Consider the following 115,343-nt stretch of genomic DNA (forward strand, 5'->3'; position numbering starts at 1 on the left):
CGCGGCATCAGTGAGCGCGTGCCGCAGGCTGCGCCGAGCGATCCCGGCCTCGAGATCGTCGCCGGGTTCCAGCGCGAGCACCACCGGCTTGCCCGGTGTCACCGCGACCGCGAGCAGCGCCAACCCCACCGCGGCGAGGAGCGCACCCGCACCGAGCACCCACACGCTGTCCCACGACGTGTCGTGCAGCCGGGTGGCAAGGCTGTCGTAGGAAACCCATTCCCGTGACCCGGTGAGCCGCTGGATCAGCGACACCGCGACGAGCACGGCGGCGCCGAGCAGCGCCAGCGCGACGACGACGGCCGGGACGACCCGGCGGGGGCGACGCGTCATCGGACTCTCCTTTCCGGCGGTTCGGGAACCATGGCCGACACCTCGATGTCGACCCGCGGCACGGTCAGACCGGTCAGCGCCTCGGTCCTGGCGATCAGGTGCGCGCGGCACGCGTCGGTGACAAGCGCGACCGGCGACGGATAGCGGACCGGGAGCCGGACGTGCAGGGTGGCGCCGGTCCCGACGACCTCGGCGCGCACCCGCACATCCGGTTCGACCCCGGCCACCTCGGTCGCGGCCCGAGCGGCGATGCGCCGTACGACGCGCTCGTCGATCGTCGTCGCCCCTGGCAGCTCGGTGGCCTCGGGACGCGCGGTGACGCCCGGGAGTTCGGTGGCGGCGCTGGTCACCGCCTGCTCCGATCCTGCGCCGACCGCAGCAGCCCGGACAGATCGACTTCACCGTCGAGCCAGCGCCCGATCAGCAGGCCGAGGCCACCGAAGATCAGCACTACGGCGAACGCGCCGAGCCCGCCGAAAGCAGCGGCGAAGCCGAGGGACAAGCCCATGACGAGGCAGATCGTGGTGGCGTTCATGTCACTGCACCCGGTCGCGGGTCGGCTGCTCGTTGTCGGACTCGTCTTCGATGTAGACGTCGTTGACGTTGATGTTCACCTCGACGACCTCGAGTCCGGTCATCTGCTCGATGGCCGTGATCACGTTGCGGCGCACCGCGCGCGCCAATTCGGCGATGGCGACGCCGTATTCGACGACGAGTTCCAGGTCGACGGCGGCCTGCTTCTCGCCGACCTCGACCGAGACACCCTGGCCGATGCTCGAGGAAGCGCCCGGAATGCGGTCGCGCAGTGCGCCGATCGCGCGGGCGGTGCCACCACCGAGGGCGTACACGCCGCGCACCTCACGTGCCGCGAGCCCGGCGATCTTCTGGACAACGGTATCGGCGATCGTCGTCGTGCCCTGGTCGGTCGCCAGCGCGCCCGTACCCTTGCCCGGTGCGCCGGTCTTCTCGACGGCCTTGCTGTTCTCGGTGCTCGTGCTGGTCATAACTTCCTCCGATGGTGTTGTGCTCCAACATTTCTCGAACTAACACTGGTAAGACACCGTGGTCGGGGTTTCGTCACGGGCGGGGAACGTGATCTGGATCGCTCCCGCCCGCAACGGTTTCGGCGTGCAGGTCGACCACATGGATCCGCAACCCCGCGCCTGCCCACGGGGTGTCGTCGAGCAGCGGGCGAATCGCGGCCTCCAGCTTGTCGATCAGCGGACGCAGCGGCAAACTCGCGGCGACCACACGCAACTGCACCGCCGTCTCATCGAGATCCACCGCCGAGCTGCCCGCGTTCCACGGCAACCAGCGACTGTTCTCCAAGCCCATCGGGACAGCGGGATGCACTCCATCGACGGCATCGATGGCCGCGACGATCCGGTCGATCAATTCCGTCTCACCGCTCACGATCGCCCCGGTTCGATATCGAGTACCCACACCGTCACCTCGTCGACCTCGGCGCCGGTGTCGTCTGTGACCGCTCGCGCGACAGCCTGCTGCACCGCCCGGCCGACCTCGCCGACATGCGCCGACGCCGTCAGCGCCAGATCGACCTGGAGGCTGAGCAACCCGCCGGTGCGCCGCACCCGGACACCGGCCGAAGCGGCGGGTTCCTGTCCGATCCAGAGCCGACGTCCCGTGCGGGCGAGTTGACCGACCAGGCCGAGCACGCCGGGCTCGAGCCGGGCGACCCCGGACACCGAGGCCGCCGCCCGCGCGGCGACCGCGGCGATCACGGCGTCGCCGACGATCAATTCGGTTTCGGGGAGCATGCCGGTCACCGGTCCTCCTCGTAGATGTCGACAACGGTGAGGTCGAGCCTGCCCAGGTGCACGCCGACCCGTGCGGTGGCCGCGGCGCGCACCCGCTCGCGCACCAGCGAGACGACGTCCTCGATGCGCGGCACACCGTGGCGCACGGCGATGGTCATGTCGACGACGATCACCTGCTCGCCGTCCGCGCCGGGCTCGCTGCTCTGCACCCGGCAACCGCGGGCGCGCACGCCGTCGACGGTGTCGGCCGCGAACCGCAGCACAACGGCCACCGCCTGCTCGCTGACCTGGATGGCGCCGGGATGAGGGGTGTCGAGGGTGAGGGTGCGGCCACGGCGCACATCGGCGCGCACGGCCGACATGATGCGCCCGAACAGGTCGGGTGGGGGTGGGTCGGGTTCCTCGATCAGTTCGCGGGTGGCCGTGCGCAGGGTCAGCAGGCTCTCCCTGGCCGCGGCGCACTGCGGGCACGTCGCCTCGTGGCTGTCGGCGTCGGTGTCGTCGAGTCGTTCCCACACCTGTTCGAGACCGCGTCCGCACGGGAGCAGGTAGTCGTTGTCGTTGTGGGTCACCGCCATGGCTTCATCACCTCTGCCAGTTGGGCTCGGGCACGCGCGATCCGTCCGCGCACCGCAGTGCTGTTGGTGCCGACGATCTCGGCGATCTCGTCATAGGAACGGCCGTGCACTTCGCGCAGCAGCCAGCAGGCCCGCTGTTCGGGCGTGAGCAGTTGCAGCGCGTCGGTCAGCGCGGCCATCTGGCTGCTCACCTCGGTGGCGTGATCGGGTCGGGTGTCGGTGCGGGTCGACGCCGTGGTGTCGGGGTCGACCTCGGTGGAGGGGCGGCGCGCGCGGATGACGTTGAGGCACCGGTTGGTCGTCATCCGGTAGAGCCAGCTCGCGAACGCGGCGTCGTCCTGCAGGCGCGTGATCGTCCGCCAGGCCTTGAGGAACACCTCCTGGGTGACGTCCTCGGCCTCGGCGCGGTCGGCCAGCATCTTGGCGGCCAGCCGGAACATCGGTCCTTGATAGCGCAGCACCAGCTGCTCGTATGCGCGGACATCGCCGTCACGCGCCCGACCTGCCAGGGTCGCGTCGTCCAGCTCTGTCTCGGCCGCGGGTGACGTCGTCACACGCCCACCTCCTCCGCTGCTCCTGTGATGGACACCGACGCGCAGGACATCGTCACGGCGAATTATGAGTGATCGTCGTCTCTGTCCCGGTTCCCCGAGGTCCCAGGGGTGTCGCGATCTCAGACAGCGGGGCGGATCGGCAGGTCGAGGACCAGCCGTGCGCCGCCGAGGGAGCTGTTCTCGAAGTAGGCCCGCCCCCCGTGCAGCTGTGCCTGCTGGGCGACCAGAGCGAGGCCGAGGCCGGAGCCGATCTTCGTGGCGTTGGAACCACGGGCGAACCGCTCGAACACCCGGTCGCGTTCGGCGGCGGGAACACCGGTGCCGTTGTCGTCGACCGCGATGACGACGCGGTCGGCGCCCACGCGGTGAGCCGAGACGACGGCCTCGGTCGCGCCGCCGTGCTTCACCGAGTTGGTCAGCGCGTTGTCGACGGCAAGGCGCAGGCCCGCGGGTAGACCGCGGGTGATCAGTTCGGCGTCGGTATCGATGCGCACCGACAGGCCGGGGTTGTGCCGCATGGCGTCGTGCGCGGCCTGGTCGCACAGGTCGGCCACATCGGTGGCGACATGGTCGGCTTCGGCGGTGAGGTCACCACGGGCCAGCCGTTCCAGTGCCGAAAGCGTCGTCTCGACGCGGGTTTCGGTGCGGGCCAGATCGTCGAGGATCTCGCGGCGCTGGGCGTCGGTGAGATCGAGCGTGCGCAGTACCTCGAGGTCGGTGCGCATCGCGGTGAGGGGTGTGCGCAGTTCGTGGGCGGACACGGCGGCGAAATCGCGGGCGGTCTCCAGCGCGGCGGCGGTCTCGGCCTGGGCCTGATCGACGCGGGCGAGCATGGTGTTCACCGCCTCGGCGAGTTTCTCCGCCTCGTCCACACCGGAACCGTCGACCGGTTGGGCAGGATGGTCGGGATCGGGGAAGGCGCTGCGCGCCGAGACCTGCCGGGTGAGCCGCACGATCGGGTCGACAGCCCGACCGGCCAGGAGCCAGCCGAGGGCGGCCGCCGCGGCGACCGCGATCGCGGCGCCCGCGAGTACCCAGCGCTGCTGATCAGCCGTTGCCTTCGCCGCCTCGGTGGTCGGAATGGCAAGCGACACAGTGCGACCCGCCGGCTGGTTCTCGGTGGTGGTGAGCACCCGGTAGGGCTGGTCGTTCACCTCGACGGTCTGCGAGCCGGGCGCGAGGTCCGGCAGCTGGGTGGAGCTGGACGCGGTCACCTGGCCGTTGTCGCGCACGGTGAGCGCCATCGTGTTCTGCAGCCCGGTCAGATTCACGAAACCGGTGGCGAGCACCGGCTCGATCAGCACGATGCGCGAGGCGATTTCGAGTTGCTGATCCGTCTGGGTCACATTGTTGCGTTCGATCGCTTGAAAGCCGACGAACGCGGCAATGCTCACGATGATCACCGCACCCGCCGCCGCGGCCGCCGCGACCCGTGTTCGCAACGAAAACGATTGCCTGCGACGGACTTTCGGCGACCGCACGGTCATTTAGGTTCCCGCAACACGAAACCGACGCCGCGAATAGTGTGCAAAATCCTTGGCGTGTCATCTATTTCGAGTTTGCGCCGAAGGTATCCGACGAACACGTCGACCACATTCGTATCGGCTATGAAATCGTAGCCCCACACCAATTCCAGCAGCCGCTCACGCGTGAGCACCACACCCGCATTGCGCGCCAGGGTGGACAGCAATTCGAATTCCCTTTTGGTGAGCTCGATTTCCCGCCCGTGCAGCAGTGCGCGATAACCCGCGACATCCACCTGCAGCGGGCCGACGGTGATCGCGCCGGGCGCCACCTGATCGGGCGTGTCGGTTCGCCTGCGCAGCAGGGCGCGGATGCGGGCGACCAGCTCGGCCAGCTCGAACGGTTTCACCAGGTAGTCGTCGGCACCCGACTCCAGCCCGGCGATCCGGTCGTCCACCGAGGCGCGGGCGCTGAGCACGCAGATCGGCACGTCGTTGCCCATGGCCCGCAGCGCCGTCACCACCCCGGCGCCGTCGAGGACCGGCATGTTCATATCGAGCACCACCGCGTCGGGCGCGTGCTCGGACACCGCCCGCAACGCGGCGCCACCGTCGCGGGCGACGAGCACCTGGAACCCGGAGAGCCGCAGGCCGCGCTCCACCGAGGCGAGCACGTCTTCGTCGTCGTCGACGACCAGCACAGTAGCGGCAGCGGCGGCACGTTCAGTCACGCTGTGACATTAGCGGCTGGCGCCGCGGTTCTCGGCGCTTGACTCCGCCTCTTCCCTCCCTCCGGGCACTGCTTCGTCGCACCCTCCGGTCGGTCCAGAGGCGGAGGCGCGCCGAGAACAGGGGAAGCCGGGCGGTTCTAGGAGGTAGGGGTTACCTGGTCGCCGTCGGGGGTGGTCGGCCTGCCGAGCGGGGGATTGGCGAGGATGCGGTCGGCCAGGGCGGTGAGGACGGCCGGGTCCTCGATGGTGGCCGGGGGTTCCACGTGTTCACCGGCGGTGAGCTGGCGGATGGTCTTGCGCAGGATCTTGCCCGAGCGGGTCTTGGGTAGGCCGGTGACGACGATCGCGTCGTGCAGGGTGGCGATGGCGCCGATCTGCTCGCGCACCCGTTCCACGAGCTCGTCGCGCAACTGGTCGGGCTCGATGTCGATGCCCTGCTTGAGCACCACATACGCCAGCGGCAGGCTGCCCTTGAGCTCGTCGGGCACGCCGATCACGGCGCACTCGGCGACGGCCTCGTGCCCGGAGATGGCGGCCTCGATACTGCCCGCCGAGAGCCGGTGCCCGGCGATATTGATGACGTCGTCGGAGCGGCCGAGGACGTAGAGGTAGCCGTCTTCGTCGAAGTAGCCGGAGTCGCCGGTGAGGTAGTGGCCGGGGAACGCCGAAAGGTAGGAGCGCACGAACCGCTCCCGGTTGCGCCACAGGCCGCTCAGGCAACCGGGGGGCAGCGGCAGGCCGATGACGATATTGCCCTCGGTGCCGTTGGGTACCGGGTTGCCGCTGGCATCGAGCACCCGCAGGCGGTACCCGGGCACCGGCACCCCGGCGGAACCGGGCTTCACGGGCAGTTCCTGCAGGCCGAGCGGGTCGGCGCAGATGGGCCAGCCGGTCTCGGTCTGCCACCAGTGGTCGACCACCGGAGTGTCGGGATGACCGGCGAGCAGGGTGTCGCTGGCCCACTCGAAGGTGGCCGGGTCGAGCCGCTCGCCCGCGCAGAACAGCGCACGCAGCCGGGACAGGTCGTGGCGATGGGCGGCGGTGGCCTCCGGGTCGGCGCGGCGGATGGCACGCAACGCCGTGGGCGCGGTGAACAGCACACGCACGTCGTGCTCGTCGACGATGCGCCAGAACGCGCCCGCGTCGGGGGTGCCGACGGGTTTGCCCTCGTAGAGCACCGTGGTCGCACCCACGAACAGCGGCGCGTAGACGATGTAGGAGTGGCCGACCACCCAGCCCACATCGGAGGACGCGAAGAACACCTGACCCGGGCCCACGTCGTAGATATTGCGCATCGACCAGGTGAGGGCCACCGCGTGGCCGCCGTTGTCGCGCACCACGCCCTTGGGCTTTCCGGTGGTTCCCGAGGTGTAGAGGATGTAGAGCGGGTCGCAGGCGCCCACGGTCACCGGCTCGGCGGGCTCGGCGTCGGCGACGGTGGCGTCCCAGTCCAGCCAGCGCGCGGCGACGGTCTGATCCGAGGCGGGCAGCACGTCGGTGGCGGGCTGGTCCTGGGCGAACTCGATGGTCGGGAACTGTGGGCGCTGTTTGACGAGCACCGTGCGCACCGAGGTGCTCTCGGCCAGGTCGAGGGCCTGCAGCACGATCGGCGGGTACTCGATGCGGCGGCCCGGCTCGAGCCCGCCCGACGCGGTGACGACGAGCACCGGCTCGGCGTCGTCGATGCGGGCCGCCAGCTCGGGTGCGGCGAACCCGCCGAAGACCACCGAGTGGACCGCGCCGATGCGGGCGCACGCGAGCATGGCGATCACGGCCTCGGGGATCATCGGCAGATAGATCACCACCCGGTTACCGGCGACCACGCCGAGATCACGCATCGCCCCGGCGAAGCGTTCCACCTCGCCGAGCAATTCCGCATACGTATAAGTCGTTGTGGTGTCGGTCATGGCCGACACATAGATCAACGCGGCCTGATCCGAACGTCCACCTTCGGCGAGAGTTCCGCCGCGCACATGCCGGTCGAGGGCGTTCACACAGGTATTGAGCTTGCCGTCGGGATACCAACGGGCCGAACGTTTGTCGGCGGCATCGAGAGTGTGCTCGGGGGCGAGATCCCACTCGATCTCGCGAGCGGCGGCTGACCAGAAGTCGGCTGGATCGACCAGGCTGGTCTGATAGACCGGCCGGTACTCGTGTTCGGTGTCCAAGCCTGTGACTCCTAGCCTCGCTTCGTGCCCGCTCGATAGATCCTGATGATTGTGGCAGACTTCACGCGACACCCGAGGGGGTGCCGCGACCTTTGGTTTTGCCTGTAACGGGCTGGTCATCGCGCGGACCTCTACCGGGAGTCGGCCAAGAAGTTATTGATCCGTTAGAATCTGTTGTCACTTATTCGGGCAGTCGTAGACGCAATTTCTCGGCCAGCCGCAGTTCTCGGCCAGCACCGTCTGGCGAGCCACCATTGCGCCTGTGGAGGTTCGTGATGGCGCACGGTACGAGGCCAGTTTGGAAAGTGAGTGGGAGATGCGTGACGCCGCTAGGTCCGGCAGCAAGCGCTGGGCGCTCGGCAACTGGGACCTGCGTTGGAAGGTTACGGCCGTCTTGGCTGTGCCTCTCGCGGTCGCGGTCGGGCTCGGCGTGTCGAGGATTACCTCCGAGTTCACCGAGGCCAACCGGCTTTCGAGCATCAACGAGCAGGTAGACGCGATTCCGTCGGTCACCTCGCTCAGTGCTGTGACCGCGCGGGTGACCGGTAGCCAGACGGTGCCCGCCGGTCCCGGGGTCACCCTGGTGACCGATCAGGACCTCGTCGACCTCGACGCTGCCATCGCCGAGGGCGAGGCCGAGCTCGGTCGACTCGTCGACCTGCCGAAGGCGCACTCCGCGCTCGAGCGGATGATCGCCCAGGCCAAGAATGTGCGTGCCCAGGGCAAGGGGCTCACGGCCTCGCCCGATACCGCGCTCGCCTCGGTCGAGCAGATGCGCAAGGACAGTGTCTCGATCGTCGAGTCGACGATCGCCCAGGTGAGCAACCCGGTGATGGACACGGCCAAGCTGCGCCTGGTCGACTCGCTCAACACCCGGTCGATCCTCGTCGATCAGCTGGCCGCGATCTCGGAGATGCTGCGCGGATCGCCCGCGGGCCCGCAGAACTACCTCACCGGCGTGGCAACCGAGCGTCACCTGCTCGACGTGCTCGCCAACCGCTTCCCCGACGGCGACCAGGTGCTCGCCGACCTCAAGACCCAGGCCGACATCCGCCAGAACCTGGTGAGCGGGCCCGACGTGGCCGCGGGCAAGCTGCCGATCGGCGAGATGCGTACCTCGCTGGTCACCAGTCTCGTGGCCTACGAAACCGTCGTCGACGAGTCGACCAAGGCCATCGAGACCTCGATGGACGAACTCACCACCTCGGCCGCCACCGGCGCCTGGACCTACACCGCGGTCGTCATCGCGACCATCCTCGCCGCGCTGCTGCTCGCCGTGTTCGTCGCGCGCTCGATGATCGTGCCGCTGCACCGCCTGCGCCTGGCCGCGCTGCGCGTCGCCGAGTCCGATCTGCCCCACGAGGTCGCCCAGCTCCGCAACGGCGCCGCCCCCGAGGACGTGCCGCTCGAGCCGATGCCGGTGCGCTCCGACGAGGAGATCGGTCAGCTGGCCCGCGCCGTCGACGACATCCACGGTCAGGCGCTGCGCCTGGCCAGTGACCAGGCGCAGATGCGTTCGCAGGTCAACGACATGTTCGAGACGCTGGCGCGCCGCTCCAAGTCGCTCGTCGACCATCAGCTCACCCTCATCGAGGCGATGGAGTACGACGAGAAGGACCCGCGCCTGCTCGAGAACCTCTTCCGCCTCGACCACCTCGCCGCGCGTATGCGCCGTAACGGTGACAACCTGCTGATCCTCGCCGGCACCAAGCAGCGGCGTTCCAAGTCGGCCCCGGTCGAGATCGCCGACGTGCTCCGCGCCGCGATCTCCGAGGTCGAGGACTACGAGCGCGTCAAGCTCGGCGCCACCCCGCGCGGTTCGCTCGTCGAACCGGCCGCCTCCGACCTGGCGCACCTGTTCGCCGAGTTGCTCGACAACGCGCTGCGCGCTTCGCCGCCGGAGACCGACGTCAAGTTCACCTTCGCCCAGGCGCACGACCAGGGTCTGCTGATCGAGGTCGCCGACCGCGGCATCGGTATGCCGCCCGCGGAGATGACCGACATCAACCGCAGGCTCGAGCAGGCCGCCGAGCCCGGCCCCGACACCGCCCGCCACATGGGTCTGTTCGTGGTCGGCCGTCTGGCCGAGCGGCACGGTCTCACCGTCCGCCTGCGCCCGACGTTCGACACCGCGCGCGATCCGGGCGTCACCGTCACCGTGCACGTGCCGGTCGGCCTGATCGTCTCGGGTGCGGGTGGCGCGGTCGTGCCGCCGAACCAGCTGCAGAAGCAGCAGCAACCGCCGCAGCCGCAGAAGCCGCAGCCCCAGCAGCCGCAGCAGCCGAGCACCATGCAGACCCGGGCGATCACCCGTACCCCGGGTGGCAACATGATGGTCACCGTCGACCCGGGCGTGAGCCCGCCGCCGACCGGTCCCGGTGGACTGCCGCAGCGTCAGCCGGGCAATGCCATGGCGCAGACGCAGGACGGCAACGAGCAGTCCACGTCGTTGCGCCCGGCCACCCCCGGTCAGGGCAATGTGCCGCAGCGCGGCAAGCTGGCCGCGGCCAACCTGCCCAAGCGCAATCTGGCAGCGGGTGGTCCCGGCGCGCCGCAGCGTCCGCAGCCACCCCAGCCGCCGCAGGGCAAGCCGGGCGAGGTCAAGCCCGCGCCGACGGCCGGTGGCCTGCCGCAGCGTCAGCCGGGAGCCAACGGTGCTCCCGCCCGCGAGCAGGGTCAGCCGCCGCGCGACGCGGCACCCACCCGTGAGGGCGGTCTGCCGCAGCGTGCGCCGGGTGCCAACGGTGCCCCACCGGCCGGTCCGCCGCTGCGTGACCCGTCGAATCGCGCGCCCCAGCGCGATCAGACCGGTGGTCTCCCGCAGCGTGATCCGGCTGCCGGCGCGCCCTCGGGTGGGCTGCCGCAGCGCGCCCCCTCGGGTGGGCTCCCGCCGCGCGAGCCGTCCAACGGTCTGCCGCAGCGCGAGCCGACCGGCGGCCTGCCGCAACGTGATCCGGCCAACGGCCTGCCGCAGCGCGAGCCGACCGGCGGTCTGCCGCAGCGCGCGCAGAACAACCCGCCGACCGGTCTCCCGCAGCGCGGCACCCCCGCCCCGCAGCGTGATTCCGAGCCACTGCAGCGTGATCCGTCGACGGGCCTACCGCAGCGTGGTGGCCCTGCGCCGCAGCGTGATTCCGAGCCGGTGCAGCGCGACCCGTCGACCGGTCTGCCGCAGCGTGGTGGCCTGCCCCAGCGCGAGCCGACCCCGCGTCTGCCGCACCGCGAGCAGTCCGGCGGCCTGCCGCGCCTGGACAACCCAGCAGGCGGTCTGCCGCAACGTGATCCGGCCAACGGGCTGCCGCAGCGCAACCCCGCCGGTGGCCTGCCGCAGCGCACCCCGTCGGAAACGCCCGCCGCCCAGCGGGATCCGGCCGAGGGCGGCCTGCCGCAGCGCGCGCCCGGTCTCCCGCAGCGCGGTGAAGCCGCGCCGGAGCGCCCACTCGGACCGAATGGGCTGCCCCAGCGTGCTCCCGGCGCTACTGTGGTACCGCAGGCGAACGCCGGGCCGGGAGTGGCTCTGCCGCAACGGGATCGGGGTCCTGCGGAGCCGGGGAACGCTGCGTCGGCAGGGCGTGATCCGGGACGGCACAGCTATCGGTCGAATCCGGCCAAGGCCGCGTCGTTCTTCCAGACCAGGTTGCAGCCGGCACCGGAGGGCGATTCCGTGATGGGCGGAACGCCGATCTTCGCGGAGATGATGTCGGCGTGGCTCACGGACGAGAATTCCGACCGGTCCCAGCTGGCCGCCGCCTTCGAATCACCCGGTGACGAAGGTTGGCAGGCCGCGCGACGGGCCGCCGAGGCGCAGGCCGAGGCCCGCACGGCCGCCGGCTTGCCACAACGCAATCCGGGCGGAAGGCTCGTGCCCGGTGGCGTGACCGGTAACGCCGACCGCACACCGAAGCGCGACCCTGAAACCATCAGGTCCAGCTTGAGTCGTCACCAGCAGGGCGTCCGGGATGGCCGCGCAATGAAGGCAATGAACCTAACCGGAGATAAAGGAGACCGATGAACCCCGATCTAGGTGGTACGAACCGTCAGCTGGATTGGCTGGTTTCGAACTTCGCCAACGAGGTTCCTGGCGTAGCCCATGCTGTCCTTGTCTCGGCCGACGGCCTGCTGATGGCCGCCAGTGCCCAGCTACCGGTCGACCGCGCGGAGCAGCTGTCTGCTGTCACCGCCGGTCTGGCCAGCCTGTCCGTCGGCGTGTCGAATCTGTTCGAAGGCGGTACGGTACTGCAGTCCGTCGTCGAGATGGAGCACGGTTACCTGCTGCTGATGGCGGTGGGCGACGGCTCCTATCTCGCGGTCCTGACCAACACCTCGTGTGACATCGGTCAGGTCGGCTACGAGATGGCTCTGTTGGTCGAGCGTGTGGGCCAGACCGTCCAGGCCACGCCACGCGTCACGATGGGTTCCTGATGGTGGGATGGACATAGACGATCACCGCATGGGAAGCGCCGAGCCAAGCCTCGTTCGCCCTTACTCGTTGACTTCCGGCCGTACCCGGCCGGCAGTCGAGTTGGCGTTGGAGGCTCTCGTTGCCTCGCATCCGGTCGCCATGGAGCGGCAGTTCGAACTGAACAACCTCGAAACGTCCATCGTGGAGTTGTGCAGACAATCGCCGTCCGTCGCCGAGATAGCCGCCCAGCTGCGCATCCCCATCGGGGTTGCGCGGGTACTGGTGGCCGACCTCATCGAGGCCGGTCATGTTCGGGTCTCGGCGACTTTGAAAGACGATTCCAGCGACGATGAACGTCGCGAGCTGATCGAAAGGGTTCTCAGTGGACTCCGGCGTATTTGATTCGACGGCGCAGGTCGACACCCGCACGAGCAAGCCGACTTCGGCGAAGATCGTTGTTGCCGGTGGCTTCGGTGTCGGTAAGACCACGTTGGTCGGTGCGGTGTCGGAGATCGTTCCGCTGCGCACCGAGGCGTTGGTGACCAATGCCAGTGCTGGAATCGACAACCTCACCGGCATTCCGCAGAAGTCGACCACCACGGTGGCCATGGACTTCGGCCGGATCAGCCTCGCCGACGACCTGGTCCTGTACCTGTTCGGTACGCCGGGCCAGTACCGGTTCTGGTTCATGTGGGACGACCTCATCCGCGGCGCCATCGGCGCCGTGGTGCTGGTCGACACCCGCAGGCTGGAGGACAGCTTCGCGGCCGTCGACTACTTCGAGGCACGTGGCCTGCCGTTCCTGGTGGCGCTCAACGAGTTCGACGACGCACCGAAGTACCCGCTCGAGGACATCCGCCAGGCCCTTGCGGTCCCCGCGGATGTCCCGATCATGTCGATCGACGCCCGCCGCCGCGAGCCGGCCAAGCAGGCACTGGTCTCGCTCACCGAATACGCGCTGCGCAAGGTGATGCAGGGCTACTGATCGGCGGGTGGGGCTGCGTCGATGAAGGCCGCAGCCCCGGTCTCACCCGTCAGGGTTCCGGTTCGGGATCGGGACGGGTCCAGCCGATGATCATCGCGGGCGCGCAACCGCCCGCCATGATCGCTGCCAGCAGCATGAGTCCCCCCGCGTAGGCGGTGCGATACGCCGTGGCTTCGGGGGCGATAGCGCTTGCCCCGATCAGGAAGAACAGACCCGGCAGGGTCAACGACTGGGTGAGTGCGAGGCCGACCGAGCGGGCTTTGTTGCGCTCGGCGATCTCGAATTCGTCGAGCATCTGTTCCGGCGCGTAATCCTGTCCGCCGCTGGCGATTCGCAGCATGGTCCAGGCGGGCAGGAACAGCAGGAGCGAGATCGTCGCGAGCACGACCGGCACGACCTGCAGGTCGAATGCGCACAGCACGCCCGCGATCGCCACTCCGGCAAGCGCGGTCGCGGTGCCGATCACCAGTAGCCGCCGACGTCGAAGCGGTCGCCAGCTTTTCAGCATGCCCGCCGTGCGCTGTTCCTGCACGAGCCAGCGCCGCACCCGATAGTCCTGATAGCGGTCGATCAAACCGGTCGCGCTGGTCATGACGTGCCTTTCGTTCGTGGATACACCTCGGCCGAGAGCGGGCCGAATTCCGTGCGGGAGAAGACCGCCTCCACCGGCAGGGCGAACACGTCGCAGATGCGCAGCGCCAGGTCGAGGCTGGGGTAGTGGTCGCCGCGCTCGAGCGCGCCGATCGTCTGGACATTGACATTCACCGCGTCGGCCAGGGCCGACCGGCTCATCCGCTGTTCGGCGCGCAGCACCGCGATGCGGTTGTAGATCGGGAGGGTTTCCCCTCGTCTTACTGGGCTCACACAACGTAGTGTTGTAAAAACACAACATTCTGTCAAGGCTATCCGCGATATCGTGATCGCCCGGCTACGCTCTGCTCGTGCAGATGTCGGCGAATGAGGTGATCGCGCGGCTGCTCGACGTGGATTCGTTCGTGAGCTGGGATCGCCCACCGATCGGGCGTGCCGCCTCGCCGCGCTACCGCCAGGAGCTCGTCGACGCGAGCCGCCGGGCGGGCACCGACGAATCGGTGCTCACCGGCGAGGGTCTGCTGCGCGGGCGGCGGGTGGCCGTGATCGCCTGTGAGTTCGGGTTTCTCGCCGGGTCGATCGGAGTGGCGGCGGCCGAGCGGATCGTCGAGGCGGTGGAGCGCGCGACCGAACTCGGGCTACCGCTGATCGCCTCGCCGACCTCGGGTGGCACCCGGATGCAGGAGGGCACAGTCGCTTTCGTGCAGATGGTGAAGATCGCCGGTGCGGTCGCCGTGCACAAGGCGGCCGGTCTCCCGTACCTGGTTTACCTGCGCAATCCGACGATGGGCGGCGTGTTCGCGTCGTGGGGATCGCTGGGTCACATCACCTTCGCCCAGCCGGGTGCACTCATCGGCTTCCTCGGGCCGCGCGTGTACGAAGCCTTGTACGGCAAGCCTTTTCCGCCCGATGTGCAGACCGCTGAGAACCTCTACCGCAACGGTGTGATCGACGGGGTGGTGCCGATCGAGGTCTTCCGCCGGATCGCGCATCGCGCGTTGAGTGTGTGCGCGGGCCTGCCGCTTCCGTTGTCCGCCGAGCCGGGTTGGGCTGCGCCCGTGCGTAATCCGGGCGTCCCGGCGAATCCCGCGGCCACAGCATGGGATTCGGTGCTCAGTACCCGGCGGCCCGGCCGCCCGGGCATTCGTGACCTGCTTCGCCATACCAGCCAACGGGTTCCGCTGTCGGGCACCGGCCAGGGCGAAACCGACCGCACCGTCCTGCTCGCCCTCGCCCGGTTCGGCGGGCAGCCGTGCGTGGTGTTCGGGCACGACCGATCCGGCCGCCTCGAGGAGCAGACCATGAGCCCCGCCGCGCTACGCGAGGCCCGCCGGGCCATGGCGCTGGCGGGGGAGTTGCGGCTGCCGCTGGTCCTGGTGATCGACACCGTCGGCGCCGCGCTGTCCAAGGAGGCGGAGGAACGCGGTCTTGCGGGTGAAATCGCCCGCTGTCTGGCCGATCTCGTCACCCTCGACACCCCGACGGTCTCGGTGCTGCTCGGTCAGGGCACCGGCGGTGGCGCCCTCGCCCTGCTCCCCGCCGACCGGGTGCTCGCCGCGCGGCACGGCTGGCTCGCGCCGCTGCCGCCGGAAGGTGCCAGTGCCATCGTCTTCCGTGATACCGAGCATGCGCCGGAACTCGCCGCGGCCCAACGCATTCGCTCCGCGGATCTGCTCGAGGACGGCGTGGTGGACCGGATCGTGGAGGAGTATCCCGACGCCGCCGACGAGCCGGTCGCCTTCGCCCGCCGCGTCGTCCTGGCGATCGCCGAGGAACTGGCCGCCCTGCGCACCCACCCACCCGAGGAACTGCGCACGCTGCGCCTGGCCCGCTACCGCCGCATCGGCCGGTGACAAAACCGACCCCCGCCCCGGTTCGCACACCTGGGGAAACACGCGAGGTCGCGTCGTTGACGCCACCGGCAACCACTTCTACCCTTCGGTAGGGTGACCTTCCGCAGCGAAAGCAGTCCTGTTCCCACCATCGTGCTGGGCGATGGGAACGTCATACCGCAGCTCGGCTTCGGTGTGTTCCAGGTGCCGGAGGAAGACGTCACCACTGTGGTCGCCGAGGCGTTGAAGGTCGGTTACCGCAGTATCGACACGGCCGCGATCTACGGAAACGAGGAAGGCGTAGGTCGCGCGATCCGTGCCTCGGGGATTCCCCGCGACGAGATCTATGTGACAACCAAGCTGTGGAACTCCGAGCAGGGTTACGACAGCACGCTGCGTGCCTTCGACACCAGCATGCAGCGTCTCGGCCTGGACTATCTCGACCTGTACCTGATCCATTGGCCGGTGCCGAAGGCCGGTCGTTTCGTCGACACGTTCCGCGCGTTCCAGGCCTTGAAGGCGCAGGGCCGGGTGAAATCAATCGGTGTCTCGAACTTCCGGATCCCCGATCTGGAGCAGGTGATCGCCGAGACCGGCGAGATCCCCACCGTGAACCAGATCGAGCTGCATCCCACCCTCGCCCAGCCCGAACTACGCGCCTTCCATGCGAACAACGCCATCGCCACCGAGGCGTGGAGCCCGCTCGGGCAGGGCACCCTGCTGGACGATCCCACCATCGTGAGCCTGGCCAAGGAGCTCGATCGCACGCCCGCGCAGGTCATCATCCGGTGGCACCTGCAGCTGGGCAATATCGTCATCCCGAAGTCGGTGACGCCCTCGCGCATCGCCGAGAACTTCGACGTGTTCACCTTCGAACTCGACGCCGACGCGATGGCCGCGATCAACCGCCTCGATCGGGGCACCCGGATCGGCCCCGATCCGGCCACCTTCAGCGCCGGTCTGGACTGATCGCCAGGTAGTCGCTCAACTCCCGGGCGGCTGCCCGGCCTGCCCGGTTGGCGCCGATCGTGCTGGCCGACGGCCCGTAGCCGATCAGGTGCACGCGGGGGTCGACCGCGACCTGGGTGGCCAGACGGCCGGTCATCGTGATGCCGCCGCCGGGCCCGCGCAACCGCAGCGGGGCCAGATGGTCGAGGGAACTGCGGAAGCCGGTCGCCCACAGAATCACGTCGGCGGGCTGGAAGGTGCCGTCGGACCAGCGCACGCCGGTCGGCTCGATCCGTTCGAACATGGGCAGCCGGTCGAGTACGCCTCGGTCGCGGGCGGCGCGCAGCCGGTCGTCGAGCGGCAGCCCGGTCAGCGACACCACCGAGCCCGGCGGCAGACCACGGCGCACCCGGTCCTCCACCGCGGCCACCGCCGCGCGCCCGTCCGCTTCGGTGAACGGTGTCTCGCGCCAGCGTGGCTCGGTCCTGGTCACCCAGGTCGTCGAGGTGACCCGGGAGATCTCGTCGAGCAACTGCACCGCCGAGATACCGCCGCCGACGACGATCACGTGCTTGCCCGCGAATTCGTCGGCGCTGCGGTAGTCGCGTGTGTGCAGCTGACGTCCGGCGAAGCTGTCGGCGCCCGGATAGCGCGGGATGAACGGGTGTTCCCACGTGCCGGTGCCGTTGATCAGCCCGCGCGTGCGCAGTGTTCCGGCACTGTCGGTTTCGACCTGCAGCACCTCACCGCGTCCGGCGCAGCTCTGCCCGTCGGCGGTCCGGTCGCAGACCACCCGCACCGAAACCTGACGGCGAACCCGCAGGTCGAACCGCTTCTCGTAGAGCTCGTAGTAGTGCGGGACGGCGGTCGCGGCCGGCGCCGAGGACGACCCGGGCGGCAGGGTCTCGGCGAACGACATGCCGGGCAGGTCGTGCACCCGGTTCACGGTGGTCAGGGTGAGCGAGGGCCAGCGGAACTGCCAGGCACCGCCCGGTCCCGGCGCGTGGTCGACGATGAGGAAGTCGCGTTCGGGCACCAACCCCAGCCGGCGCAGGTGATAGCCCGCCGACAGTCCGGCCTGGCCCGCGCCGATCACCACGATGTCGAAGTCGGTTCCCACAGCCGCCGATGGTATGCCTTACCGGGCGCCGACCGCTGACTGTGGCAGAGTGAAGACAACCACGTGATCCGGTACTTCTGTGGAGGAATTCATGCTCGGCGTGACCCGCGATGGCGACGTGATCACCATCGAACTGCAGCGCGAACAGCGGCGCAACGCGCTCAACGAGGAGCTGGTCGCCCAGCTGCGCACCGCCATGCTCGAGGCCGTCGACCAGGGGGCGCGCGTCATCGTGCTCACCGGGCGTGGCCCGATCTTCAGCGCGGGCGCCGACCTGTCCGGTGTGTACTCCGAGACCTTCCTGACCGGTCTGCTCGACATGCTGCACACCATCGAAAGCCTTCCGGTGCCGGTCATCTCGGCGATCAACGGTGGCGCGATCGGCGCCGGTGTGCAGCTGGCGCTCGCCTCGGACCTGCGAGTGATCGAGCCCGACGCCTATATCGCGGTGCCCGCCGCCAAGCTCGGCATCTCGGTGGACCGCTGGACCGTCGCCCGGTTGGCCGCCCTGATCGGCGGCGGCCCGGCCCGCACCATCCTGCTCGGCGCCGAAACCGTCAGTGCCGCGGACGCTTACGCGTTCGGCTTCGCCAACAAGATCGGCACCGTCGCCGACGCCAAGGCCTGGGCCAAGTCGATCGCCCAACTCGCGCCGCTGTCACTGCGGGCCATGAAGCTCATGCTCAACGACGACGGCACCCGCGCTCCGGCCAGCGAGCAACTGGAGACGGCACTGTCGGCGGCCTGGACCAGCGACGACGCGCAGGAAGGCCGGCTGGCCCGGCAGGAGAAGCGCCCGGCGAAATTCCAGGGGCGCTGATGAATCCGGCACGGGTCGCGGGTTCGGTGGCGAGTGCGCTCGGGCTGGCCTGGGTGGCGCGTGCCGTGTGGGGGCTGCCGAGGGCACTCGGCGCCGGGCCGTCGGAGATCGCGCCCACGGCGCTCGGCAAGTCGTCGTATCGGGACGGCCGTTTCCACAACACCGAGGCCAGCGCGATGATCGCGGCCGGTTCGGCGGCCTCGCTGGTGTGGTCGGGGCTCACCCAGGGGCGGGTCGGGCGACCGAGGCGGCCGGTTCCGCTGGTGACGCCCGCCGTACCCGAGCAGGCGGAGGAACTGGCCGTCACCTGGTACGGGCATGCGAGCGCGCTGATCGAACTCGACGGGTACCGCGTGCTGACCGACCCGGTGTGGAGCGAGCGGGTCTCGCCGTCGCCGGTGATCGGGCCTGCCCGGTTGCATCCGGTGCCGGGCGCGCTGTCCACCCTGCCTCGGGTCGACGCCGTCGTCATCTCCCACGACCACTACGACCACCTCGACAAGCCGACCGTCGACGAGCTGGTCCGCGCCCAGCGCGCGCCGTTCGTGGTCCCGATGGGAATCGGCGCACACCTGCGGCTGTGGGGCGTGCCGGACGACCGCATCATCGAATTGGATTGGGGCGGTTCGGTTTCCCTCGGCCACAAGGCCGGCGACCGTGGTCTGACCATCACCTGCGCCGAGGCCCGTCACTTCTCCGGCCGCGGCCTCACTCGCAACACCACCCTGTGGGCGTCGTGGGCGCTGGCCGGGCCGACCAAGCGGGTGTATTTCGGCGGCGACACCGGGTACACGAAGGCGTTCGCGCAGGCCGGTGCGGTGCTCGGCCCGTTCGACCTCACCCTGCTCCCGATCGGCGCCTACGACGAGCGCTGGACCGATGTGCACATGACCCCCGAGGAAGCGGTGCGCGCGCACGCGGCCCTGTGCCTCGGCGACCCCGGCTACGGGCTGCTCGTCCCGATCCACTGGGCCACCTTCAACCTGGCCTTCCACGGCTGGGCCGAACCGGTGCACCGGCTGGTGTCGGCGGCCGCCGCGGCCGGAACCGCGATCGCGGTGCCCAAGCCGGGTGAGCGGGTGGTTCCGAATGACCTCCCACCACGGGTTTCGTGGTGGGAAGATGTGGAGTGAACCTTTCGGCTTAGTGCAGCGATGGGCGATCGCGCAAAACTGGGAAAGGAACATCGGCAGATGAGTCTCGTGGACACCTTGAAGGGCTTGCTCGGTAAGGGCAAGGAGGCCGCCGCGCAGAACGCGGACAAGATCAACGATGCGGTCGACAAGGCAGGCACCTTCATCGACGACAAAACCAAGGGCAAGTACAGCGACAAGATCGAGAAGGGCAAGGAAGCCGCCAAGAAGGCCGTGCCCCCGCAGCAGCCGGGCTCGGGACCTGCCACGGGCGGCACCACCCCGACCGATCCGGGGCCCAAGGCCTGATCCGGTGCGCGGGGGCCGCGACGACGCGGCCCCCGCCGCCGGGCCACGTCGATGGTCCGCCGCGAGTTCCGTGGTGCGCCGGGTGAACCGGACGTCGAGGTCGAGCTCAGCAACCTCGACAAGGTGTTGTACCCGGCCACCGGAACGACCAAAGGTGAAGTGATCGCCTACTATTCGGCGATCACCGATGCCATCGCGCCGCATGTCGCCGGTCGTGCGGTCACCAGGAAGCGCTGGCCCAACGGGGTGGATCACCCCGATTTCTTCGAGAAGAACTTGCCCGAGCACGCGCCCGCGTGGTTGCACCGCGCCGCGCTCGAGCATTCCAGCCGCCGGGTGGTGTACCCGCTCATCGATTCCGAGGCGGCGATGGCCTGGCTCGGGCAGCAGGCGGCGCTGGAAATCCATGTGCCGCAATGGCGTTTCGAGGACGGCGAGCGCGGTCCGGCCACCCGCATCGTGTTCGACCTCGATCCCGGGCCGGGTGCGGGCCTGGTCGAATGTGCCACTGTCGCGCTGGCCGTACGGGACATGGTCGGGGAGATCGGGATGCGCGCCTTTCCCGTGACCAGTGGCAGCAAGGGAATCCACCTCTACGTACCGCTGGACCGGCCGGTGAGTTCACGTGGCGCGTCGACGGTCGCCAAACAGGTGGCGACGAATCTGGAGAAGCTGCACCCCGACCTCGTCACCGCGACGATGGCGAAGTCGGCGCGGGGCGGCAAGGTGTTCCTCGACTGGAGCCAGAACAACGCCGCCAAGACGACCATCGCGCCCTATTCGCTGCGTGGACGCACCGAACCCAATGCCGCCGCCCCGCGCGACTGGGCCGAGATCGAGGACGCGAAGTCGTTGCGGCAGTTGCGTTTCGACGAAGTGCTCGCGCGCTGGAAAGCCGACGGCGACCTGCTGGCCGACCTCGACCCACCGCTGCCCGCCCGTCCCGACTCGCTCACCAAGTACCGCAGCATGCGCGACCCGGGGCGCACGCCGGAACCGGTCCCAGCCACCGCTCCCGAGCGTGGTTCCGACGACCGGTTCGTCATCCAGGAACACCACGCCCGCCGCCTGCACTGGGATGTGCGCCTCGAACGCGACGGTGTCCTCGCCTCCTGGGCCGTCCCGAAGGGCCCACCGACCGAGCCGAAACACAACCGCCTGGCCGTGCGCACCGAGGACCATCCGCTCGAATACCTCGACTTCCACGGCACCATCCCCAAGGGCGAGTACGGCGCCGGGGAGATGACGATCTGGGATTCGGGCACCTACCGCACCGAGAAGTGGCGCGACGACGAGGTGATCGTCGAGTTCGACGGCAAGAAGGTGCGCGGTCGCTACGCCTTCATCCAGACCAAGGGCGACCAGTGGCTGATGCACTACATGCGCGACCAAGGCGCCCGGGAAACGCTGTCCGACACCGGTTCCCGGGCGTTCCCGCACGGCTTGTCGCCGATGCTCGCGACCGCCGGGGACGTGGAGTCGTTGCAGCCCCCGGAGTGGGAGTTCGAGACCAAGTGGGACGGGTTCCGGGTGATCGTCGAGATCGACGACGGCACCGTCACCGTGCGCAGCAGGCGCGGCAACACTGTCACCGCCCGGTACCCGCGCCTGGCCGCGCTGGCCGCCGAACTGGCCGGGCACCGCGTGGTGCTCGACGGGGAGGCGGTCGTCTTCGACGACAACGGGCTCTCGGATATCTCCGCGCTCCAGGCGGATTCGGCCCGCGCGATCTTCGTCGCCTTCGATGTCCTCTACCTCGACGGCACCTCGCTGCTCCGCAAGAAATACAGCGACCGCCGGGTGGTCCTCGAGGCATTGGGACAACTGGCGCCCTCGATGCGGATCTCCGAACGGCTCGGCGGTTCCGGGGCCGAGGCGATGGAGCAGAGCCGCGAACAGGGGCAGGAGGGCGTGGTCGCCAAGCGCGTCGACTCGGTGTATCAGCCGGGCAAACGCAGCCAGACCTGGATCAAACAGCGCAACTGGCGATCCAGGGAGGTGGTGATCGGTGGGTGGCGGTCGAGCGCGGCCCGCCCGTTCAAGTCCTTGCTCGTCGGCATTCCGCACGACGACGACTTCGTCTACGTCGGCCGGGTCGGCACCGGGTTCGATTCCGAACAGCAACGCCGCATCGCCGAGCAGCTGCAACGTCTGCGCCGCAAGACTTCACCGTTCACCAACGAGATGACGGCGGAGGAGATCAAGGACGCCGAGTGGGTCACGCCGAGCGTCACCGGCATCGTGCGGTTCCAGGCGTGGACCGATACGGGACGCCTGTGGCATCCGATCTGGGACGGTGTGACAAGTTCGCCACGATGATGCTCGCGCGTGAAAGCTGCGCTGTTGCTAGGGTGATCGCGTTGTACCCGGTTCGAATCAGCGAGGAGTACGCGGTGGATTTCAAGAACCTGGCGGACAAGGCGATGGGCCTTGCCTCCCAGCACGCCGACAAGGTCGACGACGTCATCGAGAAGGCCGGTGACGTGGTGGACAACAAGACCGGCGGCAAGTTCGCCGGTCAGGTGGATTCGGCTCAGGAAGCGGCGAAGAACGCGCTGCGTGACAAGGCCTGAGGCCGACGGCGGGCCGGCCGCCACCGGCCCGCCGGACCAACGCGCTGAGAGTTTGCTCCCAGCGCGTTGTCTGCGGGGATTACCCGGTCTGCGCCCAGCGGGTGGTGCCCGGGGGAGCGGTCAAGGTGTTGATCAGGTCGATGCCCGCGACGATCAGGGTCGGCCCACCGGCGACGATGGTGCCGATGATCGCACCGACGGACGCACCGGTGATGAGGCCAGGCAGTGCGCCGACGCCGCCCGCGGCCGCGCCGACGACGAGGCCGATCACCGCGCCGATGGCCATGCCGACGAAGCTGCCGATGGCGGTGGCCAGGCCGAAGGTCGAGGCGAAATTAGCCTGCGCCGCATAGTTTTCCGAGGGCGAGGCGACCGGGGTGAGGTTGGGGCGCGCGGTGGCCGCGTCCTTCACGGCGGTCAGTTCGAGCTTGCGGCCCTCGTCGCTGACCGCGTGCGGCAGCGGGTACTCGAGGGCGCCGTCGCGCACCGAAAGCGGCAGCGACAGCAGGGTGGCGCCTGCTTCGTCGCGGACCTGAACGGCGCCGTCGGTGAGGGTGAAGGTGCCGTGCGTGAGGGTGGTGACAACAGTGTTGCCGATGAGTTCGGTGCGGTACTCGACGCTCGGCGGCACCGGTTCGGCGTTCGCAACGCCGGTGCCGACGAGTGCTGCCGCGAGCACCGGAATGGCGACCGCGGCGATCTTACGGATGATCATGTGAACATTCCCATCTGGTTTTCATCAGGAGACGTGCCCAAACGAAGGCGCCGCGTTCGTTGCTTCCCCCGAGAAGCGAGCGTCGGCACGTGAAAGCGGTCCAGCTCGGTTGTCGATTGAACGCTAGTCGTCTCGATGGTGTCTCACAGAGGAATTCAGATTTTAAACATGAAATTCCTCATAGATATACGCTATTACGAGCCGTGCTCGTTCACAGTGCGGCGTTGAGCCCGAGCGCACCCGCGCAGACCGCGAAGACGATCATGAGGGCGACGGCATCGCGCCTGGTCGGGGCGCTGGGATGGGCCGTCAGCATGCCCGTGCCACCACGCGCGGTGATGGCCTCGGCCAGCTCGCCCGCCCGCCGCGACGACACCGCCATGCACGCGGTGAGAATGTCGATGAGCGGATTCGCGTCGGAGGCGCGATGCAGCAGGCTCTCCTTGGGGCGCAGCTTGCGAGCCGCGCGCAGCACCTGGATCTCGTCGAGCAGCAGCGGCAGCCCGCGCAGGGTGAGCGCGACGACCACCGCCCATTCGTCGACCGGCAGCCGCAGCTTGCGCAGCGGCGCACCGAGCTTGGCCAGCGCCGGGGCCACCTCACCCATCGGGGTGGTGAACGCGATCAGCAGCGAGGCCGCGACCAGCACCAGGCCGAACACGACCACCTGCGCGTAGACCAGCACCCCACGCGTTCCGTTGGGGATGTTGACCAGCGCGCCGAACACGATCAGTCCCCAGAACCACAGCGGCAGGCGCGGCAGCGCGCCCAGCGGAATCCTGGCCAGCACGGCGATCGCGATCAGGAACGCGATGATCACGCCGAGCACCGGCCACGCGGGCCAGAACATCAGCAGCAGGCTGATGGTGAACGCCGCGATCATCTTGGTGCCTGCCCACAGGCGGTGCACCACGCTGTTCACGGGTACCTCGCGCAACAAAACGGTGCTCATCGGGCCACTCCGTTCCCCGGTTCGTTGCGTGAATTGTCCAGTCGCCACAGCGGTTCGGTGTGCGCGGCGACAGCGCCGACGGTCTGGCGCGCGGTCTCGACGATCACCCCGGAATCCAGGTGGACGGTGCGATCGCACACCACCGACACATCGGCCACATCGTGGGAGATGACGATCAGGGTGAGGCCCGAATCACGCAGGCGGGCAAGCAGTTCCACCACTTCGGCGCGGCCCTGCGGGTCGAGCCCGGCCAGCGGTTCGTCCAGGACGACGACCTGGGGATGGCTGGCGACCATCGCCGCGAGCACCACCCGTTTGGCCTGACCGCCGCTGAGTTCGTCGACCGAGCGGGCCGCGAAGGCGCGGTCGAGGCCGACCGCGTCGAGCGCGCGGCCCACCGCGCCGGAACCGGTGGCCTTGCCGCCCCAGTCGGCGATCTCCTCGCCGACCGTCTGCTTCTGCAGTTGCAGGCGGGAATGCTGGAACGCCAGGGTGACGCGCCCGATCTGCTTGTCGACCGGGGTGCCGCGCAGTTCGCAGCGGCCCTCGCTCGGGGCGATCAGGCCGGCGATGATCCACGCCAGCGTCGACTTGCCCGACCCGTTGCCGCCGACCACGAGCAGTGCCTCGCCGCGGCGCACCGACAGGTCGACACCGTGCAGCGCCGGTGCCTCCCACGGTGTGCCCCGGTTGTAGGTGTGGCGCACGTCGGTGAGCTCGAGGATGGGTTCGCCCATCGGTGCCCGGCGCCGGTCGCGGGCCGGTTGCGGCCAGGCCGCGAGCCGGTCGACCATGCGGCCCTGCGCCAGGTGGATCACCCGGCCCGCGGCGCTCGCGTCGGCTTCGTGGTGGGTCACCAGGACCACGGCGGTGCCGTGCCGCTCGGGCAGCCGGGCCAGCAGGGCCACCAGGTCGCGGCGGCCGTCCGGATCGATCATCGAGGTGGCTTCGTCGGCGATCAGCAGGGCCGGGCGCCGGGCCAGGGCCGCGGCGACGGCGAGGCGCTGCTGCTGGCCACCGGAGAGGGTGGCGGTTTCGCGGCGGCCCATGCCGTCGAGGCCGACCTCGGCGAGCAGCGCGTCCACGTCGACCTGGGCGGCGAGTTCGGGCGGCAGGCCCCACACCACGTCGTCGGCGACGGAGACACCGAGGGTCTGGCTCTCGGGACGTTGCAGCACCAGCGCGGTGCCGCCGAGTTTGCCGAGGCCCGCGGAGCCCGGCCGGTCGACGGCGCCGGAGGTCGGTGGTCTGCCCGCGAGCACCCGGGTGAGCGTGGATTTGCCCGACCCGTTGTGCCCGACCACGGCGACGAACTCGCCGGGCCGGATGGTGAGGTCGATATCGGCGAGCGCATCGGTGGCGGCTCCCGGATACCGGAAACCGACGCCGTGCAGACAGACGGGCAGCGGCGCGATCTGCCGGTCGTCCTCGGGTGCGTCGAGGCGGTCGCTGCCCGGCAGCCACCGCAGCCGGTCGAGCACCGAGCCGAGCACGAACCAGGAGACGACGGTGCTCACGAACACGCCGAGCGCGACGGAGCCGCCGATGTAGAGCCACCACCAGCGCAGCACGGCCTCGGTGGCCTCGGTCGCCATCCGGCCGAGGGGTTCGAGCTGCGCCTGTCGTTCGGCGAGGTTGTTGATGCCCTCGGCGGTGCTGCGGATGGCGTCGAAGAACAGCTGCCTGGTCCTGGCGAACAGCAGCAGGCTCGCCACGGAGAACATCCCCCAGCCGAGGCCCGCGACCAGCCCGAGCGCCAGCACGGCGGCGAATCCGCCACCTCGTCGTTTGACGATGCCGACGATCCCGGCGACGGTCGCGGCGCCGAGCACCCCGAGCGCGGGCATGATCCCCGCCGCCACGAATGTCACCAGTCCGGCGGCGACGGTCGCGGTGACCAGCGCCCGCAGCCGGTACCGGTGGGCAAGCAGCCCCAGCGGAACGGCCGCGACCAGCTGCAACGCGGCCGCCATCGGCACCAGCGACCCCACGGTGATGAGGCCGACGGTGAGCCCCGCCATCACCGCCCCGGTGGCCAGCTCGATGGGACGCAGTGGTCCGCGAGGAAGATCCGCGGGCTTGTGATTCACGTGTCCAGTCTGCCAGGGGGTTGCCCCACCGGGATATGCGCGGCGTGTGGATTATGTGAGGATCCGGTGTGCCCACCTGGTGGTGGGCACGGCGCGCAGGCTCAGATCCGGGGTTCGGCCAGCCAGCCGCCCATCGCCACCGTGCGGAAATGGGTTGTCAGAGCGTGGTTTTCGTCGATGACATGCAGCGCGATGGCCGGGTCGGGTGCGTAGTCCATCACGCGGTGCGGCGGGGTGATCTCCCATTCGCCGCCGAGGACCGAGGCGGTGCTCGGGCAGGTGATCATCGGCTTGCCCGCGAAGGTGGTGGCGATGGGGGAGTGGGCGTGGCCGGTGAGCACGCCGATGATGCGCTGGTCGCCCGCGACGATGGCGGCCAGGCGACCGGGATCGGCCAGGGCGATCACGTCGACGATCGGGCTGAACAGGTGGTTCGGTGGGTGGTGCAGGGCGATGAGGATCGGGCCGTCGGCGGGCGCCTCGGCCAGGGCGGCGCGTAGCCACGCGTACGTGTCATCGGACAGTGCACCGCTCGGCTCGCCGGGGATGCTGGAATCGAGCATGAGGATGGTCAGCGGGCCGACGCGGTTGGCGCTGTTGACGGGTGCCGTGGAGGCGGGCTCGCCGAGCAGGCCGGTGCGGAAGTTCGCGCGGTCGTCGTGGTTGCCGGGAAGCAGGTAGACCGGGATGTCGGCGGTCAGGGCCAGGCGCGCCTCGGCGTACTGCTCGGGTCTGCCGGAATCGGTGATGTCGCCGGTGACGAGGATGACGTCGGGCCTGCGCGGCAGGTCCGCCAGATAGCCCATCACCGCCTCGACCCGTTCGGTATTGCGTGCGCTGAGGTCGAAATGGGTGTCGCTGAGCTGAGCCGCCAGGATCATCGGCAGTCGCTTTCTTCTCTGGGATCGCTCCGTTGCGTCAGAGTGCGCCGGGATGACTCATCGGCACCCTTCAAGGCTAGATGACCTGCGCTTATTCGTCTGCATGAGCCGTACCACGGACCGAAACCCATCGGCTGGTCTGTGTGCGTTTTCACCGCGCGCAAGCTCGCGTTCTCCTGCGCGAATCAGCCTGTTGTAGTAAGTGTATTCCGCTGAGTGGGATCGGATGTTTGCTCGGGCGTCGAATCCGTGAAGTGCCCGCGTCTGGCCGACGAACCGGCCACGGGCGACACCTTCATCTGTGTGGCCAAGGTCGAGGACAAAGAAGTGCGCGTGGATGTGCGCGTCGAGGACGACGAAGGCTCGGTGGAGTACAAGAGCCGCGATATCGCGTTCGACCTGGCGGCGACCGCGGCCGGCATCAGCACCGAAGCCTCGAACCAGCTCGGTTTCGCGGTGACCGTCGACTGCGGTCAGGGCCTGAAGATCGCCGAGGTCGGCAGCACCTTCACCTGTACAGCGGTCGAGGCCGAGGGCGATACGGCGACCGTCGTGGTCACCGCGCGCAACGACGGCAGCAGCAGCTGGGAGATCACCGGGTAGCAACGGTGCGGCGGTCGGCCTCGGCCAGCAGGTGCGCTGCTTCGTCGGGGTCGGTGGTGAACGGTGCCCAGAAGTCGGGGCCCGGGGTGGCGCGCAGGTCGAGGACGGGTGGGGTGAGCCAGTCGGCGTCCAGTTGCAGCCGCCAGGAGTGCAGATGGGTGCGGGGGAGGGCGGCGGTGCGGTCGAACAGGGGGTCGCCCAGGATCGGGTGGCCGGTCCAGGCGAGCTGCACGCGGATCTGGTGTCGTCGGCCGGTCACCGGTCGAAGTGCGAGCAGGGCTCGATCGTCCTTGCGCGCGACGGTGGTGAACCTGGTGAGCGAGGGGTAGTTCTTGGCGGGCAGCAGGTCGGCGTCGTCGACGAACCAGCGCTCGCCTTCGCGGCGGATCGCCTCGCGCGGCGCCGCGATCCGCACCCGGTTCTTGCGTCCCACGCTCAACGGCAGGTCGAGTTCGCCCTGGTCGGGCAGGTCTTCTCCGGACACGATCGCCAGGTACGCCTTGCGTGCGGTCTGCTTGTTGAACTGCCGGGTGAGCTGCCCGTGCGCCTTCAAGTCGGTCGCCAGCAGCACCAGCCCCGAGGTCACCTTGTCGATCCGGTGCACCGGGTACACCTGCGTCCCCGCCGCCTGCGCGATCTCGACCAGATCGGTGTCGTGCCGCTCCCCGGTCACCGAAATACCCGACGGCTTGTTCAGCGCCACCACCGCGTCATCGGCGAACACCGTGTACGCCTCGCGCACACTCAGCCAATCCATCTCCACCACAACACCCTAGAGAACGGTGTCGCTGTCTCCGTCGCGGTGGTCGATGCGACGCGTCCGCTCGGCGATCTGCTCGCGAAGGTCGGCGCGCGTCTCGTCCGCTTCGCGTGTTCTGCCGCTGTGGAAGACCGGCAATGGTTCCGGGTTCACGCGCGGCGAAGGCGGTGGGGGCGCAGGCGGTTGAAGCCGCGGACGCGGACGCTGCGCAGGTGACGGATGGCGAATTCGGGGTGGTCGGCGAGGGCCTCGGCGGCGGCGTCGTCGATGAGGATGTTGGCGGGGCGGGCGACGCCGGTGAGGCGGGCGGCGATATTGACCACCGAGCCGTACAGGTCGCCGAAGCGTTGCAGGACCTCACCGTAGGCGAAGGCGACGCGCAGTTCGGGGGTGCCGCCGACGAGCATGGTCGACTCCTGGATGGCCAGCGCGATCCGGGCCGCGTCGACCGCGTTCTCGGCGGCGAACATCACCTCGTCGCCCACGTTCTTGATCACCCAGCCGCCGTTGTCGGTGATCGCGGCGGTGGTGGTCGACTCGAAAGCCTCCAGCAGCGTGGACAATTCGTCGGGATGCAGGTGCCGGGTGAGCCGGGTGAAACCGACCATGTCGGCGAAGCCGACGGCCAGGGTGCGGGTGGATCCGTCCCCGGCGTCGTCGATGGAACGGGCGATGGCGGCCACCAGATGCCTGCGCCACACATACGCCTGTAGCTGCTCGACCTCGGCGAGGGTGTCCTCGGCGGCGGCCCTGATCCGCTCGGCCACGGGCAGGGCGGGATCGGCCGCCTCCGCGCGGACCGCGACCTCGGCGAGCACCAGGTCGGCCTGCCATTCGGCCAGCCGCGCCAGGCCCTGACCGATGGTGCGCGCCGCCGCCGCCTGCTGCCGGAGATTCGACGCCGCAACCACTTTCATGCCGCGGAAGGTGCTGACCGAGTCGATATCGATCTGGGCGTAGTCGACGGCTTCCTCGGAGTTGGCGGGGAAACCGAGCGCCGTCCACAGCCGTCGGGATTCGCTCTCCGGTACGCCGGAGAGCTCGGCCACCTGGGTCCGGTTGAACCGTCGTGGGCCGCCCAGTAGCGCCTCCTCGACGATGCGCTGTACCAATTCGGTCATCTCGGGCTCCGGCATACCTGAAACTTTACGGCTACCGGCTGGACACCCGGGGATGCTCACCTTCGGCCTTGGCAGGGTTCACAACAATGACGCCCCACACAATTGTTCAGCCACCGGCGCCCTGACCTGGACGATTACCTGCGGGTGAGCTAGGGACGGGAAAAGTGCGTACTTCTGCGCCGCCCGGATGGCGCCCACACTCGGATCCATGAACAACGTGACCGTGCTCGGCACCGGCGCGATGGGCACCGCGATCGCCCAGGCCTTTCTCGCCGCCGGCTACCGCACCCATGTCTGGAACCGCAGCCCCGAGCGCACCACGGCCCTGGTGGCGGCGGGTGCGATCGCCCATCCTGCCGTCGCCGATGCCGTCGCCGCGAGCCGGGTGATCGTGGGGACCATGACGACCTTCGCCGCCACCCGCGACAGCCTGGACGGCACCGGTGAACTCGCGGGCCGCGATCTCATCACCCTGAACAGCGGAACACCGGCACAGGCACGGCAATTCGCACGCTTCGCGCATTGCGTGGGCGCGCGTTACCTCGGTGGCGCGATCAAGAACGTGCCATCGGCCGTCGGAAACTTCGACACCCTGCTGTATTTCGGTGGCGACCGCGCCGTCTTCGACACCCATGTCGAGACCTTGCGCGTGCTCGGCGGCGACGTCGAATTCCTCGGCCCGGACCCCGACCTGGCCGCCCTCTACGAATCCGCCGTCGGCGCAACACTTCTGCCCACCCTGCTCGGCATCTTCGAGGGGGCGGCGATCCTTGCCTCCCGCGGAATCCCGGCCGAGGCGATGGTCGGGTACTCGGCGAAATGGTTGCGGATGATCGAATCCCTGCTGCCGATCCTGGCCACCGAGATCGACACCCAGGACTACAGCCGCCTCGGCGCCACCGTCAACCTGTTCCACACGGCGGTCCCCGACGACACCCAGCTGGCGGCGGAGACGGGCATCGATATGAGCTGGCACGAACCCATCCACCACCTGCTCCGTTGCGCGGTCGCCGAGGGGCGTGGTGACCAGAGCATCACCGCCCTGTTCGAGTTGCTCGCCGCCGGTACTCAGCAGAGCGCGCGAGCTCGGGGGTTGTGCGGCTGATCCCGCAGGACCTCCGTCAGGGCCGCCGCCGCTGCGACGAGCGCCCTGGATCGTCGGGTGAGTGCGGCCTCTCGGGTGGCGAGGGCGTCGCGTAGTTCTCCCGGCCCGCTGCGCCGGAACTGGGTGAGCACCGTGCGCAGGGTGGTTATGCCGTAACCCGCACGCCGTAATTGGTGCACGATCCTGGCGTCGCGCACCTGTTCGGGCGTGTATCGCCGCGCGCCTTTCAAGCGCTGGGGAACGACCAAACCCGCTGCGTCCCAATGCCGCAGCGTGGAGGTTCGGATCCCGAGCGCATCGGCGAGTTCGGCGATGCCGAGTGCGTCGGAGTCGCGCACATCCGCGATCGGTTCGGCTCCGATACCGGCCGCCGCCCGCACCGCGAGCGCCAGCTCACCGCGTTCGGTGTGCAGGGCGGCGTGGGCCGCGTCGAGCCCGGCCAGTGCCCGCTCGGTTTCCCCGGCGACGGCATCGCGCATGATCGCCTTCGCCGCCACCGGGCCGGTCCCTTCTACCAGCGCGCGATACGCCCGGGCGGCCGCGACATGCGCGTCTCGATAGTTCCGGTGGCCGCCCGGTGACCGTTGCGCGGCGGGCAGCACACCGTCGTTCTCGAGGTCGCGCACCTGCTGCACCGAGTAACCGGCCGCCCGCGCCACATCGACCGTCCGCTTCCGGGGCGAATGTAGCTTTGTCATCAGTTCTCCTGGCGGTATCGCGTCCAAGTCCACACAAGCACTTCAATGTGACGCTTGAAGCATGCAGATCACCGAGATCGACGACTTCGTGAGCGGACTCGACGGTGTGCTCGCCCTGCGACCCACCGAGGGCAGCGACTTCCCCGAGATCAGCTGGGGCGACATCTTCTACTACTACGCCCCGGACGGCGTGGTGCCCCGTGGCCAGCCCTTCGCCACGATCGTCACCAAGAACTATCCCGACGACACCGGCTCCGACCTGGACCGTCCCGGTGTCTTCCGGGTGAATATGGCCGTCACCGAGGACACCTTTGCCGCGTACGCCGGCAATACGCTGGCCGACGACACCTTCGTTCCGCACCCGCTTTACGGCCGTGCCCACTGGCTCTGCATCACCGACCCCGGCCCGGACTCGGGCGAAATGCTCTGCGCCCTCCTGCGAGGAGCGCACGCCCGCGACAGATCACGTGCCGATCGACGTTCGGCACGCTAGCCGGGCCGGTTGCAGCGCCGCCCTGGCGGTGGTCCGGCTACCGGTCACCGGAACCTTCCTTGCCTGTCGTCGGGTGATTTCCGCTGAACGCGCCCGCGCGGGCGGCTACGGCGGTGCTGTTCGCCGCCCGCGCGGGCAATCCCGGATCAGGGCTGGTGCGCAGCAGCATCAGACAGTGGTAGATCGGGGCCGTCGCGGCGATGAGCAGGGCGCGGGCATCGGTGTCGGCGGGGATCTCGCCCCGTTCCGCGGCCCGCTCCACGACGATCTCACACTGCGCGTAACGGTCCTCCCACATCCGCGCGAGCCCCTGTGCGGCCTCCATCGACCGGAACGACACCGCGATCAGCGCCGACGCGATCGACGGTTCCGCGAGCAACGACTCCTGGATCTCCTCGTTCAGCGCGGTCAGATCCCCGGCGAGCGAACCGGTATCGCGCGGCTGCCAGTCCAGATCACCCGCCGCCGCGATGACATCGGCGAGCAGCCCGCCCACATTGCGCCACCGCCGGTACACGGTGGTCCGATGCACACCGGCGCGCTCGGCGACCGAGTCGATGGTCAACGCGTCGTAGCCGTTCTCGGCCAGCTCGGCGCTGACAGCGGCCAGTACCTGCTCCCGGTTGCGGGCGGTGCGGCCACCCGGGCGCGGTTTCGGTTCGCTCATGAATCTTCTTCTTGCTCGCGGGGAAATCCTGTGGCACCATGCTAATGCAATTGTTGTCGCACTAGTGAGGTTGCCGATGCTCCTTCGAAGCGTTCATCACGTCCTGCGGTCCGCTCGGTCCGCGTCCTCGAATGCTTCGGAGTGCTTGTATGCCAACCCAACTCACCGCTCGTGCGGTCAGCAAATCCTTCCTTGGGCGCCCGGTCCTCGATGAGGTGACGTGTGCGTTCGCCACGGGCGAGCGCACCGGGATCATCGGCGAGAACGGTTCGGGCAAGTCCACCCTGCTGCGCCTGCTGGCCGGTCGCGAACTGCCCGATTCCGGCGAGGTGACGGTCCGGGCCGACGGTGGCATCGGCTACCTCGCCCAGGACGAGGAACTTTCACCGCACCTCACCGTGCAGCAGATCATCGACCGCGCCCTGGCCGACCTGCGTGCCATCGAGGCCCGCCTGCGAACGCTGGAAGCCACGATGGCCGACGGTGACGGGATGGCCGAATATGCGCAGCTGACAACGCTTTTCGAGCTGCGTGGCGGTTACGACGCCGAAGTCGAGGTGGAACGGGCCCTGCACGGTCTCGGTCTCGGGCTCGTCGCCCGCGATCGCCGCGTCGGCGACCTGTCCGGTGGCGAACAGGTCCGATTGCGGTTGGCCTCGGTGCTGGCGGCGGGCACCGAGGTGCTGCTGCTCGACGAGCCGACCAACCACCTCGACGACACCGCCATGACCTGGCTCGAAGACCACCTGCGCACCCGTCGCGGCACCGTCGTCGCGGTGTCGCACGACCGGCGGTTCCTCGAACGCGTCGCCACCGACCTGCTCGAGGTCGACGCCGACCGCAGACGAGTTGTCCGCTACGGCAACGGTTACGCGGGCTACCTCACCGAGAAAGCGGCGGCCAGGCAACGCTGGGAGCAGGCCCACGAACAGTGGCAGGCCGATATCGCCCGCCTGCGCGAGACCGCCGCGACCACCGCACGCGCGGTGGCACCGGGCCGGGCGATGAAGGACAACAACAAGATGGCCTACGACCGGGCCGGGGGTCGCGTGCAGCAGTCGTTGGCCAGCCGTGTCCGCAATGCGGAGGAACGTTTGCGGCGGTTGCTGGCCGACCCGGTACCCGCACCGCCGCAGCCGCTGCGGTTCACCCCGGTGCTGCGGGCGCGGCGGGTACAGGGGCCGGTGCTCGAAGCGGTCGACGTGGCCGTCGAGGGTCGGCTGCACCGTACGAGCCTGTCGATCGCGGCTGGGGAGCGGGCGCTGATCACCGGCCCCAACGGCGTCGGAAAGTCCACGCTGCTCAGGGTTCTCACCGGTGAAGTCACACCTGACGGTGGCGCCGTGACCCGGCGCGGACGCATCGGCTACCTGGCCCAGGAGCCTTCGTTCCCCGACCCGTCGCAAACCCTCGCCGCTGCCTTCGCGCGCGGTCGCGCGGGCGACGCCGATGAGCACACCGAGCAACTACTCGCCCTCGGCCTGTTCGATCGCGCGCGGCTGGATACCCGCGTGGCCGACCTGTCCACCGGCCAACGCCAACGCCTGGCCCTCGCCCGCCTCGTCACCGAGCCCGTCGACGCCCTGCTCCTCGACGAACCGACCAATCACCTCTCGCCGGCCCTGGTCGAAGACCTGGAAACCGCCCTGAGCACCTATCGCGGTGCACTGCTGGTCGTCAGCCACGACCGCCGTCTGCGTTCACGCTGGCGCGGCGCCCACCTCGCCCTCGGCGCCACCGCCACCGTCTGAATCCCGAAGGAGCCCCCGTGCCCGCACCCGACCCGACCAAACCCCACCCCATTCCCGACCGCACCCGGGTGATGCTGCTGAAACCGCACGTGACCTCGCCGTGGATCGAGGTCGGCGACTTCACCTACTACGACGATCCCGACGACCCGACCGCCTTCGAAACCCGCAACGTCCTCTACAGCTACGGTCCGGAGAAGCTGGTCATCGGCAAGTTCTGTGCCATCGCCACCGGTGCCCGGTTCATCATGAACGGCGCCAACCACCGCATGGACGGCCCGTCGACCTACCCGTTCCCGGTCCTCGGCGGTTCCTGGGCCGACCACATCGACCTGGTCATGGACCTGCCGAGCCGTGGCGACACGGTGATCGGCAACGATGTGTGGATCGGCAACGGCGCGACCTTGATGCCCGGCGTCCGCGTCGGCAACGGGGCGATCATCGGCACCGGCGCCGTGGTCACCGCCGATGTGCCCGACTACGGGATCGTCGGTGGCAACCCAGCCCGACTGATCCGAACCCGTTATCCCGCAGCCGGAGTCGAGCGCCTGCTGGCTTGTGCCTGGTGGGACTGGCCGCTCGACCACATCACCCGCCATATTCGAACTATCATGGCCGGTAGCGTCGATGCATTGGAATCGGCTGCCGCCGAGCTCGATTCGGATCGACGCGCCGAACCGAAAGGCCAGCAATGCCCATCCGATTCCGCCAGCGCAAATCCTTCGGCCCCCTGAAGTTCAATTTCACCCAGTCGGGCCTGTCGTCCTGGGGCATCAAAATCGGCCCCTGGTCCTGGAACTCGCGCACCAGGAAGAACGCCGTCGACCTCCCCGGCCCCCTGAGCTGGCGCCAGCGCTGAGGCCTCAGCCGACCAGGCGCGCGGAGTCCTCTTCGAGCACGGTGGTGATGCTCGCGAGCTCTACCGCGAGGAAGGTCGAAGCGAAACGGGTGCGCCGGTCGGGGTCGGCGCTCACCTTCTCGACACGACCGTAAAGGATTTCGTCGAGAATCCGCGCAGGGCGGCCGTCATGTCAATGCCCCTTGACGCGTAGCGACGTCGCGAAAACCGACAAGTCGTTCCGAATTCTATGCTGAGCAGATGTGCTGAGATAGCCTAACGAAACACAGTCTGCCCGAACGAGTTCCGTGATCCGGCACAGTGGATCCATTGAGGTACAACAGCGTTGAGTTCAGGAAAGAGTCCGATCGTCCGCCCGGCCACCAGGGCCGACATCGACTCCATGGTTGAAGTGCTCGCCGCCGCTTTCGCACAGGACGATCCGATCGACGAGTACGTCTTTCCAGACGAGACCGTCCGGTATCGACGGGCCCCGCGCATGTTGCGCGCCATGATCCGGCACCGCTTTTTGCCCGCAGGCGGGGCCGAGGTGGCGGCGCTCGACGGGCGGGTTGTCGGGGTCCTGCTGTGGTACCCGCAGGGCTATCGTCCGGGTGGCCTGCGCGAAATCATCGCGGGCCCCGAGCTTCTCGTGGCGATGGGGTCCTCGGTGCGTCGCGGTATCGAGGTCGACGCGGCCATGGATCGCGCCGCTCCGCCCGAACCGCACTTCTTCCACGTCTACCTCGGCGCCGACCCGAGCCTGCAGCGCAGCGGTGTGGGCCGGGCGCTGTACGCCTCGTTCACCGACAAGGCCGACCGGCAAGGTGCGTCGATCTGCGGCATCTGCAAAGACGCCAACGTCGGCTACTACGAGGCGCTGGGCAACGAGCGCACCGGATCCGTCCGGCTCGGTGCGTCCGGCCCGGAACTCAACATCATGATTCGCCGCCCGCGGCCGCTCTGACCTCGAGGAATGCACATGACTGACATCGCCATCGTCGGCATCGGCTGCCGCTATGCGGGCGGCATCGACTCACCGGAATCGTTCTGGGACTTCGTGATCCACAAGCGCGACGGCGTTCGCGAGATTCCCGAGGAGCGCTGGGACTGGCGGCGCTACTACGACGAGGACCGGCGCGCCCCCGGCCGCATGTACACCAAACGCGGTGCCTTCATGACGGGCGACCCGTGGGCCTTCGACCCGGAGTTCTTCGGCATCTCCCCACGCGAGGCCACCAGCATGGACCCGCAGCAGCGGTTGATCCTCGAGGTGGCCTGGGAGGCGCTCGACGACGCGGGCGTGGCCGGACGGGCCGCGGGGTCCTCGCTCGGGGTGTACGTGGGTGCCTTCACCCTCGATCAGATGGTGGTTTCCGCGGGTGCCGCGCTGCCGCATGTCGACCTGCACACCGCCGTCGGTGTGTCGTACACGATGCTGTCGAACCGGCTCGCGTACGCGCTCGACCTGAAAGGTCCCGCCGTGACGGTGGATACGGCCTGTTCGTCGTCGCTGGTCGCCCTGCACCTGGCGTGCCGGGCTATCGCCGACGGTGACTGCGAGGTCGCGATCGCCGGTGGCGTGAACGTGATGGTGCAGCCGGAAACATTCGTCACGATGTGCAAGGGCGGCTTCCTCGCCGCCGACGGGCGGAGCAAGCCGTTCGACGCCGCGGCCGACGGTTACGGCCGGGGCGAGGGCGCCGGGGTGGTGGTCCTGAAGAAGCTGGCCGACGCCGAGCGCGACGGTGACCGGGTCTACGCCGTGGTCAAGGCCACCGGCGCGAACCAGGACGGGCGGACCACCGCGATCACCGTCCCCAATGCGGAATCCCAGGAAAGCCTTGCGCGCGAGGTGATCCGGCGCTCCGGTATCGATGTTCGGGATGTCACCTACGTCGAGGCGCACGGTACCGGCACCCCCGTGGGCGATCCGATCGAACTGCGGGCCATCGGCCGCGCCTATGGCGCACCTGCCGGACGACCGGGGCAACTCGGCGTCGGGTCGTTGAAGGCCACGCTCGGGCACACCGAGGCCGCCTCGGGTGTCGCGAGCGTCATCAAGTCGGCGTTGGCGATTCGGCATCGCACGATCCCGCCGCAGGGCTGGCTGGACACGCCGAACCCCGATATCCCCTTCGACGAGTGGGGCATTCGGGTACTCACCGAGGCCGAGCCGGTCGGACCCGACGTCGAGCGTATGGCCGTGGCGGTCAACGGGTTCGGTTACGGCGGGACGAACGCGCACGCGATCCTGCAGGAGTACCGGCCGAGCACCGAAACGGTCCGGCCACCCGTGCATTTCGGCGTGCTGCCGCTTTCGGGGCGCTCCGAGGATGCGGTACGGGAGCTGGCGCGCGGGTTCGCCGAACGCATCGCCGACGGTGCCGATCCGCAGCGGCTGGCCGAGGCGGCGTGGCGGCGGCGCCAGCATCATCCGGTGCGCACGGGCGTCGCTTTCGGTGACGACACCGAGCTGGTGCAGGGGCTGATCGAGCTGGCGACCGGATCGGGCCGGGTCGCCAAGACCGTCGCCAAACGCGCCGGTGAACCGGTGTTCGTCTGCACCGGCATGGGCCCGCAGTGGTGGGGCATGGCACGTGAGCTGCTCACGGCAGAGGGCACTTTCGCTGTCGAAGCGAAGCGGGTGGACGCGGAGTTCCAGGCGGTGGCCGGCTGGTCGATCATCGAGGAGCTGTTGCGGCCCGAGGAAGAATCGAGGGTGACCTCGACCGCTGTCGCGCAACCGGCCAATTTCCTGGTGCAGGTCGCGCTGTTCGCGACGCTGCGGGAGCGGGGGATCGAGCCCGCGGCCGTCGTCGGGCACAGTGTCGGCGAGGTGGCAGCCGCGTACCTGACCGGCATGTTGTCGCTGGGCGACGCCGTTCTCGTCAGCTACCACCGTTCGCGGTTGCAGGCGACCACGGCGGGCACCGGCGGCATGCTCGCGGTCGGGCTCGGGCCGGACGAGGCCGGTGCGCTCGTGGCAGGTGAGGACGCGGTCGATATCGCGGCGATCAACAGTCCGTCGGCGGTCACCCTCGCCGGTGCGGTCGACCGGCTGGACGCCCTTGCCGAAACGCTCACGGAGCGAGGCATTTTCGCGCGTCGTCTTCAGGTCGAAGTGCCGTATCACAGTGCCCTGATGGACCCGATCCTCGACGAACTGCGTGCTGCGCTCGCCGACATCACCGTCGCCGAACCACGCCTCCCGCTGTACTCCACCGTCACCGGCGAACTGGTCACCGGCGCAGACTGGGACGCCGACTACTGGTGCGCCAACGTGCGCCAGCCGGTGCGTTTCGCGGCGGCGGCCACGGCGCTCGTGAAGGCGGGGCACCGGGTGTTCCTGGAAGTCGGTCCCCACCCGGTGCTCGGCGCCAATATCCGCGAGATCCTCATCGGTGCGGGCGAGACGGGCACGACCATCGCCACCCTGCACCGCAAACAGGACGACACGCACAGCATGCGCCAAGTGCTCGCCGACCTCTACGCCGCGGGCGCTCTCGACATCGACGCCCTGTTCACCGAAACAGTCCGCCCGACACCGCATATCGACCTGCCGCGCTACCCCTGGCAGCGCACGGTGCTGCGCTCGGAACTGCCCGAGCTGCGAACGCAACGGCACGGCACCCCGGACGCGCACCCCCTGCTCGGCGACCGGCGCCCCGACGACGCGAGCACCTGGCGGCTCAACCTGTCGACCGCCGCGCTGCCCTGGCTCACCGACCATGTCGTCGGTGGCACCGCGATCATGCCGGGCTCGGGCTACCTCGACGCCGCGCTCAGCGCCGCGGCCGTGCGGGCCGAGTCCGAGCAGGTGGGGCTGGAGGACGTGCGGTTCGTCGCGCCGCTCGTCGTCGACGGTGGTGACGCACCGATCGTCGAACTCCACCTGGAGGTTTCGACCCGACGCTTCACCATCCGTTCCCGCGGCGCCGCCGGTTCGGTGTGGACCGTGCACGCGACCGGACGGCTCGTCGAGGGCTCCTACGCGCCGGTCGGCGCCGACGTGCCCGACCTCTCCGCGATGACACCGGTCGAACCCGCCGACTTCTACACCGGTCTCGTCGCGGCCGGGCTCGAGTACGGTCCGGCGTTCCAGCGGGTGACCGCGATCCGGCTCGACACGGACACCGTTGTCGCGCGGGTGAACGGTGAAATCGACCGCGATGCGCGCCATCTCGCCCACCCAGCCGTGGTCGATGCCGCCTTGCAAACGGTCGCGGCATTGCTCGCCGGGCGTGCCGCCGAAGGGGCGATGGTTCCCGTCGGCGTCCGCTCGGTGCGCCGACTGGCCGCATTGCCCGCCGAGATCACGGTGGTCACCCGGATGTCCGGTGACGCCGCCGACATCGACCTGCTCGGTGCCGACAACGCCGTCTGCCTGCAGTTGCGGGGCGTGCGCTTCGCCTCGCTCACGCCGGGTGCGGGACCACTGCAGCGGATGAGCGACTTCTTCTACGAAGAACGCTGGGAGCTGCGCGAACCGGTCGACACGACCGCGCTGCCCGGCAACGACGGACTGTTCACGCTGGTCCTCGGCTACGGCGAGGGCGTCGAAGACCGCGTCGGACGGGTGCACCAGGCCGTGTGCACCGGTGCCGCCGGTTCGGCCGCCGTCCGGCTCGACGACACCGAGCTGGAAGCGAACCTCACCGCCCGCCTCCGCGACCTCTTCGCTCTCGAAGCGGTCGAGCGCGTGCATGTGTGCGTGGTTCCCGGCACCTCGGCCGACGGCGATATACCCACCCTGTGGACCCTTCGCCGGGTCGCGGCCACCCTCGAGAGCTTCCTCGACATCCGCGCGAACGAACTCGCCGTCGACCTGCCGATGACCGGCGACGGGTCACTGCACGCGACGGTCGTCACCGCCAACGCCTACGCGCACCCGGCCGACCCGACGCCACCCTCGCTCACCCAGGCCGCGATCGCGGGCGCCCGCCGTGTGCTGCTCAACGAACAGTCCCGGCTGCGGTGGCGGCTCGTCGATATCGACGCTCGGGTCACCGGAACCGAACTGGCCGCCGAACTCGCCGTGCCGGGTGCCTTCACCTACGACCGCAGTGACGAGGTGATCCTGCGTGACGGACTGCGCTGGGTCACCGTCGTGGACCGGACCATGCCGCAGCGCCTCGAAACGCTCGACACGGCGGAGCCGCTCACCGATCCGGAGGCGAACTTCGAACTCGAGCTGCCCCGCTCGCGCACCTTCGCCCGGCTGGCCTGGCGGCGGTGCGAACGCCGTGCACCCGGACCCGGTGAGGTCGAACTGCGCATGCGCGCGGTCGGCCTGAACTACAAGGACGCGCTGAAGGCGATCGGCGTGCTCGGGGAGCGGGAGCTGGCACCCACCTATTTCGGCACGGTGCCCGGTATGGAAGGAGCCGCGACCGTCGTCCGGGTCGGTGCCGGAGTCACCGAGGTGGCCGTCGGCGACGAGGTGACCGTGACCTCGAAGGGCATGATCGCCCGGTTCCACACCACCGACGCCGCCCTGCTCGCCCGCGTGCGCCCCGGCACCGATCCCGGTCGCTGCACGAGCGGAACGGCCTTCGCCACCGCCGAACACTCCCTGCTCGAGCTGGCCAGGATCCAGCCGGGGGAGACCGTGCTGATCCACGGCGCCGCCGGTGGTGTCGGCACCGCCGCGGTGCAGATCGCCAAGCAGCACGGTGCCGTGGTGATCGGCACCGCGAGCACCGAGCAACGACGTGCGCTCGTGTCGGCCGAAGGCGCCGATCACGTCCTCGGTTCACGCTCGCTCACGCTCGTGGACGAGGTGCTCGCGCTCACCGACGGCCGTGGCGTCGACGTGATCCTCAGTACCGCACCCGGTGAGTTGCAACGCCAGAACTTCACGATGGTCGCCGAATTCGGCCGCATCGTCGAAATCGGCAAGGCCGACATCTACGCCGGTGGCGTGCTGGAACTGGCCGCCTTCGACAAGAACATCGCCTACTACTCCTTCGACCTGGACCGGATGGCCCGCGTCCGGCGCGACCGCGTGCTCGACCTGGTGCGCGGAATCAACGCCCGGCTCGACGACGGCACCTACCGGGCGCTGCCGTTCACCAGCTACGGCACCGCCGAGGTCGGCGAGGCCTTCGAGGCGGTGGCCCGGTCCACCGGAACCGGACGCGTCGCGCTCGATCTCACCGAAGCCGAGCCCCTCGTCCGCCCCGCCCTGCCACAAGTGCGTATCGAAGCGGACGCGAACTACCTGATCACCGGCGGTTTCGGGGCCTTCGGCCTGGCCACCGGACGGTGGTTGGTCGGCAACGGCGCCCGTCACCTGACGCTGCTCGGCCGTAGCGGCCCCACCACGGGGGCGGCAGTCGCACAGCTCGCGGCGTGGGCGCAGCAGGGCATCACGGTGGTCAGCGAGCTGGTCGACATCACCGATGCCGAGGCCGTCGCCGCGGTGATCGACCGAGCGCACACGGCCGACCATCCGCTGCGCGGTGTGTTCCACACGGCGGGCGTGATCGACGACAAACGCGCCACGGTGATGGACATCGACAGTCTGGCGGCGGTGTATCGGCCGAAGGTGGACGGCGTGCGCGCCCTGGCGGCGGGTCTCGAGGCGGCAGGCGTGCGACTCGACCACTTCGTGCTGTACTCCTCCGGCTCGACCATGTTCGGTGCCGTCGGTCAATTCGCTTACACCGCAGCGAATTCCGCGCTGCAGGCGATGGCCGAATCGGTTGTCCGTACAGGCGGCACGGCGCTCGCGGTGGGCTGGGGTCACATGTCCGGCGGCGGTATGGCCGCCGCCGACGAGCACATCACCCGGTATCTGCGCACCACCGGCTTCGATCCGCTCGACATGGACGAGGGCGCGCAGTATCTGGAACAAGCGCTGCGCCTGGGTATTACGCAGGCGGCGATCATTCCGATCGATTGGGCCAAGGTCGACGCCACCGCGCCGTTCTTCGCCGAGACCGGTCGTCTCGAAACGATGATCGCTGCTGCGGCGCAAGATGATTCGGCGGCCAGCCAACTGCGGCTCCAGCTCGCCGAACTCGACGAGGACAAACGCGGGGAGGTGGTGGCGTACATGCTGGCCGAACAGCTGGCGCAGGTGATGGGTGTCGCGGCGGATTCGATCGACCTGAGCGTTCCGGTTCCCGAACTCGGCCTGGATTCGCTGATGGCGGTGGAATTCGGTGCGCTGGTATCGAAGTCGCTCGGTGTCGAGCTGCTGACCTTGCAGATGGGCCGTTCGTTCAGCCTCGAACAGGCGGGAGCGCGGGTGGCGGAGGCGATCGTCGGGGTACGGGCATGAGCGAGTCGGCGCGGGAACTGGCCAGGAAGCTGCTCAACGACACGGTCGGCGAGGGGGTGTCGCGGGCGCCGTCCACACCCCCGCCCGTCACGCGACGGCCTCGGCGCGGTCCTGGTCGCCAGTTCGCCGACCACCCCGAGGTGGCGGCGATGGCGAAGAAACGCGCCACGATCGCCGAGCTGTACGACCGATTCGACATGCCGAACCCGGTCTTCCTGCTGCGTGAGAGCGCCAACGACACCGTGATCCGTTGGCAGGGGCGCGAACTGGTGAACTTCGGCGCCTACAACTACCTCGGGCTGAGCAATCATCCGAAGGTGGTGCAGGCGGCCAAGGACGCGCTCGACACCTACGGCGCCTCCGCCTCGGCCTCGCGCATCGTCGCCGGGGAGATCCCGCTCTACGCCGAACTCGAGCAGCGTCTGGCCGGGATGTACGACGTCGCCGACGCCTTGGTGACCACCAGCGGATACCTCACCAATGCCGGGGTGATCGGCTTTCTGTTGCGTGACGGCGATGTCGCCATCTGTGATTCGCTGATCCACCGCAGTGTGGTGTCGGGCGTTCAGTGGTCGGGTGCGCGTCAACTCACCTTCCGGCACAACGACCCCGAGTCGCTGCGGTCGGTGCTGCGGATGGCGCGCGCCAATTTCGACCGTGCGTTGGTGGTGCTCGAAGGTCACTACAGCATGGACGGAACCATCGGGAAGCTGCCCGAAATCGCCGCTGTGGCGAGGGAATTCGATTGCGCGGTAATGGTCGACGAGGCGCATTCGCTCGGTGTGTTCGGCGCGAACGGCCGAGGCGTTCGCGAACATTTCGGCTTGCCCGGTGATGCCGTCGACATCTGGATGGGCACCCTGTCCAAGGCGCTCGGCAGCTGCGGTGGATTCGTCGCAGGCGACGCCGACCTGATCGGTGCGATGAAGGTCGCCGCACCCGGCGTGGCGATGCTGAGCGGTGGCCCCGCCCCGTCGACGATCGGTGCCGCCCTGGCCGCCCTCGACATCCTCGACATGGAACCCCAACGCCTGACCCGCCTGTGGTCCAATACCGAGTTCTTCCGGAGCTTGCTCGTCGAACGTGGCCTCGACCTTGGGGTTTCCGAGGGCACCCCGATCTTCCCGGTCATGGTGCCACAGGAATTCCGTGCCGGTTTCGTCTCGGCCCGGCTGCTTCAACAGGGCATCTACACCGGTGCGATCACCGCCCCCGCCGTCCCGGTCGGCAGCGAACGGTTGCGCTTCTTCCTCACCTCCGAACACACCACCGACCAGCTCCGGCGCACCGCCGACGAGCTGGCCGAGGCGGTGCGGGTCGCCGAAGCGCTGCCCGCCGTGAACGGCATCGGCTGACGGTTCCCGATCTCACCCGGAACGGGTGATGTATCGCGACCGGCCGGGCGTGACGATTGCCCGATGACTACCGCAGCGTCGAAACCGGATCTGGCAGCACTGGCCGCGGATGCCTTCGTCTACGGGTATCCGATCCTGGCCGACCTGGACAAGGTCGCCGAAGCGGTGCGGAACGGTTTGGGGGCGACCGCTGCCGCCCCGTTCAACCAGTTCGCCAATGCGGCATCCCTGGCCGGGCCGGATACGAAATTCGTGTCCGTCAACAACGACACCGTGTACTCGAACGCGATGGTCGACACCAGTGGCGGCCCGGTGCGGTTCGACGTGCCCGAAGCCGACGGCCGCTACTACGTCATGCAATTCGTGGACGCCTGGACGAACAACTTCGCCTACGTCGGCCACCGTGCCACCGGAACCGGGGCCGGATCGTTCCTGCTCGTGCCGCCCGGATGGACCGGTGACGCGCCCGGGGACGTCACCGTGATCCACTGCCCGACCGCGGTCGTCTCGATCGTCGGCCGCTGGGCGGTCGACGGCGAATCCGACCTGCCCACGGTGAAGGCACTGCAAACCGGCCTGCTGCTCACCCCCACCGGTACCGGAAAGGGGCTGCCGGCACCGGCCACCGGCGTGCCCGACGACCTGCTGTTCTTCGAACAGCTGCGCGTCGCGATGGCCGCGTTCCCACCCGCCGAACGCGACGAGCGGTACCAGCGGCGGTTCGCCCCGCTCGGATTGCTGGCGAATGAATCCCCTTACCGCGCTTGCGATCCCGACCTCGCCGCGGCGCTGGTCGAAGGTCTGGCCGAGGGCAGGAAGAACCTCGAGTCGGAGCTGAAGCACGTCAACGCGCCGGTGCAGAACGGCTGGAACCTGACCTACCACCTCTTCGACTACAACCTGGACTTCTTCGAAGTCGGCGCCCTCGACGATCCGGAATGGAAAGTGCCCGATACCTCCGCCCGCTACACGCAACGCACCGCGGCGGCCCGCGGGGGACTGTGGGGCAATCACGGCTACGAGGCCGCCTACGCGATGGTCTACGTCGACAGCGTCAGCGCCGCACTGGACGGATCACAGCGGTACCAGCTGACCTTCGCCACTCCACCACCCTGCGGTGCCTTCTGGTCGATCACGATGTACGACGCCAAGAACTTCTACCTCGTCGACAACCCCATCGACCGCTACTCCATCGGCGACCGCACCACCGGCCTGGTCACCGGCGCCGACGGCTCCCTCACCATCACCCTCCAGCACGACCAGCCGACCGACCCGACAGAACGTGCCAACTGGCTCCCCACCCCCGTCGGCCCCTTCCGCCCGCTGTTGCGCGTGTACGAACCCGACCCCGGTGTCCTCGACGGTTCCTACGAACTCCCACCGGTCATCCGACAGTCCTGATCGGTGACCGGCACCCCCGACACCGGAGACTCGGTGCGGGTCGCTGGAGCACTTCGCGTCGTAGGGTGAGATCGCCTCCGATCGGAAGGAACACCGTGACCGACGCAGCATCCGTGGTCGTCGCCTACACCCACCTGTTCCCAGGTCTGGAACTCGAACTGCCCGGTGATCGCTTCGACCTCGTGTTCGCCGACGGCAGTGAAGCGGCCGCCATCCTCACCGAAGCGGGCGGTGACCCAGCCATCCTGGTCGACGCCTACCGGACCCAGGCGGGTACGGAAATCGCCGAAACACTCTGGCCTGTCCGGCGTTCGGCGGACGACGAGCGCAGGGTGAAGCTCGGGAAGGCCCTGCGCTCGACCAGCTAGGGCCGCAGTGCTCCGAGCGCCTGCTGTGCGGTTTTGGCGTGGCTCGCTGCGTTCGGGTGCAGTGGTGCGATCGCGTCGATGGTGGCGGGTGTCTCGCGTCCTGGGCCTGCACCGGTTGGCGGATCCCCAGCGGGCAGGCGACCAGCACGATGTGGACGAGGGGGGAACGCCCGGTCGTCAGTGCAACCGGGTCGCGAGCCCGTCGAGAACAACGCCGAGTTGCCGTTCGAACCTCGGGTCGCCGTCGTCGCGGAGATGTCCGGCGGCCTTGACCAGTTCAGCCCCCTCGCCGAGCCACGCATCACGTTCGGCAAGCGAGTATCGAGCGGGGTCAGCGCTCGTGGACGGGCTGCGCTCCTGCTCTTCGATGACGAAGCCGACCACGAAGGCCGTGAGCAGGTCGAGGGTGTCGTCGGCCTCGGGCAGTGAGAACCCGGCCGCGGTCAAGCGCTCGAGCCACGATTCCTTCGCCTTCACCACGTCGGGGTCGGCGAAACGCGTGCCGCTGAAGATGCGCGCCCCGTCCCGGTGCCTCAGATACTCCGACCTCAGCACGCGGGCGTAGGCGGACACGTCGGCACGCCAGTCGGCGCCGCGCGGGATCGCCGCGAGGGCATCGGTGACGCGGCGCATGACGAATGTGGCCATCTCGTCGAGGAGTTCCTGTTTGTTGCGGACGTGCCAGTACAGGGCGGGGGCCTTCACGTCGAGCCGGGCGGCGAGTGCGCGGACGGTGAGGGCGTCCATGCCCTGCTCGTCGAGCAGTTCTAGCGCCGCCGTCACGATCTGCTCCCGGGTGATTCCTTTTGCCACGGTTGACACCTTAACAAAGTTAAGGCACCGTTGACGGCAACGGAAATTAACTTAGTTAAGGAGACATCTCATGCGTGCTGCCGTCGTCGAAACCCCTGACGCCACACCAGTTCTCGCGGACTTCCCTGATCCGCAACCGCGGCCAGGCCGGGCGCCACTGAGGCTGGTCGGCGCTGGCTTGCACCACGTCGTCCGTGGGCAGGCCTCCGGGCGCCACTACTCCGGTGGCCCGGCACATCCCCTCGTACCGGGCGTCGATGCCGTGGCCCGGACCGAGGACGGGCGGCTGGTCTACACGGGCTTCGCCCGGGCGCCGTGGGGGACCATGGCGGAATGGATGGTCACGCCGTTCGAGGCGGAACTTCCCGCCGGGGCCGATCCGCTCGCCGTCGCCGCCGGCATGAATCCGGCCCTCTCCGGCTGGATGCCGCTGGTCGCCCGGCGCGAGGAGGCGGGCGAACTCGGGACCGTGCTCGTGCTCGGCGCGACCGGCGCCTCGGGCGGTCTGGCGGTGCGGGCCGCGCTCGCTCTCGGCGCGAAACAGGTCGTCGCGGTCGGGCGCGAACGCGCGGCGCTGGAACGACTGCGCGGCCCGGGTGTAGTGACCGTTGCACTCGCCCCGGACGCACCCGACACCTGGTCGACCACCCTCGGTGCGGCCGTCGCCGACACCCAACCCACCCTCGTTCTCGACTACGTGTGGGGCACCGTCGCCGAGGCTGCCTTCGCAGCAGTGGGAAATTCCGGCCCGTCCGCCACCAGCGTGCCGCTCGATTACGTGCAGATCGGCACACTCGCCGGAACCGATGCCTCGCTCCCCGCGGCGCTACTGCGCAGCCGCCGCATCCGGATCAGCGGCAGTGGCCTCGGCTCGGTCTCGAAGGAACAGATGATCGCCGAGGTCCCCGCCCTCCTCGCCCGCTTCGCCGACGGCACCTTCGACCCGCCCTACACCGCGTACCCGCTCAGCCGGGTCGGCGAAGCCTGGGCACATCAAGGCCGTCAGCGCGCCGTCATCGTCCCGGATTGATCGCGCCGCGCGGTGCAGTCGGCGTGGAGGGAGTGAGGGAAGTGAGCTGGAATTGTCTGGGCGTCAGTCCCTTCCAGCGTTTGAACGCGTGGATGAAGCTCGCGGATTCGGCATAGCCGAGGCGGATCGCCACGTCGTGTACCGAGAGCGCGCCGGTGCGCAGCATCTGTTCTGCGAGTGCTTCGCGAACCTCGTCGCGCAGGGCCTGGTAGCTGGTGCCTGCTTCGCCGAGTCGTCGTCGCATGGTTCGCGTGCTGATGTGGAGTGCGCGGGCGACCTCGTCGGGCCCTGCTGCGTGCAGGTCGACGTGGGTGAGCAGGTCTCGGACCTGTGCCGCGATGCCGTGGCGGTGTCGGCGCGCGGTAACCAGTTGTCGGCATTGCTCTTCGCATTGGGCGAGGGTGCGCGGATCGGCTCGGGGGAGCGGCTGGGTGAGCAGGTGCGGGTCGAACGCGACGATGTTCTCGGGCCGGTCGAAGATCGGCAGCTGGTGGAACACTTCCTCGTACGCTGTCGTCGAGGCTGGTCGTGGGCGGCGGATCTCGACTCGCGCTGGTGAGAACCGGCCGGGGAAGAGGTCTTCGCTCACGGTGAGGATGGCTGCTGCGTCGCGGTCGAAGAGGAATTGTCGTGCCGGTGCCGCGAGGGCGCTGTCGTCGAGTCGCACGATCACCTCGGTCTCGGACAGTTCTACTCGTGGCACGCAGAAGGCGAAGGTCAGGTCGATGTAGCGGAGAAAGAACGACAGGGCCTCACCCAGGGTAGGGCTGGCCAGGCAGGCGAATCCGAAGATGCCGAATGTGGTGGTGCGGTATCTGCGGCCGAGATCGAGCCCAGGATGGTTTTCCTCGGTGAGCGCGGTGGCCAGATTGGTGGCGACGGCGAGTTCCTGTGCGGCCGAAACGTGCGCGTGGGGGTCGGCGAGGTGGGTGGCGGTGAGCCCTGAGCCGTCGAGTGCCTGCTCGAGTGGGAGGCCGTGGTCGGAGGCGAACCGGGACATCAGGGTGACGCTGGCGACTGAGCGGGGAAAATCATGGTGAGAAACCGCTGCGGCCGGGATAGATCCCGTCATGACCAGCGAGTTTACAAACCGCGCACGGGTTTGGCCAGAATTGTCAATTCTCTGGCCGCGCGGATCTACGCCGCGCGATGGTCCGTGGTTAGCGTCGAGGACCATGCGAGATGGGACGACAAGCGTGGCGGACACGGTATCGGTGGTCATCGTCGGTGCGGGTTTCGCCGGGCTGGCGATGGCCAATGAGCTACTGCGGGCGGGGATCAGCGATTTCGTGATCTTGGAGAAGGCGGATCGCGCGGGCGGGGTGTGGCGCGAGAACACCTATCCGGGAGCCGCCTGCGATGTGCCCTCGCCGTATTACTCGTTCTCCTATGCGCCGAAGCCGGACTGGACCAGGCGCTACGCCGGTCAGGCCCAGATCGAGAGCTACCTGACCGATATCGCATCCGCGCCCGGCCTGCGGAACCGGATTCGGTACGACGTGGAGGTGACAGCCGCCCGGTTCGAGGAGTCCGAGGGGCTGTGGGATCTGCGCACCGCCGACGGCGGTTCGGTACGCGCCAGGGTGTTCGTGCCTGCGACCGGGCAGCTGTCTCGTCCGGCGATGCCCGACATCGAGGGACGCGAGCGTTTCGAGGGCGCATCGTTTCATTCGGCGCAGTGGCGTCATGATTGCGACCTGCGAGGACGTCGGGTCGCGGTGATCGGCGCGGGTGCGAGCGCCATCCAGTTCGTTCCGCGGATTCAACCGCAGGTCGCGCAGTTGACCCTGTTCCAGCGCTCGGCGCCCTACATCCTGCCCAAACCGGACGGTGAGTACCGGGCGATCCACCACTCCGCTTTCCGGCGGCTGCCCCTGCTGCAAAAGCTCGAACGCGGCCTGTGGTGGACCCTGGGCGAGGTGTGGACGCTGGGTATCACCGGTAACCGGCGGATCAGCGCCGCGGTCGAAGCCGCGGCGAGGTGGCAACTGCGACGGCAAGTGGCCTCGGCGGACTTGCGGCACAAGCTGACACCCGACTACCCGATCGGTTGCAAGCGAGTGCTGTTCGCCAACGATTACTACCCTGCCCTGACCGAGCCCAACGTCGACGTTGTCACCGAACGCATCATCGAGATCACCGCGGGCGGTATTCGCACCGCTGACGGCGTCGAGCACGCGGTCGATGTGATCATCTACGGCACCGGATTCGCTACCCAGGAATTTCTCGGACCGATGACGGTGCGCGGACGTGCGGGCCGTGAACTCCGTGCCGCGTGGGCCGAGGGTGCCCACGCTCATCTCGGCATGACAGTCCCTGGGTTTCCGAACATGTTCCTCATGTACGGACCCAACACCAACCTCGGTACCGGTTCGATCATCTACATGCTGGAACGGCAGGCACGTTACATCCGGCAGGCCGTCGAGGTGTTGACGCGAGACCCCGGTGCGGTCGTGGAGATCCGCGCGGAGGTCGAACACCGCTACGACGAGGAGATACAGCGTCGCCTCGCCGGCTCGGCGTGGGCGGGTTGTGTGAGCTGGTACAAATCCGCCTCGGGTCGCATTTCCAGTAATTGGCCGGGGTTGGTCTCGGAGTACTCCCGACGGACGGCGAAGTTTTCGCTCGCCGAATTCCACACCACGGCAGTCTCGCGAGTATCCGACAGCACCGAAGCGACTACGTGAGGCCGCTCCGGAGGCCATCCCGCAGCGGTTTCTTGACTGACGTTCAAGAAGCGCTTACCGTAGCCGCGACACCGTTCTTGAGTGACGTTCAAGAGCGCTGGGTTCGCTGAGCGGAAGGAATCAAGTCATGGCTACCGACGAGCCGATCGATCGAGGTGAGGCCGCTTCGGCGATGCAGCGGCGCGATGTGCAGTTCCTCTCCGGCGGCGTGCCGTGCGCGGCGTGGTTGTACTCCGCGCCCGGTACGTCCGGCCCTCGCCCGATGGTGATCATGGGGCACGGGCTGGGAGCGGTGCGCGAGATGCGCCTGGAGGCGTTCGCCGAACGCTTCGCCGCGAACGGCTGGTCGGTACTGGTCTTCGACTACCGCCACCTCGGGGCCAGCGGCGGACAGCCGCGTCAGCTCCTCGACATCGATCGCCAACTCGCGGACTGGCGTGCCGCTGTGGACTTCGCGCGCACCTTGCCCGAGGTCGATGTCGAGCAGATCGCATTGTGGGGCACCTCATTCGGTGGTGGACATGTCCTGGAGGTCGGGAGCGGCAACCCACAGGTCGCGGCCATCGTCGCTCAATGTCCCTTCACCGACGGGCCGGCCTCGCTGATCTCACGACTGCGAACCGGGCCGCTGAGCGCTGTCGCGCTGATGGCCGCGGGCATCCTCGACACCGCATGCTCGTGGCTCGGTATCAAGCCGATCCTCATGCCGATGGCCGGAACCTCGTGGATGCCCGCTTTCGTGGCCTCACCCGACGCCATCGCGGGCGCGTCGGCGCTGCTACCGCCAGGCACCCGGCTGTCGCGCCGCACCAGCGCCGTCCTGCGACGGCTGTCATCGGTTCGTGCGCGGCTGTCACAGAACATCGAACTGACGATCGCCGACGAACGTGAGCCTGTCACCACGGTGGGCCGCGACTCGATATGGGGCGTACTACGAGGCCCGGATAACAACTTCGATGCCGCCAATGCGCTGGCCGCCCGCTTGGTGTTGCGGCTACCGCTCTACCGACCCGGCCGTGCCATGGCCCGCTCCGGCGTTCCGACCCTGCTGTGCGTCTGTGACAACGACGCCGCTGCCCCCGCCGAAACCACCAAGCTCCGCGCGCGGGGCCTGGCTCATGTCCATGTGGAGACCTACCCCTGCGACCACTTCGACATCTACCTCGGCACCTACTTCGAAGACGCCGTCCGCGACCAGATCGACTTCCTGACAAAACAATTCGCCAAGACTGCGCACGCCGCGAGTTAGACCCGCACGACACGGTGCGCAGCTTGCGTAGCCGCCCGCTGTTTCGTCAGCGGGCGGCTACCGCCATTGCGCGGGCGCTCTGTATCAGTGTTTCCATCACCGCACGCTTGCGCTCATCGTCGACCGGGTGCATCAGCAGTCCCTCGACCACGAAGACCCCGATCGAGGTCATCGCATCCAACTCGTTCTCGGGAACCCCGATCATGGCCAGATCTGCCCGGAACAAGCCCTCGGCCAACGCGTGGAACCCCTCGTGCCAGTCCCGAACAGCCTCCGACTCCTTCGCGCGAGCATGCACGGTGGTCACCAACCGGCTCACCTGCTCCAACTCCGCGACGACCCACACCAATCGATCGACGAGATCGGTGTCGAGAATCTGGCCGTACCGGGCCATCGACTCGGCCAGGACCTCCTCCAGCACCGCCGTCAGGACCGCGTCCTTGTCCCGGAAATACCAGTACAGCGTGTTCGACACCACGCCGGCGTCCTGGGCGATTCTGCTCACCGGAACCGCGTCGTACCCCAGTTCGGTGAACAACCGCCGTGCGGCAGCGACGATCTCGGCGCGCTTCTCCTCCCGATCCCGGGGGCGTCTGTTTCTCGGCATCACCAGTCCTGACTCATCGCGACCTGCGAACCAGCCTATCTTGGACAGTCCTCAAGAAAGCGGGCGGCAGACGCACGGGTGACAGGGGTCTCCGGCACAGTGTTGCCATGGGTTCATCGGTCGCTGACTCTTTCACTGTCGCCACATTCAACGTCAACGGGATTCGCGCGTCACGTCGTCGTGGATTCGACCAGTGGTTGCGGGCCAGGTCGGCGGATGTGGTCGCGCTGCAGGAATTGCGTTGTTCCGCAGCCGATGTGGGAACCTTTCCGGGCTATTCGGCGGCAGTGGACGTCGGTTCCGTGGCCGGTCGCAACGGTGTGGCCGTATTGACCAAGGTTCCCGCCGCTGCCGTGCGGACGTGGGTGACCCATCCACCCAGGGCCCGCGGACTCGGTGAGTTCACCGCGCAGGGACGTTATATCGAGGTAGACCTGGCTGACCGCCCGGTGACGGTGGCCTCTCTGTATCTCCCCAAGGGTGGTCTGCCCGCGCATCTCCAGCGCCCGGGATCGATGCGCGAACAGCCCGACGGTGGGGTCAAGTACGAACGCAAGCAGAGGTTCCTCGCTGCGTTCGCCCGCGAAGTGCACCGGAACCGGCTCGCCGCGCTGAGTGCGGGACGCGAGTTCGTCCTCACCGGCGATCTGAACATCGCGCACACCCCGCACGATGTGACCAACTGGCGTGCTGCCCGCACAATGGACGGCTTCCTGCCCGCCGACCGCGAGTGGTTCAGTTCGATTCTCGGCACGCGCCGGCTCGTCGACGTGGTGCGACAGGTGCACGGCGATCGCCCGGGCCCACTCACCTGGTGGAGTTGGGCGGGTCAATCGTTCGCCAAGGATGTGGGTTGGCGCGTAGACCACCAACTCGCAACACCCGGCCTCGCCCGCCACGCGACGTCTGTCGTCGTCGACAAGGAACCGTCACCCGCCGAGCGCCTCTCCGACCACGCGCCCCTCGTAGTGACCTACTCGGCGACGCCCGACTGAAAAGTTCTGGTGCCCTCGGCGGGGCACATCGAAGATGGGAACGAGGGCGATCTGGGAACTCGCTTCGGTCACGTAGTGGTCGTGGCAGATCGCGCTGAGCTGAGCGGCGAGGTTGAGGCGGGCGACAAACCCAGTTGGTGGAGTGAGTGGGCGGCTGTCACCAATCCGATAGTATGCATTTAGTTGGGTAATGGCCAACTAAATGCATACTCTCACCAGGAGGGGTGGTGCTGATGGCGGAGTATCGCAGCACCGTGCTGCCCGGCGAACTCTGGCGAGCGCCACTTCGGACCCTTCGGCCGCAGGACTTGGCCGACATCTACGCACAACCGCGCCCTGAGATCGCGCGGCTCGTTGATAGGGGCGTACTGCATCGCGTTGCTCACGGCTACTACGTGATCGTCGCGCCGGACCAGGTCGGCCGGACCTGGCTGCCCGCCCTGGAAGCCGTCGCCGCAGGTATCGCGACATCGATTTACGGGCCGGATCAGGCCATTGTCATGGGAATCAGCGCGGCTCGCTTACTTGGAGCTGTGCCGCGTGCGCTGGCGACCGCGATTGTCGCCGTTCCGCGCCAGCATCGGCCGATCGCACTGACCGATCGCTCGGCTCGAGTCCGGTTCGTTCGCCGCGATACCAACGCACTCGACGCCGAGCGTATCGAAACGCCGCTGGGCCCTGCGCTGGTCACAACACCGGAACAGACCGTGCTCGACCTGGCCCGACGTCCGGAGCTCGGTAATGCGGAGGTGGAGGTTCGTCCGGCGATCGAGACGCTTTACCTTCGTAGTGATCCGGTGAGGCTCGCGCAGCTAGCTACTGATCAGCGACTGGGTGCGGCCCTTCGGCGCGCGCAAAGTTGGGTCGGGGCATGAGAATCGACGAACGCGACAGAGTCGCATTTCAATTCGGTGTTTCGCCGGAGCAGGTCGAACGCGACCATCTGATCTCCCATCTGCTGGCGGCAATCGGTGGAAGGTTCGGCGAGCGGCTGCACTTCATCGGCGGAACCGCCCTTGCCCGTACGCATCTGGTAAACGGCAGACTCAGCGAAGATATCGATCTGGTTGCCTTGGACAACCGGACAGTATTGGCAGCCGAACTCGACGCTGCGCTACCGCGATCGGTCGCGCGAAGCTACGGTCGGCTGGAATGGGCGCCGTCGTTGAGCACCGTCCCGGATACCGGTGCCGCCCACCTGCGCTCCGCATCTGGTGTTTCGGTCAAGATCCAGTTGCTATCCGCACGTGGCAGACCAGTGTGGCCGACCGAGCTCCGCGAACTCGAGCAGCGCTACACCGACGTGCCACCGGCTGAGCTCCTCGTGCCCACACTGTCGGCTTTTGTCGCGGGGAAGACCGTGACATGGCATGACCGACGCGCATCACGCGATCTATGGGACCTGTGGGCGCTGGGCGGCATCGGCGCGATCGACGACAGTGCGGGAGCGTTGTACCGGAGATACGGCCCGACCAACCGGCTGCCTGCCCCACAGTTGTTCGATCGAGCGCCGGACGAGGACGACTGGAACGCGCAACTGGCCGGGCAGACGCGGCTGACGATCAGCGCAGAGATCGCGCTGTCCGCGGTCCGAGCAGCCTGGGCGCGAATTTCGAACAGCCGCTGAGCCCGGCCTACGTTGTGCCCTCGGCAGGATTCGAACCTGCGACACCCGCTTTAGGAGAGCGGTGCTCTATCCCCTGAGCTACGAAGGCGGGGGGCTCGCTCGGCGGGCCGAGGTGAGTATAACGCGACGCGGTGGGTGGGTTGGTGGGCTCGGTCAGAAGGCGGGGTAGGTGCCGGTGTCGTAGCCGGGGTCGGTGAGGTCTGTGGGGGTGGGGGTGGCGGCTTGGCCGGTGCCGTCTTCGAAGGCTTCGGCGTCGTAGCCGATGCCGGGCAGGCCGGCGAAGAGGGCCGAGAACAACAGGACCGAGCCTGCTCCCCAGGCGCCGGCGAGGAGGGCGGGTTTCCACCAGGGTTCGGAGTACCAGCCCGCGGGGACGGGGCGGCCCGCGACTCGGCCGCCGGGGTAGTAGTGGCCGGTGGTGGGGGAGGGGTGGGGGGAGGCGGTGACGCGGCGGCCGTTGTAGTCGATGGTTCGGGGTTGGTCGACGCGGCCCGCGATGTCCTGGCCGTCGAGGGCGGGGATCGGATCGCCGGGGTCCATGTTCATCGCCTGCCGAGCGGCGCGGACGTAATAGAGGCCTTCGAGTGCGGTGCGGCGAGCGAGGTCGGCCTGGTGGGGTGAGCGCGCGCGGTCGAGTTGGGCGGTGGCGGCGGTGTGGCGTTCGGAGGCGTCGGCGAGGGCCTGGCGGGCGGCTTCGTTGCGCGGGGTGAGGGCGTAGACCTGGCCGCCGAGGCGTTCGATGCCCACCCTGGCCTCGGCTCGCGCCTCGTCGAATTCGCGGGCGGTCCGCTTGTTCTGCTCGGCACGCAGGTACAGCAGGGCGCCCACCGATAACACCAGGATCAAGACCAGCCACCACAGCATCGCACGCCTCATTTCGTCGAGGTGTCGAGATGCCGTCCAGTTTACTGACCGGTTGCGGCGAACGCGCTGACCGCTGGTGATCAGCGCGTTGCCGAATTGCTCACCCGGCGAGATGGCGGGCGATCACCAGACGCTGGATCTGATTGGTGCCCTCGAAGATCTGCATCACCTTCGCCTCGCGCATGTAGCGCTCCACGGGGAAGTCCTGGGTGTAGCCGTAGCCGCCGAACACCTGGACGGCGTCGGTGGTCACCTTCATCGCGGCATCGGTGGCGGCGAGTTTGGCGACGCTGGCCTGACGCGAATAGGGCAGCCCGGCGTCGCGGCGGCGGGCGGCGTCGAGGTAGGTGGCGCGGGCGGTGTCGACGGCGGCGGCCATGTCGGCGAGCACGAAGCCGAGGCCCTGGTGATCGATGATCTTGCGGCCGAACGCTTCTCGCTCCTTGGCGTAGGCGACGGCCTCGTCGAGCGCGCGCTGGGCCACACCTGTGGCGACGGCGGCGATGCCGAGGCGGCCCGCGTCGAGGGCGCTGAAGGCGATCGAAAGTCCTTGCCCCTCTTCGCCGATGCGGCGTTCGGTGGGCAGGAACACGTCGTCGTAGGCGGCGGTGGTGGTCGGGATGCCGCGCAGACCCATCTTCTCCTCGGGCTTGCCGAAGCTCAGACCCTCGGTGCCCGCGGGCACGAGGAAGCACGAAATGCCGCGCGAGCCTTCGCCGGTGCGTGCGAACAGGGTGTAGAAGTCGGCGCGGCCACCGTTGGTGATCCAGGCCTTGGTTCCGGTGATCCGGTAACCGCCGTCGACGGGGGTCGCGCGGCAGCGCAGCGCGGCCGCGTCGGAACCGGCGTGTGACTCGGAAAGGCTATAGGCACCGATGGTTTCGCCCGACAGCATCCCGGCCAGCCACTGCTGTTTCTGTTCGTCGGTGCCGTAGGTGAACAAGGGATGGCACGACAACCCGTGCACGCTCACCGCCACCGCGACCGCCGCCCACCGGCTCGCCAGTTCCTCGAGCACCTGCAGGTACACCTCGTACGGCTGCGCGCCGCCACCGAACTCCTCGGGGTAGGGCAGGCTGAGCAGTCCGGCCGCGCCGAGGGCGGGGAAAACGCCTTCGGGAAAGACCCCGGTCTTCTCGCTCTCGGCAACGCGCGGCTCGAGCACTTTGTCGGCGATCTCACGGGTCAGCTCGATCAGATCGCGCGCTTCTTCGGTGGGCAACATGCGGTCAACAGCCATGGCCGTCACATTACGGCGGTGCCCGTCGAACGGTTCGCGCCGACAATGTGTCCGCCGGAATCTTGGCTGGGAGAACCGTTGCCCAGGCCAAACCTTTCGGTAACATCCCGTGTGACGTGGATCATTCCGCGGCGAGGGATTCGAAGGAGCACCGATGCTGAGCACAATGCAGGACGACCAGCTCTCGCTGGCAAAACTGCTCAACTATGCCGCCACATTCCAAGGCGACTCCACTGTGTCCACCTGGACCGGCGACGGTGTTCGCACCATGACCTACCGCGAGCTCGGCGCGGATTCCGCTCGGCTGGCCAACGCGCTGCGCGGGCTCGGCATCGAAGAGGGCGACCGGGTCGGCACCTTCATGTGGAACAACAACGAGCACATGACCGCCTACATCGCGGTCCCCGCGATGGGCGCCGTCCTGCACGCGCTCAACATCCGGCTGTTCCCGGAGCAGCTGGTGTTCGTCGCCAATCACGCCGAGGACCAGGTGGTGATCGTCGACGGCACGCTGGTTCCGCTGTTCGCCCAGTACCTGCCGAACCTGAAGACGGTCAAGCACGTGATCGTCGCCAACGGTGACCCGGCCGCGCTCACCGCGCCCGAGGGCGTGCAGGTGCATTCCTACCGTGAGCTGCTCGACAGCCAGTCCGCCGAGTTCGACTTCCCCGTCGTCGACGAGCGTTCGGCCGCCGCGATGTGTTACACCTCGGGCACCACCGGCGACCCGAAGGGTGTCGTCTACTCGCACCGCTCCAACTGGCTGCACGCCATGCAGGTGAACTCGCCCAACGGCATGGGTTTCCACGGCGGCGACTACGTGCTCGCGATCGTTCCGCTGTTCCACGCCAACGCGTGGGGCCTGCCGTACGCGGCGCTGATGTCGGGCGCCAACATCCTGATGCCGGACCGTTTCCTGCAGCCCGCCCCGCTGCTGGAGATGATGGCCGCCGAGAAGCCGAGCTTCGCCGCCGCGGTGCCGACCATCTGGGGCGGTGTGCTCGCCGCGCTGGCGGCCGCGCCGCAGGACATCTCGCACCTGCGCACGGCTGTCGTCGGTGGTTCGGCGGTTCCCCCTTCGATGATGCGCGCCTTCGAGGAGAAGCACGGCGTGCGCATCCTGCACGCCTGGGGCATGACCGAGACCTCGCCGCTGGGTAGCGTCGCGCACCCGCCGTCCGGGGTGGAGGGCGATGAGGCCTGGGAGTACCGCTACACCCAGGGCCGCTTCCCTGCCAATGTGGAGGCCCGCCTCGTCGGTGACGACGGCAAGGTCGTCCCCAACGACGGAGAGTCCCTCGGTGAGCTCGAGGTGCGCGGTGCCTGGATCACCGGCTCCTACTACTCGCCCACCGGCGCCGAGGTCGACCCGGACAAGTTCGACGACGGCTGGCTGCGCACCGGCGATGTGGGCAAGATCAGCCCGAACGGCTACCTGACCCTGGTCGACCGTTCCAAGGACGTCATCAAGTCCGGTGGCGAGTGGATCTCCTCGGTCGACCTGGAGAACGCTGTGATGGGCCACCCCGCCGTCGCGGAGGCGGCCGTGATCGGCGTGCCGGACGAGAAGTGGGACGAGCGCCCGCTGGTCGCCATCGTGCTGGCCGAGGGTGCCGCCGCCGAGGCCACCGAGCTGCGTGACTTCCTGGCCGACAAGTTCGCCAAGTGGCAGCTGCCGGAGCGCTGGACCTTCATCGCGGAGGTGCCCAAGACCAGCGTCGGCAAGTTCGACAAGAAGCGCCTGCGCGCCCAGTACGCCGAGGGCGAGCTCGAGGTCGTCACGGTCTAGAACGACGAAAAGGGCGGGCGTGGAATCACTTCCACGCCCGCCCTTTCTGCGGTCCAAGCCCTTTCTCCGAGCAGGACCCGCGGCGCCGACCGCCGAAGATTCAGCAGTTACGGAGCTCGGGACTCTGGTTCAAGAGCTGGGCGCGTGGGCTGATGTAGCGGGTGTAGGTTTCCCCGCCGACCGCCGAGAGCGGGAAGGCCGCGACCCGGTGGCAGTTCTGGAAGGCCAGCTTGACCCCGAAGTGGCGTTCCAGGCCACCGCGGATGGCGTCGGAGGCGAGGGCACGCAGCAGCTGGCCGCGGGCCGCCTCGTCCGGCGGCGGGACCCGGTTGTCGGCGTATTCGTCGGTGCCGGCACGCAGATCACCGGCGACCCGGCTCACCACTTCCCAGGCATAGGGCAGCGACCGGCGGACACAGTCGACGAATTCCGCGTCGTCGATATCGCCCTGTTCGGCGCGTTCAAGTAAGGCGGCGGGAACATCGAGGGACATGGCGCTCTCCTCCTGCTCGAAGTGTTTCGGTGGAATGCGATGCCCGGCCGAGTGTAAACGAAATCCGTTGTCGATAAGCGGGGTTCAGTCCGAAAGGGCGCGGCGCAGCGAGGATTTCGCATCCGACCACAGGGTGGTGATCAGTTCGCCCGCTGGTTGCTCGGTGCTGAGCGAATGTGCTTGCCCGGCCCACAGATTCACCTGATCCGGGTTGCCCGCCGCCCGGCCCTCGGCGCGCAAAGGGGAAGTGGCGTAATGGATTTCAGGGTACGCGGCGGGTGCGCCCGCGGTGTGGTCGATGAGGAATCGGTTGCGGATGCCGCGCGCACGCCGACCGGTGAAGGCGCGGGTGAGCATGGTCGGTTCGGGGGAGCCGATCGCGCCACGGTGCACCGCGTTGGTTCCGGCTTCCGGGCAGCGCAGCAGGGCCGTGCCGACCTGCGCCGCCCGTGCGCCCGCGGCGAGAACCGCCGCGACCGCCGGGCCGGTCGCGATGCCACCCGCGGCGACGATCGGACGATCGGTGGCGGCGGTGAGCAATTGCAGCAGGGCGAGCAGGCCGAGGGGGTCGATCGGGTCGTCGGCCGGATCGTCGAGGAAGCACGCGCGGTGCCCGCCCGCCTCGGCTCCCTGGGCGATCAGTGCGTCGGCGCCCGCGTCGAGCGCGATGGCGGCCTCGGCGGGCGAGGTGACCGTCACCCAGACCTCGGAGCCGACGGCGTGCAACCGGTCCACCTCCACCGCGGTGGGGCAGCCGAAGGTTGTCGACACCACCGCGACCGGCTCCTCGGTCAGCAGGTCGAGCTTGTCGGCCCAGCCGTCGGTGTCGTGCTTGGGCGTGCCGAGCGGAAATTCGATTCCGAGTTGGGCGAGGTAGCCCGCGTAGGAGGCCGGATCGGCGACCGGGCCCGGCGCGAAGAGGTTCACGCCGAACGGTTCGGGGGTGAGTGTCCTGGTGGCGGCGATCTGCGCGGCCACCGCCTCGGTGCCGAGATATCCGGCGGCCAGCTGTCCGAATCCGCCCGCGGCCGACACCGCGGCCACCAACTCGGGAGTGGAGGGGCCGCCCGCCATGGGCGCGGCGACGACGGGGACGCGCAAGCTCTCGATCACCATGCCAAGAGTGTGGCCCGGCGAACCGGTGTCCAGCCCCCGCGACACCGTCGGCAACACGCCTCGAACCTGGGCCCGTTACTGATCAACACCCGATTCACCTGGGAATTTGCCACCGAAGGTTGCGGAATGATCACGGCGCGGTACAGTTCACATCACGACGGATGCCGAACCGTTACACATAGTCCGGCATCGGGAGAGATCCCAGGTCGATCGCGAGATCGGCTTCGTACCGTCATTGTCGCCGGACGCTAGGACGAAACCTTGTCGCAGCACCGTATGGGCCCCGATTCGATCTCCGTCAAGGCCCTGCTGGCCGACGGTGGCGCCGGACGCCCCAGCCGGCACCGCGCCGCGCCCTCGCGCACCGAGCGGGTGCGGGCCGCCGCCGGTGCCGCGGTCGCCGCGGGCGCCCTGGTCGGGACCGCCGCGCAGGTCGTCCCCGCCATCGCCTACGCCGCCCCGCTGCTGCCGACCACCCAGGACGACGTCGAGGAATCCGTTGTTCCCGAGTCGGCCCGCGAAGACGTGAACCTCGTCGCCGCGCAGGAAGTCGCCTCCCACGTCGAGGCGCCCGCGCCGGTGCAGGCCGTCGCCGCCCCCGTCGCCGCTCCGGTGGCCGCCCCGTTCGGCATCGGCAACCTGCCCCCGGAGATCTCCGGCCCGCTGGCGCAGGTCGAAGACATCCTGCAGGGCATCCAGCACCAGGTCGCGCCGCCGCAGGCCGCCCGCCCGGTCGCCGGTCCCATCAGCTCCGGCTTCGGCGCCCGCTGGGGCGCCATGCACAGCGGCATCGACTTCGCCGACAACCTCGGCGCCCCGATCCACTCCGTCATGAGCGGCACCGTCGTCGAGGCGGGCCCGGCCTCGGGCTTCGGTCTGTGGGTGCGGGTGCTGCAGGACGACGGCACCACCGCGGTCTACGGCCACGTCAACGACATGCTCGTCAGCGAGGGGCAGCGGGTGAACGCGGGCCAGGTCATCGCGACCGTCGGCAACCGCGGCCAGTCCACCGGCCCGCACCTGCACCTCGAGATCTGGGATCAGGGCGGCGCCAAGATCGACCCGCTGCCGTACCTGGCTTCCAAGGGCGTTCCGATGGAATGGGGCCCGTCGGCTCACTGAGCGGATATCGCCCGCAAACAGGCACGATCGAGTGACGGTGGTTCATATGAGCCCCGTCACTTTGCCGTTGAAGCGGCAACAGTGACAAAGCCTGCGCCGATACTCCTCTGGGCCCGAGATTCTGGGGGCTACCGGCGCGATCCCGGTATGTGTGTGGACGGTCGATATGATGGCTCGATCTGCACGGTGCGGTTGTGGCCGCGCGTCAGGCTCGATGAGAGGTGAATGATCCCGCATGGAAACTGCCCGTCGTTCTGCCCGCGGTAACCGCCGTCGCCGGTCGAGCAGTCCGACTTTCGGGCAGTTGCTGACCGCCGCTGTCGAGTCGTCGGCCGATCGGGTGGCAGTCCGGTTCAATCCCACCGGCGAGCCCGCCGATCAGCGCGAGCTCACCTACTCGGAGTTCGACCAGCGCTCGGCCCAGCTGGCGCGGGAACTGATCGGGCGCGGTATCGGTCCCGGCGACGTGGTCGCCATCGGCATCGCCCGCAGTATCGAATCGGTGCTCGCGGTGTGGGCCATCGCCAAGACCGGTGCCGCCTATGTGCCGGTCGACCCGAACTACCCGGCCGACCGCATCGCCCACATCCTGTCCGACTCCGGTGCGGTCCTCGGCCTCACCACCACCGCGCACCGCGCGGTCCTCGGCACCACGCTGCCGTGGCTCGAGCTCGACGACTCCGCGACCGCCGAGCGGATCGCCGCCCAGCCCGCGCACCCGGTGTCCTACGCCGACCGCGTCCGCACGCTCGACGAGCGTCATCCGGCGTACCTGATCTACACCTCCGGCTCCACCGGCAAGCCCAAGGGCGTCGTGGTCACCCACACCGGCCTCGCCCCGCTGGTCGCCGCCGAACGCGAGCACTACGGCGTCACCGCCGACTCGCGCGTGCTGCACGTGTGCTCGCCGAACTTCGACGTATCGGTGCTCGAGCTGCTGCTGGCGTTCTCGGCGGGCGCCACCCTGGTGATCGCGCCGCCGCAGGTGTTCGGCGGTTACGAACTGGCCGACCTGCTGCGCCGCGAGCGGGTGTCGCACATGCTCATCACGCCCGGTGCGCTGGAATCGGTGGAAGCGGCCGATCTCGACGATCTGAAGGTCGTCGTGGTCGCGGGTGACAAGTTCGGCCCGGAACTGGTCGGCCGCTGGGCCGTCGGCGACCGTCGCTTCTACAACGGTTACGGCCCGACCGAGGCGACCATCCTCGCCACAAGCACCTCGCCGATGGATCCCGCCGCCCCGGTGACGATCGGTTCGGCCATCGCCGGAATCGGTGCGTTCGTGCTCGATTCGCGGCTGCGACCGGTGCCCGCGGGGGTGATCGGCGAGCTGTACCTGTCCGGTCCCGCGCTGGCGCAGGGTTATCTGAACCGGCCCGCGCTGACCGCGGAGCGTTTCGTCGCGAGCCCGTTCGGCGCGCAGGCGGGCGACGCCAACGCCCGGCTGTACCGCACCGGCGACCTGGTGCGCCGCAGCGAATCCGGTGACGGTGTCATCGAATACATGGGCCGCTCGGACTTCCAGGTGAAGATCCGCGGCTTCCGCATCGAGCTCGGCGAGATCGACAACGCCCTCACCGCGCACCCCGACATCGACTTCGCGGCCACCCTCGGCAAGACCTTGCCCTCCGGCGTCACCGCGCTGGTGTCGTATGTGCTGCCGCGTGCGGGCGCCACCCTCGACATCCCCGCCGTCGACGCGTTCCTCTCGGAGTCGTTGCCTGGGTACATGATTCCGGCCGCCATCATGGTGCTCGACCGGATCCCGCTCACCCCGGTGGGCAAGCTCGACCGCAACGCCCTGCCGGAACCGGTGTTCGCCGCGCGCGAGTTCCGCGCACCGTCCACCCCGGTCGAGGAGATCGTCGCCGACGTCTTCGCCGCCCTGCTCACCACCGGTGGCGACGAGGAGATCCGGGTCGGCGCCGACGACGACTTCTTCGAACTCGGCGGCAACTCGCTACTCGCCGCCCAGGCGGCCACCCGCATCGGCGCCGCGCTCGACACCAGGGTGCCGGTGCAGGTGCTGTTCGAGGCGAGCACCGTGTCGGCGCTGGCCGAACGGGTGGAACGCCACATCGGCACCGGCTCCGGCCAGGAACTCCTGCCCCAGGAGCGGCCCGAGATCATTCCGCTGTCGTTCGCGCAGCAGCGGATGTGGTTCCTGAACCGGTTCGATCCGGTCAGTGCCGTGAACAACATGCCCATCGCGGTGCGGTTGTCGGGCGCGCTCGACGTCGACGCCCTGCGCGCGGCGGTGCGCGACCTGGTGACCAGGCACGAGGTGCTGCGCACCATGTACCCGCAGGTCGACGGTGCCGGTCAGCAGCTGATCCTGCCGGTGTCCGATCCGCGCGCGGTGCCGGAGATGGCCTGCGAGCAGGCCACCGAGGAGCAGGTGCCCGGGCTCGTCGCCGAGACCGTCGGTGTCGGCTTCGATGTGTCGCTCGCGCCGCCGATCCGGCTGCGGCTGCTGCGGCTCAGCGCGCAGGAGCATGTGCTGATCTGCGTGGTCCACCACATCGCCGGTGACGGTGTGTCGATGGGCCCGCTCACCCGCGACCTGATGACCGCCTATGTGCAGCGCAGCGCGGGGTCCGAGCCCCAATTGCCGCCGCTGCGTGTGCAATACGCCGACTTCACGCTGTGGCAGCGCGCCGTGCTCGGCACCGAGGACGACCCGGAATCGGTGCTGGCGCAGCAGATCGGCTACTGGCGTACCCAGCTCGCCGGCCTGCCCGACCAGCTCGCCCTCCCGGCCGACCGGCCGCGCCCCTCGGTCGCCACCTACCGTGGCGCCACCTTCGACTTCCGCATCCCCGCCGACGTGCACGCCGGGCTGGACAAGCTCGCGCACACCCACAACTCGACGCTGTTCATGGTGGTGCACGCGGCGCTGTCGGCGCTGCTCGCGCGGCTGTCGGGTAGCACCGATATCGCGATCGGCACGCCCGTGGCGGGCCGTGGTGACGCCGCCCTCGACGACCTCATCGGCATGTTCGTCAACACCCTCGTGCTGCGCACCGAGGTGGATCCGGCGATGGGCTTCGAAGAACTGCTCGCCCAGGCCCGCGCCACCGACGTGGCCGCGTTCGGCCATGCCGACGTGCCGTTCGAGCGGCTGGTCGAACTGCTCGATCCGGCCCGTTCCACCGCGCGGCACCCGCTGTTCCAGGTGATGCTCGCCTTCCAGAACATGGCGCGCACCGCGCTCGAGCTGCCGGGCATGACCGTGAGCGGGGTGGACCTGAGCATCCCGTTCGCCAAGTTCGACCTGCAGTTCGAGATGGTCGAGGACACCGACCGCCACGGGGTGCCGCACGGCATCGCGGTCGGCCTGACCTATGCGACCGACCTGTTCGACGCGGCGACCGTGGAAGGTATCGCCGCCCGGTTCGTCCGGCTGCTCACCGCCGTCGTCGCCGACCCGGCGGCCCCGCTCGGTGGGCACGAGCTGATGGAGCGGGCCGAGCTGGATCGAATCCTGCTGGGCTGGAACGACACCCGTCACGAGCTGGCGCCCGCGCTGCTGCTCGACGGTTACCGCCGCGCGGTGGCCGAACACCCCGATGCGGTCGCGCTCGCCTACGAGGGCACCGAACTGACGTACCGGGAGTTCGACGAGCGGGTGAACCGCTTGGCGCGCAAACTCGTCGCCGACGGCGTCGGACCGGAATCGTATGTGGCGCTGGCCGTCCGGCGCTCGCTCGATCTAGTGGTCGGGATGTACGCCATCGTCACGGCCGGTGGCGCGTACGTGCCGCTCGACCCGGACCACCCCGCCGAGCGCATCGCCCACATTCTCGACACCGCGCAGCCGGTGTGCGTGCTCACCACCACCGCCGACGCGGTCGAGGTGCCCGTCGGAACGCCGGTGATCGCGATCGATACCGTTGCGCTGCAGGACTTCTCGGCCGAACCGCTGACCGCGTCCGAGTTGGCGCGCCCGGTCCTGCCGCAGCACCCCGCCTACGTCATCTTCACCTCCGGCTCGACCGGTAGGCCCAAGGGTGTCGCGGTGTCGCACGCGGCGATCGAGAACCAGATCGCCTGGATGCTCGCCGAATACCCGCTCGGTCCCGGCGATGTGTACCTGCAGAAGACCGCGACCACCTTCGACGTGTCGCTGTGGGGCTACTTCATGCCGCTGCGCACCGGCGCGAAGCTGGTCGTCGCCACCCACGACGGGCACCGCGACCCGGCTTACATCGCCGAAACCATTGCGGCGCAACACGTCACGACGACCGACTTCGTGCCGTCGATGCTCACCGTCTTCGCCGCGCACACCGCGCCGGGCAGCATTCCCACCCTGCGCGATGTGTTCGCGATCGGTGAGGCGCTGCCGCCGGAGACCGTCGCCGCCATGCGCGCGGTCTCGGACGCCCGCGTGCACAACCTGTACGGCCCCACCGAGGCCGCCGTTTCGGTGACCTACTGGCCCGCCGACGACCCGGGCCGCGGCTCGGTGCCGATCGGTGTGCCGGAGTGGAATACCCAGGTGTACGTGCTGGATTCGCGGCTGCGCCCGGTTCCGGCGGGTGTCGTCGGCGAGCTCTACCTCGCCGGTGATCAGCTCGCGCGCGGGTATGTCGCCAGGCCGGACCTCACCGCCGACCGCTTCGTCGCCAATCCCTTCGGCGCGAACGCGCGCATGTACCGCACCGGCGACCTGGTGGTGTGGCGTACGCAACCAGACGGCCGTGGCACGCTGGAATACCTGGGCCGCACCGACTTCCAGGTGAAGTTCCGTGGTCAGCGCATCGAACTCGGCGAGATCGAGACCGCGCTGCTCGCTCAGCCCGCGGTGAGCCAGGCCGTGGCGATCGTCGCGGATTCGCCTGCGGGAGAACAGCTCGTGGCCTACGCGGTGCCGAAGCCGGGCGCCACGATCGAACCGGCGGCGCTGCTGGCCGCCATCGGTGAGACGCTGCCCTCCTACATGGTTCCGGCCGCGCTGGTCGCGCTCGACGAACTGCCGCTCAACCCCAGCGGCAAGCTCGACCGCAAGGCGCTGCCCGCCCCCACCTTCACCGCGGGTGAGTTCCGGGCACCGGCCACGCCCACCGAGGAGATCGTGGCGGGCGTCTACGCCGAACTGCTCGGCATGGCCCGGGTCGGCGCCGACGACGACTACTTCGCGCTCGGCGGCAACTCGCTGCTGGCCACCCGCGCGATCGCCAGGATCAACGAGGCGCTCGACGCCGACATCAGCATCCGCGACCTGTTCGAGGCGCCGACGGTGACCGCGCTGGCCGCCCGGATCAGCGCGAGCGGTTCCGGCGCACGGCCCGCCCTCGTCCCGGCCGCGCGCCCGCAGCGGATTCCGCTGTCGCTCGCGCAGCAGCGCATGTGGGTGCTCAACCAGGTCGATCCCGCCTCGGGCGCCTACAACCTGCCCTTCGCGCTCCGCCTCACCGGTGACCTCGATGTGGCCGCGCTCGACGCCGCCATCGCCGATGTGCTCGGCAGGCACGAGTCGCTGCGCACCCGTTTCCCCGCCACCGACGGCGAGGGCGCCTACCAGGAGATCGTCGCGGTCGCCGAGGTGCTGCCCGACGGCCTGGTCGTGGAGACCACCGACGACGTGCTCGGCCGGGTCGCCGAACTCGCGGGCGCCGGTTTCGACGTCACCCGTGAGGTGCCCGTGCGGACGCGGCTGCTCACCGACGGATCGTCGGATTCGCTGCTGGTGTTCGTGGCGCACCACATCTCCGCCGACGGCGCCTCGCTCGCCCCGCTGGCACGCGACCTGATCACCGCCTACGTCGCCCGTACGGGTGGGCAGAGCCCGGCGTGGACCCCGCTGCCGGTGCAGTACGCGGACTTCGCGCTCTGGCAGCGCGAAGTGGTCGGCGCCGACGACGAGCCGGGCTCGGTGGCCGCCGCCCAGCTCGACTACTGGCGCGACCAGCTGGCCGGGCTGCCGCCGCTGCTGGAGCTGCCGCAGGACCGCCCGCGTCCCTCGGTGCCGAGCCTGCGCGGCGCGACCACCGAGTTGCGGTTGCCGGCCGAGGTGCACGAGCAGCTGAATCATCTTGCACGCGAGCACAAGTCGTCGCTGTTCATGGTTGTGCACGCGGCGCTGGCCGTGCTGCTCGCCCGGCTGTCGGGCAGCACCGACATCGCGATCGGCACCGCCGTCGCCGGTCGTGGTGAGCGGGCGCTCGACGAACTGGTCGGCATGTTCGTCAACACGCTCACGCTGCGCACCGCCCTCGACCCGGCCGGTTCGTTCGACGAGGCCGTCGACCTGGCCCGCGAGACCGATCTCGGCGCGTTCGCCCATGCCGATCTGCCGTTCGAGCGGGTCGTCGAGGTGGTGGCGCCGGGCAAGGGCAGTGCGCACAACCCGCTGTTCCAGGTGGCGCTGACCTTCAGCAACAACGAGACCGCCGCACTCGAACTGCCCGGCCTCACCGTCGCCGCGCTCGACACCGGGGTGTCGGCCAAGTTCGACCTGCAGGTCGACGTGGAGCCGCGCTACACCGACGAAGGCGCGCCCGGTGAGCTGGTCACCCTGTTCAACTACGCCACCGATCTGTTCGACGAGGCGACCGTTCGTTCCATCGGCACGCGCTTCGCTCGCATCCTGACGGCGGTGGCCGCCGACCCGCAGATCCGCGTGGGCGATATCGACATCCTCGACGAGAGCGAACGGGCCCGGTTGCTCGCAGGCGCCGCCCAGGCGCCCGCGCCGACCACGGCGACCGGCGGAACCACGCTCACCCAGGCGTTCACCGCCGCCGCCGAGGACGACCCGGACGGCCCGGCGCTGGTCTGGGGCGACGAGCAGCTCGGTTTCGAACAGCTCGACGCCCGCTCCTCGCGCCTGGCACGCCTGCTGATCGCGCGCGGCTTCGGACCGGGTTCCGGTGTGGCCCTTGCTCTTCCGCGTGGCGCCGACTGGGCCGTCGCGGTGTGGGCGGTGCTCAAGGCGGGCGCGGCGATCGTGCCGTTCTCGCGGGAGACGGCCGCCGAGCCGACGGCCAAGATCGGCATCACCACCGGCACGGCACCCTCGTCGGAGCTCGACTGGGTGGTGCTCGACGATCCCGCCGTGCGCACCGAACTGTCCACGCAGTCGGCCCGCCCGGTGACCTATGCCGATCGCACCCGCGCCCTGCGCGGTAGCGACCCGGCCTTCGTCGGCGCCGAGGGTGTGCGCAGCTACGACGACCTCGCCACGGCGGGATCGCGGGTGCGCACCGAGGCCGAGCTCACCTTCGAATCACGGACCTTCGCCACCGCGACCGACACCTTCGCGGCCGTCGTCGAACCGGTCGCGGCCGGTGTGGCCGGCGCGTCGATGGTGCTGGTCACCGGCGATTCGTCGGCGGCGCTGGCCGAGGAATGGGTGAGTCACCTGTTCGGTGACCGGGCCGGTCTCGACTCGCTCGACACGGGCGAGCTCGAGGATCTGCGCGCGGTGATCGCCGACGACGCGGCACCCGGCGACGCGGGCCGGGCCGAGGTGGTCCTGGTACTCGCCGAGCTGAGCGCCGCCGCGGTCTGAAACCATGACCGAGGGCAGTGACCCAGTTTCGGTGACGGATGAGGTGGATTCGCGATGACACGACCGGTACGCACCCGCCCGGTGCGCACACGCCGCGCCCGGGTGACCGCGCTGCCGCAGCTGCTGGCCACCGCCGTGGAGACCGCTCCCGACGGTGTCGCCGTGGTGCTGGCCGATGCCACCCGCACCCTCGGTAGCCTCACCTACGCCGAGCTCGACGAGCGGTCCAGCCGCATCGCGCGCCTGCTCATCGCGCGCGGGATCGGCGCGGGCGACCTGGTGGCGCTGGGGATTCCGCGCTCGATCGAGTCGGTGCTCGCGGTGTGGGCGGTGGCCAAGACCGGTGCCGGTTTCGTGCCCGTCGACCCGAACTACCCGCCGGACCGGGTGGCGCACATGGTCACCGATTCCGGAGCGGTGTTCGGTCTGACCGTCGCGAGCGCGGCCGAACGGCTGCCCACCCAGGTCCAGTGGCTGGCCATCGACGACGCGGCGACGGTGGCGCGGCTCGACGAGTTCTCCGGTGTGCCGATCACCAACACCGACCGGGTGCGCCAGATCCGCGCCGAGGACCTCGCCTACGTCATCTACACCTCGGGTTCGACGGGTCTGCCCAAGGGTGTGGCGGTGTCGCAGGCCGGGCTCGCCGGGTTCAGTGCCGAACAGCGCAAGCACTACGGGGTCGAAGCGCACTCGCGGACACTGCATTTCGCCTCACCGTCGTTCGACGCGTCCATTCTCGAACTGCTGCTCGCGGTCGGTGCGGGCGCGACCATGGTGATCGTCGATCCGAGTGTGTTCGGCGGTGACGAACTGGCCGCGCTGCTGCGCCGGGAGCGGGTGAGTCACGCCTTCATCACCCCGGCCGCGCTCGCCTCGATCGACCCGGCCGGTCTCGACGACTTCCGGGTGGTCGCGGTGGGTGGCGAGGCGTGTCCGCCGGATCTGCTGCGGCGCTGGGCGATTCCGCTGGCCGACGGCAGTCTGCGGCAGTTCCACAATGTGTACGGGCCGACCGAGACCACCATCGTCACCAATATCAGTGTGCCGCTGAAACCGGGTGATCCGCTCACCATCGGCGGACCGTTGGCCGGTGTTGCCGAATACGTGCTCGACGACCGGCTCGGTCCGGTGCCGCCCGGTGTCACCGGCGAGCTGTACATCACCGGCGCCCAGCTCACCCGCGGTTACCACGCGCGGCCGGGGCTCACCGCGTCGCGTTTTGTGCCGAACCCGTTCGAGCCCGCCGGTTCCCGGCTCTACCGCACCGGCGACCTGGTCCGCTGGACCACCGACGGTGCCCTGGAGTACGTGGGGCGCAACGACTTCCAGGTGAAGATCCGTGGTTTCCGGATCGAGCTCGGCGAGATCGACGCCGTGCTCTCCGCGCACGAGAGCCTCGACTTCGCCGCTACTGTCGGCCACGAACTCGACAGCGGCGCGACTATTCTCGTGTCCTACGTGCACGCCGCCCCGGGTGCCGTCGTCGACACCGCCGAGCTCACCGCGTTCGCCGAACGCAGCCTGCCCGCGCACATGGTGCCGACCGTGCTGATGGAACTCGACACCATCCCGCTCACCCCCGTTGGCAAGCTGGACCGCCGCGCGCTGCCCGCGCCGGTGCTCGAGCACGCCGCATTCCGCCCGCCCGTCACCCCGATCGAGCAGATCGTGGCAGGCACCTTCGCCCAGGTGCTCGACGCCGACACCCAACTCGGCCTCGACGACGACTTCTTTGCCCTCGGCGGCAACTCGCTGCTGGCTACCCAGGTCGCGGCCCGGCTCGGTGCCGCCCTCGACACCGAATTCCCGGTGCGGCTGCTGTTCGAGGCGCCGACGGTGGAGGCCCTGGCGCGTCGGCTCGCCGAATCCGCCGGTGCCGGTGCGCGTCCGGCGCTGGTGGCCCGCGAGCGGCCCGCCCGGATCCCGCTGTCGCTGGCCCAGCAGCGGATGTGGTTCCTCAACCAGTTCGATCCGCAGTCGGTGGCCTACAACATCCCGATGGCGGTGCGGCTCACCGGCGCCATCGACGTGGCCGCGCTCGACGCGGCCGTCGCCGACCTGGTGGCCAGGCACGAAACCCTGCGCACCGTCTACCCCGAGACCGACGACGGGCCGGTGCAGCGGATCCTCGACCCGTCGGAGGCGACACCCCGGCTCGAGGTGCGCACCCTGACGGTCGCCGAATTGGCAACGGCCATGCGGGAACTCGGCTCCCACGGTTTCGATGTGCGCAGTCAGGTGCCGTTGCGGGTCGCGCTGTTCCAGCTCGGCCCCGAGGAATCGGTGCTCGCGGTCGTCGTGCATCACATCGCCGGTGACGGCAGCTCGCTCGCCCCGCTCAGCCGGGATCTGATGCTGGCCTACGGCGCCCGTTCGGCCGGCACCGCGCCGGACTGGGCGCCCCTGCCCGTCCAGTACGCCGACTACGCGCTGTGGCAGCGCGAGCTGCTCGGCAGCGAGGACGACCCGGATTCGCTGGCCTCGGCCCAGCTCGACTACTGGCGCACGGCCCTGGCCGGGCTGCCCGACCAGCTCGACCTGCCCGCCGACCACCCGCGTCCCGCCGTCCAGTCGCTGGCCGGTGGCCGGGTGCCGATCGAGATCGACGCCGACACCCACCGCGCGCTGCTCGCCCTGGCCCGTGCGCAGGGCGCCACCCTGTTCATGGTTGTGCACGCCGCGCTCGCCGTGACTCTCGGCAGGCTGGCCGGCACCGATGACCTGGCCATCGGAACCCCCGTCGCCGGTCGTGGTGAGGCCGCGCTCGACGACCTCATCGGCATGTTCGTCAACACCCTCGTCTTCCGCACCACCCTGAACGCAGGCGAACCGTTCACCGATCTGCTCGCGCGGCAACGGGAAACGGACCTGCAGGTTTTCGCCCACGCCGACCTGCCGTTCGAACGACTCGTGGAGGCGATCAATCCGGCTCGCTCCACCGCGCGGCACCCGCTGTTCCAGGTGGGCCTGTCCTTCCAGAACCTCACCCGCACCGGGCTCGAGCTGGGGGAGACCGATGTCGAAGGCGTGGATGTGGACCTGGCGGTCTCGCAGTTCGACCTGCACGCCATCGTCGCCGACGCCTACGACAGCGAAGGCGCGGCCCAGGGCATCAACGGTGTACTCACCTACGCCACCGATCTTTTCGAGCCGCAGACCGCCCGCGCCTACGCCGACCGGTTCGCGCGCGTCCTCGCCGGGATCGCCGCCGCACCGTCACGACCGGTCGACGAGATCGAGCTCCTGTCCGAGGCTGAGCGCACGCGAATCCTGCACGACTGGAACGACACTCGGCATGCATGCCCGTCGACCACGCTGCCCGCGCTGTTCGACGAGACGGTTGCCGGGCACCCGGATCGGGTGGCGTTGGTCGCTCCCGACGGCACCGAGCTGACCTACCGCGAGTTCGCGGGCAAGGTGAACCAGCTCGCACGACACTTGATTTCGCAGGGTGTCGGCGTGGAAGACCGGGTAGCGCTGGCTGTTCGGCGATCCGTGGATCTCGTTGTCGCCATGTACGCGGTGGCGCAGACGGGTGCGGCGTATGTTCCGCTCGACCCCGATCAGCCCGCCGATCGAGTACGCCACATCCTCGACACCGCCGCACCCGTGTGCGTGTTGACCACCACTCGCGACGGTTTCCCCGACGCCACCGCTGCCGACGCCAATGCCTCCGCTATCGCCGTCGACGCGCTCGACCTCGCCGCGTACCAAGTGGGTCCGATCGCGGCCCAGGAGCGACGAGGTGTGCTGCGGCCGGAGAACACGGCGTATGTCATCTTCACCTCCGGGTCCACCGGCAAGCCCAAGGGTGTTGCGGTGTCGCACGGCGCCATCGTCAACCAGTTGCTCTGGAAGACGCAGTATTTCGGCCTCACCAGCGACGATTCCGTGCTGTTGAAGACCGCTGCTACCTTCGACCTCTCGGTCTGGGAGTTCTGGACCACCGCTGTGAGCGGTGGCCGATTGGTGATCGCCGCACCTGATGGGCATCGCGACCCGGCCTACCTGCTGCGGGTGCTCACCGAGCAGCGGGTGAGCACGCTGCACGTGGTCCCGTCCATGCTCGACGCCCTGCTCGCCGAATCCACAGGTGCGCTGCCGGTTTCGTTGCACCGCGTCCTCGCCATCGGCGAAGCCCTCCCGGCCGACACGGCTCAGCGTTTCCTCGCCGCCACCGATGCCGCGCTGCACAACCTGTACGGCCCGACCGAGGCTGCGGTATCGATCACCGACCACAGGGTCACCGCCGCCGACCGCACCACAGTGCCGATCGGCGCGCCCGAATGGAACAGCCGCGTCTACGTGCTCGACGCCCGCCTGCGGCCGGTGCCCCCGGGCGTGGCGGGTGAGCTGTACCTGGCAGGCGACCAGCTCGCCCGAGGCTACTTCGCCCGGCCCGACCTCACCGCCGACCGCTTCGTCGCCAACCCCTTCGAACCGTGCGCCCGCATGTACCGCACCGGCGACCTGGTCGCCTGGAACGCGGTCGGCGAACTCGACTACCGGGGCCGCACCGACTTCCAGGTGAAGATCCGCGGCTTCCGCATCGAACTCGGCGACATCGAATCGGCCCTGCTCGCGGCGCCGCAGGTGGCCCAGGCGGCGGTGCTCGCCACCACCGACCCGCAGCTCGGTGACCGGCTGGTGGCCTATGTGGTGCCCGCTCCCGGCGCCGAACTCACCGCGACTGTCGCCAGAAACGCGGTGGCGCAGGTGCTTCCGTCGTACATGGTGCCGTCGGCGTTCGTCGTCCTCGATCGGCTGCCGCTCAACGCGAACGGCAAACTCGACCGTGCGGCCCTGCCCGCACCGGTCGTCGAACCGCGCCGGTACCGGGCGCCCGAAAGCCCAGACGAGATCGTTGTCGCCGAGGTCTTCACCGAGGTGCTCGGCATCGACAAGCCGGGCCTGGACGACGACTTCTTCGCCCTCGGCGGCAACTCGCTGCTCGCCACCCGTGTGGTCCACCGCCTGCACGAACACACCGCAACCGCCCTCACCGTCGCCGCGTTCTTCGCCGACCCGACCGTGGGCGGCCTCGCCGAACGCCTCAGCGGTGCGGGACAACAGGATCTGACGGCCGCGCTGTCGGTCGTCCTGCCGCTGAACGACGCCGCCCGCAACGGCACGCGGTCCAGCCGCCACGACGGGCAGGCCGACGAGACCACCGCAGGAACATCGGGCCCGGAACCCCTGTGGTGCCTGCACCCGGTATCCGGCCTGGCCTGGGCGTATTCGTCCCTGGTCCCGTACCTGCCCGCCGACCAGCCGGTGATCGGCGTTCAGTCGCCTGCCCTGAGCGAACCGGCCTTCCGACCCGCCACAGCCGACGACCTGATCGACCGCTATGTGGCCGAAATCCGCGCCGTCCAACCGCACGGTCCGTACCGGCTGCTCGGCTGGTCGCTCGGCGGTGTGCTCGCCCACGCCGTCGCCACCCGACTGCAGGCGGCGGGCGAGACGGTGGCCTCGCTGACCATGCTCGACAGTGTGCCCGGCGCCGACCTCACCGACTTCCGCGCCGAACTGCGTCACGCCCTGCTCGACCTGGGCATCCCCGACGACGAGCTCCCCTCGGCCGAGGATTTGGCCGACCTCGGTGACGACGCCCTGGCCGCCCTGCACACCACCCTCGCGGCCGACCTGCCGATCTCACGGGACGATTTCGTGGCGATGTACCGGGGCGCGCTGCGTTCGGTCGCGCTGGTGACCGAACTCGTCCCGGACCGGTTCGACGGATCGCTCACCTATTTCACGGCCGTGAACACCGGCGGCGTGGACCGTGGCGGCGCTTCGCGGTGGCGGCACCACATCAGCGGGGTCATCGTCGATCACCCCGTCGCCACCACCCATCAGCTCATTCTCGCCGACCCGGCACCGGCCGTGATCGGACCGGTTCTGGACCAGGTCATCAGCGGGTCTGGGCATAGCACCACGTAACAGGCGGGCGGCAGATTACGATTCTGTTGCCAGAGAGTCGGTGTGTCATGGCGCACACCTCGGCGACGGTCGGCGGTGCAATGTAGAGATCTATGCTGTGTCCCGTTCGGCCTCGTCGGACGCGAGAGGTGTATTGGTCTGTGGAAAGCCCCCGCCGCGCTGGCCGTGAACGTCGTCGAACCGGCAGCCGAGCGCTGTTCGGCCAGTTGCTCACGGCTGCTGTCGAGTCCGCAGCCGATTCCGTCGCGCTGCGCTACAACCCGACCGGCATGCCCGGCGCCGAGCAGGTGCTCACCTACCGTGAGCTCGACGAACGCTCCTCGCGGCTGGCCCGTGAACTGATCGGCCGTGGTGTCGGTGCGGGCGACGTGGTCGCCGTCGGCATCTCCCGCTCCATCGAATCGGTGCTGGCGGTGTGGGCGGTCGCCAAGACCGGCGCCGCCTACGTGCCTGTCGACCCGGCCTACCCCAGCGACCGGATCGCGCACATCGCCGTCGATTCCGGCGCCACCCTCGGCCTCACCACGGCCGCCCACCGGGCGAGCCTCGGGACCAGCCTGTACTGGATCGAACTGGACGATCCCGTTGTCGCCGAGCGCATCGCGGCGCACCCCGCGCACGCGGTGAGCTATGCCGACCGGGTGCGCCAGATCGACCCGGCCCACCCGGCCTACGTCATCTACACCTCCGGCTCCACCGGCAAACCCAAGGGCGTGGTGGTGACCCACGCGGGCCTGGCCTCGCTGGTCGCGGCCGAACGCGAGAACTTCGGGGTCGGCCCGGATTCGCGAGTGCTGCACGTGTGCTCGCCGAACTTCGACGTCTCGGTGCTCGAGCTGCTGCTCACCTTCGCCGGCGGTGCCACGCTGGTGATCTCGCCGCCGCGCGTGTTCGGCGGTTTCGAACTGTCGGATCTGCTGCGCCGCGAGCGCGTGACCCATCTGCTCATCACGCCCGGCGCCCTGGAGTCGGTCGACCCGGCCGGGCTGCCCGACCTGCGCACCGTCGTCGTGGCGGGCGACCGGTTCGGACCGGAACTGGTCGGCCGCTGGGCGGTCGACGGCCGCAACTTCCACAACGGTTACGGACCGACCGAGGCGACCATTCTCGCCACCAGCACCGCCGCCCTGCACCCGCACGAGCCGATCACGCTCGGCACCGCCGTGCCCGGTATGGGCCTGTTCGTGCTCGACGCGCGGTTGCGACCGGTGCCAGCGGGCGTGGTGGGCGAGCTCTACCTCGCGGGTCCGGCGCTGGCGCAGGGGTATCTCGGCAAGCCCGGGCTCACCGCGCAGCGGTTCATCGCCTCGCCGTTCGGGCCGGGCAGGCTCTACCGCACCGGCGACCTGGTGCGTCGCGTGGAATCCGGTGCCACCCTGGAGTATCTCGGCCGCACCGACTTCCAGGTGAAGGTGCGTGGGTTCCGCATCGAGCTCGGCGAGATCGACAACGCCCTCACCGCCCATCCCGACCTCGACTACGCCGTCACCCTCGGCAAGTCCATGCCGTCGGGGGCCACCGGTCTCGTGTCGTATGTGCTGCCGCGTCTCGGACGCACGGTCGACACCGGCGAACTGGCCGAATTCCTCGCCGAATCACTGCCCGCGTACATGATTCCGGCCGTCATCATGGTCCTGGACAAGCTGCCGCTGAACTCGGTCGGCAAACTCGACCGCGCCGCGCTGCCGACCCCGGTGTTCACCGCTCGCGGATTCCGCGCGCCCGCCACCCCCGCCGAGCAGGCCGTCGCCGATGTCTTCGCCGCGCTGCTCTTGCGCGACGGCGCCGGCCGGGTCGGCGCCGACGACGACTTCTTCGAGCTCGGCGGCGACTCGCTGCTGGCCGCCCAGGCCGTCGCCCGCATCGGTGCCGCACTCGACGTGCGGGTGCCGGTGCAGGCAGTCTTCGAGGCGCCGACCGTCGCCGCGCTGGCCCAGCGCGCCGAACAGCAGCGGACCTCGGCGGGCGCGCTGGCGCTCGTCGCCCGGTCGCGACCCGCACAGATCCCGCTGTCCTACGCCCAGCAGCGGATGTGGTTCCTCAATCGGTTCGACCCGTCCTCGGCTGTCGACAACATCCCGCTCGTCCTCCGCCTGAACGGGCGCCTGGATCTGCCCGCCCTGCGAGCCGCGATCGGCGACCTCGCCACCCGGCACGAGGTGCTGCGCACGGTGTACCCGGCCATCGAGGGTGTCGACGGGCCGGTGCTGGAAGGCCACGGCCACCAGCTCATCCTCGCGCCCGGCGATCCGCTGGCCACTCCGGAGTTCGAGGTCGTCGCGATCGAGGAGGCCGAGCTGGCCGACGCCGTCGCCGACACCGTGCTCACCGGTTTCGACGTCACCGCCGCCCCGCCCGTGCGGATCCGCATCTTCGAACTCGACGAGTCCGAACACGTCGTGGCGTGCGTGATCCACCACATCGCCGCCGACGGGTTCTCCTTCGCCCCGCTCACCAGGGACCTGCTCACCGCCTACGCCGAGCGACGCGGCGGTGGCGCACCGCAGTGGCCGCCGCTGCCGGTGCAGTACGCCGACTACACGCTGTGGCAGCGCGAACTGCTCGGCAGCGAGGACGACCCGCGTTCGCTGCTCGCCACCCAGATGGCGTTCTGGCGTGACACCCTCGCCGGCCTGCCCGAACAGCTGGAACTCCCCGCCGACCGGCCGCGCCCCGCCGTCGCGAGCCACGAGGGCGACCTGCACCATATCCATGTCCCCGCCTCGGTGCACGCGGGCCTGCAGAACCTCGCGCGCGAACACAACGCCACCGTGTTCATGGTGGTGCACACCGCGCTGGCGTTGCTGCTCGCGCGTCTGTCGGGCACCCGCGACATCGCCATCGGCACCCCGGTCGCCGGGCGCGGTGAGCAGGCGCTCGACGAGCTCATCGGCATGTTCGTCAACACCCTCGTGCTGCGCACGGAGATCGACCCGGCGGTGTCGTTCCGGCAACTGCTCATCGACGTCCGCGCCCGCGACCTGGCCGCTTTCGGCCACGCCGACGTGCCGTTCGAGCGGCTCGTCGAACTGCTCGAGCCGGTCCGTTCGACGTCGCGGCATCCGCTGTTCCAGGTGATGCTCACCTTCCAGAACCTGGCCCGCACCGATCTCCAATTGCCCGGGCTCACCGTCAGCGACGGTGACTTCACGGTGCCGATCGCCAAGTTCGATCTGCAGGTGGAGGTCGCCGAACACATCGGTGACGACGGTGCCCCGCAGGGCATGGCCGTGTCGTTCGGGTACGCCACCGACCTGTTCGATCGCGGCACCGTCAGCGATTTCGCCGATCGGTGGGCGCGGGTGCTCGGCACCGTGGTCGCCGATCCGACCCTGCCCGTCGGGGATATCGATGTCCTCGCTCCCGGAGAGCGCGAACTCGTGCTCCGCGAAGGCAATTCGCCCGGTGTGCCGGTTCCCGAGGTGACCCTGGTCGACCTCCTCGCCGCCCAGGCGCGGCAGCGGCCCGACGCCGTCGCGGTGCGGGCCGGGGAGCGGTCGTTGAGCTTCGCCGACCTGTTCGGTCAGGCCTCGGCGCTGGCCCGCGCGCTCATCGCCCGCGGCGCTGGTCCGGAAACCCTTGTCGCCGTTGCTGTGCCACGCACCGAGGAGCTGCCGGTCGCGCTGCTCGCGGTATTGCTGTCGGGCGCGGGCTATCTGCCGATCGACTCCGGGTACCCGGCACAACGCCTCGAGTACGTGGTCGACGACGCGAAACCCGCTGTGCTGCTTGCCTCGTCGTCGGAATACGACATCCTGCGCGAGGCCGGACACGGCTGGGCCTCGGCACTGCCGGTGGTGCTGCTCGACGAGCGCGCCCTGCATTCCGACGCGCCGCTGCACTCGTCCGAACGTCACGCTCCGCTGCGTCCGGACCATCTGGCCTACGTCATCTACACCTCCGGTTCCACCGGTCTGCCCAAGGGCGTGGCGGTGAGCCACCGCAATGTGCTCGAGCTGTTCGCCAATACCCAGGTGCTGTTCAGCTTCGACGTCGACGACGTGTGGACGGTGTTCCACTCCTTCGCCTTCGACTTCTCGGTGTGGGAGCTGTGGTGCGCGTTGGCGGGCGGCGCGTCGGTGGTGGTCGTCGACCACGTCACCTCGCGTTCGCCGATCGAGTTCCGCGCCCTGCTCGCCCGCGAACAGGTGACAGTGCTGAGCCAGACACCGACCGCGTTCGCCCAGCTCGACGAGGCCGACCGCGCGGCCCAGGCCGCGGGCGCCGCCCCGCTCGCGCTGCGCTACGTGATCTTCGGTGGCGAGGCGCTCGACCCGCGCAAACTCGTCCGCTGGTACGACCGGTACGGAAACAGCCCGGCCGCACCGGAACTGGTGAACATGTACGGCATCACCGAGACCACGGTGCACGTGTCGCACCTGGCTCTCTCGCCGCAGCCGTCGGCGACCGCGGGCAGCGTGATCGGTCGCGCCCTGCCCGGTCTTTCGGTCGCGGTGCTCGACGACCGGTTGCGTCCGGTGCCCTTCGGCGTGGCCGGTGAGCTCTACATCGCGGGCAACCAGGTGACGCGCGGCTACCTCGGCAAGCCGGGCCTGACCGCGACCCGTTTCGTCGCCGACCCGTACGGTCCGCCCGGTTCGCGGCGCTACCGTTCCGGCGACCTCGGCCGCTGGGTCAGCTTCCGTGGCACCCCGACCCTGGAATACGGCGGCCGTGGCGACCAGCAGGTGCAGTTGCGCGGTTTCCGGATCGAGCCGGGCGAGATCGAGTCGGCGCTGCTCGGTGTCGCCGGTGTCGGGCAGGCGGCGGTGGTCGTACGTGCTGACGAACACGCGGGCGACCGGCTGATCGCGTACGTGGTGCCGGTGGCGGGGGCAGACCTCGACCCGGTGGCTGTCCGCGCGACCGTCGCCGAATTCCTCACCGGATACATGGTTCCCGACGCCGTGATGGTGGTGGCCGGGCTGCCGCTGACCGCGAACGGCAAGCTCGACCGGGCCGCGCTGCCCGCCCCCGAGTTCGCCTCGGCGGCGACGTTCCGCGCGCCGACCACGCCGATCGAACAGAGCGTGGCCGAGGTGTTCGCCACCCTGCTCGGCGTGCCCGAGGTCGGCCTGGACGACAACTTCTTCGATCGCGGCGGCAACTCGCTGCTGGCGACCCGCGCCATCGCCCGCATCGACGCCGCCCTGGCCGCCGACCTGGTGGTGCGTGACCTGTTCGAGGCGCCGACCGTGGCCGCCCTGTCCGCGCGGGTGCGCCCCGGCGCGGTCACCAACCCGCGCCCGCCGCTGGTTCCCGCCCAGGACCGGGGCGTCATCCCGCTCTCGCCCGCCCAGCAGCGCATGTGGTTGCTCAACCGCATCGACCCGGATTCCCCGGCCTACAACATCCCGCTGGTGCTTCGCCTGCGCGGCGCGCTCGACACCTCGGCGCTGCGCTACGCGGTGGCCGATGTGCTCGAGCGGCACGAGGCGCTGCGCACCCGCTTCCCGGCCGACGCGCCGGGCGAGCTGCCGTACCAGGAGATCCTGCCGGTGAGCGCGGTGCTGCCGGGCGGGCTGCCGATCGAGATCTGCGACGACCCGGCCGAGCGGGTGATGCGGCTGCTGGCCGGTGGTTTCGATGTCACCGAGCGAGTTCCGTTGCGCGCGTGCCTGTTCACCGTGCCCGACACCGACCCGCTGGCCGAGGAGGAGCATGTCCTCGCGGTGGTGGTGCAGCACATCATCGCCGACGGTGCCTCCCTCGCCCCGCTGGCCCGCGATCTGGTGATCGCCTATCGCGCCCGCGTGGAGGGGCGTTCGCCGAGCTGGGCGCCGCTGCCGGTGCAGTACGCCGACTACGCGCTGTGGCAGCGCGCGGTGCTCGGCGACGAGAACGACGAGACTTCCACCGCCGCACGCCAGCTCGCGTTCTGGCGGACCACCCTGGCCGGTCGCACCGGAACCATCGAGTTGCCGCACGACCACCCGCGTCCGCCGCAAGCCTCGCTGCGCGGTGCCGATGTGCGGACCACGCTGCCCGCCGACGTGCACGCCGGGTTGGCCGAGATCGCCCGCGAGCACAACGCGTCGCTGTTCATGGTCGTGCACGCGGCGCTGGCGGTGCTGCTCGCCCGGGTGAGCGGCGACACCGATATCGCCATCGGCACGCCCATCGCCGGGCGGGGCGAGCCCGAACTCGACGACCTGGTCGGCATGTTCGTCAACACCCTGACCCTGCGCACCGAGGTCGCACCGCAGCGCGGTTTCGCCGAATTCGTCGACACCGTGCGCGAAGTCGACCTCACCGCGTTCGCCCACGCCGACCTGCCGTTCGAGCGGATCGTGGAGGAGGTGGCGCCCACCGGCGCCGTCTCGCACAACCCGCTGTTCCAGGTGGTGCTGTCGTTCCACAACAACGAGACACCGGTCCTGCGACTGCCTGGACTCACCATCGAGGCGGTGGACTCCGCCGCGCGCTCGGCCAAGTTCGATCTGCAGGTGAACGTGGAACCCACGCACACCGCCACCGGCGAACCCGACGAGGTGGGTGTCGTGTTCACCTATGCGACAGACCTTTTCGAGGAACACACCGTCGCCGCGCTGGCGCGTGGCTTCGCCGAGATCGTCGCGGCCGTCGCCGCCGATCCCACGGTGCGGGTGGGCGATATCGACCTGCGCGATGCCAGGGAGAAGGAACGCGAACTCACCGCCGCGGCCTACGCGCCCGCCCCGTCGGCCAACGGCGCCGCGCTGGCCCAGGAACTGGCCGCCGCCGTGGAAGAGGACCCCGACGCGCCTGCCCTCGACCTGGGCGATGCCGAACTGAGCTACCACCAGTTCGACGCCCGCTCCTCACAGTTGGCGCGGTCGCTGATCGCGCGTGGTGCGGGACCGGGCAATGGTGTCGCGATCCGGCTCGACCGGGGTGCCGAGGCCGCCATCGCCGTGTGGGCGGTGCTCAAGGCGGGGGCGGCGGTGGTGCCGCTGCTCACCATCGATGCGCCGCTACCCGACGTGCTGGAGGTGAAGCTCGGCCTGAGCCTCGACATCCTCGACCCGCCCGACGGTCTGGACTGGTACGACCTGGCCGACCCGGCCCTGCGCGCCGAACTGGCCGCCGAGTCACCGAGACCCATCGGCTACGCCCACCGCACCCGCGCCCTGCGCGGCGACGACGTGGCCTTCGTCGGTGGTGGCCGGGTGCTGAACTACGACGAGCTGGCCGGTGCGGCCGAGCGGATCGGGCAGCGTACGGGTCTGAATTTCGAATCACGGACCCGCACGGCGGGCAGGCCGGATTCGGTGGCCGGGGTGCTCGAACTGGTCGCAGCCGGAATCGCCGGTGCGGCAGTTGTTTTGGGTTCCGGTGACGACGGCGCCGACGAGGTGAGCCATGTGTTCACCGAATCGGCGGTCGCTGTCGCCGAACCAGGGGAAGGTGCCGGTGCGACGATCGTCGCGTTGAGTGAGATGATCGGCAACGCCGGCCGGTCGCAGCAGCGGCGTGCGGTGGCTGGGATGGATGGATAGGTACGAGGTGCGTGCATGACCGGGCAGCGGCGAGTCGACTCCGGCGATCGGATGGGGCTGTCGTGACCAGGGCGTCGCGGGCGTCCGGTACCCGAGCCAGGCAGCGGGGCAAGACGCTGCCGCAACTGCTGTCCGTGGCGGTGGAATCCAATCCGGGTGGGGTGGCGCTGAGCTGGTCCGACGGTGTGTCGGCGCCGGTTCGCCTGACCTACGGCGAACTCGACGAGCGCGCCAACCGGTTGGCCCGGTTGCTGATCGAGCGTGGAGTCGGTCCCGAGGACGTGGTCGCCGTCGGCATCGGCCGCTCACCGGAGTCGGTGCTCGCCATGTGGGCGGTGACCAAGGCCGGCGCGGCCTTCCTGCCCGTCGACCCGAACTACCCGCAGGCGCGGGTGTCGCACATGCTCGCCGACGCGGGCGCGGTGGTCGGGCTGTCGATGTCGGCGGCCGTCGATCGCCTGCCCGCCACCGTCGACTGGTTGTGCCTGGACGATCCCTCGGTGCGCCGCGCCGCCGAGGAACACCCCGGCGACCCCGTGACCTTCGCCGACCGGGTGCGCCCGCTGCGGCTACAGCATCCCGCCTACGTGGTGTACACCTCCGGCTCGACCGGTCTGCCCAAGGGCGTCGTGGTGACCCACGCCGGTCTCGCCGGGTACTGCGCCGAGCAACGCGCCCACTACGGCATCGAACCCGATTCGCGCACTCTGCATTTCGCGTCGCCGTCGTTCGACGCCGCCGTGCTGGAACTGCTGATGGCCGTCGGTGCGGGGGCGACCATGGTGATCGCGCCCGCGGGCATCCTCGGCGGTGCCGAGCTGGCCGAGGTGCTGCGCCGCGAGTCGGTGACGCACATGTTCATCACCACCGCCGCCCTCGCCTCGCTCGATCCCACCGGGCTGGACGAACTGGCCGTGGTCACCACCGGTGGTGAGGCGTGCCCGCCGGATCTGATCCGCCGCTGGGCGACCGGCACCCGGCGTTTCCACGATTGCTACGGGCCGACCGAAACCACCATCGTCACCAATATCAGTGCGCCGCTGGAGATCGGCGACACGGTGAACATCGGTGCCCCGCTGCGCGGGGTCACCGAGTACGTGCTCGACGAACGCCTCGTGCGCGTGCCCGACGGCATGATCGGCGAACTGTACATCGCGGGTAACGGGCTGGCGCGCGGCTACCACCGCAGGCCCGCACTCACCGCGTCCAGATTCGTCACCGATCCCTTCGACCCGGCGGGCGGACGCATGTACCGCACCGGCGACCTGGTGCGCAGACGGCCCGACGGCGCCATCGAATTCGTGGGACGCAACGACTTCCAGGTGAAGGTGCGCGGGTTCCGCATCGAGCTCGGCGAGATCGACACCGTGCTCACCGCGCACGAGTCCGTCGACTTCGCGGTGACCATCGGCCACGAACTCGACAACGGCACAACGATTCTCGCTGCCTACGTGCATGCCGCGCCGGGCGCCTCGATCGATCTCGACGATGTGCTCGCCCACGCCAAGGCCGGTCTGCCCGCCCACATGGTGCCGACCGCGCTGACGGTGCTCGACACCATCCCGCTCACCCCCGTGGGCAAGCTCGACCGGGCCGCACTGCCCGCGCCGACCCTGCGCGCCGCCGAATTCCGCAGGCCGTCCGGGGCGATGGAGGAGCTGGTCGCCGCCGTCTTCACCGACCTGCTGCACCCGGCCGACCTGATCGGCGCCGACGACGACTTCTTCGCCCTCGGCGGTAACTCCCTGCTCGCCACCCGGGTCGCGGCTCGGCTCGGCGCCGAGCTGTCGACCCGTGTTCCGGCCGGGCATGTCTTCGAAAGTCCCACTGTCGCCGGGCTCGCCGCGCTGCTCGAGCCGCTGAAGGGCGCCGGTGGGCACGCGCCGTTGACCCGGCGCGGCCGTCCCGCGCTGATCCCGCTCTCGCCCGCGCAGCGGCGGATGTGGTTCCTCAACCAGTTCGACCCGAACTCCACGGCCGAGACGATCCCGTTCGCCCTGCGCCTGACCGGGCCGTTCGACGCGCACGCGCTGTACGCGGCGTTGTCGGATCTGGTCGGCAGGCACGAATCCCTGCGCACCTGGTACCCGGTGCTCACCGCCGGTGAAACCGTCGACGGCGACGGTGTGGCCGAAGGTGTCGGGCACCAGGTGATCCTGCCCGCCGCCGACGCGGTGCCCGAGGTGCTCGTAGACAGCCTGTCCGAGGACGAATTGCCGCTCTGGCTGGCCGAATTCGCCGCCAAGGGCTTCGATGTGGCGGCCGGGGTTCCGCTGCGGGTGGCGCTGGCCGAGCTCGGCCCGCGCGATCATGTGGTCGCGATCGCCCTGCACCACATCACCGCCGACGGTGCCTCCATCACCCCGCTCCTGCGCGACCTGCTCGGCGCCTACCTGGCTCGGCGCAACCGGTCCCGGCCCAGCTGGGCGCCCCTGCCGGTGCAGTACGCCGACTACACGCTGTGGCATCGCGAACTGCTCGGCGCCGAGGACGATCCCGACTCGCTAGCCGCCGCCCAGATCGCCTTCTGGCGCGACACGCTCGCCGCCCTGCCCGACCGCCTCGACCTGCCGACCGACCGCCCGCGACCACCCGTATTCACCGGTCGCGGTGCGGAATTCGGCTTCCAGATCCCCGCCGCCGTGCACACCGCGCTCGCCGACCTGGCCCAACGCACCGGCACCTCGGAGTTCATGGTCGTGCACGCCGCGCTCGCGGTGCTGCTGAGCCGGGTGGCCCACACCGACGACATCGCCATCGGCACCCCGGTGGCCGGGCGCGGTGCCCGCGAACTCGACGACCTGATCGGCATGTTCGTCAACACCCTGGTCCTGCGCACCCAGGTGGACCAGCGGGCGAGCTTCCTCGAGCTGCTGCGGGCGACCAAACGCGCCGACCTGGCCGCCTTCGCCCACGCCGACCTGCCCTTCGAACGGCTCGTCGAACTGCTCGACCCGGTGCGCTCGCAGGCGCATCATCCGCTGTTCCAGGTGGCGTTGTTCTTCCAGAACCTCGACCTGCCGACGCTGCGGCTGCCCGGCATGGAAGTGGCGCCGGTCGAATTCGGTGGGGCGGTGGCGCGTTTCGATCTGCAACTGACCGTCGTGCCCGGCACCGATCCGGCCGAACCGATGGCGGCGCTGTTCACCTACGCCACAGATCTGTTCGACGCGGAGTCCATCGAGAACCTGGCCGGACGCTTCACCCGCCTGCTCTCGGCGGTGACCGCCGAGCCGTCGCTGAGTGTGGCCGAAGTCGACCTGCTCACCGACGACGAACGCCACCAGAGCATCGTCGCCTGGAACGACACCACCCACCCGGTGGCGCCGGAGCTCGTACTCGATGCCTATCGCCGTGCGGTGCAGGCCCATCCGTCGGCGACGGCGCTGGTGTACGAGGGTGTCGCGCTCACCTATCGGCAGTTCGACGAGCGGGTCAACGCACTGGCCCGCGTGCTGATCGGCGCGGGTGTCGGCCCGGAAAGCCTTGTCGGACTGGCTGTCCGGCGCTCGCCGGAACTGGTGATCGGGATGTACGCGGTGCTCACCGCCGGTGGCGCCTACGTGCCGCTCGACCCCGACCATCCGGCCGACCGCATCGCCTACATCCTCGACACCGCCCGTCCCGCCTGCGTGCTGAGCACCCGCGCCGACGCCACCGCCCTCCCCACGGGGATCGACGTGGTGCTGGTCGACGAACTCGACACCACAGGTGTGTCCGTCGAACCGGTGCGCCCCGAGGAACTCCTCGCCCCACTGCACCCTGAGCACCCCGCCTACGTCATCTTCACCTCCGGTTCCACCGGCAAACCCAAGGGCGTGCTGATCTCGCATGCCGCCATCCACAACCAGCTGGTGTGGATGCTGGCGAAATACCCCCTGGTCCTGGGCGACGTCTACCTCCAGAAGACCGCGACCACCTTCGACGTGTCCCTCTGGGGTTACTTCCTCCCCTTGCGCGTGGGGGCCACTCTGCTGCTGGCGACCCCCGACGGCCACCGCGATCCGGCGTACCTCATCGATCTCATCGACACCCACCGCGTCACCGTCACCGACTTCGTCCCGTCGATGCTCACGGTCTTCGCGGCACAGGCCCGTGCCGGTCGGCCGGAAATCGAATCCGTGGCGAGTGCGTCGGCACGTCGTGAAGGCGCTTCCGGTGTGGTCGTCGACGCCGCCCAAGCCTCGGCCGGATCCGGCGACTCGGCACAGCCGCGACGTACGCCGGGTGGGCTGCCGCAGCGCGTACCCGGGAATTCCGCAGGGCTCCAAGGTGGTCCGGCACGCGGGGCGACGGGGGATGCCGGTGAGGCCTCGCCCGGGCTCGGTGGCTCGACGCAGTCCGGTTCGGGTCCACGACAGGCGCACGGTCTCGGTGGTCCGGCCTCGGCGGCCCCGTCGGGATCCGTCGGGGATCGTGTCACCCGTGAGCGGCTGTTGCGTTCGGCGCTGGCAACCGCGCCCGCTCAGGAGGACGAGCCGCCCGCGTGGTCGCTGCGGGCCTCGCGGACGTCGGCCAACCCGCTACCCGGCCCCGTCGATGCCCAGCCTGCCAGCCTGTCGACATTGCGCGACGTGTTCGTGATCGGTGAGGCGTTGCCGCCGGAAACCGTCGATGCCATGGCCGAGGTGTGTTCGGCGCGGCTGCACAATCTGTACGGGCCGACCGAGGCGGCTGTCTCGGTGACCTACTGGCCCGCCAGGGCGGGGGAGCGGTCGGTGCCGATCGGCCTGCCGCAGTGGAACACTCGCGTGTACGTGCTCGACGAGCGGCTGCGGCCGGTGCCGCCGGGCGTCGCGGGTGAGCTCTATCTCGCGGGCGATCAGCTCGCGCGCGGGTATGTCGCGCGGCCCGGTCTCACCGCCGACCGGTTCGTCGCCGACCCGTTCGCCGCCGATTTCGGTGGTTCGGTCACCGGCGCCCGCATGTACCGCACCGGTGACCTGGTGGTGTGGCGCAGGCCGACCGCGGGCGAGCCCCAGCGGCTCGACTACCTGGGACGCATCGACTTCCAGGTGAAGTTCCGTGGCCAGCGCATCGAACTCGGTGAGATCGAAACCGCCCTGCTGGCAAGCGAATCCGTGAGCCAGGCGGTGGCGATGGTCGCCGCGACGGAACTGGGTGATCAGCTGGTGGCCTATGTGGTTCCGGCGCCCGGCCGCGCCGCCGACCCTGATCGCCTGCTGGCCTCGATCTCCAAAACCCTTCCGGCGTATATGGTTCCGGCCGCCGTAACGGTGCTCGACGAATTGCCACTCAACCCGAGCGGCAAACTCGACCGCAAAGCACTGCCCGCACCGCATTTCACCACGCGCGCCTTCCGCGCCCCGGCGACCGCGGCCGAGAAGCTGATCGCCGCGCTCTACGGTGAAGTGCTGGGGCGCAAGGATATCGGCGCCGCCGACGATTTCTTCGCCCTCGGCGGAAACTCCCTTGTCGCAACCCGGCTGGTCGCCCGCCTCGGCGGCGCCACCGGCAGCCGCATCCCCGTGCGCACCCTGTTCGAGCACCCGACGGTCGCGGCGCTGGCCGCCACCCTCGACCCGGCCGCCGTCGACGCGACGGTGGACACCGCCTCCACCCTCGGCAGCCTGGACCGCCCGGCCGAACTCCCACTGTCACCGGCTCAGCGCCGCATGTGGTTCCTCAACCGCTTCGACCAGGGCGCCGCCGGCGACGGCACCGCCGCCTACAACCTCCCCTTCGCGCTGCGCCTCACCGGCAACCTGGACGTCGACGCCCTCACCACGGCGTTGCACGACGTCCTGGCCCGCCACGAAGTCCTGCGCACCGTCTACCCCGACACCGGCGACGGCCCGATCCAGCGGATCCTGCCCGCCGACGAGGTCGACCTCGGCATCACGGTCCACCGCATCGGTGAACCCGCCGACCCCTTCGCCACCACCAAGCTCCCGGTCGTGAACGCTGCCGCCGACGCGGCTGGACAGCCCTTCTTCCGTTCGGGTGGCCGTTCGCTACCGGGCGGGAACGGGCACCTCGGCGAGGACGGCGCCCCGTTCCCCGGTGCGGATCACCCGACCTCCGGCGTTTCCGGTTTCGGGGACGATCGGCCCGCCGGTGTGGGGGCCGCCGAGTCCGGGTCCGGCGCGGAGCTGGTCGAACAGATCACCGCACTGGCCTCGACCGCCTTCGACGTGACGACCGAGGTGCCCTTGCGGGTGCGGTTGTTCGAGGTGACCGGTGCCGATCCGGACGCGCCGACGGAATACGTGCTCGCGGTGGTGGTGCACCACATCGCGGCCGACGCCTCGTCGATGGCGCCACTGGTGCGGGATATGACTATCGCCTATCTCGCACGGGCGGCCGGGCACGCGCCCGACTGGGCGAGTCTGCCGGTGCAGTACGCCGACTACGCGCTGTGGCAGGTGGACCGGTTGGGCGCGGAGAGCGACCCGGAATCCCTTGCCGCACAACAGGTTGCCTTCTGGCAGGCGGAACTGTCCGGGCTGCCGGACCTGCTGGAACTGCCCGCCGATCACCCGCGCCCCGCCGTCGCCTCGCTCGCGGGTGACCGGGTGCCGGTGCGGATCGACGCCGACACCCACGCCGGGCTCGCGCGGATCGCGCAGCAGACCGGATCGACGGTCTTCATGGTGCTGCACACCGCCTTCGCCGTGCTGCTCGCGCGGCTGGCCGGTACCGCCGACGTGGCGGTCGGGACACCCGTCGCCGGACGCGGCGAACGCGAACTCGACGATCTGATCGGCATGTTCGTCAACACCGTCGTCCTGCGCACCCGCTACGACGGGAGCGCGGTCTTCACCGATCTGCTCGCCGACCAGCGCTCCCGCGATCTGGCCGCCTTCGCCGCCGCCGACGTGCCCTTCGAACGGCTCGTGGAGGTCCTCGACCCGCCGCGTTCCACGGCACGTCACCCGCTGTTCCAGGTCGGCCTGTCCTTCCAGAACGTGGACCACGCCACCCTCGAACTGCCTGGTCTGCGGATCGCCCCGGTGCCCGCGGACCTCGCGGTCTCGCAATTCGACCTGCACCTGATCGTCGGTGACGGGTACGCCGAGGACGGCAGCCCCACCGGCATCGAAGGGTTCTTCACCTACGCCACCGACCTGTTCGACGCCGCCACCGTGGCCGGGTTCGCCGAGCGGCTGAACCTGCTGCTCGACGCGATCGTGCGGGAACCGGCCCGGGTGGTCGGCGATGTCGACCTGCGCACGGTAGTCGAGCGGTCGAGCGAAATCGTCAGCGGTGCCGCCGATCTCGCGATGCCGACCGGCACCCTCGCCGACCTTCCCGCCGCGGCGCGGCCCGAAGCGATCGCCCTCGTCGCGGACCTGCCGGAGGGTCGTCTCGAACTGACCTATGCCGAGTTCGAGGCGCGCGCGAATCGCCTTGCCCGCCACCTCATCTCGCTCGGTGTCGGCCCGGAGTCGCTGGTCGCGCTCGCCCTGCCGCGTTCGGTGGACCTGGTGGTCGCCATGTACGCGGTGGCTCGTTCCGGCGGCGCCTACGTGCCGATCGACCCGGATCAACCCGCCGACCGCACCGACTACATCCTGCACACCGCGGCCCCGATCTGCGTGCTCTCCAACGGTTTCCACACCGACGCGGCGCCCGTGGTCCGGGTGGACCATCCGGCGGTGCAGTCCGCCGATCCGGCCCCGGTGACCGATGCGGATCGTCGGGCGCCGCTGCGTCCGGAGAACACGGCCTACGTCATCTTCACCTCCGGATCCACCGGACGACCCAAGGGTGTCGCGGTCCCGCATGCGGCGGTGGTCAACCAATTGCATTGGCTTCGTGCCGAATTCGAGACGACCGCGGCCGACGCGTTCCTGCTGAAGACGCCCGCCACTTTCGACCTCTCGGTGTGGGAGTTCTGGTCGGCGGCCGTCTGCGGTGGCCGCCTGGTGATCGCCGCACCCGACGGGCACCGCGATCCGGCCTACCTGGACGCGCTCATCGCCGACGCGGATATCACCACACTCACGGCGGTACCGTCGCTGCTCGACACCCTCGTCGGCTACTGGGAGGCGACCGCGCCACCCCTGCGCCGCATCCTGGCGATCGGCGAAACACTGCCCGCCGCGCTGGCACAGCGACTGCTGAATACCTTGCCGGACACCAGGATCGACAACCTCTACGGTCCCACCGAGGCCGCCGTCTCGATCACCGACCATCGGGTGACTTCCGCCGATACCGAGACCGTCCCCATCGGCACGCCCGAGTGGAACAGTCGCGTCTACGTGCTCGACGAGCGCCTGCGTCCCGTCCCACCCGGCGTGCGTGGCGAGCTGTACCTCGGTGGTGTTCAGCTGGCCAGGGGTTACCTGCGCAAACCGGCCCTCACCGCCGAACGTTTCCTGGCCGACCCCTTCCAGCCGGGTGCTCGGATGTACCGCACCGGCGACCTGGTCATCCGCACGCCCGCAGGCAGCGAGACCCGTGGCGAACTGGTCTACCTGGGCCGCACCGACTTCCAGGTGAAGGTCCGTGGCTTCCGGGTGGAGCCAGGCGAGGTCGAGGCCTCGCTCCTCGCTCTCCCTCAGATCGCCCAAGCCGCCGTCCTGGCACGCACCGACGCCCACTACGGCGACCGCCTCGTCGCATACGTGGTGCCGACGGACTCCCGCGTGGCCGAAGGTGGAGACATCACCGGGGCGTCCGGCGGCACCGCTCCAGGCGCGAGCACGCACGCGGCTGTCGGCGGCACCCGCTCTGAATCGGCCGTCGGCCGCCCCGCGCATTTGGGTGCTGCCGCTGCCGAGAACTCGGTCGCGGCATCCGCGCCGGTCATTCGCCCGGAACTCGATGTGGCGCAGGTCAAGTCAGCGATGCGGGAGAAACTTCCCGCGTACCTGGTGCCCGAGGCATTCGTGGTGCTCGATGCGCTGCCGCGCACCGTCAACGGCAAGCTGGACCGCGCTGCGCTGCCCGCACCGGTCTTCGAATCCGCCGCTTTCCGGGCGCCGACGACGCCTACGGAGCAGCTGATCGCCGGGGTCTACGCCGACATCCTCGGGGTGGACGACGTCGGTGCCGACGACGACTTCTTCGCCCTCGGCGGCAACTCCCTGCTCGCGACCCGTGCGGCCGCCCGCATCGCCGAGGCGTTGAACCGCGCGGTGGGCGTGCGACTGCTGTTCGAGGCCCCGACGGTCACCGAACTCGCGCTGCGGGTGCACCGGGCCGACGAATTGTCGACCCCGCGCCCGGTCGCGGGACCGCGCCCGGCCGAGGTGCCGCTGTCGCTGGCCCAGCAGCGCATGTGGCTGCTCAACCAGCTCGACCCCGACGCGACCGTCTACAACATCCCCGCCGCCATCCGCCTCACCGGCACCCTCGACCTGCCCGCCCTAGAGGCCGCCGTCCGCGACCTGTTCACCCGCCACGAAGTCCTGCGCACCCGCTACCCGGCGACCCCGCACGATCGGGTCCGGCAGCCTGCGGCGCTCACCAGGGGAACCGCCGCCGGGCAACCTGTGACCGGTGCGTCGGTGGATGCCACCACAGCGCACCGTGACACGGGGACGGCTGGGCAACCGGCGACCGGTGCGTCGGCGGGCACCACGGCCGAGCACGGCACCGAACGGGAAGGCTGGGACCGGCCCGTGCAGGAGGTGCTGGCTCCGGGGGCGGTCGACCTCGACCTCACGCCTGTTCCGGTCACCGCCGACGACGTCCTCGCCGAAGTGCGATGCACCGCCTCGACCGGGTTCGATGTCACCGCCGCGCCACCGGTCCGGTTGCGTCTGCTCCGGCTGAGTGCCGACGAACACGTGCTGGTGTTCGTCGCGCATCACATCGCCGCCGACGGCTTCTCGATGGGCCCACTCACCAGGGACCTGGTGCTCGCCTACACCGCGCGCACCTCGGGTGCCGCGCCCGCGTGGACTCCGCTGCCCCTCCAGTACGCCGATTACGCGGTGTGGCAACGCGATACGCTCGGCGACGAGACGGACCCGTCATCGATCGCCGCGAACCAGCTCGTCTACTGGACCACCGAACTCGCCGACCTCCCCGACGAGATCGACCTGCCGACCGACCGGCCACGCCCAGCGGTGCAGTCCTTCGCCGGTGCCACAACAGGTTTCGACATCGACGCCGACCTGCACGCCGGACTCGCCGCACTGGCACGGCGGGAAGGCGTCACCCTGTTCATGGTGGTGCAGGCCGCGCTCGCCACCCTCCTGGCCCGCCTGTCCGACACCGACGATGTCGCCATCGGCACCCCGATCGCCGGTCGCGGCGCGCGCGAACTCGACGACCTCGTCGGCATGTTCGTCAACACCCTCGTGCTGCGCAGCCGCATCGCGGGCGACGAACCGTTCACCGCGCTGCTGGCCGCCACCCGCGACACCGACCTGCGTGCCTTCGCCCACGCCGACGTCCCGTTCGAGCGGGTCGTCGACGCGGTCCAACCGGCGCGCTCGACCAGCAGACACCCCCTGTTCCAGGTGGCATTGTCGTTCGAGAACCTGGCGCCGGTGACCGTGGAACTGCCCGGTCTCGCCGTGCACGCCCTCGACGCCCGCACCGCCGACGCCAAGTTCGACCTGCTGCTCACCGTGCGCGAACAGCAGCGCACCGGCGGCATGTACGCCGAATTCACCTACGCCACCGACCTGTTCGACGAATCGACGGTGCGTACTCTCGGTGCCCGTTTCACCCGCCTGCTGGCCGCCGTCGCCGCGGACCCCACCGCGCCCGTCGGCGATATCGACCTGCTCGACGAGCGGGAACTCGCCGCGCAGACGACCTTCGCGGGCCCACCCGCCGCGCCCGCGCGCACCCTCGCCCAGCTCATGGGCGACGCGGTCCGCGCCAACCCGTCGGGAATCGCCCTGCGCGGCGGAGGACGCGGCTTCACCTACACCGACCTCGACGCGGCCGCCAACCAGTTGGCCCGTGCGCTCATCGCCCGTGGCGCGGGCCCGGAAGTGCCGGTGGCCGTCGCCATCCGGCGATCGGTGGAATCCGTGCTCGCGCTGTGGGCCATCGCCCGCACCGGCGCGGTGATCGTGCCGATCGACCCCGGCTACCCCCTCGACCGGATCGCGCACATGGTCGCCGATTCGGGTGCGACCCTCGGCGTCACCCTGGCCGCCGAACTTGCCGACCTGCCCGCGTTGCCCGCCGCCGGTGGCTGGGTGGCGCTCGACGACCGCGCGTTCACCGCCGAGGTCGCGGCCAATCCCGGTGTCGGGCTGCGCGAGATCGAGCTCCTCGGCACCGCGCGCCCGGGCGGCGCGGCGTACATGATCTACACCTCCGGGTCGACCGGTCTGCCCAAGGGCGTCGTGGTCACCCATGCCGGTGTCGCCAACTTCTGTGCCGAACAGGTCGAGCGCTACCGGCTCGACAAGTCCACGCGCGCACTGGCATTCGCCTCGCCGTCGTTCGACGCGTCCATGCTGGAACTGCTGCTCGCCCTCGGCGGCGCGGGCACGCTCGTCGTCGCCCCGGCCGACAGTGTCGGCGGCACCGACTTGGCCGAACTGATCCGCACGGAAGGAGTGAGCCATGCCTTCCTCACCCCGACCGTGCTCGCCACCCTCGAGCCCGAGGGGCTACCCGATCTGCGCGTCCTGATCGTCGGCGGCGAGCACCTGGCCGAGGACCTCGCTGCTCGCTGGGGCACGCCGCCGCAACGCCGCTTGCACAACGCCTACGGCCCCACCGAGGCCACCATCGCTGCCACGATCAGCGCACCGTTGCAGGGCACCGACGTGAACATGGGTGGCCCGATCCGTGGCGTCCGCGCACTGATCCTCGATCCGCGCCTGCACCCGGTGCCCGAAGGCACCACCGGTGAGCTCTACGTGGGCGGTATCCAGCTGGCCCGCGGTTACCATCAGCGCGCGGGCCTCACCGCAGCCCGCTTCGTCGCCGATCCGCACGGTCCGGCCGGTGCCCGCCTCTACCGCACCGGCGACCTCGTCCGCCGCCGCGGCGACGTGCTGGAATACCTGGGCCGCAACGACTTCCAGGTGAAGATCCGTGGTCTGCGCATCGAACTCGGCGAGATCGATGCCGTGCTGGCCGCCGCACCCGGTGTCAGCTGGGTCAGCACGATGGGCCGCGACAACGGTGCCGGATCGACCATGCTCGTGTCGTATGTGCAAGGCACCGATCTGGAACCGAGCGCACTCACCGCCACCGCCGCCGAGACGCTGCCGGACTACATGGTGCCCGCCGCCGTCGTCGTACTCGACGAACTACCGCTCACCCCGAGCGGCAAACTCGACCGCCGCGCCCTGCCCGATCCGGTGCTCAGCCGCCGCGAGTTCCGGCCGCCGCGCAGTTCGGCCGAACGCGCCGTCGCCCGCGTGATCGGTGAGGTGCTCGGCCACGACCGGGTCGGTGTGGACGACGACTTCTTCGCCCTCGGCGGCGACAGCATCACCGCGATTCAGGTGGTGTCGCGGGCCGCCGACGCCGGCGTCACCCTGCGCCCGCGCGACCTGTTCGCCGCGCGCACCGTCGGCGCCCTCGCCGAGCGCGCGCAACTCACCGCCGAGGCGACCACCCGGACCGGCGCCCTGCCGCTCACCGCCACCGCCGCCCAGCTCCTGGAAGCGGGGGAGCAGGCCGTCGAACCACGTGCCCTGCTGCTCGACGTGCCCGCCGACTGCCCCGACGAGGCCGTCGCCGCCGTCGCGGCCGCGGTGATGAACCAGCACCCCATGCTGTGGGCGGTCCTCGACCGCACCGAATCCGACCCGGTGCTGCGCATCCCCCCGGCCGCGGAACGCACCGGTGGTGCCTTCCGCAGGCTGGCCGGTGAGGACGGCGAGGCCTCGCTGCCCGTGGACGACATCGTCGCCGCCGCGGCCGCCGCGCTCGACCCGGACGAGGGCCGCAACATCCACTTCATCCTCACCGGCGACGGCCCGTCCACCCTCGTCGTGGTGGCCAATGCGCTCGTGCTGGACGAGGTTTCCTGGCGCGCCGTGGTCGACCAGCTCACCACCGCCTGGAGCCGGGGCCGTCACGCCGCACCCTCGGCGCCCGACGCGGGTCTCGACGACCTGATCCGCCGCCTGGCCGACTACCCGTCCTCGCCCGCCGCCCGTGCCGAACGCGAGTACTGGCACCGCGCCGTGCGCGCCAGGACGGCCGACTCGGGCGACCTGCGCCAGCGCCGCCGGGTATCGCTGAGCATCACCGGCGAGGGCACCGCCGCCGTCGGCACCGTCGCCGAGGCCTACCGCGCCACGGTCGACGAGGTGCTGCTCACCGCCGTCGCCCTCGCACTGCACACCGCCGCCGATTCGGCGGCCGTCCGCGCGATCGGCAGCGTCGTCCGGCTGCGTGCCGACCAGCGCGTGCTCGGACGGCACGACGCGGAGAACGTGGTCGGCGGATTCACCACCGACTTCCCGCTCGCGCTTCGCCTCGACGGCGTGGACCCGGCCGACGCGCTCGTCGGCGGCCCCGCCGCGGGCACCGCACTGTCCCAGATCAAGGAACTGTGCCGCACGGTCCCGGCCGGCGGCGCCGGCTTCGGACTGCTGCGCTACCTCGACACCGACGCGGCCGACACCGTGCGCACCGTCGACCGCGGCCGCTTCGCGCTCCGGGTGCGCGACCTGCGACCCGCCCGCGTCCACACGGACGTGGCCGTCGACGATCTGGTCCTCGTGCTCACCGTCGACGCCACCGCCGACGGCATGGTCGCCCGCTTCGACTACGCCGCGACGGTCCTCGACGCCGACGCGGTGAAGCACTTCGCCGAGCACTGGATCCGCGCCCTCGGCGGACTCGCCGAACACGGCCTGCGCCCCGACGCGGGCGGATTCACCCCGTCGGACTTCGCCCTGGTCCGCCTCGGCCAGACCGAACTCGACCGCCTGGTGCGCCGCTACCCCCGGCTCAGCGACATCTGGCCGGTGACACCGCTGCAGTCCGGAATGCTGTTCCACGCCCTGCTCGCCGAGAACTCGGTCGACCCCTACATCACCCAGATCGTCCTCGACCTCGACCCGTCCGTCGACACCGAACGCCTGCACACCGCCGCCCAGACCGTGCTCGACCGGCACGACAACCTGCGCGTCGCCTTCGCCACCGACCCGGCAGGCACACCGCTGCAGGTGGTCATCGACGACGTCGACGTGCCGTGGCAGGTGATCGATGCCGACGAAGCCACCTACGAGCGCATCCGAAGTGCCGACCTGGCAACCCATTTCGACATGGCGGTCGCGCCGCAGCTGCGTTTCACCCTGGTGCGCACACCCCAGCGCGCCCACCTGGTGGTGACCAGCCACCACATCCTCATCGACGGCTGGTCGATGCCGCTGCTGCTGCAGGAGCTGCTCGCCGCCTACACCGTCGGGCGCACCCGTCGCCTGCCGAAGCCGGCGCCCTACCGCGACTACCTGGCCTGGCTCACCGAACAGGATCTCGACGCCGCCCGCCAGGCCTGGCGTGGCGCGCTCACCGGCCTGGCCGAACCGACCCCGTTGGCCCCGGTCGAGAAGGGCCGCGAAATCGCCTCGGGCACCGGGGAAACCGGCTTCGCGCTCACACCCGCCGATACCGCGGCCCTGACCCGGCTCGCCGCCGACCTCGGCGTCACGGTGAACACCGTGGTCCAGGCGGCCTGGGGTCTGCTCATCGCCCGCCTCGTCGACCGCGACGACGTGGTGTTCGGCGCGACCGTGTCGGGCAGGCCCGGCGCGCTGCCCGGCGTTGAACGCATGGTCGGGCTGTTCCTCAACGCCATCCCTGTGCGGGTGCGGGTGCGGCCCGAGCGCACCGTCGCCGAGCTGCTGCGCACCCTGCAGGACGAGCAGGCCGCCCTGTTCGACTACCACTACCTCGGTCTCGGTGAGATCCAGGAGATCGTCGGTGTCGACGCGCTGTTCGATTCGCTCGTCGTGTTCGAGTCGTTCCCCGTCGACCGGGCGGCGATCGACCGGGCTGCCAGTGGGTCGGCCACCATCACCGGTCTCGACGCGACCAACGGCACCCACTACCCGCTCACCGTGCAGGTGGTGGCAGGCGAACAACTGCGCGTGTCCGTGAAGTACCTGCGCGACGTGTTCGACGCCTACACCGCACACCTGCTGTCCCAACGGTTCTCACTGTTGCTGGCCCGCTTCACGGCCGACCCGCAGTCCCGCCTCGGCGCACTCGACGTGCTGCTTGCCGACGAACGCGGCACCCTCACCGCGCTCAACGCCACCGACGCACCGGAACTGCTCGACGAGTCGACGCTGCTGACCCTGTTCGACGCCCAGGTGGCCCGCACACCCGACGCGGTCGCCGTGATCGACGGCGAGAACAGCTACACCTACGAGCAATTCGACGCCAGGTCACGGAAACTGGCGGCCACGCTGAGCGCGCTCGGGGCCGGTCCTGAGGTGCTGATCGCGGTCGCCATGCGTCGCGGTATCGACCTCGTCACCAGCATCTACGCGGTGTTGCGCACAGGGGCGGCCTACGTCCCGGTCGACCCGGACCATCCGGCCGAACGCACCGAACGCGTGCTCGCCGCCGCGGCACCGCTGTGTGTGCTCACGACCACGGGCACCGGATTCCACAGCAGCGCAAGGGTCGTCGAGATCGACACCCTTGCCCCCGCGTCCGCCCCGCTGACCGAACCGGCACCGGACAACCTCGCCTACGTGATCCACACTTCCGGTTCCACCGGAAAACCCAAGGGCGTCATGCTGACCCACCGTCAGCTCGTCGCCCAGTTCCGCTGGGCGCAACGCGACTACCTGCACAGCCCCGGCGATGTGGTGCTGCACAAGACACCGGTCACCTTCGACATCTCCACCTGGGAACTGCTGTGGCCGTTGCAGACCGGTGCGGCGGTGGTCATCGCCCGGCCCGACGGTCACCGCGACCCCGACTACCTCGCCGAGGTCATCACCGAACATTCCGTCACCACCGTGCACTTCGTGCCGTCCATGCTCGACGCCTTCCTGACCGACCGCCGGGCGGGCCAACTGCCCTCGCTGCGACGGGTGTTCGCCGCCGGTGAGGCACTGCAGGCAGCGACCGCGCGCCGGTTCGCCGAGGTGCTCCCCGGAGCCGACCTCGTCAACTGGTACGGCCCGGCCGAGGCCACCGTCGTCACGGCGACCGAAGTGACTGCGGGGGAGCACATTCCGATCGGCGAACCGGTCGCCAACACTCGCGTCCACGTGCTCGACCGGCACCTGCGACCGGTCCCGCCCGGCAGCGCGGGCGAGCTGTACCTCGAAGGCGTCCAGCTGGCGCGTGGGTATCTCGCCGCGCCCGCGCTCACCGCCGAACGGTTCGTCGCCCACCCGGGTGGCGGCAGGCTCTACCGCACCGGCGACGTGGTTCGGCTCGACGCCGACGGCGCACTGGAATACCTGGGGCGCAGCGACTTCCAGGTGAAACTCCGGGGTCAGCGGATCGAGCTCGGTGAAGTCGAAGCGGTCCTGCGCGGGCATCCGGCGGTGCGGCACGCCGCCGTCGCCCTGGTCCACGGCCCGACCGGTGACCGCCTCGTCGGCTATGTCGTCCCCGCCGAAACGCGCGCCGAGCAGCCGGGAACCGCCACCCCGGCGGCGGGCTACTCCATCGAAAGCGGCACGAGTACAAGTGGTTTGGACGAAGCCGAAGTGCTGTCCTATGCCCGCACCGCGCTCCCGTCGTACATGGTCCCGGCCACGCTGGTCGTGCTCGCCGCGCTGCCGCTCAATGCCAGCGGCAAGCTCGACCGCAAAGCCCTGCCCGTGCCGGCGGCGACCACCCGGCCCTACCGGCCGCCGACCACCCCGGTCCAGCGCGCGGTCGCCGAGGTCTTCGCCGAGGTGCTCGGCGCGGGCAAGGTCGGCCTCGACGACGACTTCTTCGAGCTCGGCGGCAACTCGCTCGTCGCGACCAAGGCCATCAGCAGGCTGCGCACCCGCGTCGGCGCCGACGTGCGTGTGCAGTGGTTCTTCAGCGACGCCACCGTGGCCGCGCTCGCCGAACGCATCGACGCCACCCAGGCGGGCGCCGGCGACTACGACCTCGAATCCGACGACGCCCTCGGCGTGCTCCTGCCCATCCGCAACCGCGTGCCGCACGGCACCGAGGCGGGTGGACCGCTGTTCTGCGTGCACCCGATGTACGGGCTGGCCTGGTGCTATGCCGGGTTGGCTCAATACATTCCAGCGCGCAGGCCGATCTTCGGCCTGCAGTCACCCGCGCTCAGCGAGTCCGGGTATCTGCCGGGCACCCTCGCCGCCATGGCCCGCCGCTATGTCATCGAGATCAAAGCCGTCCAGCCACAGGGGCCCTACCGGCTGATGGGCTGGTCGCTCGGCGGTGTGCTCGCCCACGCCGTCGCCACCGAACTGCAGGCCGACGGCGAGCAGGTGAGCCTGCTCGCCATGCTCGACTCGCACCCCGACATCGACGTCCCCGATTTCCACACCGCCGTGCGCGACGCGCTGGCCGAACTCGGGGTCGACCTGAGCGCCGCCGTGGCGACCAACGGGGTGCGTGAACTCAGCGACGAGGCGCTGGCCGCCCTGCACGCGATCATCCCGGCCAACATGGCCGTGCTCACCCCCGAGCGGGTGCGCCGCATCTATCGCAGTGCGGTGCGTTCGGCGGAACTGATCGCCGAGCACCGGCCCGCCGTATTCCGGGGCAGGCTGGAGTATTTCAGCGCCCTCGGACACGAGAAGGCGGCCGCGAACTGGGCCCGGTATGTCGACGGCGAAATCCGCGATCGGCCGGTCGCGGTGGTGCACGATCAGATGACCTCACCGCAGGCACTCGCCGAGATCGGGCCGCGGCTGGCGGAACTGCTCGACGCGGGCGACCGGGCGACCGGGGCGCGGTGAGGCGGCTGTGGCTGATGCGGCATGATGTGACCGCGCTGTTGTAACGATTACTACTGTTGTATCGAGTGCATAACCCGTAAGGTTCTGCCGTGGTGCAACTACGCCCCGGGAAACCGGGTGCGGACCGAGTCGGAATTCGAGACGAAGCGAAGGTGCGAAAGTGATCCGTCGGCACACCCGGCGTCGTGGCCTCCGAGCCGCGGCGATGATCGCGGCAACGGCAGTGGCCGCCGGACTGTTGTCCGGCCTCGGCATCGCACCGGCTTCGGCCGACCCGATCATCGATTCCAAGAGCCTGCTCGCCAACCCGGTCTCCGAGGACGGTTCCAAGATCGTCAAGGCCGAGGTGAAGGATTCGCGCAGCCTGCGGTTGCACGTGTACTCGGCGGCCATGGACCAGAACATCATCGTCGACGTGCAGCGGCCCGCCGACGCCTCGGTCCCGCGCCCCACCCTGTACCTGCTCAACGGTGCGGGCGGCGGCGAGGATTCGGCGTCCTGGGTCGCCAAGACCGACGCGCTGGAATTCCTGTCGGACAAGAACGTCAACGTGATCCAGCCGATCGGTGGCTCCTGGAGCTACTACACCGACTGGATCAAGGACGACCCGGTCGTCGGCCGCAACAAGTGGAAGACCTTCTTCACCGAGGAACTGCCCCCGCTCGTCGACGGCGCGCTCGGCACCAATGGTGTGAACGCCATCGCGGGTCTGTCGACCTCCGGCACCACCGTCCTCGCGCTGCCGATCGCCAAGCCCGGCCTGTACAAGGCGGCCGCGGCCTACAGCGGTTGCGCGCAGACCTCCGACCCGGTCGGTTCGGAATTCGTGAAGCTCACCGTCGAGACCTGGGGCGGCGGCGACACCATGAACATGTGGGGTCCGCAGGGCTCGGAGGAATGGGTCAAGAACGACCCGTACGTGAACGCCGAAGGCCTGCGCGGCGTGGAACTCTACGTCTCCACCGGCAACGGCCTGCCCGGACCGTACGACACCCTCAACGGCCCCTACGCGCTGCCCGGTGCCTACGGTCTGGCCAACCAGATCGTCATCGGCGGCATCATCGAGGCGGGCACCAACTACTGCACCAACAACCTGGCCAACCGGCTGAAAGAGCTGAACATCCCGGCCACCTTCAATTTCCGTCCCAACGGCACCCACTCGTGGGGCTACTGGCAGGACGAGCTGAAGCTGTCGTGGCCGACGCTGGCCCGGGGTCTCGGCCTCTAAGCTCCCCGCGATTCCACCCGAACCGTCCCGCTCGCACCGCCGCGAGCGGGACGGTTCACGTTTGCCCGACTTCGTCACGCCGTTTGCGAATTGTGGTTAACTTAGGTTGACTGGTCCAGCGCCGTTGCCGGACGGCGCCGAGCCGTCGACGACGGTTCGCGCAACGGGAAGTGAGCAACGTACATGGTCGCCGATCGCAGGGAGTCCCACCGCGGCCCCGAGCAGGCGACCGCGCAGGCCAAGGTGGTCCGCCGCAGGCCGAAGGACCGCAAGATGCAGATCATGCGCGCCGCCGCCAGGGCGTTCAGCGCGCGCGGCTACTACCCGGTCGGCGTCGACGAGATCGCGGCCGAGGTCGGCATCTCCGGCCCCGCGCTCTACCGGCATTTCGCCAACAAATACGCACTGCTCGTCGCCGCCGCCGAAGAGGGCGCGCGTGGGCTGCGCGATGTGGCGAAAGCGGCCGATGACCCGGCGCTGAGCCCGCACGACCGCCTCGACGCGCTGCTCACCGCCGTGGCCGAGCACAATATCGACATCCGGCGCGAAGCCGGTCTGTACCGCTGGGAACGTCGTTACCTCGAGCGTGAGGACCGTGTCCGTATCCGCGCGTTCTACCGGGAACTCGAGGCGATGGTCGCCACGCCCATCGCGGAACTGCGACCCGACGCGAGCCCCGAGGACATCACGCTGCTCGCCGTCGGCGCACTCAGCGCCCTGGCGAGCATCGCCGCGCACCGCACCACACTCTCGCATTCGCGCATGCTCGCCCTGCAGCTCGACATGGCCTGGTCCATCGTGCGCGCCGACCTGCCGCCCGCACCGGCGCCGGCCGAGCCGGACAAGCAGAATCGCGGGCTGCCGGTGACATCGAAACGTGAACAGCTGCTCACCGAGGCGATCCGCATCTTCGGCCGCAACGGCTACCACGAGTCGGGTATCGAGGAGATCGGCGCCGCCGTCGGCATCAACGCCTCCAGCGTGTACCGCCACTTCGACAGCAAAGCCGACCTGCTCGCCGCTGCCTTCCACCGTGCGGGCGACCGCCTCGCCGTGGGGATCAGCGAGGCGCTCGCGCAGTCGAACGACCGCGCCGACGCCGCCCGTCGCATCGCCGACGAGCACGCCCGCCTCACCTTCGCGACGCCGGAGATCATGCCGGTGTACTACGCCGAATTCAGCAATCTGCCCCAGGCCGAACAGCATCGGCTGCGCGCGATCCAGCGCCAGAACATCCTCGAATGGGCCAACCTGCTCGACGGCGACCCGATCGAGGCGCGGTTCCGGGTGCACGCCGCGATCGGTCAGATCATCGACGTGGGCAGGCTGCTGCGCTTCGACTCCCGGCCCGAGCAGCTCGCCCGGCTCGGCGCGCTCACCGGTGCGGTGCTGCTCGGCGGGCAGTCAGCGCCCGTGGCGTAACCGGAACGCCGCCTTGGCCAGGCGCAGATGTCCCGGCCTGCGATCGAACGTCGACAGGCGCACCGGCGCGCGGAAACGCCTGCGCGCGATCGACATCGTCCGGCTGAATTCCTGCAGACCTTGCTGACCGTGGCTGTGCCCCTGCCCGTATTCGCCGACCCCGCCGAACGGCAGGGCCGGGATACCGGTGAACGCGGTCGACGAATTCACCGTCACCACACCGACTTTCAGCTGGGCGGCGATGAACTCGGCGCTGACGATATCGCGGGTGAACACGGTGACGGCGATGCCGTTGCCCGCCGCGTTCACCCGGGTCACCGCGTCGGCCAGATCCGACACCCGGTTCACCACCAGCACCGGGCCGATGCCCTCGCCGGTGATCGCGATGCTCTCCTCCGGCACCTCGGCGAGCACGATCGGCTCCACATACGGGTCGCGGAAGGAGTCGAGTCCGCCGAGCACGGCATGCCCGCCGCGGGCGATGGCATCGCGCACCTGAGAGCGCACCACGTCGACCTGATCGGCATTGATCATCGGCCCGTAGGCGGCGCGGTTGTCGGCGCCCGGCCGCAGCCTGGCGGCCCGGTCGGCGACGCGGGCGAGGAAATCGTCGAAGACCGAGTCGGCGACATAGCAGCGCTGGATGCCCGAGGCGTTCTGACCGGAATTGGCCATGGCCCCGAACACGGCGGCCTCGGCGGCTTCGTCGAGCGCGGCGTCGACGTGCACGATCATGCTGCCCTTGCCGCTGTGCTCGACGACCACCGGCGTGAGCGAGCGCGCACACTGCGCGATCACCTCGCGACCACCGGCCTCGGGACCGGCGTAAGCGATCTTGTCCACCTCCGCACCGCACAGCGCGGTCGCGGTGCGCGCGTCGCCCGTCACGGCCTGCAGCACCGGATAGTCGGGTACCACGCGCGACCAGCTCGCTGCCAGCCACAGTCCGACGCCGGTGGTGATCTCGTGCGGTTTGAACACGACCGTGTTCCCGGCGGCCATGGCGTAGGCGATGGAACCCATCGGCGTGAACACGGGGTTGTTCCACGCACCGAGCACGCCGATCACACCGAGCGGCAGATAACCCACCGACGCGTATTGATTGCGGGTGAACCAGCCCGAACGCAATCGTTTGCGGCCCAGTGCGCGTTCGGCGTTGCGGGCGGCCCAATCCAGATTCTCCACCGCGAGCATCACCTCGAGCGCGGCATCGGCCTCCGGTTTACCCGTCTCGTTGCGCAGGATCTCGACCAATTCGCCACTGCGCCTGGCGATATGGCTGCGCCAATCCAGCAGCAGGCTGCGGCGTTCACCGAAATCCAGTTCCCCCCACCAGTTCTGTGTCGCCCTCGCGGTGCGGACCGCGCGCGTGACCTCGGCGCCGCCCTGCACCGGATATTGCGCGAGTTGTTCGCCGGTGCGCGGATCGAACGACATCAGCAGATCGGTACGGCCCGGCAATGCGGCGGCCGATTCGGCCATGGTCACCTCCCTCTACCCGGATGCCAGGGTATGGGCGTGTCGTCGCGGCGACAAGGAATCGGACCGAATCTCCCCGGGCCTGCCGGAGTACCGACCCGGAAAATCCCCGGACCGGTAACATCGCGCCGAACGGTATGGATCACTTACCGGGAAGAAAAATTCCGTGGCGCGCACCCGTTCGATCGGCGCCGCCGCGGCCGATGGTGGAGAGTTGATGCCGAGTTCTATCTCAGTGGATTCGCCCGTGGGTGGCGTCGCGTCGCACGGCGGTGAGCCCGCGGTGCTCGTTTCCGACGTGCGCAAATCCTTCGGCGACGTGCACGCGCTGCAGGGCATCAGTTTCCAGGCCGAGAAGGCCAGCGTGCTCGGGATCCTCGGCCCCAACGGCGCGGGCAAGACCACCACGGTCAAAATCCTGTCCACGCTGCTGCGCCCCGACTCCGGCACCGCCGTCGTCGCCGGGCACGACGTGCTCACCGACGCCGCGGGCGTGCGCCGCTCGATCATGATGACCGGCCAGTACGCCGCGCTCGACGAGAACCTCACCGGGCGCGAGAACCTCGAACTGTTCGGTCGCCTGATGGGCCTGACCAAGTCGGCCGCCCGCAAGCGCGCCGAGGTGCTGCTCGAGGAATTCGACCTGGTCAGCGCCGGTAAAAGGGCCGTGCGCAACTACTCGGGCGGTATGCGTCGCCGCGTCGACATCGCCTGCGGGCTGGTGGTCCGCCCCGAGGTGGTGTTCCTCGACGAACCGACCACCGGGCTCGACCCGCGCAGCCGCCAGGGCGTGTGGGACCTGGTGACGGCGCTGAAGAACCAGGGCATCACGGTGCTGCTCACCACGCAGTACCTCGAAGAAGCCGACGTGCTCAGCGACAACATCATCGTCATCGACAAGGGCACCGTCATCGCCGAGGGCACCGCCGACCAGCTCAAGGCCAAGACCGGCGGCAGCTACTGCGAGATCATCCCGCTCGACCTCAGCCGCATCGCGGCCGCCGTGCAGGCCCTCGGTGACCTGGTCCCGGCCGCCGTCGCCGCCGAGATCGCGGGCGCCGACAAGCTGTCCATCCCCGCGCCCGACGGCGCGGCCACCCTCGCCGAGGCGCTGCGCAGGCTCGACAACGCGGGCATCGAACTGGCCGACATCGCCCTGCGCCGCCCCTCCCTCGACGACGTGTTCCTGTCGATCACCGGTCATTCGGGCGGCCACTAGTGAGCGTGTCCACCCCCGCGGCGAAGGGGCTCTTCGCCGACCTACCCGCGGTGCACCAGAGCAGTTTCGCGCAGTGGCGCGCGCTGACCGGTCGCATCGTGCGGACCATGGCGACCAAGGGCGAACTGATCGTCGCCGTGCTCACCCCGCTGGTGGTGACCGTCGCGTTCTACCTGCCGCTGCGCTACGTGATGAAGGTGCAGGGCATCGACTACGCGCAGTACGTGATGCCCATCATCGTGCTGCAGACCATGGCGATGACCATGATGTCGAATGCCCAGCTCGCGGCGTTCGAGGCGCTCACCGGGTTGAGTACCCGGCTGCAGACCATGCCGATCGGGTCGCTGGTTCCGCTGATGTCGCGGATCTGCGCCGGTCTGGTCCGTTCGCTGGTCTCGCTGGTCGCGACCGTCGGCTACGGCTACCTGATCGGATTCCGGTTCACCGGCGGCGTGGTGCAGGCACTGGCGTTCTGCGGGTTCGCGCTGGCGGTCGGCGTTGTGCTCACCCTCGGTGCCGACGCGCTGGGCAGCCTCACCAAGAACCCCGAGGCGCTCAGCCAGGCACTCACGCTGCCGATCCTGATCTTCGGCATGATGTCGACCGGCTTCGTGCCCGAGAGCAGTTTCCCCACCTGGGCGCGCGGGTTCGCCCGCAACCAGCCGATCTCGCAGTTCGCGCAGACGCTCAGCGACATGGCCGCGGGCCAGCTGTCGTGGGCGGGTACCTGGGTGTCGCTGGTGTGGCTCGGCGTCGCGGCAGTTGTATTCCTCCCACTGGCGGTGTGGGCGAGTGTGAGGCGATCATGACGACAACGGAAACGGCGGCCCAGCTGCCGGTGGTGCACGCCAAGCCGGAGAGCTCGGTGTCGGTGTGGTTCAGCCACAGCCTCATCCAGACCAAACGACTGCTGATGGTGTGGTTGCGCGACCCGTCGACCACCATCCAGACCATCGCCTACCCGGCCGTGACGCTGCTGATGTTCCGCATCGTCCTCGGTGACTCCATCACCGCCGCGACCGGCACACCGAGCATCTACGGCCAGGCCGCGCTGCTCACGCTCGTCGCGGCGATGACCGGTGCGGTGGTCAGCGCCCTCGGCTTCAAGCGCGAGAAGGCCTCGGGTCTGCTCAGCCGCTTCTACACGATGCCGCTGAACAAGGCGTCGCTGCTCACCGGGCGGCTGCTGGCGGAGGCGCTGCGCATTCTCATCACCACGGTGATCGTGCTGTTCGTCGCCGTACCGCTGGGCTTCCTGTTCATGGAGGACCCGCTCACCAACGTCGCCCTGGTCTGTGTTCCGATCCTCTTCGGGCTCGGCTTCGCGGTGATGGTGACGGCGCTGGCGACCATCACCGAGGGCGTGATGCTCATCAGCCTGATCGGCATCCTCAACACCCTGCTGATGTTCTTCAACACCGGCTTCGTCCCGATCATCGCCTACCCCACCTGGTTGCAGACCGTGGTCGCGAACCAGCCGATGAGCTGCGCGATCGACGCGATGAAGGGGCTGTCCTACGGCGGTCCCGTCGCGGACCCGCTGCTCAAGACGGTCCTGTGGACGGTGGGGATGATCGCGGTGTTCGCCTATCCGGCCATCCGCGGCTACAAGAAGGCCGCCGAGACCGCGTAGTTCTGTGGAAGGCCGCGCCGTTGCAACGGCGCGGCCTTTCTCATGCCGGTTCCGCGAACGGGTAGTCGACCCAGCGGTTGCGGTTGGTCCAGCCGACCAGGTCGTAGCGCCAGCGGAACGGCCAGGTGTGGGCGACGGTGTTGAACAGCACCGCGCCGAGGGCGGTGTAGTCGTCGTGGGCCGACAGCAGCGCGCGCTGGCCGCGTTCGGATTCGGTGAAGAACGCATCGAACATGGCGATCGACTGGTCGGTGGTGAGTCGGCCCAGGCCCCACAGGCCGCGCATCCGCATCCAGTACACCGCTCGCGCCTGCCACGGCCACAGCGCCTCGACGGGGTCGGTGCCCTGTTGCACGGCCGAGACGGCGGTGTCGATGAGGGCGAGGGAATCGGCCACGCTGTAGCCGGTGCACGGGTGCATCATGCCGCCGCGGGAACCGAACGGGATCGCCGCCGCGGCGCCCTTCTTCGGTGGCGGCTGGTCGAGCGGGTAGTGGGCGGCCTCGTGCGGTTCGTCGCCGGTGAGCCGAATGCCGTGGGCGGCAAGACGATTCACCGTCCGCTTGCGCAGTTCGTGCTGGGGCATGCCGCCGCGCAGGCCAAGGCTCGTCTCTTCGAAGATGACGGTTCCGTCGCCGAGCGGCACCGCGTACAGGAACGACGGCGGTTCGTCCGGGCCCGCACCGTTCTCCGGTCGCCAGTCCAGCAGCAGGCCCTCGCCGTCACCGACCATCGGCGCCGCGGTCGCGGCATCGACGAAGATTCCGTGTGCCGACGCCGCCCGCCGCTTGCCGAGCGTCGGCAGCCCACGGGTGTCGAACACCGTGCCCGCCGAGATCACCGTCCCGTCGGCCAGCTCCACCTCGTGCTGGTCCACCCGCCCGGCCCGCTGCGCGAACACCGTCGCGTCGTCGAGCGCGAGCGCCGCGTGCAACCCCGCCTTCGACAGCACACAGTAGGCCCGCTCGATCCGATGCTCGGTCTTGGTCCACACCACCGGCGCCGCGATCCGCTGCGCGACAGCACTCTCGGGCAACCAGCCCGGCAACTCGTCCACCCAGCACGAGAACGTCGGCGGAAACAACCGCTCCGGCCGCGGATCCACCGCCGCCACCCGCAACCCGGCCACAGCAGCCCGATGCGCCAACCCCCGCCCAGCCGGCCCCAACCCGACCACGCAAATATCGAACTCCCGCACACTCACCCCCGCATTCAATCCACACCCCACACCCGGGCGCAAGGAGACGTGACCGGTGTCCCGGTGTCAGTCCTCGAGGGCGAGGGCCTGGCGGAGGGTAAGGCGGCCCTGGGTTTGCATGAGGGAGCGGCGGTAGATCTTTTCGGCCACGATGACGATGGCGTAGGTGGCGGCGGCCATCAGGGCCAGGGCGATCAGGGGTTCCCACCAGGCGGCGGTGCCTTCGGCCAGACGGCTCGGCATGGCGATGATCGAGGTGATGGGGACGTAGGAGGCGATGACGCGGGCGGTTCCGGAGAGGAAGATGCCCGCGAACAGCACGATCATGATGAGCGTCGACAGGGGAGTGGAGGTGGACTGCAGGTCCTCGCTGCGCGTCGACAGGGAGCCGGCTACCGCCCACAGGCTGGCCAGGGCGAGGAAGCCGACCACGAAGAACACGATGAACCACCCTGCGGCACCGGCGATCCGGGCGAGCTGGTCGGCCTTGCCGAGGAAGACCAACCCGCCGAGCCCGGCCACGACGAACAGCACGAGCTGTCCGAACGCCAGCACCGCGTTACCGACCACCTTGCCGATCAGCAACTGCCGTAACGGGATCGCGCTCGCCAGGATCTCGACGATGCGGTTCTGCTTCTCCTCGATCACACTCTGCGCGATCGACATCCCGAACAGCAGTGACGCCAGATAGAACAGGAACGCGAAGACGAACGCGACGATCTTGGCCAGACCCGGATCGATGGCGTTCTTCTCCAGCAGCGTGTAATCCACATCGGCGCCCTGGGCGAGTTCGTCCATGGTGACCCCGGCAGCGGCGGCATTGCGCTGCAAGGCCAATTGCTGGGCGGCGGCGGTGATGTAGGTGGTCGCGTCGTCGTTCTCGGCGGTCTTGCCGATCAGCTGCCAGCCGTCGGGCTCGCCGGCGACCAGGCCGACATCGACCGCGCCGTCGCGAACCTGCTGTTCGACACCTGCACGGTCGGCCACGGCATGACCCGTGAAGCTGACGTCTCTCTCGGCCCCCAGCTCGTTCGCCCGGTCGAGCACCACTACGCCGGCCGTGCCGGTGATCGCGACATCGACCTTGTCGGGCCTGCTGCCGAGGAATCCGCTCACCGCCACCGAGGCGATGATCGCCACGATGGTCACCACCGTCGAGATCACGAAATTGCGATCCCGCAGCTTCACCACGATCTCGCGCGCGGAAACGATCCGCCACACCCCGCTCACGCGGCACCTCCTCGGCACGCCGCGATCACGCGATCCGCTGACTCCGGCCGCATCACGCCGTCACCTCCCGGTAGATCTCGGCAACGGTCGGCCTGACCTCGGTGAACTCACGCACCGATCCACGCGACAACGCCTCTTTCAAGATGGCATCGGTCTCCGACGCTTCGAAAACCGCACGCCCACCGTCTATTTCAGCGGATCGAATCCCGGGATGGGTCCGTAACCACTCCGCGTCACCGTCGACGACGAGCCGATATCGCAACCCGCCGGCGGAGCGGAGCTCGTCGACCGACCCCTGCCCGACCACCCGCCCCGAGGACAGAATGACGAGCCGGTCGCACAACCGCTCGACCAGATCGAGTTGATGCGAGGAGAACAGCACCGGCACACCCTTCGCCGCGTACTCCCGCAACAACTCCACCATCGAGTCGACGGCCAGCGGGTCCAGCCCGGAGAACGGTTCGTCGAGAATCAGTGCCGACGGCTCCGCGATCACCGCGGCCGCGATCTGCACCCGCTGCTGATTGCCGAGCGACAGCGACTCGAGCTTGTCCTTGGCCCGGTCGGCCAACCCGAACCGGTCGAGCAGGCCGAGCGCACGGGTCTTGGCCTCCTCGGCGGGCACAGCACGCAAGCGTGCGAGGTAGACGAGCTGGTCGAGCACCGGTTGCTTGGGGTAGAGCCCGCGTTCCTCCGGCATGTACCCGAAGGAGCGGCGATCCAGGGCCGTCACCGGCCGCCCGTCCCAGCGGACCTCGCCGGACTGCACGGCGAGCACGCCCATGATCATCCGCATGGTCGTGGTCTTGCCCGCCCCGTTTCCGCCGACGAACCCGGTGAGCACCCCCGGCGCCACCGTGAACGACACGTCGTCGACCGCGACCTTGTCGCCGAACCGGCGGACCACATGCGCGACTTCCAGCATCGAATCTCCCCGTCTGTAGCCGTGCTCACAACCGTACCGGCCCAACGGATTACCGGGGCGTGACCCAGGTGGTGATCTCGGCGTGCACCACCTCGACGCCGTCCTTGTCGAAGATCGACACCGGCACCGTCAGCTCGCGCCCCTCGGTGATCGCCGCGAAATCGGGGATCTCGGCCAGCTTCGCCACCGCGCGCAACCCCGACTCGGCCTTCGCCAGGTACTGCACATTCATGGCCTTGGGGATCCAGCGATGGCTGGTCGGCACCGTCGCCTCGCTCAGCATGCCCATCGCCACCTCGGCCAGATTGCACGCGGCGATGGCGTGGAAGGTGCCGAGATGATTGTGGATGCCGAACCATTTCGGCGAAGTCACCTCGCACAGGCCCGGCTCGAGCCGCACCACTTGCGGCAGCACCGTGCCGAAGTAGGGGACCCGGGCCACCATCCCGAGTGAGAACAGCGCGTGCCCGATGCGATTGTCGGGCAGCTTCTTCCAGCCGCGGTACGTCGCGGTTTCCTGTGCCATCCCCGTATCTTACTCAAAAGTAAGATACGGGGGAAGCCCACCTGACCAGCGCCGGTGACCCGCCAGCTACCATGGTCGAGCACAGTCCGATCAGTGACCGATGCCTCATGCCCCCCGATTTGAAGAGCCTTGTCGGCATGGTGCATACTGTTCGGGTTGCCTTGCGCAGGATCGTCGCCCTTCGGGGCCGACGGGTCGAGCAGGGCAGGCAGCAGTTGTGTATCCCACCGGTTCGCCGGTGTGGATACGTTCGGGACCACGTTGTAGCAAAAAGGGCGACACGCCCGACCGCGTGGACCGGAGAACCATGACAGATGAACAGCGGCGAGGACTGGGCGGTGCCCGGTGGCGATCTCGAAACCTCACGTGTGTTCGGGCTGTGCAAATGAGGGTGGTGCGGGAGCTTGCTCCTGTGACCACGAAGGAAAGCGGAGAAAAGGACACTTAGCGTGGCGGGACAAAAGATCCGCATCAGGCTCAAGGCCTATGACCACGAGGCGATCGATGCGTCTGCGCGCAAGATCGTGGAGACGGTGACCCGCACCGGCGCCCGTGTGGTCGGGCCTGTGCCGTTGCCCACCGAGAAGAACGTGTACTGCGTCATCCGTTCGCCGCACAAGTACAAGGACTCGCGCGAACACTTCGAGATGCGTACGCACAAGCGCCTCATCGACATCCTCGACCCGACGCCGAAGACGGTCGACGCGCTCATGCGCATCGACCTGCCGGCCAGCGTCGACGTCAACATTCAGTGACGGGGACTCGAGATATGACTGACAACAAGAACCGGCCCGCAGCCGGCATCCTGGGCACCAAGCTCGGCATGACCCAGGTCTTCGACGAGAAGAACCGCGTCGTCCCGGTCACCGTCATCAAGGCGGGCCCGAACGTGGTCACCCAGATCCGCACCGTGGAGCGCGACGGCTACTCGGCCGTCCAGATCGCTTTCGGCGCCATCGACCCGCGCAAGGTGAACAAGCCGGTTTCCGGCCAGTTCGCCAAGGCCGGTGTCACCCCGCGCCGCCACGTCACCGAGATCCGCGTCGCGGATGCCTCCACCTTCGAGGTCGGCCAGGAGCTTTCCGCCGACGTCTTCGAAGAGGGCACCTACGTCGACGTGACCGGAATCAGCAAGGGCAAGGGCTTCGCAGGCACCATGAAGCGTCACGGCTTCAAGGGCCAGGGCGCCTCGCACGGTGCGCAGGCTGTGCACCGTCGCCCGGGTTCCATCGGTGGCTGTGCCACTCCCGGCCGCGTGTTCAAGGGCATGCGCATGTCGGGCCGTATGGGTAACGACCGCGTGACCACGCAGAACCTGTCGGTTCACAAGGTCGACGCCGAGAACGGCCTGCTCCTGGTCAAGGGTGCCATCCCCGGCCGCAAGGGCAACGTCGTGATCGTCAAGAGCGCCGTGAAGGGTGGTGCGCACGCATGACCAGCCTCGAGAAGAAGGCCAACCTGACGCTGACCGTTAAGGCTGCAGGCGGCAAGACCGAAGGCACCGTCGACCTCCCCGCGGAGATCTTCGACGTGACCGCCAACGTCGCGCTGATGCACCAGGTCGTCATCGCGCAGCTGGCCGCCGCTCGCCAGGGCACCCACGCCACGAAGACTCGTGGCCAGGTCTCCGGTGGTGGCAAGAAGCCTTACCGCCAGAAGGGCACCGGCCGCGCCCGCCAGGGTTCGACCCGTGCGCCGCAGTTCGCCGGCGGTGGCACCGTCCACGGCCCGCAGCCGCGTGACTACAGCCAGCGGACCCCCAAGAAGATGAAGGCCGCCGCCCTGCGCGGTGCCCTGTCCGACCGGGCCCGCAACGAGCGCATCCACGTGATCACCGAACTGGTCTCGGGTCAGACCCCGTCGACCAAGGCCGCGAAGAGCTTCCTGTCCGAGCTGTCGGACCGCAAGAAGTTCCTCGTCGTCGTCGGTCGCGAGGACGTCGCCGCGTGGAAGAGCGTGGCGAACCTGCAGAACGTGCTGCCGATCGCCCCGGATCAGCTCAACACCTATGACGTCCTCAACAGCGACGAACTGGTGTTCAGCGTCGAGGCCCTGAACGCGTTCGTTCACGGTCCCGCCGAGGCGGCCCAGGAGGAGAGCAAGTGAGCACCATCGCCGACCCCCGCGACATCCTGCTCGCACCGGTCATCTCGGAGAAGTCCTACGGACTGATCGAGGAAGGTACCTACACCTTCCTGGTGCACCCGGATTCGAACAAGACGCAGATCAAGATCGCCGTCGAGAAGGTCTTCGGTGTCAAGGTCACCAGCGTCAACACCGCCAACCGTCAGGGCAAGCGCAAGCGGACCCGCTTCGGTTACGGCAAGCGCAAGGACACCAAGCGCGCGCTCGTGACCATCTCGGCCGACAGCAAGCCCATCGAGATCTTCGGAGGCCCGGTCGCGTAAGCGGCTGGCGATCCAGAAAGCAGAGAAGAACTCATGGCAATCCGTAAATACAAGCCGACTACACCGGGCCGTCGTGGCTCGAGTGTCTCGGACTTCGCCGAGATCACCCGGTCGACGCCGGAGAAGTCGCTGCTGCGCCCGCTCACCAAGTCCGGTGGTCGTAACGCGCACGGTCGCATCACCACGCGTCACCGCGGTGGCGGTCACAAGCGTGCCTACCGTGTCATCGACTTCCGTCGACTGGACAAGGACGGCATCCCGGCCAAGGTCGCGCACATCGAGTACGACCCCAACCGCACCGCGAATATTGCACTCCTGCATTTTGCTGATGGCGAGAAGCGCTACATCATCGCGCCGAAGGGCATCAAGCAGGGCAGCCCGATCGAGTCCGGCCCGACGGCCGACATCAAGCCGGGTAACAACCTGCCGCTGCGCAACATCCCGACCGGTACCACGATCCACAACGTGGAGCTGCGTCCGGGCGGTGGCGCCAAGATGGCCCGTGCCGCAGGCATGAGCATCCAGCTGCTGGGCAAGGAAGGGCCGTACGCGACCCTTCGTATGCCGTCGGGTGAAATCCGCCGTGTCGACGTGCGCTGCCGCGCCACCGTCGGCGAGGTCGGCAACGCCGAGCAGTCGAACATCAACTGGGGCAAGGCCGGCCGTATGCGCTGGAAGGGCCGTCGTCCTACCGTCCGTGGTGTCGTCATGAACCCGGTCGACCACCCGCACGGTGGTGGTGAGGGTAAGACCTCCGGTGGTCGCCACCCGGTCTCCCCGTGGGGCCAGCCTGAGGGCCGTACCCGCAAGCCCAACCGCCCGAGCGACAAGCTCATCGTCCGCCGCCGCAAGACCGGCAAGAAGCGCTAAAGGAGGAGGTAAGAAATGCCACGCAGCCTCAAGAAGGGCCCGTTCGTCGACGACCACCTCCTGAAGAAGGTGGACGTCCAGAACGAAAAGGGCACCAAGCAGGTCATCAAGACCTGGTCGCGTCGCTCGACCATCATCCCCGATTTCATCGGCCACACTTTCGCCGTCCACGACGGTCGCAAGCACGTCCCGGTGTTCGTCTCGGACAACATGGTCGGCCACAAGCTCGGTGAGTTCGCGCCGACCAGGACGTTCAAGAGCCACGTCAAGGACGACCGGAAGAGCAAGCGGCGATGACTGAAACCAACACCGAAACGGTTCAGAACCCGACTGCCCGCGCTACCGCTAAGCATGTGCGGGTCACCCCGATGAAGGCGCGTCGCGTCGTGGACATGGTCCGCGGCAAGCGTGTCGAGGACGCGCTGGCCATCCTGCGGTTCGCCCCGCAGGCCGCCAGCGAGCCGGTGGCCAAGGTCGTGGCTTCGGCCGCGGCGAACGCCGAGAACAACCTCGGCCTCAACCCGGCCACCCTGGTCATCTCGACTGCGTTCGTCGACGAGGGTGCCACCATGAAGCGTTTCCAGCCGCGGGCCCAGGGCCGCGCGTTCCGGATTCGCAAGCGCACCAGCCACATCACCATCGAGGTCGAGAGCGTGCCCACTGCCGGCGCTGCCACTCGTAGCCGCCGGAAGGGAGGGGCAAAGTAAATGGGACAGAAAATCAACCCCCATGGCTTCCGCCTCGGTATCACCACCGACTGGAAGTCGCGTTGGTACGCGGACAAGCAGTACGCGGAATACGTGAAGGAAGACGTTCAGATCCGCAAGCTCCTCGCCACTGGCATGGAGCGGGCCGGTATCTCGAAGGTCGAGATCGAGCGCACCCGTGATCGCGTCCGTGTGGATATCCACACCGCGCGTCCCGGCATCGTGATCGGTCGCCGTGGCGCGGAGGCCGACCGCATCCGCGCCGAGCTGGAGAAGCTCACCAAGAAGCAGGTTCAGCTGAACATCCTCGAGGTCAAGAACCCCGAGTCGGATGCGCAGCTGGTTGCTCAGGGTGTCGCCGAGCAGCTGTCCAACCGTGTGGCGTTCCGTCGCGCGATGCGTAAGGCCATCCAGTCGGCCATGCGTTCGCCGAACGTCAAGGGCATCCGTGTGCAGTGCTCGGGCCGCCTCGGTGGCGCCGAAATGTCGCGCTCGGAGTTCTACCGTGAAGGTCGCGTCCCGCTGCACACGCTGCGCGCGGACATCGACTACGGCCTCTACGAGGCCAAGACCACCTTCGGTCGCATCGGCGTGAAGGTCTGGATCTACAAGGGTGACATCGTCGGTGGTCGTCGTGAGGTGACCGCTGCCGCTGCCGCTGCTCCGGACCGCCAGCGTCGCGAGCGTCCGAGCCGCCCCCGTCGGTCCGGCGCCACTGGCACCACCGCGACCA

80 protein-coding genes, 1 tRNA gene and 1 pseudogene (2 of these 82 running past the window's edge) are annotated in these 115,343 nt (G+C 69.3%); 47 read left to right on the top strand and 35 right to left on the bottom strand.

The genetic code is table 11. From position 1 onward, the window contains the following. The 11 genes from ACWEVR_RS00265 to ACWEVR_RS00315 all read right to left on the bottom strand — a co-directional run. Positions 1–333 carry the 5' portion of a DUF6286 domain-containing protein gene (locus ACWEVR_RS00265; protein WP_452465213.1) on the bottom strand. The gene continues 204 nt to the left of window position 1, outside the view, so only the first 333 of its 537 coding nucleotides appear in the window; it begins with the start codon at positions 331–333; the stop codon falls past the left edge of the window. Beyond that, positions 330–683 carry an Asp23/Gls24 family envelope stress response protein gene (locus ACWEVR_RS00270; protein ID WP_452465214.1) on the bottom strand — a complete coding sequence of 118 codons (354 nt, stop codon included), beginning with the start codon at positions 681–683 and terminating at the stop codon, positions 330–332. Before ACWEVR_RS00270 ends, ACWEVR_RS00265 begins: the two co-directional genes overlap by 4 nt. Beyond that, entirely contained in the window at positions 680–868 is a 189-nt protein-coding gene (locus tag ACWEVR_RS00275; RefSeq protein WP_067492453.1) for a hypothetical protein, read from the bottom strand. Before ACWEVR_RS00275 ends, ACWEVR_RS00270 begins: the two co-directional genes overlap by 4 nt. Before the next feature lies 1 nt (position 869). Next, positions 870–1,337 carry an Asp23/Gls24 family envelope stress response protein gene (locus ACWEVR_RS00280; RefSeq protein ID WP_452465215.1) on the bottom strand — a complete coding sequence of 156 codons (468 nt, stop codon included), beginning with the start codon at positions 1,335–1,337 and terminating at the stop codon, positions 870–872. Between the two features lie 73 nt (positions 1,338–1,410). Further along, positions 1,411–1,746, bottom strand: a complete 336-nt coding sequence (locus ACWEVR_RS00285; RefSeq protein WP_452465216.1) for a hypothetical protein — start codon at positions 1,744–1,746, stop codon at positions 1,411–1,413. Next, entirely contained in the window at positions 1,743–2,111 is a 369-nt protein-coding gene (locus ACWEVR_RS00290) for an Asp23/Gls24 family envelope stress response protein (protein ID WP_452465672.1), read from the bottom strand. Before ACWEVR_RS00290 ends, ACWEVR_RS00285 begins: the two co-directional genes overlap by 4 nt. Positions 2,112–2,116: 5 nt before the next feature. Further along, positions 2,117–2,689: an Asp23/Gls24 family envelope stress response protein gene (locus tag ACWEVR_RS00295; RefSeq protein ID WP_452465217.1), complete on the bottom strand. Its 573-nt coding sequence runs from the start codon at positions 2,687–2,689 to the stop codon at positions 2,117–2,119. Beyond that, the gene (locus ACWEVR_RS00300) at positions 2,680–3,243 is read right to left on the bottom strand and encodes an RNA polymerase sigma factor (RefSeq protein WP_452465218.1); all 564 of its coding nucleotides are present in this window, start codon (positions 3,241–3,243) and stop codon (positions 2,680–2,682) included. The genes ACWEVR_RS00295 and ACWEVR_RS00300 overlap by 10 nt, the downstream gene beginning before the upstream one ends. Positions 3,244–3,362: 119 nt before the next feature. After that, entirely contained in the window at positions 3,363–4,685 is a 1,323-nt protein-coding gene (locus ACWEVR_RS00305; protein ID WP_452465219.1) for a sensor histidine kinase, read from the bottom strand. A 41-nt stretch (positions 4,686–4,726) separates the two neighbouring features. Next, a complete protein-coding gene (locus tag ACWEVR_RS00310; RefSeq protein ID WP_356985994.1) occupies positions 4,727–5,437 on the bottom strand; it encodes a response regulator transcription factor in 711 nt (236 codons plus the stop codon). Positions 5,438–5,574: 137 nt separating this feature from the next. Next, positions 5,575–7,605: an AMP-binding protein gene (locus tag ACWEVR_RS00315; protein ID WP_452465220.1), complete on the bottom strand. Its 2,031-nt coding sequence runs from the start codon at positions 7,603–7,605 to the stop codon at positions 5,575–5,577. A 262-nt stretch (positions 7,606–7,867) separates the two neighbouring features. Here ACWEVR_RS00315 and ACWEVR_RS00320 point away from each other — a divergent pair, with 262 nt between their 5' ends. Genes ACWEVR_RS00320 through ACWEVR_RS00335 form a run of 4 tightly spaced genes read left to right on the top strand, consistent with a single transcriptional unit; the run spans position 7,868 to position 12,992 of the window. After that, complete coding sequence (locus ACWEVR_RS00320; protein ID WP_452465221.1) at positions 7,868–11,617, top strand: ATP-binding protein; 3,750 nt, start codon at positions 7,868–7,870, stop codon at positions 11,615–11,617. Beyond that, positions 11,614–12,027, top strand: coding sequence for a roadblock/LC7 domain-containing protein (locus ACWEVR_RS00325; RefSeq protein WP_011207200.1), 414 nt, complete (start codon positions 11,614–11,616; stop codon positions 12,025–12,027). The genes ACWEVR_RS00320 and ACWEVR_RS00325 overlap by 4 nt, the downstream gene beginning before the upstream one ends. A gap of 7 nt (positions 12,028–12,034) precedes the next feature. Beyond that, positions 12,035–12,409, top strand: a complete 375-nt coding sequence (locus tag ACWEVR_RS00330) for a DUF742 domain-containing protein (protein WP_067492470.1) — start codon at positions 12,035–12,037, stop codon at positions 12,407–12,409. After that, the gene (locus ACWEVR_RS00335) at positions 12,390–12,992 is read left to right on the top strand and encodes a GTP-binding protein (RefSeq protein ID WP_174550224.1); all 603 of its coding nucleotides are present in this window, start codon (positions 12,390–12,392) and stop codon (positions 12,990–12,992) included. Before ACWEVR_RS00330 ends, ACWEVR_RS00335 begins: the two co-directional genes overlap by 20 nt. Positions 12,993–13,041: 49 nt before the next feature. Here ACWEVR_RS00335 and ACWEVR_RS00340 read toward each other — a convergent pair whose 3' ends face one another. Next, complete coding sequence (locus ACWEVR_RS00340) at positions 13,042–13,584, bottom strand: hypothetical protein (RefSeq protein ID WP_452465222.1); 543 nt, start codon at positions 13,582–13,584, stop codon at positions 13,042–13,044. After that, a complete protein-coding gene (locus ACWEVR_RS00345) occupies positions 13,581–13,856 on the bottom strand; it encodes a helix-turn-helix transcriptional regulator (protein ID WP_452465223.1) in 276 nt (91 codons plus the stop codon). Before ACWEVR_RS00345 ends, ACWEVR_RS00340 begins: the two co-directional genes overlap by 4 nt. A gap of 83 nt (positions 13,857–13,939) precedes the next feature. Here ACWEVR_RS00345 and ACWEVR_RS00350 point away from each other — a divergent pair, with 83 nt between their 5' ends. Both ACWEVR_RS00350 and ACWEVR_RS00355 read left to right on the top strand, forming a co-directional pair. Further along, on the top strand, positions 13,940–15,436 hold the full coding sequence (locus tag ACWEVR_RS00350) for a carboxyl transferase domain-containing protein (RefSeq protein ID WP_452465673.1): 1,497 nt from the start codon (positions 13,940–13,942) through the stop codon (positions 15,434–15,436). Positions 15,437–15,529: 93 nt separating this feature from the next. Then, positions 15,530–16,384: an aldo/keto reductase gene (locus tag ACWEVR_RS00355; protein WP_452465224.1), complete on the top strand. Its 855-nt coding sequence runs from the start codon at positions 15,530–15,532 to the stop codon at positions 16,382–16,384. Here the strand turns inward: ACWEVR_RS00355 and ACWEVR_RS00360 are convergent. Further along, complete coding sequence (locus ACWEVR_RS00360) at positions 16,365–17,483, bottom strand: NAD(P)-binding domain-containing protein (protein WP_452465226.1); 1,119 nt, start codon at positions 17,481–17,483, stop codon at positions 16,365–16,367. The two genes, ACWEVR_RS00355 and ACWEVR_RS00360, sit on opposite strands and share 20 nt — an antisense overlap. 91 nt (positions 17,484–17,574) lie before the next feature. Between ACWEVR_RS00360 and ACWEVR_RS00365 the strand changes: the two genes are divergently transcribed. The 5 genes from ACWEVR_RS00365 (at position 17,575) to ACWEVR_RS00385 (ending at position 22,318) form a co-directional block, all read left to right on the top strand. Continuing rightward, positions 17,575–18,303, top strand: coding sequence for an enoyl-CoA hydratase (locus ACWEVR_RS00365; RefSeq protein ID WP_067492584.1), 729 nt, complete (start codon positions 17,575–17,577; stop codon positions 18,301–18,303). Then, a complete protein-coding gene (locus ACWEVR_RS00370; RefSeq protein ID WP_452465227.1) occupies positions 18,303–19,436 on the top strand; it encodes an MBL fold metallo-hydrolase in 1,134 nt (377 codons plus the stop codon). Before ACWEVR_RS00365 ends, ACWEVR_RS00370 begins: the two co-directional genes overlap by 1 nt. Before the next feature lie 60 nt (positions 19,437–19,496). Further along, positions 19,497–19,745: an antitoxin gene (locus ACWEVR_RS00375; protein WP_067492586.1), complete on the top strand. Its 249-nt coding sequence runs from the start codon at positions 19,497–19,499 to the stop codon at positions 19,743–19,745. 51 nt (positions 19,746–19,796) lie between these two features. Next, complete coding sequence (locus tag ACWEVR_RS00380) at positions 19,797–22,064, top strand: ATP-dependent DNA ligase (protein WP_452465228.1); 2,268 nt, start codon at positions 19,797–19,799, stop codon at positions 22,062–22,064. A 74-nt stretch (positions 22,065–22,138) separates the two neighbouring features. Beyond that, a complete protein-coding gene (locus ACWEVR_RS00385; protein WP_225281792.1) occupies positions 22,139–22,318 on the top strand; it encodes an antitoxin in 180 nt (59 codons plus the stop codon). A gap of 79 nt (positions 22,319–22,397) precedes the next feature. On the opposite strand, the gene ACWEVR_RS00390 is transcribed toward ACWEVR_RS00385, so the two are convergent. The 4 genes from ACWEVR_RS00390 to ACWEVR_RS00405 all read right to left on the bottom strand — a co-directional run bounded on the left by ACWEVR_RS00390 (position 22,398) and on the right by ACWEVR_RS00405 (position 26,956). Beyond that, positions 22,398–23,033: an ammonium transporter gene (locus ACWEVR_RS00390; RefSeq protein WP_452465229.1), complete on the bottom strand. Its 636-nt coding sequence runs from the start codon at positions 23,031–23,033 to the stop codon at positions 22,398–22,400. A 211-nt stretch (positions 23,034–23,244) separates the two neighbouring features. Beyond that, positions 23,245–23,985, bottom strand: a complete 741-nt coding sequence (locus ACWEVR_RS00395) for an energy-coupling factor transporter transmembrane component T family protein (protein ID WP_452465230.1) — start codon at positions 23,983–23,985, stop codon at positions 23,245–23,247. Then, a complete protein-coding gene (locus ACWEVR_RS00400) occupies positions 23,982–26,075 on the bottom strand; it encodes an ATP-binding cassette domain-containing protein (protein ID WP_452465231.1) in 2,094 nt (697 codons plus the stop codon). The genes ACWEVR_RS00395 and ACWEVR_RS00400 overlap by 4 nt, the downstream gene beginning before the upstream one ends. A 101-nt stretch (positions 26,076–26,176) precedes the next feature. Beyond that, positions 26,177–26,956: a metallophosphoesterase gene (locus tag ACWEVR_RS00405; RefSeq protein WP_452465232.1), complete on the bottom strand. Its 780-nt coding sequence runs from the start codon at positions 26,954–26,956 to the stop codon at positions 26,177–26,179. 249 nt (positions 26,957–27,205) lie between these two features. Between ACWEVR_RS00405 and ACWEVR_RS00410 the strand changes: the two genes are divergently transcribed. After that, positions 27,206–27,559, top strand: coding sequence for a DUF4333 domain-containing protein (locus tag ACWEVR_RS00410; protein ID WP_452465233.1), 354 nt, complete (start codon positions 27,206–27,208; stop codon positions 27,557–27,559). Here the strand turns inward: ACWEVR_RS00410 and ACWEVR_RS00415 are convergent. After that, positions 27,549–28,316 carry an RluA family pseudouridine synthase gene (locus ACWEVR_RS00415; protein ID WP_452465674.1) on the bottom strand — a complete coding sequence of 256 codons (768 nt, stop codon included), beginning with the start codon at positions 28,314–28,316 and terminating at the stop codon, positions 27,549–27,551. The two genes, ACWEVR_RS00410 and ACWEVR_RS00415, sit on opposite strands and share 11 nt — an antisense overlap. A 152-nt stretch (positions 28,317–28,468) precedes the next feature. Then, a complete protein-coding gene (locus tag ACWEVR_RS00420; protein WP_452465234.1) occupies positions 28,469–29,455 on the bottom strand; it encodes an adenylate/guanylate cyclase domain-containing protein in 987 nt (328 codons plus the stop codon). Positions 29,456–29,648: 193 nt separating this feature from the next. Here ACWEVR_RS00420 and ACWEVR_RS00425 point away from each other — a divergent pair, with 193 nt between their 5' ends. Further along, positions 29,649–30,545, top strand: coding sequence for an NAD(P)-dependent oxidoreductase (locus ACWEVR_RS00425; protein ID WP_452465235.1), 897 nt, complete (start codon positions 29,649–29,651; stop codon positions 30,543–30,545). Here ACWEVR_RS00425 and ACWEVR_RS00430 read toward each other — a convergent pair. Then, positions 30,509–31,243, bottom strand: coding sequence for a MerR family transcriptional regulator (locus ACWEVR_RS00430; RefSeq protein WP_452465236.1), 735 nt, complete (start codon positions 31,241–31,243; stop codon positions 30,509–30,511). The genes ACWEVR_RS00425 and ACWEVR_RS00430 overlap by 37 nt on opposite strands. Positions 31,244–31,304: 61 nt before the next feature. On the opposite strand from ACWEVR_RS00430, the gene ACWEVR_RS00435 reads away from it, so the two are divergent. Beyond that, positions 31,305–31,736 (top strand): DUF6194 family protein, encoded by a 432-nt coding sequence (locus ACWEVR_RS00435; protein WP_452465238.1) that lies wholly within the window; start codon positions 31,305–31,307, stop codon positions 31,734–31,736. Between the two features lie 37 nt (positions 31,737–31,773). Here the strand turns inward: ACWEVR_RS00435 and ACWEVR_RS00440 are convergent, their stop codons facing one another. Beyond that, on the bottom strand, positions 31,774–32,403 hold the full coding sequence (locus ACWEVR_RS00440) for a TetR/AcrR family transcriptional regulator (protein WP_452465239.1): 630 nt from the start codon (positions 32,401–32,403) through the stop codon (positions 31,774–31,776). Between the two features lie 149 nt (positions 32,404–32,552). Here ACWEVR_RS00440 and abc-f point away from each other — a divergent pair, with 149 nt between their 5' ends. From abc-f to ACWEVR_RS00480, 8 genes and pseudogenes are all read left to right on the top strand, one after another. Next, on the top strand, positions 32,553–34,154 hold the full coding sequence (gene abc-f, locus ACWEVR_RS00445) for a ribosomal protection-like ABC-F family protein (RefSeq protein ID WP_452465240.1): 1,602 nt from the start codon (positions 32,553–32,555) through the stop codon (positions 34,152–34,154). Positions 34,155–34,171: 17 nt separating this feature from the next. After that, positions 34,172–34,810, top strand: a pseudogene (locus ACWEVR_RS00450) (CatB-related O-acetyltransferase); the annotation flags it as partial. 32 nt (positions 34,811–34,842) lie between these two features. Then, positions 34,843–35,010: a DUF4236 domain-containing protein gene (locus ACWEVR_RS00455; RefSeq protein WP_084457272.1), complete on the top strand. Its 168-nt coding sequence runs from the start codon at positions 34,843–34,845 to the stop codon at positions 35,008–35,010. Positions 35,011–35,335: 325 nt separating this feature from the next. After that, the gene (locus tag ACWEVR_RS00460) at positions 35,336–35,956 is read left to right on the top strand and encodes an N-acetyltransferase family protein (protein ID WP_452465241.1); all 621 of its coding nucleotides are present in this window, start codon (positions 35,336–35,338) and stop codon (positions 35,954–35,956) included. A gap of 15 nt (positions 35,957–35,971) precedes the next feature. Beyond that, complete coding sequence (locus ACWEVR_RS00465; RefSeq protein WP_452465242.1) at positions 35,972–42,277, top strand: type I polyketide synthase; 6,306 nt, start codon at positions 35,972–35,974, stop codon at positions 42,275–42,277. Then, positions 42,274–43,632 carry an aminotransferase class I/II-fold pyridoxal phosphate-dependent enzyme gene (locus tag ACWEVR_RS00470; protein WP_452465243.1) on the top strand — a complete coding sequence of 453 codons (1,359 nt, stop codon included), beginning with the start codon at positions 42,274–42,276 and terminating at the stop codon, positions 43,630–43,632. The genes ACWEVR_RS00465 and ACWEVR_RS00470 overlap by 4 nt, the downstream gene beginning before the upstream one ends. Positions 43,633–43,695: 63 nt before the next feature. Next, positions 43,696–45,033, top strand: coding sequence for a DUF1254 domain-containing protein (locus tag ACWEVR_RS00475; protein WP_452465244.1), 1,338 nt, complete (start codon positions 43,696–43,698; stop codon positions 45,031–45,033). Positions 45,034–45,128: 95 nt separating this feature from the next. Continuing rightward, positions 45,129–45,401, top strand: coding sequence for a hypothetical protein (locus ACWEVR_RS00480; protein WP_452465245.1), 273 nt, complete (start codon positions 45,129–45,131; stop codon positions 45,399–45,401). A 177-nt stretch (positions 45,402–45,578) separates the two neighbouring features. On the opposite strand, the gene ACWEVR_RS00485 is transcribed toward ACWEVR_RS00480, so the two are convergent. Next, complete coding sequence (locus ACWEVR_RS00485) at positions 45,579–46,214, bottom strand: TetR/AcrR family transcriptional regulator C-terminal domain-containing protein (protein WP_452465246.1); 636 nt, start codon at positions 46,212–46,214, stop codon at positions 45,579–45,581. Positions 46,215–46,284: 70 nt separating this feature from the next. On the opposite strand from ACWEVR_RS00485, the gene ACWEVR_RS00490 reads away from it, so the two are divergent. Beyond that, a complete protein-coding gene (locus tag ACWEVR_RS00490) occupies positions 46,285–47,244 on the top strand; it encodes a zinc-binding alcohol dehydrogenase family protein (RefSeq protein WP_452465247.1) in 960 nt (319 codons plus the stop codon). On the opposite strand, the gene ACWEVR_RS00495 is transcribed toward ACWEVR_RS00490, so the two are convergent. Beyond that, a complete protein-coding gene (locus tag ACWEVR_RS00495; RefSeq protein WP_452465248.1) occupies positions 47,228–48,244 on the bottom strand; it encodes an AraC family transcriptional regulator in 1,017 nt (338 codons plus the stop codon). The two genes, ACWEVR_RS00490 and ACWEVR_RS00495, sit on opposite strands and share 17 nt — an antisense overlap. Before the next feature lie 196 nt (positions 48,245–48,440). Between ACWEVR_RS00495 and ACWEVR_RS00500 the strand changes: the two genes are divergently transcribed. Both ACWEVR_RS00500 and ACWEVR_RS00505 read left to right on the top strand, forming a co-directional pair. Beyond that, positions 48,441–49,931 carry a flavin-containing monooxygenase gene (locus ACWEVR_RS00500; protein WP_452465249.1) on the top strand — a complete coding sequence of 497 codons (1,491 nt, stop codon included), beginning with the start codon at positions 48,441–48,443 and terminating at the stop codon, positions 49,929–49,931. A gap of 127 nt (positions 49,932–50,058) precedes the next feature. Then, the gene (locus tag ACWEVR_RS00505) at positions 50,059–51,180 is read left to right on the top strand and encodes an alpha/beta hydrolase (RefSeq protein WP_452465250.1); all 1,122 of its coding nucleotides are present in this window, start codon (positions 50,059–50,061) and stop codon (positions 51,178–51,180) included. A gap of 46 nt (positions 51,181–51,226) precedes the next feature. Here the strand turns inward: ACWEVR_RS00505 and ACWEVR_RS00510 are convergent, their stop codons facing one another. Beyond that, a complete protein-coding gene (locus ACWEVR_RS00510; protein ID WP_452465251.1) occupies positions 51,227–51,787 on the bottom strand; it encodes a TetR/AcrR family transcriptional regulator in 561 nt (186 codons plus the stop codon). 107 nt (positions 51,788–51,894) lie between these two features. On the opposite strand from ACWEVR_RS00510, the gene ACWEVR_RS00515 reads away from it, so the two are divergent. The 3 genes from ACWEVR_RS00515 (at position 51,895) to ACWEVR_RS00525 (ending at position 54,409) form a co-directional block, all read left to right on the top strand. After that, on the top strand, positions 51,895–52,782 hold the full coding sequence (locus ACWEVR_RS00515) for an exodeoxyribonuclease III (protein WP_452465252.1): 888 nt from the start codon (positions 51,895–51,897) through the stop codon (positions 52,780–52,782). Between the two features lie 233 nt (positions 52,783–53,015). Then, positions 53,016–53,657 carry a type IV toxin-antitoxin system AbiEi family antitoxin domain-containing protein gene (locus ACWEVR_RS00520; RefSeq protein ID WP_452465675.1) on the top strand — a complete coding sequence of 214 codons (642 nt, stop codon included), beginning with the start codon at positions 53,016–53,018 and terminating at the stop codon, positions 53,655–53,657. Further along, positions 53,654–54,409, top strand: coding sequence for a nucleotidyl transferase AbiEii/AbiGii toxin family protein (locus tag ACWEVR_RS00525; protein ID WP_452465253.1), 756 nt, complete (start codon positions 53,654–53,656; stop codon positions 54,407–54,409). Before ACWEVR_RS00520 ends, ACWEVR_RS00525 begins: the two co-directional genes overlap by 4 nt. A gap of 15 nt (positions 54,410–54,424) precedes the next feature. On the opposite strand, the gene ACWEVR_RS00530 is transcribed toward ACWEVR_RS00525, so the two are convergent. From ACWEVR_RS00530 to ACWEVR_RS00540, 3 genes are all read right to left on the bottom strand, one after another. After that, positions 54,425–54,497, bottom strand: a tRNA-Arg gene (locus ACWEVR_RS00530). Between the two features lie 65 nt (positions 54,498–54,562). Then, complete coding sequence (locus ACWEVR_RS00535; protein ID WP_452465254.1) at positions 54,563–55,273, bottom strand: DUF1542 domain-containing protein; 711 nt, start codon at positions 55,271–55,273, stop codon at positions 54,563–54,565. Between the two features lie 100 nt (positions 55,274–55,373). Then, the gene (locus ACWEVR_RS00540; protein WP_452465255.1) at positions 55,374–56,513 is read right to left on the bottom strand and encodes an acyl-CoA dehydrogenase family protein; all 1,140 of its coding nucleotides are present in this window, start codon (positions 56,511–56,513) and stop codon (positions 55,374–55,376) included. A gap of 154 nt (positions 56,514–56,667) precedes the next feature. Here ACWEVR_RS00540 and ACWEVR_RS00545 point away from each other — a divergent pair, with 154 nt between their 5' ends. After that, complete coding sequence (locus ACWEVR_RS00545) at positions 56,668–58,302, top strand: long-chain fatty acid--CoA ligase (RefSeq protein ID WP_452465256.1); 1,635 nt, start codon at positions 56,668–56,670, stop codon at positions 58,300–58,302. 100 nt (positions 58,303–58,402) lie between these two features. On the opposite strand, the gene ACWEVR_RS00550 is transcribed toward ACWEVR_RS00545, so the two are convergent. Together ACWEVR_RS00550 and ACWEVR_RS00555 are read right to left on the bottom strand one after the other, a co-directional pair. Next, positions 58,403–58,795 (bottom strand): SCO5389 family protein, encoded by a 393-nt coding sequence (locus ACWEVR_RS00550; RefSeq protein ID WP_439262766.1) that lies wholly within the window; start codon positions 58,793–58,795, stop codon positions 58,403–58,405. An 84-nt stretch (positions 58,796–58,879) separates the two neighbouring features. Further along, positions 58,880–59,911, bottom strand: coding sequence for an NAD(P)H-dependent flavin oxidoreductase (locus ACWEVR_RS00555; protein ID WP_452465257.1), 1,032 nt, complete (start codon positions 59,909–59,911; stop codon positions 58,880–58,882). A gap of 261 nt (positions 59,912–60,172) precedes the next feature. Between ACWEVR_RS00555 and ACWEVR_RS00560 the strand changes: the two genes are divergently transcribed. The 7 genes from ACWEVR_RS00560 to ACWEVR_RS00590 all read left to right on the top strand — a co-directional run bounded on the left by ACWEVR_RS00560 (position 60,173) and on the right by ACWEVR_RS00590 (position 102,415). Next, entirely contained in the window at positions 60,173–61,033 is an 861-nt protein-coding gene (locus ACWEVR_RS00560; RefSeq protein ID WP_452465258.1) for a M23 family metallopeptidase, read from the top strand. A 235-nt stretch (positions 61,034–61,268) separates the two neighbouring features. Then, positions 61,269–68,546, top strand: a complete 7,278-nt coding sequence (locus ACWEVR_RS00565; protein ID WP_452465259.1) for an amino acid adenylation domain-containing protein — start codon at positions 61,269–61,271, stop codon at positions 68,544–68,546. Positions 68,547–68,627: 81 nt separating this feature from the next. Next, complete coding sequence (locus ACWEVR_RS00570) at positions 68,628–74,492, top strand: amino acid adenylation domain-containing protein (protein ID WP_452465676.1); 5,865 nt, start codon at positions 68,628–68,630, stop codon at positions 74,490–74,492. 140 nt (positions 74,493–74,632) lie between these two features. Then, positions 74,633–81,970, top strand: a complete 7,338-nt coding sequence (locus ACWEVR_RS00575) for an amino acid adenylation domain-containing protein (protein WP_452465260.1) — start codon at positions 74,633–74,635, stop codon at positions 81,968–81,970. 62 nt (positions 81,971–82,032) lie between these two features. Beyond that, complete coding sequence (locus tag ACWEVR_RS00580) at positions 82,033–99,765, top strand: amino acid adenylation domain-containing protein (protein WP_452465261.1); 17,733 nt, start codon at positions 82,033–82,035, stop codon at positions 99,763–99,765. Between the two features lie 205 nt (positions 99,766–99,970). Beyond that, the gene (locus ACWEVR_RS00585; protein ID WP_067491167.1) at positions 99,971–100,993 is read left to right on the top strand and encodes an alpha/beta hydrolase; all 1,023 of its coding nucleotides are present in this window, start codon (positions 99,971–99,973) and stop codon (positions 100,991–100,993) included. Positions 100,994–101,176: 183 nt separating this feature from the next. Continuing rightward, entirely contained in the window at positions 101,177–102,415 is a 1,239-nt protein-coding gene (locus tag ACWEVR_RS00590) for a TetR/AcrR family transcriptional regulator (RefSeq protein ID WP_452465262.1), read from the top strand. Here ACWEVR_RS00590 and ACWEVR_RS00595 read toward each other — a convergent pair. Further along, positions 102,398–103,897: an aldehyde dehydrogenase family protein gene (locus ACWEVR_RS00595; RefSeq protein WP_452465263.1), complete on the bottom strand. Its 1,500-nt coding sequence runs from the start codon at positions 103,895–103,897 to the stop codon at positions 102,398–102,400. The genes ACWEVR_RS00590 and ACWEVR_RS00595 overlap by 18 nt on opposite strands. A gap of 214 nt (positions 103,898–104,111) precedes the next feature. Here ACWEVR_RS00595 and ACWEVR_RS00600 point away from each other — a divergent pair, with 214 nt between their 5' ends. The 3 genes from ACWEVR_RS00600 to ACWEVR_RS00610 are packed head-to-tail and all read left to right on the top strand — an operon-like array spanning position 104,112 to position 106,746. Next, positions 104,112–105,113 carry a daunorubicin/doxorubicin resistance ABC transporter ATP-binding protein DrrA gene (locus tag ACWEVR_RS00600; protein WP_067491227.1) on the top strand — a complete coding sequence of 334 codons (1,002 nt, stop codon included), beginning with the start codon at positions 104,112–104,114 and terminating at the stop codon, positions 105,111–105,113. Between the two features lie 5 nt (positions 105,114–105,118). Beyond that, positions 105,119–105,922 (top strand): ABC transporter permease, encoded by an 804-nt coding sequence (locus ACWEVR_RS00605; RefSeq protein ID WP_452465264.1) that lies wholly within the window; start codon positions 105,119–105,121, stop codon positions 105,920–105,922. After that, positions 105,919–106,746: an ABC transporter permease gene (locus ACWEVR_RS00610; RefSeq protein WP_452465265.1), complete on the top strand. Its 828-nt coding sequence runs from the start codon at positions 105,919–105,921 to the stop codon at positions 106,744–106,746. Before ACWEVR_RS00605 ends, ACWEVR_RS00610 begins: the two co-directional genes overlap by 4 nt. A 40-nt stretch (positions 106,747–106,786) precedes the next feature. Here the strand turns inward: ACWEVR_RS00610 and ACWEVR_RS00615 are convergent, their stop codons facing one another. From ACWEVR_RS00615 to ACWEVR_RS00630, 4 genes are read right to left on the bottom strand one after another with little or no spacing between them, the layout of a single operon-like run. Continuing rightward, positions 106,787–107,950, bottom strand: coding sequence for a lycopene cyclase family protein (locus ACWEVR_RS00615; RefSeq protein ID WP_452465266.1), 1,164 nt, complete (start codon positions 107,948–107,950; stop codon positions 106,787–106,789). Positions 107,951–108,010: 60 nt separating this feature from the next. After that, a complete protein-coding gene (locus tag ACWEVR_RS00620; protein ID WP_452465267.1) occupies positions 108,011–109,174 on the bottom strand; it encodes an ABC transporter permease in 1,164 nt (387 codons plus the stop codon). Positions 109,175–109,226: 52 nt separating this feature from the next. Continuing rightward, entirely contained in the window at positions 109,227–110,099 is an 873-nt protein-coding gene (locus ACWEVR_RS00625; RefSeq protein ID WP_452465268.1) for an ABC transporter ATP-binding protein, read from the bottom strand. 49 nt (positions 110,100–110,148) lie between these two features. Then, on the bottom strand, positions 110,149–110,625 hold the full coding sequence (locus ACWEVR_RS00630) for a hotdog fold domain-containing protein (protein ID WP_452465269.1): 477 nt from the start codon (positions 110,623–110,625) through the stop codon (positions 110,149–110,151). A gap of 449 nt (positions 110,626–111,074) precedes the next feature. On the opposite strand from ACWEVR_RS00630, the gene rpsJ reads away from it, so the two are divergent. The 8 genes in view from rpsJ to rpsC are tightly spaced (at most 33 nt apart) and all read left to right on the top strand, a layout consistent with a single transcriptional unit that may run on beyond the window. After that, a complete protein-coding gene (rpsJ, locus tag ACWEVR_RS00635) occupies positions 111,075–111,380 on the top strand; it encodes a 30S ribosomal protein S10 (protein ID WP_003938093.1) in 306 nt (101 codons plus the stop codon). A gap of 14 nt (positions 111,381–111,394) precedes the next feature. Then, the gene (rplC, locus tag ACWEVR_RS00640) at positions 111,395–112,060 is read left to right on the top strand and encodes a 50S ribosomal protein L3 (protein ID WP_067491154.1); all 666 of its coding nucleotides are present in this window, start codon (positions 111,395–111,397) and stop codon (positions 112,058–112,060) included. Then, entirely contained in the window at positions 112,057–112,731 is a 675-nt protein-coding gene (rplD, locus tag ACWEVR_RS00645) for a 50S ribosomal protein L4 (protein WP_067491153.1), read from the top strand. The genes rplC and rplD overlap by 4 nt, the downstream gene beginning before the upstream one ends. After that, positions 112,728–113,033 (top strand): 50S ribosomal protein L23, encoded by a 306-nt coding sequence (gene rplW, locus ACWEVR_RS00650; protein WP_019045018.1) that lies wholly within the window; start codon positions 112,728–112,730, stop codon positions 113,031–113,033. Before rplD ends, rplW begins: the two co-directional genes overlap by 4 nt. Before the next feature lie 33 nt (positions 113,034–113,066). Next, entirely contained in the window at positions 113,067–113,903 is an 837-nt protein-coding gene (rplB, locus tag ACWEVR_RS00655) for a 50S ribosomal protein L2 (RefSeq protein ID WP_067491152.1), read from the top strand. A 15-nt stretch (positions 113,904–113,918) separates the two neighbouring features. Next, on the top strand, positions 113,919–114,200 hold the full coding sequence (gene rpsS / locus ACWEVR_RS00660; RefSeq protein WP_067491151.1) for a 30S ribosomal protein S19: 282 nt from the start codon (positions 113,919–113,921) through the stop codon (positions 114,198–114,200). Continuing rightward, on the top strand, positions 114,197–114,610 hold the full coding sequence (rplV, locus tag ACWEVR_RS00665; protein ID WP_067491149.1) for a 50S ribosomal protein L22: 414 nt from the start codon (positions 114,197–114,199) through the stop codon (positions 114,608–114,610). The genes rpsS and rplV overlap by 4 nt, the downstream gene beginning before the upstream one ends. Next, positions 114,611–115,343, top strand: the 5' portion of a protein-coding gene (rpsC, locus tag ACWEVR_RS00670) for a 30S ribosomal protein S3 (RefSeq protein WP_067491148.1). Its footprint extends 65 nt past the window's final position; only the first 733 of its 798 coding nucleotides appear in the window; its start codon is at positions 114,611–114,613; the stop codon falls past the right edge of the window.

The organism is Nocardia sp. NPDC003979 (assembly GCF_053605015.1).

Excerpts from the sequence above, each read along its gene's own strand:
- ACWEVR_RS00275 (WP_067492453.1), bottom strand. The coding sequence starts at position 868 with ATGAACGCCACCACGATCTGCCTCGTCATGGGCTTGTCCCTCGGCTTC.
- ACWEVR_RS00280 (WP_452465215.1), bottom strand. The coding sequence starts at position 1,337 with ATGACCAGCACGAGCACCGAGAACAGCAAGGCCGTCGAGAAGACCGGC.
- ACWEVR_RS00290 (WP_452465672.1), bottom strand. The coding sequence starts at position 2,111 with ATGCTCCCCGAAACCGAATTGATCGTCGGCGACGCCGTGATCGCCGCG.
- ACWEVR_RS00295 (WP_452465217.1), bottom strand. The coding sequence starts at position 2,689 with ATGGCGGTGACCCACAACGACAACGACTACCTGCTCCCGTGCGGACGC.
- ACWEVR_RS00325 (WP_011207200.1), top strand. The coding sequence starts at position 11,614 with ATGAACCCCGATCTAGGTGGTACGAACCGTCAGCTGGATTGGCTGGTT.
- ACWEVR_RS00330 (WP_067492470.1), top strand. The coding sequence starts at position 12,035 with ATGGACATAGACGATCACCGCATGGGAAGCGCCGAGCCAAGCCTCGTT.
- ACWEVR_RS00340 (WP_452465222.1), bottom strand. The coding sequence starts at position 13,584 with ATGACCAGCGCGACCGGTTTGATCGACCGCTATCAGGACTATCGGGTG.
- ACWEVR_RS00350 (WP_452465673.1), top strand. The coding sequence starts at position 13,940 with ATGTCGGCGAATGAGGTGATCGCGCGGCTGCTCGACGTGGATTCGTTC.
- ACWEVR_RS00365 (WP_067492584.1), top strand. The coding sequence starts at position 17,575 with ATGCTCGGCGTGACCCGCGATGGCGACGTGATCACCATCGAACTGCAG.
- ACWEVR_RS00370 (WP_452465227.1), top strand. The coding sequence starts at position 18,303 with ATGAATCCGGCACGGGTCGCGGGTTCGGTGGCGAGTGCGCTCGGGCTG.
- ACWEVR_RS00375 (WP_067492586.1), top strand. The coding sequence starts at position 19,497 with ATGAGTCTCGTGGACACCTTGAAGGGCTTGCTCGGTAAGGGCAAGGAG.
- ACWEVR_RS00380 (WP_452465228.1), top strand. The coding sequence starts at position 19,797 with ATGGTCCGCCGCGAGTTCCGTGGTGCGCCGGGTGAACCGGACGTCGAG.
- ACWEVR_RS00390 (WP_452465229.1), bottom strand. The coding sequence starts at position 23,033 with ATGATCATCCGTAAGATCGCCGCGGTCGCCATTCCGGTGCTCGCGGCA.
- ACWEVR_RS00395 (WP_452465230.1), bottom strand. The coding sequence starts at position 23,985 with ATGAGCACCGTTTTGTTGCGCGAGGTACCCGTGAACAGCGTGGTGCAC.
- ACWEVR_RS00405 (WP_452465232.1), bottom strand. The coding sequence starts at position 26,956 with ATGATCCTGGCGGCTCAGCTCAGCGACACCCATTTCGACCTCAGCGCA.
- ACWEVR_RS00415 (WP_452465674.1), bottom strand. The coding sequence starts at position 28,316 with ATGGATTGGCTGAGTGTGCGCGAGGCGTACACGGTGTTCGCCGATGAC.
- ACWEVR_RS00420 (WP_452465234.1), bottom strand. The coding sequence starts at position 29,455 with ATGCCGGAGCCCGAGATGACCGAATTGGTACAGCGCATCGTCGAGGAG.
- ACWEVR_RS00425 (WP_452465235.1), top strand. The coding sequence starts at position 29,649 with ATGAACAACGTGACCGTGCTCGGCACCGGCGCGATGGGCACCGCGATC.
- ACWEVR_RS00430 (WP_452465236.1), bottom strand. The coding sequence starts at position 31,243 with ATGACAAAGCTACATTCGCCCCGGAAGCGGACGGTCGATGTGGCGCGG.
- ACWEVR_RS00435 (WP_452465238.1), top strand. The coding sequence starts at position 31,305 with ATGCAGATCACCGAGATCGACGACTTCGTGAGCGGACTCGACGGTGTG.
- ACWEVR_RS00440 (WP_452465239.1), bottom strand. The coding sequence starts at position 32,403 with ATGAGCGAACCGAAACCGCGCCCGGGTGGCCGCACCGCCCGCAACCGG.
- abc-f (WP_452465240.1), top strand. The coding sequence starts at position 32,553 with ATGCCAACCCAACTCACCGCTCGTGCGGTCAGCAAATCCTTCCTTGGG.
- ACWEVR_RS00455 (WP_084457272.1), top strand. The coding sequence starts at position 34,843 with ATGCCCATCCGATTCCGCCAGCGCAAATCCTTCGGCCCCCTGAAGTTC.
- ACWEVR_RS00465 (WP_452465242.1), top strand. The coding sequence starts at position 35,972 with ATGACTGACATCGCCATCGTCGGCATCGGCTGCCGCTATGCGGGCGGC.
- ACWEVR_RS00470 (WP_452465243.1), top strand. The coding sequence starts at position 42,274 with ATGAGCGAGTCGGCGCGGGAACTGGCCAGGAAGCTGCTCAACGACACG.
- ACWEVR_RS00475 (WP_452465244.1), top strand. The coding sequence starts at position 43,696 with ATGACTACCGCAGCGTCGAAACCGGATCTGGCAGCACTGGCCGCGGAT.
- ACWEVR_RS00490 (WP_452465247.1), top strand. The coding sequence starts at position 46,285 with ATGCGTGCTGCCGTCGTCGAAACCCCTGACGCCACACCAGTTCTCGCG.
- ACWEVR_RS00495 (WP_452465248.1), bottom strand. The coding sequence starts at position 48,244 with ATGTCCCGGTTCGCCTCCGACCACGGCCTCCCACTCGAGCAGGCACTC.
- ACWEVR_RS00505 (WP_452465250.1), top strand. The coding sequence starts at position 50,059 with ATGGCTACCGACGAGCCGATCGATCGAGGTGAGGCCGCTTCGGCGATG.
- ACWEVR_RS00510 (WP_452465251.1), bottom strand. The coding sequence starts at position 51,787 with ATGCCGAGAAACAGACGCCCCCGGGATCGGGAGGAGAAGCGCGCCGAG.
- ACWEVR_RS00515 (WP_452465252.1), top strand. The coding sequence starts at position 51,895 with ATGGGTTCATCGGTCGCTGACTCTTTCACTGTCGCCACATTCAACGTC.
- ACWEVR_RS00520 (WP_452465675.1), top strand. The coding sequence starts at position 53,016 with ATGGCGGAGTATCGCAGCACCGTGCTGCCCGGCGAACTCTGGCGAGCG.
- ACWEVR_RS00525 (WP_452465253.1), top strand. The coding sequence starts at position 53,654 with ATGAGAATCGACGAACGCGACAGAGTCGCATTTCAATTCGGTGTTTCG.
- ACWEVR_RS00535 (WP_452465254.1), bottom strand. The coding sequence starts at position 55,273 with ATGCTGTGGTGGCTGGTCTTGATCCTGGTGTTATCGGTGGGCGCCCTG.
- ACWEVR_RS00540 (WP_452465255.1), bottom strand. The coding sequence starts at position 56,513 with ATGGCTGTTGACCGCATGTTGCCCACCGAAGAAGCGCGCGATCTGATC.
- ACWEVR_RS00545 (WP_452465256.1), top strand. The coding sequence starts at position 56,668 with ATGCTGAGCACAATGCAGGACGACCAGCTCTCGCTGGCAAAACTGCTC.
- ACWEVR_RS00550 (WP_439262766.1), bottom strand. The coding sequence starts at position 58,795 with ATGTCCCTCGATGTTCCCGCCGCCTTACTTGAACGCGCCGAACAGGGC.
- ACWEVR_RS00555 (WP_452465257.1), bottom strand. The coding sequence starts at position 59,911 with ATGGTGATCGAGAGCTTGCGCGTCCCCGTCGTCGCCGCGCCCATGGCG.
- ACWEVR_RS00565 (WP_452465259.1), top strand. The coding sequence starts at position 61,269 with ATGGAAACTGCCCGTCGTTCTGCCCGCGGTAACCGCCGTCGCCGGTCG.
- ACWEVR_RS00585 (WP_067491167.1), top strand. The coding sequence starts at position 99,971 with ATGATCGCGGCAACGGCAGTGGCCGCCGGACTGTTGTCCGGCCTCGGC.
- ACWEVR_RS00590 (WP_452465262.1), top strand. The coding sequence starts at position 101,177 with ATGGTCGCCGATCGCAGGGAGTCCCACCGCGGCCCCGAGCAGGCGACC.
- ACWEVR_RS00595 (WP_452465263.1), bottom strand. The coding sequence starts at position 103,897 with ATGGCCGAATCGGCCGCCGCATTGCCGGGCCGTACCGATCTGCTGATG.
- ACWEVR_RS00600 (WP_067491227.1), top strand. The coding sequence starts at position 104,112 with ATGCCGAGTTCTATCTCAGTGGATTCGCCCGTGGGTGGCGTCGCGTCG.
- ACWEVR_RS00610 (WP_452465265.1), top strand. The coding sequence starts at position 105,919 with ATGACGACAACGGAAACGGCGGCCCAGCTGCCGGTGGTGCACGCCAAG.
- ACWEVR_RS00625 (WP_452465268.1), bottom strand. The coding sequence starts at position 110,099 with ATGCTGGAAGTCGCGCATGTGGTCCGCCGGTTCGGCGACAAGGTCGCG.
- ACWEVR_RS00630 (WP_452465269.1), bottom strand. The coding sequence starts at position 110,625 with ATGGCACAGGAAACCGCGACGTACCGCGGCTGGAAGAAGCTGCCCGAC.
- rplC (WP_067491154.1), top strand. The coding sequence starts at position 111,395 with ATGACTGACAACAAGAACCGGCCCGCAGCCGGCATCCTGGGCACCAAG.
- rplD (WP_067491153.1), top strand. The coding sequence starts at position 112,057 with ATGACCAGCCTCGAGAAGAAGGCCAACCTGACGCTGACCGTTAAGGCT.
- rplB (WP_067491152.1), top strand. The coding sequence starts at position 113,067 with ATGGCAATCCGTAAATACAAGCCGACTACACCGGGCCGTCGTGGCTCG.
- rpsS (WP_067491151.1), top strand. The coding sequence starts at position 113,919 with ATGCCACGCAGCCTCAAGAAGGGCCCGTTCGTCGACGACCACCTCCTG.
- rplV (WP_067491149.1), top strand. The coding sequence starts at position 114,197 with ATGACTGAAACCAACACCGAAACGGTTCAGAACCCGACTGCCCGCGCT.